Here is a 115,343-nt window from a genome sequence, read left to right as displayed (position 1 = left end):
AATCGGTGGCGAAAGCATTGGAGTATGCGTATGATGACTGGTGTATCTCCGTGCTGGCAGACAGCTTGGGAGATACTGAAACCAAGGAGAAGTATGCCCGTTTTGCAGATGCTTACGAATTTTATTTTGATCCTGCCACCCGTTTCATGCGTGGATTGGATAGTAAAGGTGAATGGCGTACTCCGTTCAATCCCCGTTCTTCCAATCACCGTAATGATGATTATTGCGAGGGTACTGCATGGCAATGGACTTGGTTTGTTCCGCATGATATCCCGGGACTGGTGAATTTGATGGGTGGGGAGGATGCTTTCGTAGGAAAGCTGGACTCCTTGTTTACGGTTTCTTCCCAGTTGGAAGGGGAGGCTACCTCTGCTGATATCACAGGACTGATAGGCCAGTATGCGCATGGCAATGAGCCTAGTCATCACATTACTCATATGTATAACTATGTAAACCGTCCATGGCGTACTCAGGAATTGGTTGACAGTGTGCTGTATAACCAGTATTTCAATGCTCCTGACGGCTTGTCGGGTAATGAAGATTGCGGTCAGATGTCTGCCTGGTATATTTTGAATTCCATGGGCTTCTATCAGGTATGTCCCGGTAAGCCGGTTTATTCTATCGGACGTCCGTTGTTTGAGGAGGTGACGATTAATTTACCCGACCGCAAGACTTTCGTTATCCGTACCCACAATAATTCGAAGACCAATAAGTATATTGAGTCGGTTTTGTTGAACGGAAAACCGCTGGATGTTCCTTTCTTTACCCATGATGATCTGGTACGTGGAGGAACGATGGAGATTACCATGAGTCCCGTACCGACGGAATGGGGAAAACAGGTGAAGAATTAAAAGTATAACTTAACCCAAATAGCAATATCATGAAAAAACTATTTCTATCAGTTGTAGCGCTGTGTGTCACGTTGTTTGTACAGGCAAAGGATTATGCAGACTATGTGAGTCCGTTGGTAGGTACACAGTCTTCCTTTGAACTCTCTACAGGAAATACTTATCCTGCCATATCCCGCCCGTGGGGTATGAATTTCTGGACTCCCCAGACAGGAAAGATGGGGGACGGATGGCAGTATGTTTATACGGCTAATAAAATCCGTGGTTTCAAACAAACCCATCAGCCCAGTCCGTGGATTAATGACTATGGTCAATTTTCCATCATGCCCGTAACAGGAAAACCGGAATTTGAAGAGGACAAGCGTGCAAGCTGGTTCTCTCATAAAGCTGAAATTGCAAAACCTTATTATTATAAGGTTTATTTGGCAGAACATGATGTCGTAACCGAAATGGTTCCTACAGAGCGTGCCGTAATGTTCCGTTTCACTTTTCCTGAGAATGATTCATATGTAGTGGTGGATGCTTTTGATCGTGGTTCGTCTGTCAAGGTGATTCCCGGAGAAAACAAAATCGTGGGCTATACTACCCGTAACAGTGGTGGTGTTCCTGCCAACTTCAAGAATTATTTCGTTATTGAGTTTGATAAGCCGTTTACTTATGAGGCTACGTTCTCTAATGATGTACAGCCTGAAAAACCGGATGGCAGTGTTCCTGTAACCTTGAAAGAAGGTAAACTGGAGCAGACTGATTTCCATACCGGAGCCGTTATCGGTTTCAAGACAAAGAAAGGTGAAGTAGTTCATGCCCGTGTGGCCTCTTCATTCATCAGTCCTGAACAAGCAATTCGGAACCTGAAGGAATTGGGTGGTGACAGTTTTGAAGTATTGGTACAGAAAGGTAAAGAGGCTTGGAATGAGGCCTTAGGTAAAGTAGAGGTGGAAGGTGGAACATTGGATCAATACCGCACTTTCTATTCCTGCTTGTACCGTTCCTTGTTGTTTCCGCGTAAATTCTATGAACTGGATGCCAACGGACAACCTGTTCATTACAGTCCTTACAATGGCGAAACGCTGCCGGGATATATGTATACGGATACAGGTTTCTGGGATACATTCCGTTGCTTGTTCCCTTTCTTGAACCTGATGTATCCTTCGGTAAATAAGGAGATACAGGAAGGTTTGGTTAATACTTATAAGGAAAGCGGTTTCTTCCCCGAATGGGCCAGCCCCGGTCATCGTGGTTGCATGGTCGGCAATAATTCAGCTTCTATCTTGGTCGATGCTTATCTGAAAGGAGTACGTGTGGAAGATGTGGAAACATTATACAAAGGACTGATTCATGGAACGGAAGCCGTACATCCTGAAGTTTCTTCTACCGGACGTCTGGGATATGAATATTATAACAAGCTGGGCTATGTGCCTTGTGATGTGAAGATTCATGAGAATGCAGCCCGTACATTGGAATATGCATACGATGACTGGTGTATTTATCAGCTGGCGAAAGAGTTGAAGCGTCCGAAGAAGGAAATCGCACTTTTTGCCAAACGTGCCATGAACTATAAGAACCTGTTTGATTCGGAAAGTAAATTGATGCGTGGCAAGCAGAAGGACGGCAAGTTCGCTCCTGAATTCTCGCCGTTGAAATGGGGAGGTGACTTTACGGAAGGAAACAGCTGGCATTATTCCTGGTCTGTATTCCATGACCCTCAGGGATTGATTGATTTGATGGGAGGTAAGGAAATGTTCGTTACCATGCTTGATTCTGTCTTTTCGGTTCCCCCCATCTTTGATGATAGCTATTACGGACAGGTAATTCATGAGATTCGTGAAATGACAGTCATGAACATGGGTAACTATGCACATGGAAACCAGCCCATCCAGCACATGATTTATCTGTATGACTATGCAGGCCAGCCTTGGAAAGCGCAATATTGGTTGCGTGAGGTGATGAACCGTATGTATACAGCCGGTCCGGACGGATATTGCGGTGATGAAGACAATGGTCAGACTTCGGCATGGTATGTATTCTCCGCATTAGGGTTCTATCCGGTATGTCCCGGTACGGATGAGTATATTCTGGGTGCTCCGTTGTTCAAGAAGGCGACACTTCATTTTGAAAACGGAAAGAACTTGGTAATAACCGCATCGGATAACAGCGATACCAACCGATATGTAGATGAAATGCGTGTAAACGGTACTGTTTATACCAAGAATTATTTGAAGCATAACGAATTGTTACAAGGCGGTACTATTGACTTCAAGATGACCGACCGTCCGAATATGCAGCGTGGAACACAAGAAAGTGATTTGCCTTATTCATTTTCAAAAGACGAAAAAGTAAAATAAAAGTTTCACCATGCACTTCTCTCTTGTAAAGAGAGGTTGGAGGGGGATGTTCTCTTTTGGCAGCATTGCAAGAGTACATCCCCTTTTTCTTTTTAAGTATTTCTTCTATACGTCAAAGTCCGATGATATTACTACTTTTGCCTTTCCTCTGCTTTTTTCTGGAAAATTTAGAAAAAAGAACAAGATTGAGTAAGTGTTTTCTTTTAGCTGCCTGTTTTTATTCTCGAAAGGGGAATGAGAACCCCTTCACTGGAGAAAAACAAGTCAGTGTTAACGAATTTATAAATTATGAAAGGCAATCAATTAATGAGAAAGCCCAAATTACTCAGGGCGCTTTTGATTCTTTTGTTTGTGGCTGCACCCATACAATGGACCCGCGCGCAAATCGTTCTTTCAACTCCCAAGACAACGCTTGGAGCAGTGATCAAGAACATTAAATCACAGTCTAACTATCAGTTTTTCTATGATGACAAGCTGGCTGAAATGCCGGTGAATGCCATTGATGTGAAGAACGGTTCATTACAGTCTGTACTTGATGCGGCTTTGCAAGGCAAAGGAATTACGTATAAGATAGAGGATAACATTGTCTATCTTTCAGCATCCGGAGAGCCTCAGACACCTCAACAGACAGGACAGGAACATACAGTGACCGGAACAGTGGTTGATGCGACAGGCGAAGCCTTGATTGGTGTAAACGTACAAGTGAAAGGAAATCCCACAGCCGGTACGATTACAGACTTTGAAGGTAACTATTCTTTGTCCGTTCCCGGAAATGGTGAGATTGTGTTCTCATACATTGGTTACCGTTCGGAAACATTGAAGCCCGATGGCAAGAATGTACTGAATGTAACCATGCAGGAAGATACACAGCAGATTGGCGAAGTGGTGGTAACCGCTTTGGGGATCAAACGTGAGAAGAAAATGTTGGGTTATGCGGTTCAGGAACTGAAGAGCGATGAACTGAACAAGACAGGTGACCCCTCGGTAACCAGTGCCTTGCAGGGCAAGGTGGCAGGCCTTCAGATGAATACCTCGGCTACCGGTCTGGGCGGCTCTACGAAGATTACCATCCGTGGAAACTCTTCTCTGACAGACAATAACCAGCCGTTGTGGATTGTGGATGGCGTTCCTTTCAGCGACACTAGCACTTCAAGCGCATCCCGCTATGATGGTGTAGACCGTGGTAGCGCTTCCATGGACATTAATCCGGATGATATCGAGAGTATTTCTGTTTTGAAGGGTCCGAATGCGGCTGCTCTTTACGGTTCACGTGCAGGTAATGGCGTTATCTTGATTACGACAAAGAAAGGTAGTAAGAAGGATGGCTTCGGAATCCGTTATAGTGGTAATTTTACTTGGACAGCTATCGGCGAGACATTGGATATGCAACGCCGTTACGGACAAGGACATATTGATACAAAAGATGCCAAGACTGCGGTGTATGACAAAACGGATAGCGGAAGCTGGGGTCCGGTATTGGATGGAAGCATGAAAGAGGCTTGGAACGGAGAAACTTACGCTTACTCTAACTATGGGGATAAGTTGAAAGATTATTTTGATACCGGTTTCTCGCATACGCATAACGTATCTATCAGCAACGGTACAGAGAAATCACATTTTCGTACTTCTTTCGGATACTCCGACAATGACGGTGTATTCCCCACTGAAAGTTTGAGCCGTGTGAATGCCGATCTGAATGCAGGAACGGAATTGAACAAATGGGTGTCTATGGACGGAAAAATTTCTCTTTCACGTACAAAAGCCGATAACCGTCCACTGTATGGAGATTACGGTGCTATTTCCCAGTTGATGAGAATCCCTAACAACGTCCGTCTGGATGACTTGAAACAATATTCTGATGAAACTCATGCGCATGTGAATTGGACAGGGCCTACTGCCAGTATCCGTAATCCTTATTATGTATTGCATCAGCGTCAGAATTCGGATGAACGTTGGCGTGCTTTCGGATATTATAGCATGAAAATCAATTTCACTGATTGGCTGCATCTATCTGCCAAATACGCTTTTGACTACTACCGCACCAGAGTGCAAAGCACCAATGCGGGGGATGGTATCAATGGAGAAGCCAATACTTCCATGATTACGAATGATTCAATGGACCGTAGTGAAGAAAACTTCTTCGAGTCAAATGCTGAAGTCATTTTGATGGGTGACCGTCAGTTGACTGATAACTTCCGTCTGGGCTTCAATGTCGGTGGTAACTTTATGTACCAGCGTTCGGAAACTTTGGGCGTGGGCGTAGGTAATATGGTGGACAAAGGTAACTGGATGCTGAATGCGGCCAATTTGTTGAGAACCGGTAGTGAGGATGGCTACAAGCGTGCCATGAACTCGGTGTTCGGCTCTGTACAGATGGCGTGGAAGGAATATCTGTCTTTGGATTTGACAGCCCGTAACGACTGGTCATCCACTCTTCCGTCAGGTAACAATTCTTTCTTCTATCCGTCTGCCAACCTCAGTTTCGTAGTGTCGGACTTCTTGCGCTCTATCGACAAACCGTTGCCAAGCTGGGTGACATTTGCCAAGGCACGTCTGTCTGCCGCACAGGTAGGTAAGGATACAAGTCCTTATCAGTTATACAACACCTACTCTTTCAAATTCGATAATGGTGTATTGACCCCGACCAAAGACAATGTGAAGATGAACGACCAGTTGAAGCCTGAAATCGCGACTTCTTACGAAGCGGGTCTGGATATGAAGTTCTTGAACAATCGCCTGGGATTTGATTTTACTTATTATTACAGCAAGACAAAGAACCAGATTATGAAAGTACCCGCAGCAGCTCCCTGGAGTGGAGGACAATGGGTAAATGCAGGTATGGTAACCAATCAAGGCGTGGAACTGATGTTGTATTCCACTCTGGTAGAAACAAAGGATTTCGCTTTTGACTTGAATGTGAATATGGCTCACAACGTATCGAAGGTGAAAGAACTGGCTCCGGAAGAAAATGTGAACTATATGTTCTTTAACGGTGACGGAAACTTCCCTGTAAAAGTAGGTACACGCGCCGGACACAAATTAGGCGAGATTTATGCTACGTCGCTTTATAAGCGCAATGAAAACGGTGATATTATCGTAAATGAAAATGGGTTGCCCATGACTGTGACCAATGAGTCCGAATATGTGAACAAACCTATCGGTAATATCCAGCCAAAGCTGACCATGTCTGTATCTCCTACCTTTACTTATAAGGGGATTACACTGTCCGCACTGTTTGATATGAAATTCGGTGGTGATATCTTCTCTTATTCCGAGATGCTGGCTACCGGAAACGGTTTGGCTAAACGTACCTTGAACCGTGGTGAGGAAAACAACTATATGATGGTATTCCCCGGTGTGACAGAGTCAGGCGAGGTGAATACAAAACAGGTGTCCGCTTCAGAATACTATGGTGCATTGCAGGCTGAGGATTTCATCTACGATGCTTCTTTCATTAAGCTGAAAGAATTGTCAATCGGCTATTCATTCCCCTCATCTATGCTGAAGAAGACTCCTGTCAACTCGCTGAATGTTTCATTTGTAGCACGTAACTTGTGCTATCTGATGAAGCACACACCGGGTACAAGCCCCGAAGGTGGCTATGACACTACGATGTTCTCACAAGCCATTGACTATGCATCGTTGCCGTTTACACGTACTTTCGGTATTTCTATCAACTTAGGTTTCTAATTAATTAAAAGGAAAAACTGATTATGAAAATCAAATTATATAAATCCGTAGCCTTATGTTCGTTGCTGGCTTTGGCCGGATGCCATGATTTTGAGGAATTGAATACAAATCCTTACGCACCGATTTACGACCCGACTGTGGAGAATGTATCGGCCGACGGTATAGATATTGATTATACTTTGACGGAACATGCCATGGCAAGTTTGAAAGGGATGGAAGGTGCTATCGGAAGTATTTTTGCCAATTTCACCTACGAAGGTCCTTACAATGATTATCAGACAACAACCAATCTGACTCATGATATCTATGCCGGTTATTGGGGAAACAATGTCAGCGGCTTTGTGAATCAGGCGCCTACCTATTCTTATACGGATGGATGGTCGGCCAGCCGCTGGAAGCATTTCTATGATGACCGCAGCACTTCGGAATACAGCCAGTTGGTCAAGACATTCTATTTCTGCAATAAGGATTATTACCATACGGCATTCTATATCACCCGTATTTATTATGCTTTCTTGTTGTCCATGCAGACGGACACTTACGGAGATATTCCTGTAGCCTACTATGTGAAGGGAGCCATGCCACCGGAAGAAAATGTGACCTATACACCTCAAAAGGAAGTTTATAATATCCTTTTCCAGCTGTTGGATCAGGCAATAACAGAGTTGCATCAGGAAAATCTTCCTGCTGTCAGTCAGTATGATTTAGGTGACAATGACAAATGTTATGGGGGTGATGTGGACAAATGGCGTCGTTTTGCCAATACACTGCGTTTGCGCCTTGCTTTGCGTGTATCCAATGTAGACCCGGCTTTGGCCCAGACTCAGGCAAAGGCGGCTTTGACAGACCCTGCCGGTTTGATGCAAAGTCAGGATGACAATATGAAGCAGACTCCGAAACGTCAGTATATCGCCGGCGGTAATGAAAATATCTACGCGTTGTTGTTCAGTTGGACCGGCAATGCTGTATTGTCGAAAGAAATGGAACGGGCTTATAAGAATCAGGCTTTGAAAGAAGGTGCGGCAGCCGATGCCGTTACTTTCAATGAGAATTCTGAGAACTGTTATCTCGACCCTCGTTGTGAAGTTTTATGGTTCCGTCCTACTCCGTTTGATTCGTTGACTACCAGTCCGCTTCCTACAGAGAATCTGAAGAGAGATTTCAACGGAGTGATGAATGGAGAAACCAATGTAGGCGGTTCTTATCTGAACAGATATTCTGCCAACCGCTGTATTCTGTCATCTGATGCCATGAACAAGGATTATTGGTGGAATCTGGCTCGTGAAATTGTCTGGATGGGTTATGCTGAAAGCTTGTTCCTGAAAGCGGAAGCGGCATTGCGCTGGCCGTCATTGGTGGATGAAACAGCCGAAGCCCTTTATTTGAAAGGTATCAAGGCATCTATGGATTATTATGAAATTGATGCGGACAAGGCCAATGAATACATCAGTCATCTGGATGGCGTAAAAGCATTTGCCGGTGGTAGCAAGGAAGAACAGTTGGAACAGATTATTACTCAGAAGTGGATTGCCGTTTTCCCGAATGGAAATGAAGGATGGGCGGAAGTGCGCCGTACCGACTATCCGCGTTATCTGCTGGCTCCGGTCAATGGAAACAATTCCAATGGAGAAGTGGCGTCCGGCAAGCTTATCAAACGCATCAACTATCCTAACAGCGAGTCCCGTAACCCCAATAAACCGGGCAATGTGAACCAGGGTAGCCGTGTATGGTGGGATGTGACCGATACGATGAATGATAGAGGTCAGTGGCATACTCCGAATAATTTCCGCTAGAAATTGCTATCTTTGTATCCTAGGGAACATAAAAAGAAACAAAATGAAGCAAATTCTATTTTTATTGGCAGCCGTCCTGTTATTGGGCGGCTGTGCGGAAGAGAAGAAGACCGACGTTCGTTGGGCTACTTTCAATATCCGTTACGACAATCCGCAGGACAGTTTGAACAATTGGCAATATCGGAAAGACCGTGTGTGCCAGTTTATTAAGGACCATGAGCTGGATATTGTCGGTATGCAGGAAGTCTTGCATAACCAGTTTCAGGATCTTCGCGCAGGCTTGCCCGAATACGATGGTATCGGTGTGGGACGTGATGACGGGAAGACAGCAGGTGAATATGCGCCGCTTTTCTATCGTAAGGACAAATATGAGGTGTTGGACTCCAATACTTTCTGGTTGGCCGAAAATCCCGATAGCGTAGGAATGATGGGATGGGATGCGGTTTGTGTCCGTATCGCCACTTGGGCAAAATTTAAGGACAAGGCTACCGGAAAGATATTCATGGCTGTCAATACTCATTTTGACCATGTGGGTGAAGAGGCCCGCCGTCAAAGCGCATTGCTCATTATCCGTAAGATAAAAGAGATCGTAGGCGAACGTCCCGCAGTGGTTACGGGCGACTTTAATGTGACCGATGCGAGCGATGCATACGAAACAATCACCACCAACGAGTTTGTGATGAAGGATGCTTATAAGACGGCTGCCCGTGTGACCGGCGTTGATTATACTTTTCATGATTTTGCCCGTATCCTGGCCGAGGATTGTGAAAAGATTGATTTCATCTTTGTCACTCCGCAAGTTCTGGTGAAGAGTTGTGAAATACCGGCTGAAGTACCGGAAGCTTTACTTTCCGACCATAATCCTCAGTTGGCTGACTTGGAATTCTGATTTTTTAAATAGGTGAACTTACGCCGGTAGAGTCTTTAAAAGGGCTTTATCGGCGTTTGTTATTTTATTCTGTTGATACTTCTCATTATATGTAATCTTCTCCCATTTAAAATAATTTTCCTCCTTCGATAAGTGTGATACCTTACTTAATTGTTCTATATTTGTATCATTAATCCAATTTAATAGTATGAAGACATACAGTTACTATGTATTATTTTTGTTAGTTGTGTTTTGCGGATGTTCCCGTCCCACGGAATTAACATCGCCGGATGGCAATATAAAATTAGTATTCAACCTGAATGAGGCAGGAGCGATGACCTATGGAGTTTCTGTAGGAGGAAAACCGTTCATCACTCCTTCTGTTATGGGCTTTGAAGGCCGTGACGGGCTCAATCTCTCCAAAGATTTTCAGATAGAAAATACTGAGTTTACCACAAAGGATGAAACCTGGACCCAGCCTTGGGGGGAGAATAAATCTATCCGGAACCATTATAACGAGATGGCTGTGCGCCTGAAAGATCCGGCGAATACACGGCTGACCCTCCGTTTCCGCGTGTTCGACGACGGTCTGGGCTTTCGTTATGAATATCAAGTACCCCAAGTGGACAGTGTGTTCGTGATGGACGAGCTCACTTCATTCAATCTGGCGCAGGATGGCAAGTCATGGTCTATTCCCGCCAGTTTTGAAACCTACGAGTTGCTGTATCGTACCCTGCCCGTCAGCAAGGTGGATAATGCCAATACCCCGATGACTTTCAAAACAGATAACGGGGTATATGCCAGTATTCACGAAGCGGCTTTGACCGATTTCCCCGAAATGACTTTGAAGCATACCGAAGGTTGTCACTTCAAATCGGAACTGGCCTCCTGGCCCGATGGGGTAAAAGCCCGTTTTGCCGGAGGAACTTTCGTTACTCCGTGGCGCAGTATCCAGATAGCTCCCAAAGCGGTAGGTCTGATAAACTCCGGCCTGATACTGAATCTGAATGAACCTTGTGCGCTGGAGGGTGATTTGAGCTGGATACGTCCTATGAAATACGTAGGTATCTGGTGGGGAATGCATCTGGGGGTTGAAACGTGGACGATGGATGAACGCCACGGCGCTACCACCGCTAATGCCAAACGATATATAGATTTTGCTGCTGCCAATAACATAGAAGCGGTGATGTTCGAGGGCTGGAATGAAGGCTGGGAAAGTTGGGGCGGTATGCAGACTTTTGACTATACCAAGCCTTATGTCGATTTCGATATGGCAGAGGTGGCACGTTATGCCAAGGAGAAAGGGATTGAAATAATCGGTCACCACGAAACGGGTGGCAATATCTTTAATTACGAACGCCAGCTGGACAATGCTTACAAATGGTATGCAGACCTGGGAGTGCACAGCGTGAAGACCGGTTATGCCGGAGGACTGCCGGGCGGTCACAGCCATCATGGACAGTTCAATGTACGCCATTACCGCAAGGTGGTGCAGACTGCCGCCGGTTATCATACAACCGTTAATGCCCACGAACCTATCAAAGATACAGGAATTCGTCGTACTTACCCCAATATGATGACGCGCGAAGGCGCCCGCGGCATGGAGTGGAACGGATGGAGTGAAGGTAATCCCCCCGAACATCACGAGTTATTGCCGTTTACCCGCTTGCTGGGCGGTCCGATGGATTATACACCGGGTACTTTTGATATTCTTTATGAAAAGACACGCAATTCCCCACGCCGCAAGAAGTGGAATGACTTGGATAAAGGAAACAGCCGTGTGAATACCACCTTGGCAAAGCAGATAGCCAATTGGGTTGTCATTTATTCTCCGTTGCAGATGGCCTCGGATATGATTGAGAACTATGAAGGGCATCCTGCCTTCCAGTTCTTCCGGGATTTTGATGCGGACTGTGACTGGTCCGAAGCCTTGCAGGGCGAACCGGGAGAGTTTGTAGCTGTGGTGCGGAAAGCGAAAGATAAATATTTCCTGGGAGCCACCACGAATGAAGAGTCGCGTACACTCACCATTCCATTGGATTTCCTGGAGAAAGATAAAAAATACCATGCCGTGATTTATGCTGATGGAGAAGATGCCGACTGGAAAACGAATCCTACTTCGTATCAGATTAAGGACAAAGAGGTGACAGCAGCCGACACCTTGTCTGTAGGCATGGCAAAAGGCGGCGGGCAGGCGGTGAGCTTCATTCCTATAACTGACTGATTCACTAAATGCTTCGTCCTATTGCGTTTATAGATTCCGAAAGGTAACTTCATCTCCTTCTGAAAGGGGATGAAGTTATCTTCGGTTATAGCCGAATTCAACAACCTTAATACTTAGATATAAATGAAAACAACCGAAACCCCAACTCCGGCCAGACGCCGTAGTCCTATTTTTTGGGTTCCCACCGCTTATTTTGGTATGGGGCTCCCTTTTGTTGTCCTCAATATGGTAGCTGTACTGATGTACAAAGGTCTGGGAGTCAGTGATGCGAAAATAGCCTTCTGGACCTCCCTTATCATGCTTCCCTGGACACTGAAACCCCTTTGGAGTCCGTTGCTGGAGATGTACCGTACCAAGAAATTCTTTGTCGTCCTCACCCAGATGGTATCGGGAGTCACTTTCGGGTTGATTGCCTTGTCGCTTCATCTTCCGTCCTTTTTTGCAATCACTATCGCCTTGTTCGCCATTGTCGCCTTTAGCGGGGCAACGCACGATGTGGCCTGTGACGGGGTATATATGGACGAGTTGAATGCACAGGAACAGGCTAAGTATATAGGTTGGCAAGGTGCTTTTTATAACGTAGCCAAGATTATCGGTACAGGTTTGCTGGTCTATCTGGCCGGTTTCTTGAAAGATGAATACGAAGGTCCTGCCGAAGATGCGGTACTCTATTCCTGGACGGTCATTATGATTGTCCTCGGAGGAGTGATGTTCGCTTTGGGACTTTATCATACCCGTATGCTGCCTTCGGGCAAGCATGCCCATTCGGTCACCTCTTTTTCGCAGAGTATGGCCGAGTTATGGAATGTCATCCGGAACTTCTTTACTAAAAAGCATATCGTTTATTACATCTGCTTTATTATTTTATATCGTTTTGCCGAAGGGTTTGTGATGAAAATTGTACCTTTGTTCCTGAAAGCCGGTCGTGATGTGGGCGGTTTGGGATTGACAGAACAGGAGATTGGCATTTATTACGGAACCTTCGGAGCGGCAGCTTTCGTACTCGGTTCATTGCTGGGCGGATATTATATTTCCGCACGTGGATTGAAAAAGACTTTGTTCTCCTTGTGTTGTGTATTCAATCTGCCTTTTATGGCTTACACGCTGCTTGCCATTTTCCAACCGCAGAGTGCGCCTCTTATCGGCGGAGCCATTGTGCTGGAGTATTTCGGATATGGCTTCGGCTTTGTGGGACTTACCTTGTTCATGATGCAACAGGTGGCTGCCGGCCCTCATCAGATGGCGCATTATGCTTTTGCATCGGGTATCATGAACCTGGGTGTCATGTTGCCCGGTATGATGTCCGGATATGTCAGCGACTGGCTGGGCTATAAACTGTTTTTCATCTTTGTGCTGGTGGCTGCCATTCCGGCATTCCTGATGACTTGGTTTGTACCCTTCACGCACGAAGACAAGAAATAGAGAAAAACTATTAACCTAACAAAAAAGAGAATATGAGTGAATTGAAGATTGCGGGCAATCCGTTGCCCGGTATGCCGTGGGAGGAACGTCCCGAAGGTTGTAAAAATGTAATGTGGAGATGTAGCGCGAATCCCATCATTCCCCGTGATTTGCTGCCTACATCCAATAGTATATTCAATAGTGCGGTAGTACCTTTCGGCGAAGGGTATGCCGGAGTGTTCCGTTGTGATGATACAAACCGCCGGATGGCGCTCCATGTGGGATTCAGCAAGGACGCCGTTCATTGGGACATCAATCCGGAGAAGTTGCAGTTCCAGTGTGATATTCCTGAGATTGGTGAATGGGTGTACGGTTATGACCCGCGTGTCTGCTTTATCGACGACCGTTACTATGTGACCTGGTGTAACGGATATAAGGGCCAGCCCACCATCGGCGTGGCATGGACTACGGATTTCAAGACATTCCATCAGGTGGAGAATGCTTTCCTGCCTTTCAACCGTAATGGCGTGCTGTTTCCCCGCAAGATCAATGGTAAGTTTGCCATGTTGAGCCGTCCCAGTGACAACGGGCATACTCCTTTCGGAGATATTTATTATAGCGAGTCGCCCGACTTGGAGTTTTGGGGACACCATCGTCACGTCATGTCACCCGCGCCTTTTGAAGTAAGTGCATGGCAGTGCCTGAAGATTGGCGCCGGCCCCATTCCCATCGAAACCAGTGAGGGCTGGTTGCTGTTCTATCACGGTGTGCTTCGTTCCTGCAACGGTTATGTCTATGCCTTTGGATCGGCATTGCTTGACTTGGACGAGCCGTGGAAGGTGAAATTCCGTTCGGGACCTTATCTTATCTCTCCGCGTGAACCTTACGAATGCATGGGTGATGTGCCCAATGTATGCTTCCCTTGTGCGGCTTTGCATGATCCGGCAACGGGACGGGTGGCCGTTTATTATGGTTGTGCCGACACGGTGACCGGTCTGGCATTCGGTTATATTCCCGAAATTATAGAATTTACCAAACGTACTTCTATTATTTAAGCACCGTTTGTGCTGTTCTCATTCGAAAACAGAGGATGTGTCCTGTGGCTGTCACTTCGACCCGGACACATCCTCTTTGTCTTTTTCCGGGAAAGGGAACTGTCTGGTTATAAAGCGGCTTTTAAGTGCTGTCTTCTCTTTGGCTAAGCGTTTTCTTCCGGATGATTAAGGGCTTTTATACTGAAACCTTCTACAGTCCATTGCAATGGACTGTAGAGTCTGCCGTAATGGACTGTACGGTCTGCTACAGTGGACTGTACGGTCTGCATCGGAAGACTATAGAAGATAATAGGAATAAAGACCTTAGTTGTATGGAGAAAAAGGCTTATGTTTGCTGTTGAAAGAGGTTAGGTTCCGATACGGAAAGACATCAGACCGGTATACCGGCAAATTATTCACAGGCAGTCCTCTGCCTCTCGATTTTTCTCTTTATCTTTGCCGGAAAAATAAAGCAGTCCATGAAACGACCCAACGTACTTAATTTAACCTGCCCTGCCATCCCCGTAGTTCGGATCGGTTTTGTCGGATTAGGAAACAGGGGCATTCTTGCACTTGAGAGATATATGCACCTGGAAGGCATTGAGGTGAAAGCGCTTTGTGATTTGCGGAAAGAGAATATAGAGCGTGCAGAGCATATCTTACGGGAGTTCGGCCGTCCCGAAGCCGAGAACTATTCGGAAGAAGGGATGTGGCGCAAGATGTGCGAATGCAAGGAGATAGACCTCATTTATATTTGTACGGACTGGCTGACTCATACTGATATTGCCGTTTATGCCTTGCAGCAGGGCCGTCACGTGGCGTTGGAGGTTCCTGCCGCCATGAGTGTGGCCGATTGCTGGCGTTTGGTGGATACAGCCGAAGAAACCCGCCGTCACTGCATGATGCTGGAGAACTGTTGTTACGATGCATTTGCCCTGACTACATTGAACATGGTGCAGCAGGGGGTGTTGGGCGAAATTACTCATGCCGAGGGATCATACATCCATGACTTGCGCAAGCATTATTTTGCAGACGAAAAAGCGGGTGGGTATCACAATCACTGGATAAAGCTTTACAGCCAGCAGCATACGGGGAATCCTTATCCTACTCACGGCTTGGGTCCTGTCTGCCAATGGATGAATATTCATCGGGGAGACCGTATGGAGTATCTGGTTTCCATGTCCTCGCGTCAGGCCGGTCTGTCTGCTTATGCCGGACAGGTGTTTGGTGCATCCTCCGAAGAAGCGGCGCAGAGTTATGAGATGGGGGATGTGAATACCACGCTGATTCATACCGCAAAAGGAAGAACTATCTTGTTGCAATATGATGTGACCACTCCTCGCCCGTACAGCCGCCATCAGACGGTGTGCGGCACGAAGGGATTCATGCAGAAATATCCTGTTCCCTGTCTTCTGCTCGATGAATATGGCAAGGAACCTTTGTCCGGTGAGCAGTTTGAGCGGATGATGGAGCAGTATAAACATCCTTTTACGGCAGTTATCGGCGAGGAGGCGCGGCGGAAGAATATGCCGAATGAGATGAATTATATCATGGACTACCGGCTTATTCATTGTTTGAGGAACGGTTTGCCGTTGGATCAGGATGTGTATGACGCTGCCGAATGGTCTTGCATTACGGAACTGAGCGAGCGTTCCGTGCGACAGGGCAGTGTACCGGTGGAGATTCCCGATTTCACACGAGGGAACTGGAAAGAGAGATAGTGCTGTCAGCTCTTTAGCACAGGGGGGATAAACTGAATGGTTCTCACCTGAAGATGAAAAGAACGCTGATATGTTAATCTCCAGGTGAAAATACAGGCTTGTTTATTGAACTCCCATTGATGTTATCGTTTCTTGTCTTGTGGTGTTTCCACTATTATTTTTCCTTCTTTCATGGTGAACTGTGCGATTTTCAAATCATTCAAGGCGTCCAGTACGGTATTCACCGGGAGTTGGCGGTTGATATGGAAATAGATGCGTTCGTCCAGTAACGGACGTGAACGGAATACGATGCTGATGTTATACCATGAACCTATATCTTGCATGACTTGCCTCAAGTCGGTATTGTCAAAAGAAAATTCATTCTCCGCCCATCCTTTTCTCTTCTCCGTATCAACTCTTTTCAATTGGAGTTTTCCTTGTTTATCCAAGGATATTTGTTCCCCCGGGTGCATTTCCTTACTTTGATTGCGCTTGGTATGACTTACATTCACTCGTCCTTGATAGAGGATGACATCCGGCGAGTAACGGGGATAGGCTTTCACATCGAACACCGTTCCCAGTACTCGTGTTTGTAGTTGCTCGGTGCATACTATAAAGGGGCGGGAAGCGTCTTTGGCTACTTCAAAACGGGCCTCTCCGCTTAGTTTGACACTGCGAATGGTATCTGTAAACTCCTTTAGATACTCCAGACGGCTGTTTGCGCTGAGCAATACCTTGCTTCCGTCGCTTAATTGAACGGAGGTAATGGTAGCGGGCGGGGTGCTTACAATTATCCTTTTCCCTTCTTCCCGAAAAGTAATTTCCTCAGGAACTTCCAGTGAAGTGAAGACTTCCACTTCCTGCGGCTCAGGTTGTAGTAAAGGCTGGAATACAAGTACCAAGGCGATGACAGCGGCGGCTATACCTGGTATCGTTATTCGTCGGATAGATTGGTGTCTGATACGGTGACGACGGATGAATGTCTGCCAGGCTTTCCGGGTTTCGTCTGCGGTGGGAATATCCCCCAATGCTTCACCAAAGAGTTGTTCCAATTGATGGTCATTCCAAGTTCCGTTTTGGGGGGAGTCTTGGTTATGGGGATTCTTTCCGTTGTCCGGATGGATGTGGTCATTTGTTGAAAACTCCTTTTTCATTGTTTATCCTCCTTTTTCAGTATCGCTTCGCGCAGAGTCCGCAATGCTTTTGATATATGTTTTTTCACGGTGTCGGGGCTGATTCCCAATTCGTCGGCTACCTGTTGATATGTTTTTTTCTCCCAATAGCAGCTTCGCAAGATGGTGCAAGTCGGTTCGGGCAAACTGCGGGCTATGTTTTCCGCTTGCTGCAACAGTGCCTCGTGTGCGCGGTAACCCTGATTCATTTCCGCACGGGTGGCTTCGATGAGGCGGTCTATGTGTTGCTGTTCCACATTCAAATGCTTCAAGCGGTTGAGGCATCCGTTACGCACGGTGGCATAGAGCCAGGCGCTACGGGTGTTTTCCTTTAGTTGGTCGAACTCCTTCCAGGCTTGTTCCATGGTTTCGCTTACTATGTCCTTGGCTTCTTCCGTATTGCTCATCAGGGTGGTAGCAAAGCGGACGAGGCGTGGGTACATTTCTGCGAACAGTCGTTCGAAGTGCTCTTCTTTATGGTTTCTTCTCCTGAATAAAATCTGCATGTTTCCTTGTCTTCCGTGAACAAAGGTACGGAAATTTCCTTTTCTCCGCTGGGGTTACAGACGATTCTTTTCGCTTTGTCCGGCTCCGGTTCCTTTATATTTGCTCTTGGTGGCATTGAATTTATAGGATACTTGGAGGCCGAAGCGTTGGAAATCCCGGTAAATCCGATTTTCCATATAGGCATCTATGCCGTATAAATCAAAATGGAAATACCCTGTTCTAAGAATATCATTGGCGGTGAATGTTATGGTGAGTGTCTCTTTTAAAAAGGATTTGGAAAGGCGTGCATTGATTTGTCCTTCCGTGCGCGTTACAAAAAATCCTTGCCGGGAAGCGGTGGAGAGATATCCTTCCATATTGAAGAACCAGCCTTTGGGAAGGTTGAAGTTGTTGTCCAGACTGATATAGAAACGGGGTTGGTTCCGGTGTTCGGTGATTCCTATTTTATTCGCATTCATGTCCAAAAAAGCCATATTCACATTGAGTTGTGGTTCCCAACACCCCAGTTTGGGAGAGGCGTTGAAACTAATGCCGTAATTATGGGTTGTAGGAATGGTCTGTGTGGCAAATAAGAGGACGCCCGGATGTGTATCTTCCTTGTAGGGCATAATTATATTGGTATACATATTGAGAATACGGCTGAAATAGGCTGAGAAATAGAGCCAATTCCAAGAGGCGCCGGCCGAAAAGCGATGCGTCTTTTGGGTTTTCAGCAAAGGGTTTCCTTGAGAATACTCATATTTGCTGCGATAGCGGATGGAATTGGTCAATAGGCTATAATCGGGGTTATTTTTACGTAACCGGTAAGAGAGGCTGAAACTTTTGCCATTGTGTGACCAACTGGCGGCCAATACAGGAATAATATCATTATAGGTAGGGCTTTGTGCATCTATCCTTATCCCTTTTTCATAATAATCTGTTTGTTGATGTTCATAACGTATTCCCATATTCAGTTTCCAATGGCGGATGGATCTTGAATAGTCAGCAAATGCGGCATATACGGATTGTTTGATGTGGTCGTCGGCATCAGCAGAGAAACCGTTTTGGGTAAAGATATCATGGCGGTTGGTAAAAGTTTCTTCCGTACCGAATGAAAAACGTCCGTTCCATAAAGGGGCACTGACTACCAGCTTGGCGGCATAGAGGGAGCTGCGCATGCGACTGTCTGCTTGCACGGTTGCATCGTCATTATTCATGGCGTTCTGGTCGGAATGCGAGCGTTTGAACAGGTAATCGGCGTTGAAGTCAATATTCCATTTGCCCAGTTCTCCTGCGTAGTAGGCGTTTGCCGCGTGATCCCAACCTGTATGTATTTGTTCTGCTGTAGTAAAGTTTATCCGGTCGGTTTCTTCATCGTTACGTCTGGTGACGGTTTTACCGGATGAATTTCTGTCTGCATTCCCTATTCCGGTTTCGGGCATATAGCGCAGACCGAAAGAATGGTGTTCATCCGGTTCATAATTGAATCCCAGCTCACCGGAAAAACGTTGGCTCTTATGGGTCTGCACATCATTTTTGTTGGTTTGCCAAATGGCGGAACCCTTGATGCGGTTCATATTTGTGGTTTTTCCATACGAGTTTTGCTGTGCCATATATCCCTTTACAAAGAGATCCAGACCGCCGGTGCGATAATTTAATGCCATATATTCGTTGGCGTTGGCGGAATGTCCTTGTGAATAAGTCGTATTGAAGTGGCCGCTCAACCCTTGTCCGCGCCGGCGGATGGTGCGGAGGCGGATGACGGCTGCTACGTCCGAGGCATATTCGGCTCCGGGAGTGGTGATGACTTCTGCGGATAAGATTTCGTTGGCCCGGATACGGTCCAGTTCTGTCATGTCACGTACTTTCTTATTATTTATATAGATTACAGGAGAACCGCATCCCATTACATTGTATTCGCCGTTATGGCCGGTGACGAAAGGAAGATGGGGCAACATTTCTGCGGCAGACCCCATTCGGGCCAGGGAAGTTCCTGCCACGTTGGCTTTTAGTCCGTTGGGACCCACTTCTATCATGGGGCGTCGGGCGCTGATGGTTACTTCCTGCATCAGTTGGGTGTCGGGAAACAGGTGAAACGTAAGAGTAGGGTGGCAAGGTTGCACTTCCGTCTTATAGCCTATATAAGAAACCCGTATCAAGTAAGGTATCCCTTCTTCCGCTATCATCAGGAAACTTCCGTCTTCACGGGTGACACATCCGTTTACAAAGGTGGAGTCGCCGGGAGTCAATAAGAGTACATTGGAGTAGGGCAGCGGTTCATTCTTTTCATTGGTTACTTGTCCTCGTATTTCGGTAATGCGTATGTCTCTTCCCTTTTTCTGTATGGCGAAGTATTCTTCCCGTTCTTTACAAATGAAAGGAATGCCGTTCAGGACAGTGCCGATGGCTTCAAGTTCGGTTTTTTGCCGGATGGAGGCTGTAACCCGGTAGCTTTCTGTTTCGTTATAGGAGAAGATAATATTCTTTCCGCCTTCCTTTTCGATTAGTTTAAGGGCGGCGGGAAGTGGTTTGTCCTTTAATTCTATAGAGAATTGCCGGGGTGTTTGTGAATGAAGCGGAAGGATGATGCTGAATAATACGGTCATGATCCACGCTGTTTTCAAATAGCCGTCTGGTCTCATTTTACTAGTGTTTAATTGTTCTTTATGAGTAATACAACCGAGGTTTGTAATCGGGTACGGTAAAATAAGGAAAAAGATTCGATGAGTTGTCGGAATGGATTCCCGTGGTTGGTTCATGCGAAGGGAACGGATATAACTTTATGAAGAATTTATGAAGGATTGGAATAAGAATGGTTCATTGTAATGACTTGAGGTTCAAAGTCTTGCCCGCGTATGAAGAATTTGAAGGAAAAAAGGTGGAAAATGTGTTTTGAAGAGATGGTTGGGGCAGATACTTGTGTGATACTTGTTTTATGAAAATTGTAGATGGCAGTAGCTATGAAGAACAGAGGGAATAAAAACAAGGTGGCTGAAAACAAATCCAGCCACCTTGTTTTTATTGTTTAACCTGTGTTTTATTCTATCTCGACGCTATGTTTTACCGGAGTCAGGATGAAAGTAAATTCATAATCACCGTAGGGCAACATATATTGAGGCAACGGCAGAGCTCCCCAGCTGTTTACACAACCTAATCCCATCTGAGCCTTGTCGATGATCAGGTTGGTCAGGTCTGCTTTCTGTACTTCGGGCGAGTGACGCTGGTCTTTTTGTTCGCCATCATCCAGTGAACAGATGGTATAATGCAAAGCGGATGCAGAGAATGGAGCATCACCTACTACCTTCAGTCCGTTACCGCCGGCATTCAGTTGCTTCCACCAACGGATATCGGTCTTGGTTCCTGTTTCCTGCGGACGGATATAGGAGTAGAATTGTTCATCCACACTCTGGCGATAAATACCCAAGTCGGTGCTGTGGTTGCGGTCACTGTAGTTTTCTACCGGACCACGACCATAATATTCTACGGTTTCAAAACATTTAGGCATCTGCATTTGCATACCGAAGCGGAACATCGGAGATACTTTGGCATTCTTGTCGGCTGTCATCTTTTGGGTCACTTTGATGGCTCCTTCGTTGTTGATGACATAAGTCAGATATAATTTGGCGGAAACATTCTTCATGTCATATTCCGCATTCACTACTATCTGGTCATTTTCTGTCTTGGAATTCAAGGAAACCAGTTTCAATCCCGGGTTTTTCCATGCGGCATATCTGTTTTGCAGGCCGGCTCCCATATCATTGTCTGTCGGGGCACGCCAGAAGTTAGGGGTCAGGGCTGCGCCTTCTTTCAGCATTTCCGTTCCGTCCACTGCATATTTGCTTAAGTAACCGTTCTGTTTGTTGAACTCGGCTACGAAGTTATTGCCTTTTACGATCAGATAATGATATTGGTTGTCGATGATTTGCGGAACAACGGTGGCTACATTGGTCGTTTCCACGTTCTTCAAATCCATAGACGGTGCTTTGTAATCATTCAGTGTCAACTGATTCTTGGCGACGGTGAAACCTGCGGGCAGCAAACCTTCGCGGTTTTTCAGTTTGTAGGAAACGTTCAGCAACCATTCCTTGCAGGTGCAGGTCTTGCCGATATTCAACGTAATCTTGGCTGTTTCCTGAGGAGCGACTTTTAAATCATCCACGCGTCCGGTGCGGATTACTTTTCCATCTTTCAGTACTTGCCATTCCATATAGTAGGCGGACAGATCACGGAAGAAGTTCTCATTGAACACATTTACTTCCCCTTTGCTTAAATCGGCGGGAGTAGTCCAGATATTCTGGTAAAAGTGACCTACTTCATACATGTGCGGATTAGGAACACGGTCGGGGCTGATCAAACCATTGTCACAGAAGTTATTGTCAGAAGCGTCAAAACGGTTGAAATCTCCTCCGTAAGCATAGATCATCACGCCGTCTTTTCCTTTCCAGCGGCAGGACTGGTCAACGAAATCCCAGATAAATCCACCTTGCAGATTCGGATATTTACGGATCAAATCCCAATATTCTTTGAAACCACCCTGCGAGTTACCCATTGCATGGGCATATTCACACTGAATCAATGGTTTGGTAGCATCGGTACGTTGACCATATTTTTCCATGCCGTTATAATCATAGTACATCGGACAGAAGATATCGGTATGTTCTTTCTGGCGTGCTTGTTCATATTGGCAGGCACGGCTGGGGTCTTCTGCTTTAATCCATTTATAGCATTGTTCGAAGTTGGGGCCGTCACCGGCTTCATTACCCAATGACCAGAAGATGATGCTCGGATGGTTGAATCCGCGTTGTACATTGCGCTGGTTACGTTCCAGATGGGCTTTCTTATAAGAGGGGTTCTTGGCCAGCGTCTTGTCGCCGTAGCCCATACCGTGAGATTCTATATTGGCTTCGGCCACGACGTAAATACCATATTGGTCACATAAATCGTACCATAAGTTGTCATCCGGGTAGTGGCAGGTACGTACAGCGTTCAGGTTGAATTGCTTCATTATCTGGATATCCTGTAGCATACGTTCGGGAGATACTACATAGCCTCCATCCGGATCCATTTCGTGGCGGTCGGCTCCCTTGAACAGGACTGCCTTACCGTTAACCAAGATCTGGTCACCTTTCAATTCAATCTTGCGGAAACCTACTTTGACAGGAATCACTTCATTGCTGCCCTGCATGCTGGCACGCAAGGTATATAAATAAGGTGTTTCGGCACTCCACTTTTTGGGGTTCTCTACGTTCATGGTCACCAGACCGGATTTGTTGGCGGTAGCGGTTGCCACTTGCTTGCCTTGTGCATCTACCAGTTCCAAATCGACTTTACCACTGCCTTTCAAATCCAGATTGACAGCCAAGCTGCCGTTTTGGTAAGCTGCGTCCAAGTCGGGAGTTACACGGATATCTTGAATGCGTTTTTTGTTGCGGGCATATAGATAGCAGTCACGTCCCACGCCGCTATACCGGAAGAAATCCTGATCTTCCAGATAGGTACCGTCGCACCAGCGGAATACTTGGAAGGCGATCAGGTTTTTCTGACCCGGTTTTAAATATGGAGTCAGGTCAAATTCGGCTTCCAGTTTGCTGTCCTCGCTGTAGCCTACATAACGTCCGTTCACCCACAAATACATATTGGAGGTAACCGAACCGAAATGGGCGATAATATCTTTTCCCTTCCATGAGGCGGGAACTACAATTTCACGGCGGTAAGAACCTACATGGTTATTCTCTGTCGGCACTTCGGGAGGGTTGTTCTGGAACTGGTTACGCCAGGCATAGCCTACGTTCACATAAATAGGATCACCGTATCCGTTCAGCTCCCATACGGCGGGAACTTGCAGGTCATCCCAGCCTTTGTCGTTGAAGCCGGTTTTCCAGAAATCAGTCGGACGGGAGTCTGCATCCTTTACCCAGTTGAACTTCCAGGTTCCGTTCAAAGTCATGTAGTTAGTTGATTGTTTTTTGTCTGCTTTCTTAGCTGCATCTGCATTCTCAAAAGCAAAGTAGTTCGTGTGCATCGGCGCACGGTTTACCGCATTTATTTCCGGGTTGCGCCATTCTTGGAAGGTCTGTGCGCCTGCTGTAAGGGCGAGGACTGTGAACAGACCTGTCATAAGTTGTTTCTTCATGCTATTATTTTATTGGTTTTGTGCAAATATAGTGAAAATAATAGTTACCGATGGGACATAAATCGGGCAATATTTGTTATAATTGTGAATGATTTGTGTTCTATCCTAAAAAATTATGGCATTTCTGAGGCGTATTTGGAATAAATGGCAGAATTTACTGCATGATGAGAAATTAAAGCATAAAATATATGTGATTATTTTTGAAAGCGACACACCGATGGGAAAGTTATTCGATGTGGCGTTGATAGGGTTCATTGTCTTGAGTATTCTGGTGGTTATTGCCGAGAGTATCAAGAGTTGGGATACCGTTATCGGGCCTTATCTGCGGGTGTCGGAGTATGTTTTTACTTTCTTTTTTACGTTAGAGTATGTGTTGAGGCTTTATTGTTCTCCCCAACCGCGGAAGTATGCTCTGAGTTTTTTCGGTATAGTGGATTTGCTGGCTACCTTACCTCTATATATAGGCTGGCTTTTCGGCACGGCACGTTATCTGCTGGTGATCCGCACTTTCCGGTTGATTCGTGTGTTCCGTATCTTTAAACTTTTCAATTATCTGAATGAAGGTAATTTCTTGTTGCGTTCCTTGGTGTTCAGCAGTCGGAAGATTATTGTTTTTTTCTTGTTTGTACTGATATTGGTGACTTCGATCGGTACATTGATGTATATGATTGAGGGACAGCGGCCGGGCACTTCTTTCAATAATATTCCGAATAGTATTTATTGGGCGATAGTGACGATGACGACGGTAGGTTATGGGGATATCACTCCGGAAACTCCGCTAGGGCGCTTCCTTTCGGCCATTGTAATGTTACTGGGCTATACCATCATTGCAGTCCCCACAGGAATTGTTTCTGCGTCTATGATCCAGGAACATAGACGCAGGGTGGCCCTGAAATGTCCGCATTGTGGTAAGGACGGACATGAGGACGGGGCTGCTTATTGTAAATACTGTGGAGGAAAACTGGTAAATTGATTATGGAATGCTGTATGATAGAAAGTTATTCTATCACCCATCGCTTATCATGCGCCACCGTCTTTTTCGGATCATAAATCATTCCTTCTTTGGTAGGGATTTTTATCACGTAAGTCCGCCCGCTGTGGTTGGACAAGGATGTTTCCCGTAACCAGGGATTCATATTCTTTAATATGGCCAGATTGATTCCTTTGCTGCGTGCGAAACGTGCCAAGTCTGCAATTCCTTTCGTCACAGTGATTTCCGTATAAGGAATAGGCGGATACAAATCCGATGCACGCAGGCGGAAACCGAAAGTAGTGGGGGCATTGAATAATTGTTTGGCGGCAAGAATGCGGTACACATACCGGGCAGTCTCTTCTACCAGTTGCAAATCCAACGAGTCGTCCACATCCTGTTTGGCCAGTTGGCTGGCAATGCGTGCCTGACCGGCATTGTAAGAGGCGGCGACAGCCACCCAGTCCTTATATTTTGCATACGCGTCTTTCAGATAGCGGCAGGCGGCACGGGTCGCTTTCTCAATATGGTAACGCTCGTCCACATTGTTGTTTACCTCCAATCCGTAATCCCGTCCCGTACCTTGCATGAATTGCCATAGTCCGGCAGCTCCGGCAGAAGAACGGGCGGTGGGATTCATATTACTTTCTATTACCATCAGGTACTTAAAATCATCAGGTATTCCGTTTTCTTTCAGTATGGGTTCTACAATGGGGAAATAGCGGTTGGCTTTTTTCAGCATTTGCAAGGAAGTACTGTGCATATAGGTGAATGCCAATAGTTCACGGTCCATACGCTCGTGGCGGTCAAAGCGGCTCAAATCAATGGTTTTGCCACAGAACTCAATACTGGCGGGAACTTCGGGACTACTGTATTTCAATGCCGTAATACCTGAATCTTCCCGTATGATAGTGGTATCTTCCTGCTCCGTTTTTGGAGTAGCGCAACTGCTGCTTACTAAGGCCGGTGATGCAACTACAATGCAAAAGGCTGCCACAGCAGCCAGATTGATGGTTATTTTTCTCATTTTTTCTTTATTCGTTTTCATTCTCTTTTTCTTTTCCGCCCCGTCCGAAGTTACGATATTCGGTAGGGGTGAAATTGGTACGCTTTTTAAATACCGAGAAAAAGTGTTCAGTAGAGGTATAATTCAATTCATAACATATCTCTTTCACTGACATGGAACTTTCAATCAACAGCTGCTTCGCTTTGCGCAGTTTCAGCTCTTGGAAATACTTGGCGGGCGCATAACCGGTGTATTCTTTGAATACTTTGCGGAACCAGGAATAACTGATTCCCAATTTCATGGCCAGTTCTTCCGGGTCTATATCCTTGTACACATTTTCGTGCATGATGATTTTGGCACTTTCTATTTTTTGTGCCGCATTGTCCACCTCATAGCGTTTGTTCTGCGAGATAGCAAGTACGGCTCCCATAATGTGTAAAACGATGCCGGACAAATATTGTTGCGCTGCGGTCTTGTCTGCTTCCGCTACTTCCAGTGCACGGGCAAAAAGACTGGCCAGTTCTTCATTGATACCGATATCCAGAATCTGGCTTTCTTTTGAGATAAAGCTGTTTTTTACCAGATTGTCTATAATCGGGCCTTCAAAACCGATGTAATATTCGTTCCATCCTGTCTTTTGCAGCGGCGCATAGGTATGCCACTGTCCGGGAAACAGGAAAAGTATCTGCCCTTTGGATATGTCGACAGACGGGGTTGTGTCGCTGGCGAAAGTTCCTCGTCCTTTAGTGATATATACCAACTGATATTCATGCAGCACACGTCCTTTCTGGGCTGTGAAATAATAGGCGTCCGGGTGGTTGCGTGGTGGATAAACGCTTCCGGCCCTGATAGCCTGGAATCCGACGGTAGTCACCGACAAGCCGAAACGCTTGTCACGCTCATTGACAATTAGGTATTTAAAATCAGCGCCTTGGTCGTTGTAATGCATGTTTCTCTGTTTTAAAATTAGGTCACACTTATCGGCAAATATACAATTTTTTATCTTAACAGCCTCTAACCTTTTTGTTCTAAGTGTTTCTGGAGGTATAATTTTAGTTTCTTATGTATGCAAATGGGGGAAATTTAGAACAAATCTTATGGAATATTTGCTTAAAATGCTTTTTTTTGCGAATATTGCATCAAATCTTAAAGTTGAATCTATGCACTTGGCACACCGTAACTGCGAATATATTCTTGGAGTAATATATCTTTTTGTTTTTCCTGTTTTGCTTTGGGCTGATAATAAGGTGAATACTTATCATTTTAAATCCATTTCCACTTCGGTGAACTTCCCTACCAATGAAGTCAGGAAGTTATTTCAGGATAGCCAGGGGTATATATGGATTTCGACCTACAATGGTCTCTTGCGTTACGATGGTTATTCTATTGTTGTATATAAACCCGATGGAGTGAATCATGGACGTTCCATTGATAGTTTTGTGAATATGGTGGCCGAAGACAAGGAGAATAATTTGTGGATAGGTACGCACAATGGATTATACGTGTTGCATAAAGAAACGGATGAGATAGAGAAAATAATCAGTCCTTTGTTACAGGTAAGCAATGTAGAAAGTATCCTTTATGCAAGTAACGGAGATTTATGGGTGGGAAGCAACAAGGGATTGTTTCGCAGAAAAGCCGGCAGCCGTACTTTCGATTGTGAAAAAAACATGGATATAAAGTCTGTTGTCGAAGACCGGAAAGGTCAAATATGGATTGGTACTTGGGAACAGGGGCTGCTGCGTTATAGTCCTCAAGAGGAATTGTATTATACTTACGACGGGATTAACCCTGGTAATTCGGCGCATGTCATATTTCAGGATGAAGCCGGGAATATTTGGATCGGTACCTGGCGGTATGGACTGGTGAAACTCATTAATCCGTATGATTCGGAACATTTCTCATTTAAAACATTCCGGAACATCAAGGGAAATTCTCATTCTCTGTTGGATAATATTATCTACGCCATTGCTCAGGATAAAAATTCCGGGAAGCTCTGGATCGGTTCACGCAGTGGGGTCAGTATTTTGGAAGATGAATCGGGAGACGGGAATTTTACCAATATTGTTCCGGGCAACCTTCAAGGAGATTTACCTTTTAATGAGGTGAACTCTCTGTTGTGCAGTAAAGACGGGCTGATGTGGCTGGGTATGTTGGGAGGAGGTGTTTGTACTGTAAATACAAATAAGTTCCGGTTTAATTATGATTCTTTGGAGGCTTTGCGTGAGCATTGCCCTACCAGCTCTGTCCGCAGTGTCTATCAGGAGGATAATGGGAATCTGTGGATGGGAATCATGGGATTCGGTCTGGTATTTTATGATATGAAACAGCATACCATTGTTCCTTACCGCTCTCATCCTGTATTGAAGAATATGGGATATACATCGACGGTCAATGATATTATTTATCGTAAAAGGACAAATGAATTGTGTTTTGCCACTTGGGATGACGGAGTGTGGTTCTATAATGTCAAAGCCGGGAAAGCACACGTGATAAATACCGTTACCAATCCGGAGCTGAGTGATATTTGTATTTATTCTTTGTTGGAAGATTCGAAAGGGAATCTGTGGTTGGGGACACGTTCGGGAGTGTTTATCTTGGATACGGAATCAAGACTTCATTCTTTGAATGAACTGGTGACTTTGACAAATCAGGCATTGCCCCAAATTTCTATTTTCAAAATGGCGGAAGATCAAGATGGCTTTATCTGGATAGCGACTAGTAATGAAGGGGTATGGCGGATAGATACATCCGGAGAAACATATAAGGTTAAGTTTTATACGCCTTCGGATGGTACATTATCCACTGTCGGGGCGATGAGTGTTTGTGTGGATGGATACAACAGAGTATGGGTGGGGTCGAATGGTAACGGACTCGATTTGTATGACCGGAAGAATGATCGTTTTGTTTCAGTCTTGAATGATTATTTCCGGAATGGAGATGTTGTTTTCAGCATGCTGGAGGATGATGAGCATACTTTATGGCTTACTACCAATGCGGAAATGTATCACATTGATATACCTTTGGACGGTGCTGCACCGAAAATACATACCTATACGGTAGATGATGGTTTGCAAGACCATATGTTTAACCGGAATTCTTGCTTCAAGGGGGCGGATGGGAAACTTTTCTTCGGAGGATTCCGTGGATTGAACAGTTTTTATCCTGATAAAATAGTTCAGGATACTGCCTATTCTCCGGTAGTAATTACAGATATAAAGGTACATAATGTATCGGTACGTACCTATCCTCTTTCCGTCAGAGAGGGGATTGCTGCAAACAGAGCTATTGATTTTATTGATAAAATTGTATTAGGATACCGGGAGAATAATTTCAGTCTTGATTTTTCAATATTGAACTATATCAATCCTGAGTTGAACCGTTATTTATATCGGTTGGAGGGATATGACAAGGAATGGTTGTCCGTTGAGGCTGGACGTCGGTTTGCCTATTATAACAATCTTCCGGCAGGTACTTATACTTTTTGTGTAAAGGGAGCCAATCAGAATGGAATCTGGTCTCCGGATATGAAATGTCTGCGTATAACTATTCTTCCGCCGCCTTGGTTATCGTGGTGGGCTTATTGCCTTTATGTCTTGTTGTTCGTTTCATTGGCATGGTATACTTATCGGATTGTCAGAAACCGTATCCGGATGAAACAGGCCATAGAGATGGGGAAGATAGAACGGCAGAAAATGGAGGAAATCAATCATGCTAAATTACAGTTCTTTACCAATATCACTCATGAGTTGCTGACTCCGCTTTCTATTATATCGGCTTCGGTGGATGAACTGAAACAAGAAGTACCGGCAAGTTCGTCGGTTTGTTCTGTAATAGCTGATAATACTGTGCGGTTAATCCGGTTGATTCAGCAAATCTTAGAGTTCAGGAAAGTGGAGAATGGCAAGTTGCGGCTAAAAGTTTCGCATGGAAATGTCAGTATGTTCTTGAAAAAATCAGTGTCGGCTTTCGCTCCTTTGGTTAAAAAGCAGAAATTGTCCATACAATTTGATTTGTCTGAAGAATATTCGGGATATTTTGATGTGGATAAATTGGATAAAGTGGTGTACAATCTGCTTTCCAATGCCGCTAAATATACTCCTGAAGGAGGAACTATTGTGGTGTCGCAGGCTCATGATGAGGAAAAGAGGACTTTTAAATTGAGTGTGAACAATCCCGGCGAGTTGATTCCAAAAGAGAAATTGGATCATATGTTCGAGAGATTCTATGAAGGGGAGTATCGTAAATTCCATACCATAGGGACGGGTATCGGTTTGTCGCTGACTAAAGATTTGGTATTGTTGCATCATGGAACGATACAGGTATTTAGCGATAAGGAGGAAGGGAATACTTTTGTGGTTGAAATTCCTATAGGACGTGAGGCTTTTGCTGAAGATGAGGTAGACGAGAATACTGAAAATGTGGACTATGCTGTTTTATCGGCAGATGAAATGGAGAATGTCTCGGAGATTGATATGTTGGAAGAGAAACCGGCAGCATCGACTATTTTGTTAGTGGAGGATAATGAGGAATTATTGGCTTTGATGGTTCGTCTGTTGCATGGCAAATACCATATTCTGAAGGCCGCTAATGGAACGGAAGCTTTGGAGATCCTTGCCAAACAGGAAGTGGATTTAATTGTTTCCGATGTTATGATGCCCGAAATGGACGGTATGGAATTGTGCCGCCGGGTGAAGACTCAATTTGAGACCTGCCATATTCCATTGATTTTGTTAACGGCCAAGACTAGTGATGAAGACCATGTGGAAGGGTATGAGTCTGGGGCCGATGGTTATATCTGTAAACCGCTCCGCCTCTCTGTCTTGTTTGCCAAGATAGATAACTTGTTGAAACGGCGCAAACGTATGGGGGTGGATTTTCGTAAGCAGTTGGTCTTTGAAGCCAAAGAATTAAATTACACCTCGATGGACGAAGCTTTCATTCGGAAAGCGGTGGATTGTGTGAATGCCCATTTGAGTGATTGTGATTTTGAACATGCACAGTTTATGGCGGAGATGGGTATGGCCCGGACTACACTAGCAGATAAATTGAAACTGTTGACCGGACTTACTCCCTCTGCATTTATCAGCAATGTCCGTTTGCAAGCGGCTTGTCGGCTGATAGACGAGAAAAAGAAAATCCGTATAGCCGATTTGGCGTATGCCGTAGGTTTCAACGACCCTAAATATTTCAGTTCCTGCTTTAAGAAGAAATTCGGACTTTCTCCTACAGAGTATATGATGAAGTATGATGGCTGATTATTACCGGAAATAGGCTCTATAGGGAATAAACAGCCTTTTTCCGGTAATAATTCTCCCTGTTTCTTTTCTGTTCCTCTTACTTTTGCTGGCAAATAAAACGAATTATCTTTATTTGTTAGACCTTTAAAAAAAGTATTATGAACATGAAAACTCTGACAGAAACCAGTACATTCCGGGTACTGAGCCTATTGCTGTGTCTCTGCTTCTTCATCCCTGCGATGAATGTGAGCGCTTCCAGTCTGCAAGCAGACAAGTTTAAAGTTTCCGGTATTGTAAAAGATGCCACAGGCGAACCGGTCATCGGTGCCAGTGTGGTTGAAAAAGGAACAACCAATGGAACGGTGACTGATTTGGATGGTAATTTCAATCTCACGGTGGCTTCTAATTCTACTATTGTCATTTCTTTTATAGGATATTCCGATCAGGAATATCGTATTTCGAAAGACAATACGGTGCTGAATGTAAATCTGAAGGAAGATACGGAAATGATTGACGAAGTGGTAGTAGTCGGTTATGGCGTGCAGAAGAAGGAAAATCTGACGGGTTCTGTTGCTGCTGTAAATTTCAAGGATGTAGCTTCTATGCCGGTAGCGAATACTGCCAATATGCTTCAGGGTCGTTTGCCGGGTGTTATGTTGACCAACAATGGTGCCCAGGCCGGTCATGACAGTCCCGAAATCCGTATCCGTGGTGTAGGAACTTTTGAACACAATGATCCGATGGTCTTGATCGATGGAGTGGAAAGCTCGGTAAGCCAGATTGCGGAAATCCCTGCAGATGATATTGAAAGTGTTTCCGTATTGAAGGATGCGGCTTCGGCTTCTATTTATGGTGTACGTGCTGCCAACGGGGTTATTCTGGTGACTACCAAACGGGGCGGTGAGCAGAAACCTACCATTACATATTCCGGTAGTATCGCTTTGCAAGAAGCTACCGTGCTGCCCGATTATGTGAATTCTTATGAATGGGCGAAGATGTATAACGAATGCTGGCCTTCCAAAGCATACACGGATGAAATGTTACAAAAGTTGCAAAACGGATCAGACCCCGATCATTTTGCCAATACCGATTGGGCTAAGGAAATGTTTCGTACAGCAGCCATGCACCAACACCATTTGTCTGTGAACGGTGGTAGTAAAGCGGTACATTACATGATTTCCACTCAGTATTTCCAGCAGGATGGTATCTTGCGTGAAACGGCCAATCAACGTTTTAATTTCCGTTCCAATCTGGATGCACAATTGGGTATTGTAAAATTAGGTCTGAATCTTTCGGGAAGCCGTCAGAACATTGATGAGCCTACTACCAGTGTTACCGGTGAAGGTTTGATGCGCTACCTTACTTGGTTTACCCGTCCTACTGTTCCTGTGCGTTATTCTAACGGACATTATGGATTTTTGGATGGAAATCCCAATATTTCCCAATCCGTATTCAAAAATCCGATTGAAGCTTTGAATATGGGCTATAAAGATAACAAGCATTATCGTTTTGATGGTAAATTCTTTGGTGAAATTGATATCATAAAAGGATTGAAGTTCCGTTCAAGTCTGGCTTATAAATATTATATGAACGATGTGACTACTTTCAATCCGAAGAATAATATAAGATACGATGCTGAAGGAAATGCGCTGACCACAGTCGGTACCAATAAACTGACAGATTATCATTATCTGGAAACGACTTATATTAATGAAAATATTCTGACCTATGATTTTTCTGTAGGAAAACATTCGTTCAATCTGTTGGCAGGCCATTCTATCCAGGCTACCCGTTGGGACAAGAATGAGGCGTCCAAGCAGGGATTCGCTACCGATAATATTTATGAAATGGATGGAGGTACTATGAATGACCATGTGACCGGATCAGCGGAAGAGAGTTCCTTGCAGTCATTCTTCGGACGCTTGAATTATAATTACGGAGGCCGTTATCTGTTAGAGATGAATGTCCGTCACGATGGTTCGTCACGTATGCCCAAGGCACATCGTTATGCTACCTTCCCTTCATTTTCGGGTGCATGGATCATGACAAATGAGAAATTTATGGAGAATGTGAAGTTCCTCCACTCATTGAAATTGCGTGGTAGCTGGGGTAAATTGGGTAATCAGGAAATTGGTAACTATGCTTATGCGGCTACATTGGCGGCTAGTGGCAGTTACTATTTCGGTGATAGCAAACAGATTGGTATGAAGACTGCCAAGATACCTAATGAGAACATTAAATGGGAAACAACTACTATTACAGACTTTGGTTTTGATGCTGCTTTTTGGGGTGGAAAGATCAATGTCACTTTTGACTGGTATGAGAAAAATACCTCGGATATTTTGATGAAGCTCGCTATGCCGGGTATTTTCCTGGGATCTTTGGATGCTCCTTATCAGAATGCGGGAAAGGTTCGTAACCGGGGTTGGGAACTGGCTGCTAATTATTTCGATCAGAAAGGTGACTGGGCATGGCAGGCAGGTTTCTCGCTTTCAGGTGTGAAAAATGAGATTACTGATATGAAAGGGGTAGAAGACATTAAGGATAATACGATCAATCGTGAAGGTGAAGCCATCGGCTCTTATTATGGGCTGAAAGCCATCGGTATCTATCGTACCCAGGCAGATTTGGACCGTGTAAATGCGAACGGACAGAAGATTCTGCAAAACAACCAGGAACCGCAATTAGGTGATATCATGTATGAAGATATAGACAATAATGGTAATATAAATGATGCTGACCGTACTATTATCGGAAATCCGTTCCCTAAAATGCAGTATTCTTTCAATCTGGGATTCTCTTATAAAGATTTTGATGTCAATACATTCTGGCAAGGCATTGCAGGTGTATATCGTTATAATTGGGATGAAACTACTATTTCCAACGGTGGAAACAAGACTAGCCGTTGGTTGGACAGATGGTCTGAAAGTAATCCGAATGGAAGCATGCCTCGTTTGGGAGGAACTATTAATAATAACTATTCTTCATTTTGGTTGACAAAAGGTGATTATTTGCGTCTGAAGAATTTGGAAATCGGATATACTTTCAGGCAAAGAGAGTTTTTGACCAAGTTGGGCGTTCAGAGTATCAGACTCTATTTGGCAGGAACTAATTTGCTTACTTTCACTTCCTTGGACGATTATGATCCTGAAAAACTGAGTACAGATTCCCGTAATGATGTACATCCCAATACAAGAACTTATTCATTTGGTGTTAACGTTAAATTTTAAAAGCAACAACTATGAAATCAATTAATAACTTTATAGGGCTGGCTCTGTTGTCAGGAGCTTTGCTGACTTCTTGCTCTGACAGCTTTTTGCAGAGGGACTCATTGACAGAATCTTCATCCAATACATTTTGGCAGACGCCGGATGATGCTTTGATGGCGTTGGCATCTTGTTATGATGCTTTGCAGAGCAATCAGCTTTATAATTCCGACCAATATTCATTGGGCCCTTTATATATGGATTGTATATCAGATAATGGCGGGCATTTTAATTGGAGTGGCTGGATGGAAGGTTATGATATGGCTATGGGAATTCATACCCCAAGTTCTTCTATCATTGGCAGTTATTGGAAAGATTGCTATGAAGTGATCAGCCGTTGTAATGTGCTGATTGCTAATATTGATAGAGTGGATATGGATGCTTCCCAAAAGGCGATTTATCAGGCTGAGGCAAAGACCATACGTGCATTGATGTATATAAACTTGACTATGACGTATCAGGATGTTCCTTTCCTGACCGCCCCTTTGACCATTGACGAGGCTGAATGTGAAAAGACGGACCGTGCGGCTATTGTGGCTCATGTTATGACTGATTTGCAGGATGCGGCTGAAGTACTTCCGCAAAACGCGTCTTCACGGGGTCATATCACCAAAGGAGCTGCTCTTTCCTTACTGGGGCGTGTGGCTTTGTATAATGAAAAATGGGATGACGCGATTGCTGCTTATAAGCAGGTGCAGGGTTTGGGATACTCGCTTGATCCGAGTTATGCCAAACTGTTTACTCAAAGTGGAGAAACTTCTCCTGAAATCATTTTTGCAGTCCGTTATGAAGGACCGGGTATGAGTGAAGGTGCTGCTTTTAATGCGCATTGGAATACTCCGCTGGAAGCAATGAATGGTACTATAGATTTGGCGGATGCTTATTATTGCAAAGACGGTAAACCGACTACCGATACGAAGATAGCCGAACTGAACGGTGGGGGTGGCTTGGATGTCAGCAAGCCTAATCCTGCTCATTTTGAGAATCGTGATCCGCGTTTATATAGCACTTTGTTTGTTCCCGGTATGCTTTGGAACGGTAAAGGAGGTATAGATACTTCGGCTTCAAATCCGTATGCCAATGTATATGGCGGAGCTGCCGCTTCTCTGTCTACCGTATATGTTTATAAGTATTTTGATCCTACGGATACTTCTAACTCTTGGGATAATGGACAAGACTTTTATGTGGTGCGTTATGCCGAAGTTTTATTATCTTTGGCGGAGGCGATGGTACAGAAAGGAGGCTATGTTTATAGTGATGTAACTGCTTTGGTTAATGAAGTGCGGCAACGTGCGGATGTGAACATGCCCACAGTAGAGGAAGTGGAAGGCACTTCTCTTTCTAAAGATGAATTGTTGGAAGTCATTAAGCATGAGCGTCGTGTGGAACTGGCTTTTGAAGGTTTGCGTTTGTTTGACCTTTATCGTTGGAAGGAATTGGATAAGGCGGTAGCCAATATAGAGAATGAACGCACTATGTATGGCTTGGCTTATGAAGCACGTAAGTTCAACGGTGAGAGGGATTATGTATGGCCTTTGCCGACTGCCGAACTGGATACTAACAAGAAACTGGTTCAGCACGACTTGTGGAAGTAATGTGGAGTGCAGGTTTTCATCACAGGGTACACGGACTGTCACAAAGAAGTAGGAGGCAAATAACCTTTAAATCAAAAAACTGTGTGAATTTGCGTAATCTGTGGTGAAGCCTGGTTGTTCTGACAACTTCTGGAATAAAATTGATAACTTTTTAAAAACGGAAGAGAAATGAGAAAAACAATGATCCTTCTTTTATTTTCCTTCCTGTTGGCAGCATGTTCTGATAGTCCAGTGTGCTATTATCTGGATGCTACCGGCGGTGATGATAATAATAGTGGGTTAGCCCCGGATGAAGCATGGAAAAGTCTGGAAAAGCTACGTGGTGTGAAATTACTGCCGGGCAATAAAGTTTTGTTGAAGCGCGGTGAGGTTTTTAATGGCGAACTTGAAATCACCGGACAGGGTATACCCGAAGATCGTATTTATATAGATGCTTATGGTGATGGTGAACGGAAACCTTGCATTGTGGGATATGATACTTCCTTGTATGCAGCCCGTATCTGTAATTCGGACTATATAACGATGCAGAATTTGGAAATCGTGAATACAGGCAGGCAGCCTCTGCCTTATCGTTCGGGCTTGAAGATAGAGTGTATGGATTATGGCGTATCGCAGAACATTGTTGTCAATAATGTGACTGTACGGGATGTCAATGGTTCGTTGGTAAAAGAAAAAGGCGGAGGGTGCGGTATTTATATAGTGAATGGCGGTGAAAAGAAAATTTCAACATTCAATAGGTTAACCATAGAGAACTGCCATATTTTGAGATGTACCCGTAATGCTATGATTTGGGCTGCTTATAGCGACCGGCAGAACTGGCATCCCAGCAAGCATACCGTGATACGGGGAAATTTGATAGAGGAAGTACCAGGGGATGGTATTGTACCTATCGGTTGTGACAGTACCTTGATAGAATACAATGTAATGCGTGACTGTCCTGATATGCTTCCTGACACAGAGGCGGCAGCAGGTATTTGGCCGTGGAGTTGTGATAATACTTTGGTGCAGTTTAATGAGGTAAGTGGTCATAAAGCTCCGTGGGATGCACAGGGATTTGATTCGGATTGGAATTGCCGGGGAACGGTCATTCAGTACAATTATAGTCATGATAACTATGGTGGCTTGGTATTGGTTTGCAATGACGGCACGGCCGACGCATCTTTTAATGTAGGTAACTTGGGCACTATAGTCCGTTACAATGTGAGTATAGGTGACGGAGTGCGGCCTGAACCGACTCGTGCCGGGATGTTCTCACCGGCTGTTCATCTGGCAGGTCCTGTAAAGGATAGTCGCATTACCCGTAACATTATTCATGTGAACCGTAAACCTGCGGCTGATATCGACCGTACTATGATTACTTTGGATTCATGGGGCGGATATCCGGATAGTACATTTATTAGTGGGAATATTTTTTATGCTCCCGAATCCAGCAGATTCCAGTTGACAGAATCTACACATAATTTCTTTGAAGGCAATTATTACCTTGGCCGGTTCGAGAAATTACCTGAAGATGGTAAAGCCTGCCAATCAGCTGAAATTTATCAGAAGGAAGTACTGGCAAAGGATGAAAACGGTTATCAGGGCTTGGCTTTGTTGATGGATACGGTGGAAGTGACCGGAGTAAAAGGAGTTTTTGTCAATAAGGAAGCCATTGAGAATTTCTTTAGCCGGTTAGAGAAATAAGTAAATAATAGCTGTAATTTAATGAGGGGAGCAAAACTAAAATGACCTGATCATATAGTTCGATAGGTTGTTTTAGTTTTGACATCCCCCTTTTTTATTTATGGTTCATTCTTTCTTCTTTAGATCCATTTCTCCGGAGAAAGAAATAGATTGTCTGTTTGTGGGGGTGACCTGTATGTTACTGCTGCCATTGGGATAAATGGTGATATTGTAAAGGTAATTGTCTTCCTCGTTCCGTACTTCTAGTGTGATTTTAGCATTTCCCTTTTTGCTATATGTTGAAGTATATTCTGATAAAGGAGCACTAAAATTTAATCCTTTTCCACCTCCGTAAGGAACGTTATACGCCACTCCGAAATAAGGCAGATAGGAATATACCGAATCGTTTCTTATTTCTAAAGAATAATCGGAAGTCAGGTGTTTGCTGCCTCCTTTCATAGGCATTACCCGGTCCACATTGATTTTGTATGCCTTTGCGTCAACAGCCTCGCGTACTGCTTGTTCTCTTTGTTGTTTCTTCTCTTTCTTGTTCTGAGCCGTTATAGGTATCATACTGCCTGATAGAAGGAGACTTGCCAAAAGGAATAATTTATTTGCTTTCATATCTCTCTGTAGGTTTAGTGAATCTGTCTTTGCCAAAGATAGCCAAAAAGAATACTCATTGTTCTGAAAAAAACATAAGATAATCAAACTGTCAATGAGTTAAGTACGCGATTTATCTTTTGAGTCCCGATAATAAAAAAGATGATTTGTCCCCATGCGGAGTCAAATCATCTTTAAAATCTCCCCATTAGGGGAAGACTATAAAATATTATTTGGGTAGATTAAAAGCCACACTCATTTCTTTCATCTGTTCCTGACTCATACCGTCCGGCTCAAATCCCATATTCTTGGCAGCGATGTAAATCAATGCGGATTTATTTAAAACATCGATTTGGTCGAATGCGGCCATTACGTCACGGTCAACGGCAAAAATGCCGTGTTTTTCCCACATAACGACATCATAATCGGCTAGTTCCTTGATGGTTGCATCGGCTAATTCTACAGAACTAGGCAATTGATAAGGAATCATGCCCAGGCCACGCGGACAGAATGCTTTTGTTTCAGGAATCATACTCCATAACAGGTTGGTTGCCACATCTTTTTCCATGAACTTTTTGTTGTGAGACAGGGCAATCAGTTCGATGGGGTGTGTATGCACGGATGCTTTGTAAGGAGAACCTATGCTGATGAGGTAATTGTGTACGCTCAGGTGGGAGGGAACTTCCGAAGTAGGTTGAACCGGTTTGTCGGCAATGATGACATAGCTGGCACAGTCATCCAAAATACGGATGACAGAACCGTTGTCCATAGGCCAACGCGCCAAATCCCGCATACGCATATTGGTTCCTTTGCAATAAAAATAACAGCCTTTCAAGTGAGGCAGTGTTACACCGATTTGTTTTACTTCGCTGATAGCGGGCATCTGACGGATTTCATCGTCTACATATTCGGTGATATTGACGGTGATATTACCTCCGTTACGTTCGGCCCATCCTTTTTGCCACAAATATCCGGCTACTTCGGCTACTTTATTCACCTCTTTGGCCAATTCAGGGCGATTGTCTAAGATTGATTTCATATCTTTTTTATTTGATTGTTCATAGGATATTGTTATTCATCTTTTTCATTCTGAATAACAGTATGCTACAAATATAGTAATTCTTTTAAAATAAATTAGGAAATACGAGAGAAAAGATAAGAACTACCAGTCCGGTTATCAGAACAGTGATAGTCCGGGTAGATACGCCTTTCCATTCTTTTAATAAAATACCCCATACGTTACTGAAAGTAACATTCAAAGCCATCAATATACACCATGAGAAAGCTAGCAGTACAGGACTTCCGGTCAGGAAACTTTTACCCATTTCCAAACCGAAGAATTGCATATACCACAGTACTCCTGCCAAAGCACAGAATATCAAGTTATTTCCCCATACATTGCTTTTGGCATAATCACTCATGGTTTTGTTGGCTATATTTTGTTGCAGACAGTAAACCGCATTAGTCAGGAAACCGCCTAATGTTACCAGGAAGATTACGGGAAGTCCTGCATAAAGCCCTTCTACGCCTCCTGCCAATGCAGCTTCCTTGATGGGCGTTCCGGCATCGAGTCCTAAAGCGAAACAGGCACTCATCACACCTGCCAGTAGGGCTACCAACAGTCCTTTGGTCAGAGCGAAATCTTTTACTGCCGCGCGTTTTTCTTCTTCGCTCATGTTTTTGGCGCGAAGACTGCCGGCATATCCTATAATGGCAATACCCGACAAAGTGATACATACTCCCAGTAAAAGAATAAGTCCGTTTCCTTCAAACAGGTTGGTTCCGGCAAAAATGGCGGGAAAAAGTGTGCCGAATCCGGCACAGGTGCCCAGTGCGATACTTTGTCCTAAGGCCACTCCCAGATAACGCATGGAAAGACCGAAGGTGAGACCGCCTACTCCCCATAATATACCATAAAAGATGCTCATCGGAGCACCTCCTGTTCCCCAAAGGTCAAATAAACTGCTTCCTTGAGGGATACCTAGCAACGCACCCAATAACGGGAATACCAGCCAGGCAAATACACCTTGTAGCAGCCAGAAACTTTCCCAACTCCATTCTTTCACTTTTTTTATAGGTACGTATGAACTGGATTGGCAGAAACTTCCTATGGCGATGATGATTAATCCGATAATGATTTCCATTGTTTATATTCTTTAAGGCTACAACTATGTTCCCGGTAGGGGCAGCACTTGAGGCCGCCCCTACGGAAGACAATCTTGTAGTTGGATATTGATTAGCGTTTCGAAGTGACTTCTGCTTCGTATTTCTCTACTTCTGCAATGAACTCTTCGCCTACGGGTACATTGTTCTTCAAGCAGAACATATCCCATACAGCATTCCAAGGCAAAGCTTTTTCTTCTTCGAGCAGAGCCAGACGTTGGAAGCCTTGTCCGTTTGCTTCATATTCGCGCAGTTTGGCAATCGGTTCCAATAAAGCGCGTACCATACATTTTTGAGCCGCGCGGCTGCCTATAACGTATGCACCAATGCGGTTGATGGAAGCATCGAAGTAGTCAAGTCCATAGTGTACACGATCCAAGGCGTTGCAACGAACGATTTCGCTGAATAAATCCATAGTCGGGTCGTCCATGATGGTTACATGGTCTGAGTCCCAACGTACGGGGCGGCTTACGTGCAGCATCAGTTCGGGGACATACAACAACAAGGAAGAAACTTTGTCGGCAACACTTTCTGTCGGGTGGAAATGGCCGGTATCCAAGGTAATCATTTTGTTGTTCTTGGCACCGTAGCCAATATAGAAATCATTAGAACCTACTGTATAGCTTTCCAGTCCGATACCGAATACTTTTGATTCGATACAGTCTTTCATGTTCTTATATTCTGTTGCGAAAATCTGATCCAGAGAGTCTTTCAACAAAGCACGGTATTTCATGCGGTTTACAGTGATGTCTTTGCTGCCATCGTGTACCCACAGGTTCATGATACAAGGATCGCCCTGGGCTTTACCCATCTCTTCGGCTACGGCACGACAACGTTTGGTGTGCTCAATCCAGAAGTTGCGGATACCTTCATCGGGATTTGATAAAGACAAGTCACCGCTTTTAGGATGAGAGAATGAAGTAGAGTTGAAATCCAGTTTCATGTTGTTTTCCTTACCCCATTCAATCCAGCTTTTGAAGTGTTCGGGTTCTACTTCGTCACGATCTACGACTTTTCCTTGGAAGTCGCCATAAATTTCGTGCAGATTCAAACGGTGAGTACCTGGTATATATGAAGCTGCTTTCAGAATGTCTGCACGTAGTTCGTCGATGTTGCGGGCTTTGCCGGGATAGTTACCTGTAGCCTGGATACCACCGGTCAATGAACCTGCCTGAACTTCGAAGCCGGTTACATCATCTGCTTGCCAGCAATGCAGTGACAGATGGAAATTCTGCATGGTTTCCATTACTTTTTCTGTGTCGACACCTACAGCGGCATAACGTTCTTTTGCGATCTCATACGCTTTATTAATCAATTCTTCTTTCATGATATTATTTGTTTGTTTAATGAATAAATTTCAAGGTGAATATTAAATATCTTCTCTATAATGAGCTAAATACTTCTTATATGCTTCTTCCCATTCTTCTGCTTGCTGGGGTTCAAAAGAAACGGTTTCTATGGAAGTGCTGATTAGTTGGCGCATAGCCGCGATATCGCTTACCAGCCCGTTGGCTTTTGCCTGTAACATAATGTTACCGATAGCTGTCCCTTCACTGGGACCTGCTATGACAGGTACGCCCACTGCATTGCAAGTGAACTGGTTTAACAGATTGTTTCGTGAGCCTCCACCGATAATGTGCAGCTTTTCGATGGGGAACGGGGCCATTTGTTGCAAATAGCCGAATACTTGTTTGTAGCGCAGGGCAAGACTGTCGAATATGCAACGGGTGATTTCGCCATAACTCTGTGGTACAGGTTGGTTGGTTTCTTTGCAATAATGTCCGATGGCTTGAATCATAGATGTCGGATTGGAGAAGCAGGGGGCATCGGGATTGATGAGACTGCGGAAAGCGGGAACTGTCAGAGCGGCATCTATCAGTTCTGTGTAAGAATAGTTGTTGGTTGCTTCCCATTCTTTGCGGCAACGCTCCAACAGCCACATGCCACAGATGTTTTTCAGGAACCGGGTAGTTCCTTCCACACCTCCTTCATTGGTGAAGTTCTGTTCAAAGCTTTCCTTATTTATAATGGCATCTTTCACTTCAATTCCCATCAGGCTCCACGTACCGGAACTCAGATAAGCGAATCTTTCGTTTTGTGCTGGTACGGCAGCCACGGCTGAACCTGTGTCATGACCGGCAACGGCAATGACTGGAATAGCTCCCAGACCTGTGATTTTCTGCACTTCTTCTGTCAGTACTCCGATAGGCTCTCCCGGGAAAACGAAACGGCCGAACTGTTCTTCCTTGATATCTGCTACATCCAGCAGTTCCTTTTCGAAGCGTTTGGTGCGTGGATTCAACATCTGGGAAGTAGAAGCGATGGTATATTCTGTTACCATTTTACCGGTCAGCATATAGCTTAAGGCATCCGGCATAAACAGTATTTTATCGGCTGCTTCCAAGGCCGAGCAATGATTGCGGTGGAGTGTTGACAATTGGAACAAGGAATTGAAATTCATAATTTGAATTCCAGTGATGTCATATACTCGTTCACGGGGAATATGGGTAAAATATTCTTCAGGTGCACCTGTTGTGTGAGGGTCGCGGTAGCAATAAGGATTGCGGAGTAACTCTCCGTCTTTGCCCACGAATACGAAATCCACCCCCCAAGTATCGATACCGATGGACCGGATAGGCAGATTGTCTTTGGCTACCACTTTCAGTCCCCTGATAATTTCATTGTATAAGGCGTAAATATCCCAATAACAATGTCCTCCGGTTTCTATAATATGATTAGGGAAACGAGTCAGTTCTTTCAACTCCATTTTGCCTTCTCCCAGGCAACCTAAGATGGTACGTCCACTGGTGGCACCCAGGTCTACCGCAAAGAAATAAGTGTGTTCCATGCCTTTATTTTTGATTTTAAGGAATTAATAGTGATGCAAAAATAGTTTATTCCCCGAAAGTCGTCCTTGTTTTTTTGATATTATAACTGTTGGATTTGGTTGTACCTGCCGTAAAACATAATATTACCGTCTTTTTAAGAAGATCGCATTGAAAAGAAGAATTTGGTGTGATTTTGGTTTACTCTTGGGATGATGGATAAGAGCTTTATTGAAAATATGCATAAAGTCGCAAAAATATTCTCTTTTTTGTATCTATATTCCCGAATATTCTGTAATTTTGCAGCCGAATCAGAATAATTATGCAGTATGAAGAGCAAGAATAGCAGACTTGATGCCATTAAGATTATTATTTCGAGCAAGGAAGTAGGTAGCCAGGAAGAGTTGTTGCAGGAATTGGCGAAAGAAGGATTCCGATTGACCCAAGCTACTTTGTCTCGTGACTTGAAGCAGTTGAAAGTGGCGAAAGCAGCCAGTATGAACGGAAATTATGTATATGTATTGCCAAACAATACCATGTACAAACGTATGACTGAGCAACATTCGGCCAGTGAGATGTTGATGCATAATGGATTTATTTCCATTGAATTTTCGGCTAATCTGGCAGTAATCAAGACTCGTCCCGGATATGCTAGTAGTTTGGCTTATGATATTGATAACCGGAACTTTGATGAAATATTGGGAACTATTGCTGGTGATGATACTATTATGCTTGTCATTCGTGAAGGCTGCACAAGAGCGGGAGTGAAGAATGCGCTTTCATTGATTATACCGAATATACAATAAAATAATATAGATAAAAAAGGAAATGGATGCTAAACAAGTGGATGTGATGGTGGCAGATGCCTCACATGAAGTTTACGTTGATAAAATTTTAGATACTATTAGAGAGGCGGCTAAGGTACGCGGAACAGGCATTGCAGAACGCACACATGAATATGTGACTACAAAGATGAAAGAAGGAAAGGCGATTATTGCCTTATGTGGAGAGGATTTTGCAGGATTTACCTATATTGAGTCATGGGGAAACAAGCAATATGTAGCAACTTCGGGATTGATTGTGCATCCCAATTATCGTGGGATGGGTTTGGCCAAGCGTATAAAGGCGGCTTCGTTCCGATTGGCACGTCTGCGATGGCCTAAAGCGAAGATATTCAGTCTGACCAGTGGTGCGGCGGTAATGAAAATGAATACAGAACTGGGATATGTTCCTGTAACTTTCAATGAACTGACTGATGATGAGGCCTTTTGGAAAGGTTGTGAAGGCTGTATCAATCACGATATATTAGTGGCAAAGAACCGTAAGTTCTGTATTTGTACAGCCATGCTTTACGATCCGGCTTTGCACGAAGAAGACACTATTTAATAAATTAAAAATTAAGAATTAAAAATTAAAAATTAAAAGATGGCTGCGCGTTCATGTACTTATTTCTCAGTTTTCAATTTTTAATTCTCAATTAAAATAATATCATTATGGAAGAAAAAAAGAAAAAAGTAGTAGTAGCATTCAGCGGGGGGCTTGATACCTCTTTCACTGTAATGTATCTGGCTAAGGAAAAAGGGTATGAAGTGTATGCTGCTTGTGCAAACACGGGTGGTTTCAGTGAGGAGCAGCTGAAGCAGAACGAAGAGAACGCTTACAAACTGGGTGCTGTGAAGTATGTGACATTGGATGTGACCCGGGAATACTATGAGAAGAGCTTGAAATATATGGTATTCGGTAATGTGCTCCGTAATGGTACTTATCCTATTTCTGTAAGTTCTGAACGTATCTTCCAAGGGTTGGCCATAGCACGTTATGCTAATGAAATAGGTGCGGATGCTATCGCACACGGCTCGACTGGTGCGGGTAATGACCAGATTCGTTTCGATATGACTTTTCTGGTATTGGCTCCGGGGGTTGAGATCATCACATTGACCCGTGACATGGCATTAAGCCGTCAGCAGGAAATTGATTATTTGAATGAACATGGTTTTGCCGCTGACTTTACAAAATTGAAATATTCTTATAATGTAGGTCTTTGGGGAACTTCTATCTGCGGTGGGGAAATATTGGACTCTGCGCAGGGTTTGCCCGAAAGTGCTTATTTGAAACAGGTGACCAAGGAAGGAAGCGAACAGCTTCGTCTTACATTTGAAAAAGGTGAGCTGAAGGCTGTTAATGACGAGAAGTTTGATGATCCTATCAAGGCTATTCAGAAAGTGGAAGAGATCGGTGCACCCTACGGTATCGGCCGTGACATGCACGTTGGGGATACCATTATCGGTATCAAAGGGCGTGTAGGATTCGAGGCTGCTGCTCCTATGCTGATTATCGGAGCCCATCGTTTCCTTGAAAAATATACGTTGAGCAAGTGGCAGCAATACTGGAAAGACCAGGTTGCCAACTGGTATGGAATGTTCTTGCATGAAAGTCAGTATCTGGAACCGGTAATGCGCGATATTGAGGCAATGTTGCAGGAATCTCAGCGTAATGTAAACGGTACAGCTATCTTGGAACTCCGTCCGCTTTCATTCTCTACTGTGGGTGTTGAATCGAAAGACGACCTGGTGAAGACCAAATTCGGTGAATATGGTGAAATGCAGAAGGGATGGACAGCAGAAGATGCCAAAGGCTTTATCAAAGTGACTTCTACACCTTTGCGTGTTTATTATAATAACCACAAGGACGAAGAAATTTAATAAGTATGATTAAAGCAGGAATTATCGGTGGGGCAGGTTATACGGCGGGCGAATTGATTCGTCTGCTGATTAATCACCCTGATGTAGACATAAAGTTTATAAACAGCAGCAGTAACGCCGGCAATAAGATTACCGACGTACATGAGGGACTCTATGGTGAAACGGATTTGGTTTTTACCGACGAACTTCCTCTGGATGAGATTGATGTATTGTTCTTCTGTACGGCTCATGGAGATACAAAGAAGTTTATGGATAGTCACAATGTACCCGAGGATTTGAAAATCATAGACCTCAGTATGGACTACCGTATCAAGAGTGATGACCATGACTTCATCTATGGTTTGCCGGAACTGAACCGTCGTGCTATCTGCCATAGCAAGCACGTGGCCAATCCGGGATGTTTTGCCACTTGTATTCAATTGGGTTTATTGCCGTTAGCCAAACATCTGTTACTGAACGAGGATGTAATGGTAAATGCCATTACCGGAAGTACAGGGGCAGGGGTGAAACCGGGTGCTACCAGCCATTTCAGCTGGCGTAATAATAATATGAGCATCTATAAACCGTTTTCTCATCAGCATGTTCCCGAAATCAAGCAATCATTGAAACAGTTGCAAAACAGCTTTAATGCTGAAATAGATTTTATTCCTTACCGGGGTGATTTCCCGCGTGGTATCTTTGCTACTCTGGTAGTCAAATGCAAGGTGGAACTGGAAGAACTGGTGAAGATGTATCAAGACTATTATGCCGAGGATTCTTTCGTTCATATTGTAGACAAAAATATAGATTTGAAGCAGGTGGTGAACACCAACAAGTGTTTGATTCATTTGGAGAAGCATGGCGATAAACTGCTGGTTATCTCTTGCATTGACAACTTGTTGAAGGGGGCAAGCGGACAAGCGGTCCATAATATGAATCTCATGTTCAATCTGGAAGAAACCGTAGGGCTGAGGTTGAAACCGTCTGCTTTTTAATAAAGAAGAGTTTATGAAATTATTTGATGTATATCCTCTTTTTGACATAAACATTGTCAAGGGAAAAGGTTGTCATGTATGGGATGATCAAGGTACGGAATACCTTGATTTGTATGGTGGTCATGCGGTTATTTCTATCGGTCACGCACATCCGTATTATGTGGAAATGATAAGCAAGCAGGTTGCACAGTTGGGATTTTATTCCAATTCGGTGGTTAACAAGCTACAACAGGAAGTGGCAGACCGTTTAGGGAAACTTTCGGGTTATGATGATTATCAATTGTTTTTGATAAACAGTGGGGCCGAAGCTAATGAAAATGCGTTGAAACTGGCTTCTTTTTACAATGGTCGCAAACGTGTGCTTTCTTTTTGCAAAGCATTTCATGGACGTACTTCACTGGCAGTGGAGGTAACCCACAATCCGAAAATTATAGCCCCAATCAATGACAATGGGCATGTGACTTATCTGCCTTTGAACGATATAGAAGCAGCTAAAGCGGAATTGGCAAAAGGAGATGTCTGTGCGGTGATTATTGAAGGTATTCAAGGAGTAGGCGGTATTCAGGTTCCGGAAGTGAAATTCTTGAAAGAACTGAGTAAGGCTTGCGAAGAAGTGGATGCAGTACTTGTTTTGGATGAAATACAATCCGGCTACGGGCGTAGCGGTAAATTTTTTGCTCACCAACATGCAGGTATCCGTCCCGATATGATTACGGTTGCAAAGGGGATTGGCAATGGCTTTCCGATGGCTGGTGTCCTGATCAGTCCGAAATTCAAACCCGTATATGGACAATTGGGAACCACTTTTGGTGGTAACCACCTGGCTTGTGCTGCTGCTATCGCGGTGCTGGATGTTATGAAAGGTGAGAACCTGGTAGAGAATGCTGCCAAGGTAGGTGCTCATCTGCTGAAAGAATTGAAACAATTCCCACAGATTAAAGAGGTGCGTGGCGAAGGTTTGATGATCGGTATGGAATTTGACGAACCGATTAAGGAACTGCGTCAGCGTCTGCTGTTCGAACAGAAAGTATTTACCGGAGTCAGTGGTACGAATGTAATCCGTCTGCTCCCGCCTTTGTGTCTGACTATGGCTGAGGCTGATGAATTTATTGAACGCTTTCGTAAAGTGTTGGTATAAGCTGGAGATTCAAGAGGGATAATAATCAGCGAAAGAAAATAAGGTCTCGTCAGGAAACATTTCGGTTCCGGCGAGACTTTTTGATTTCATCTTCTTCAAAGTAATTTTATTTTTAGCTTTTCATAATACGTTCTTCTCCTTTTTTCCCTTATCTTTGTAGCTATAGACTTAATCTTTAATAATATGAAAGTAGCAATTATTGGTGCGGGAAATATGGGAGGGGCCATTGCTCGCGGCCTTGCCCAAGGCACTATCATTCCAGCGAGTGATGTAACAGTAGCCGATCCGTTCAGCGGAAGTCTGGAAACTCTACAGGCGGATTATCCGGAGATTAATGTGACAACGGAAAATCCGAAAGCGATAAAGGATGCCGATATCGTTATTCTGGCTGTAAAGCCGTGGTTGATAGACCAAGTGTTGAGTGTGGTTCATTTGACTCCCCGGCAAGTATTGGTTTCTATTGCAGGTGGTGTAACTTTCGAACAGCTGGTAAAGAGTGTAGGTCCGGAACAGACCATATTCCGTTTGATTCCCAATACTGCTATTTCTCAGTTGGAAAGTATGACTTTGATATCCAGTCGTAACGCCAGTAAGGAACAAGAACAACTGATGCTGGATATCTTTAATGAATTAGGATTGGCTATGCTTATTCCTGAAAGTCAGATGGCTGCTACTACGGCTTTGACTTCATGTGGTATCGCATATGTCTTGAAATATATTCAGGCAGCTATGCAGGCAGGTATTGAATTGGGGATCTATCCGAAAGATGCACAGAAAATGGTTGCCCAGTCTGTGAAAGGAGCCGCTTCCTTGATATTGAATAATGATACTCATCCCAGTGTGGAAATAGATAAGGTGTGTACGCCCGGTGGTATGACTATCAAGGGGATTAATGAATTGGATCACGAAGGGTTTGACTCAGCGATCATTAAAGCAATGAAGGCTTGTCTGAAATAGAAGCAACCTCATGGAAATGACGTGGATAACACGGTTCTCGTTTTTGTGTATTGTGTTATCTACGTTTTTATAGAAGGTACTTTTGCAGGTTTAGTATAAAAATATGCTCACTTTTTTGTTTCCGATTTCATATTTCATGTTATCTTTGCTATACAAGATCAGATCTAATGTGAAAGAGAAATATGATAAACACAGAATTGTTCAAAGAAGTGTCACCTTTGTCGGCCAAGGATTGCTTTATTTTGATAGAGCGTCAGAAATCGAATTTTAATTTTCCTATACATATACATCCCGAATATGAACTGAACTATATTGAGAATGCAAAAGGCGCACAACGCATTGTGGGAGACTCCATAGAAGAAATAGAAGAAGAGGAACTGGTGCTGGTCACCAATCCTCAATTGGAACATGCTTGGAGGGATTATAACAACAAGCCGCAGAATATCCATGAAATAACCATTCAGTTTCATTCCGATCTGCTTTCCGACCAGATTCTGAACAGGAACCAGATGATCAGCATTCGGGAACTTTTCCACCGTGCCCGTAAAGGAATCGTGTTCAGCAGGGAGACTATCGCAAAAGTCCGCCCGTTGTTGAAAACGCTGTCTTGCGAGAACGATAGTTTCTATTCCTTGATAAAACTGCTTGTTATTCTTCATGAATTATCATTGGACAAAGGGATGCGTGAGCTGTCAACCGGGCAGTTTGCCATTAACTCTGTTTCCAAAGAGCATACTAACGAGAAGTTGAACAAGGTGCTGGATTATGTTCATTTTCATTTTTCGGAAGTGATCCGTCTTGCAGATGTGGCTAAAATGGTAAATATGAGCGAGGCCTCATTCTGTCGTTTTATCAAACAGCATACTTCCAAAAGTTTTATCGATTTCCTTACTGATATCCGCTTGGGGGCCGCTTCACGTGCTTTGGTTGATTCTTCCTTGTCAATAGCTGAAATAGGATATGATTGTGGCTTTAATAATCTATCCAATTTCAACCGTATCTTTAAAAAGAAAAAAGGAGTGACTCCTAAAGAGTTCCGTGATAATTATCGTAAGAACAAGACTATCATTTAAAAGGTTCGGCCGGAACTTTCTCATGGACTTGCCTGATTTTGACAGCACTAAAAGAAAACGGATTTTCTGAAAGTTCGGGGATGTTGTAGGATTTGAATGCCTGGAAATAATGTTCCGTGTCTTTTTGCGGTACTACGAACGGCTTGTAAGTTGTTTTTTCTTTATTCGGATAGCCAGAACAAGGCTTCTCATATTGACGGTCTCTATTTTGATAAAATATCATAAGTATATGTTCGGATAGTATTGGTTTGTCTGTCGGTAAATTTCCATCTTTGCCTTTGGGTTACAACCTGGTAAAACTTTGAATACTAACCTTAAAAAAGACAAGTGTCATGAAAAAGCTATCTTACCTTTTTGCCGTGGCGGCTTCCGCCGCTTGCCTCTGTGCCTGTACCGATGTTACCGATGTTCTTCCGGCAGAACAAATCCCGGCCGATGCACGTAGTACCTTGGGGGCCGACGTAGTTCTTCAGTGGAACAACGAAGAACAAACCATCGATGGTTTTGGTGTGGCGCAGGCCGGCTGGTCCGACTATCTTTATGCCCACCGCAAGCGTCAGGAGATTATGGATGTGATGTTCGGACAGGACGGGCTTCGCCTCAGTATCCTCAGGGGCGAGGTATTCCCCCATTACGATGAAACCACGTTTAATATGGACGAGGATATCAATCTGTCTTTGGACGATCCTTTTTTCGATATTGATTTCAACCGTGATGAGAATCGTGTTGCCGAAGGCATCGCACAGCGCAACGGACAGTTGTGGATCATGAAAAAAGCGAAGCAGGAATACGGTGTGGACAAACTCATCTTTTCCGTTTGGTCTGCTCCGGCTTATATGAAAAGCAACGGCAGTACCTCGCAAGGTTTTTTGAAACGCGGCAGCTACCAGGCCTTTGCCGACTATCTTTCCAATTTCTGTGATGCCTACACAGCGGCAGGTCTGCCTGTCTATGCCATCTCTCCGGCCAACGAGCCCGAGTATGCGGCAAGCTGGAACTCATGCCTCTGGCTTCCCGGTACCACTACGCTGGGACCGTTCATTGTGAATAACTTAGGTCCCAAGTTGCGACAGACCCATCCCGAAACCCGGATTATCTTTGGCGAGAATGCCCAGTGGTCTGCCATTCTGGGCTTTATCATGGGCAGTAAAAATTATGTGCGCGACATTCTGAACCTGAATCCTAAAATCACCAACTTTCCCGTCATTGCCGCCGGACACGGCTATGTGGATCCTGTGACCGGGAAAGATCCTGCCATTGAACCGTTCAGCAAAGCCGAATCGAAGGGAATTCCCGTGTGGTTGACCGAAATCAGCGATCCTACGGAAAGTTATGATGCTACCATGACCAGTGGCTTGAAATGGGCGAAGAAGTTCCATCGTTTCTTGTGTGAGGCCAATACCGGCGCTATTGTGTGGTGGGCAGGTGCTATACCGGATGGCGGAACCACCGAGGGGCTGATTAACATTGAAAAAAACCGCGTGGACTATGAAGTGACCAAGCGTTGCGAGGTGTTCGGCAACTTCTCCCGTTACATCCCTGTAGGAAGCAAGCGCATCTCGGCGCAATATGATTTCGAACAAGGCTATATGGTGTCTGGCTATAAATATGGTGACAACGGTTACACGGTTGTAGCCATCAACCCTGCGGATCATGAAGTAGTTATTTCGTTGGCTCTTGAAAGCGCTCAGGTTTCCGGTGCTTTGCAAGGCTATGTCACCGATGACACCCGTAAATGGGAGCTGGTGGAAGCTGTTCAACCTGCCGATGGTGTCTATACCTTGACATTGCCGGCCCGTAGCGTGGTTTCCTATACCGGAACTGTGTTGAGTAGTTCGTCTTTGTAACGTTGATTCTGTTTTTATTTCTACGCTGCAATAGTTTTTTGTTCCGTCATTGTATTGCGCTGATAAACAGTAATATGCGGTGACGGAATTTCCTGTATCCCCACGAAGTACTTTTTCGTTTTTTCCTTGCAGAAGCCGGTTCGTCGGATATCGGTTTCCATGTCGGGTACGTAATCTTTATATATGTACGGCAGTATCCGTGCAAGGGGATGGGAGTTTCCATGCAAGAAGACTGCATCATTTGTTGCACCACTCGGCTGAACGTGCCTTTTCACTCAAGTGAAGTGCCGTTGCCACCTCTGTGAAACGGTTGCTTCACCAAGGTGAAGCAATAAAGTCATAAGACTGTTTTCACGGTTGCATCCTGTTGATAAAATACATCTATTGAAGTTTTGTCATTTTGTGTGTGGCGGTTGTTGTGTTGTACATTGATGAACGATACCGCCGCTTACCTACCGGTTGAGAGCCTTTATGGATGTTTTTTCACAGTAATTGGTTGATAATTAGAAGAATACTGTGTAGGAAAAATTTTATATTTCACGTTCAATTCAGATGTGTTTTCCATTGTCTTGAAGAATTTTTTTTGATATTGATAAGATTTCATTGTTTAATGCTTGAATTGTATTTGTTCCTGCTTGCTTGAATTGCCATCTTTGCAATGTTAATTTTTAATTCAAATAACTATGAAAACAAAGACATTCTTAATTTCAGCTGCTATTCTTCCATCCATGGGGCATTACCGTTGTTTGCGAAAGCAATAACGTGTTGGAAATCTATTTTTAGTTAATTTTACAGCAATATTTTTTAATTAAACTCTAATACATTATTTATGAAACAAATTGCATTTACATGGTTGCTGTGCATACTTAGTATATGTGCCTATGCTCAGCAAATTACTGTTACCGGAACAGTGACGGATGCGGAGAATAATCCGTTGATTGGTGCGGCTGTTGTTGTAGTAGGAACTACGGATGGCGTGATTACCGATTTTGATGGCAAATATACCATTAAGGCCGCTTCCGGTCAGTCTTTGAATTTCTCTTATGTAGGTTATCAGGAGCAAACTGTTAAGGTTGATGGCCGCAGTGTGATTAATGTGAAATTGTCGGAAGGTGAATTGTTGGACGAGGTGGTGGTTATCGGTTACGGTACAGTGAAGAAAAGCCATTTGACAGGTGCGGTCGCTTCTGTTTCCGGTAAAGAGTTACAGGCAAATGTTGCACGTAGTGCTTCAGCTGCTTTGCAAGGAAGAGTTGCCGGTGTTACTGTGTCGGCTGCCAACGGTCAGCCGGGGGAAGGCTTGAATATTAATGTCCGTGGTATCAGTTCATTGAGTGCCACCAGTCCGCTTTATGTGATTGACGGTGTGTATGGTGATATCAATATGGTTGATCCCGCTGACATTCAGTCTATTGAAGTGTTGAAAGATGCTTCGGCTGCTGCTATTTATGGTTCTCGTGCTGCTAATGGTGTTGTATTGGTCACTACTAAAGGCGGTCGTTTGGAAACTCCTGCCCGTGTAACAGTGGATGCCTATACAGGCGTTCAGATGGTTGCCAAATACATTGATGTAATGGATGGTAATCAGCTTCGCGATTTGGCAAAGGCTACCGGTTATAGTTCGGCAGAAGGGTTGCTGAATTGGAATGGAGGTGCTGGAACAGACTGGCAGAAAGAACTTTATAACTCGGCTATGGTGAGCAAGGTTAGCTTGAATGTATCTGGAGGAAACAAGACTTCGACCTATAATCTGTCGGGAAGCTATCTTAACCAGGATGGTATTGTGAATACTACCGGTTATGAGGCATGGAACATTCGTGCTAAGAATACTTTTTCTTTTTTCAATAATCATTTGCGTATGGGGACTACGTTGATGATGAAATTCTATAAAAAGAAGTACGAAGATGTTTCATATACCTCCGCTCTGACAGCTGTGCCTATGTGGAATGTATATGGTGAAGATGGCACTTGGGGTGTCGCTCCGGAATGGACCAGAGGAGATAATCCTGTAGGTTGGACAGAAGCCTATGATTACCAAAGACATGGAATAGACATTTTATTGAATGGCTATGCCGAAGTGGATTTGTTCTTGAAAGGATTGAAATATAAATTCAATGTAGGTATAAACAAATATACAAGACGTAATTATGCCTATAGTTCTCCTTATTATTTCAGTTCTACTTCACAAAAGAATGAAGCGGAATTGTCGGAAAGTACAGACTGGGAGAACGATTGGTTGATTGAAAATACAATCAATTATGATAATACGTTTGGCAATCATACGGTTTCTGCTTTGGTGGGTTATTCTGCCCAGCGTAACAATGCGCGTGGTTTTGGTGCAGGACGTAAGGGTTTCCCGGAAGGTTTCTCTGTGATTGACGCCGGTTCGGTTTCTTCACAAAATACATCGGGTAGCGCGTGGGCCAATACAATGATTTCTATGTTTGGGCGTGTGATGTATTCGTATGCCGATCGTTATATGCTGTCTGCTTCTGTTCGTCGGGACGGTTCTTCCAAATTTGCAGATGGAAACCGCTGGGGCACATTCCCGTCTGTATCTTTGGGTTGGAATGTGATGAATGAAGATTTCTTTGAAAATATCAAGGAAACCATGAATGAATTGAAAATTCGTGCCAGTTATGGTGTATTGGGTAATTTGAGCGGCATTGGCAATTATGCTACCCAGTCTGTTGTTTATAAAGGTATGAATAACATGATGGGCACAGAACTTTGGGAAGGTGCCATTACCGGTAAGGAATGGACTTCACCCATGAATGTGACTTGGGAAAAGACGAAGACCTTGAACTTGGGTTTGGATTTTGCTTTCTTGAACAATAAGTTCAGTGTCAGTGCTGATTATTTTATTCAGAAAACAGAAGATATGTTGTTGTCTATGCCGCAGTCTTTGAGTTTTGGCTTGAGTGGGAATCCTACAGTAAATGCAGGTACAGTAGAAAACAAAGGATTTGAAATTTCATTGAATCACCGTAATAATGTAGGCGATTTGTATTATCATGTAGGTGTCAATGCCACCTTTATCAAGAATGAACTGACGGAAGTAAACGGAAGTCGTGATGAATGGCAGGGATTCAATCCTCATGCCAAAGGAACGATTACTTATGCCAAGACCGGTCATTCCATAGGTTATTTCAATTTGATAAAGACGGATGGTGTATTCCAAAGCCAACAAGAAATTGATGCGTATGTGGATAAGAACGGTAATAAGATCCAGCCTAATGCACAACCGGGTGACTTGCGTTTCGTGGATTATAACGGAGATGGTAAGATTGACAATAATGACCGTCAGGATGTAGGCTCTGCTTTCCCGAAAGTTAACTTGGGTGTAAGTCTGGGTGCTGAATGGAAAGGTTTGGATTTGAATATGTTCTTTGACGGAAACTTTGGCAACAAGATTTACAATGCCCAGTATTATAGTACGGTTTATAATGAATCAACGGGAAACCAATATGCAGAACGCATGAACAGCTGGACTGAAAACAATCATTCTGACATTCCTCGCTGTTTGTTTGGTACTAGCGATCCTAATGGTACAAACTGGGGCTATACGGACCGTTGGTTGGAAAATGGTTCATTCTTGCGCTTGAAGACTTTGGAATTAGGTTATACGTTGCCCAAAGTATGGGTATCTAAAGCCGGTTTGCAGAATGTGCGTGTTTATACGGCTATGGAAAACCTTTTCACTATAACCGATTATAAAGGATATACTCCTGACTTGGGTATGGTAGATGCCGATGGTGCCGGTACATCAGGTGGTTCGGGTGTAATGACCCGTGGTTGTGATGACGGTCGTTATCCGATGGCACGTACTATCACCTTTGGTTTACAAGTAAATTTCTAATTAGGAATAAGTAATATTTGCAGAATATGAAAAAGAATTTTATAAAATACATAGCTGCATTGGCTGTAGCTCCAATGTTGTTGTCTTCTTGTAGTGATGACTTTCTGAATGAGATTGATCCTAACCGTCAGACTCCGACCACTTTCTGGACATCCGAGGATAATGTGATGAAAGGCTTGTCCGCAGTTTATAATCCTTTCCGCCGTATGACCAGTGGATATTATGGTGGGTTGGAAGGTATCATGCATCTTCAGATGCGCGGTGACGACCTTTACCCCACTCGCGGAGAAGAACCTTATATTTGGGAATATTTGTCGTTTGTCAACACAACGAATACAAAGGATTTGAGCTGGGGAAACATCTATGAAGGCATTCAGATGGCGAACGAATTCATATATCGTGCGGCTACGGTTGATATGGACGAAACCAAACGTGAGCAAATGATAGGTGAGGCTTATTTCTTACGTGGATTCTGGTACTTCCGTTTGCGTACTGATTATCGTGATGCGGTTATCCGTACTCTCCCGCAGGATGCAGATCCGGAAACTCATGGACTGTCTAGCGGTGATGAAGTGCTGGAACAGGCTATTTCAGACTTTAAGGAAGCCAAGTCTCGTTTGCCTAAGCTTCGTTCAAGCGATGAGAACGGTCGTGTAACTCAAGGTGCGGCTATTGCCATGTTGGGTAAAGCTTATATCTGGAAAGGGGATTATCAGGCCGCTAAGGATGAGTTTGAAATTATAATGAATGGTTATGGTTACGATTTGACTCAAAAGTATGAGGACAACTTCCGTGACGATACGGAATTTAATGCTGAATCTATTTGGGAAATCAATTATGATGCCAAAGGTAATTCGGGTGACTCTTGGGGCAATGGCACTAGTGACGACTCGTTTATGGGAAACAACCTTGCTCATTATTTTGGCCCGACACTGAAAGGTGAGAATATTGGCGGTGGTTGGTATAAGATGCAGCCTTCTCCCTATTTGATAAAAGAATTCATTTCCGAACAGCGTCCGGAAGGATCTGATTCCAAATGGGATAAGCGTTTGTACACTACGTGCTTCTTTAAATATTCTGATTTCGGTGATGTGAAGCCGGATGAAAAATTCTATGGTGGTAAAGTGGAATTTGATGATATGTTTAAATGGACGGTACTGCCCGAAGGCGATGGCAAATATGGTATTGCCAAGCAAGGATATGCTCCTGCTTATCCGGTTATCGAGGGTGTTCAAGGGCGTTTCATGATGAAGAAGTTTGCAGCTTGGTGGGTTCCCACAGGATGTACGATGTATTCTAACGATGCCGGACGTATCAACAATTTACGTATTATGCGCTTTGCAGAAGTTTTGTTGCTCCACGCTGAGGCTTGTCTGGAAACCAATGATGAAAGCGGAGCAATGAAAGATATTAACCGGATTCGTGTACGTGCCGGGCTGCCGGAGAAAAACTTGAGTGGAAAAGATGCTATAATGACAGAACTCCAGAAACAGAAATTGCTGGAATTTGCCGGAGAGAATATACGTTGGGATGATATGGTTCGTTGGTACGGAAATGATCCTGCTAAGTTGAAAGCTATCATGCACGAACGCAAGACCGATTCTCAACATTATGAATTGCTTTACGAAGAAAATGAAAGTGGTGAAAAGGAATTGGTAGGATATAAACCGACAGACCGCATTTCGGATACACAAGGATTTGACCATTTTGAAGCTAAATTCTTGTACTTCCCGATACCTCAGGCAGAGGTGGACGCTAATTTGAATTTGGAGCAAAAGCCGGAATGGAGATGATTGTATTGAACTGATAATTAAAAAGTATGAGAGGTGTGTCAAAACGTGGATAATGCCATCGTTTAGTTCGCAGGGGCGAGGTCCGCTCGCCCGAAAACAGTTTGCTTTGTGTCTTCGGGCAGGTAAACCCTTCCCCTACAACTGACGATGGGATAGGCCCGGTTTAGTTTTGACACACTCCCATAAAAACAATGAAGCCAAATGAAAAGGAAAGGATATTATTTATGCTCTTTGTTGGTTATGATATTTGTATTTTTGTCATGTCGTGATGAAGAACAGGATTGTACCCAAGCTATGCAGGATATACAAAACCAGTTGAAGGAAAATGATTTATTGAAATCTGTTTCTCAAGAACGTGAACAATGTGTTTTGTTATTCGAGTCCAATAAGATAATTTTTCCGCAAGAGTTAATCCAAAGTGTAGATGTGGATGCGGAAAACTGGAAAACGACTTTGACATTTGCCAATGGAAGCACTTATGTTATACCTACCTTAGGTACTTCGATTGACAACTTGATATTGAGTTCTACAGTCAATCCTTCCGGTTGCAATCCATTATCGGCCAGTGTAGTTGTAAAATTACCTGTATTGGGACGCATTAAACTGATTGTACACAGCAAACCGGGAAAGCATACGCCTGACGTGGAATATACATTTAAAGATGTAGGATTAAAACAGAATATTCCGGTATTGGGACTTTATCCCAATTATAATAACCAGATCACTTTAATTTATACGGATTTGCAAGGAAATGAACGTGCTCGGTCCAATCTAAAGCTTCAGACGAAAACATTGGAAAGCAGAAGGCTGCCTAAGGAAATCAGAGTGGTAAAGGCTCAATATGACCGAATGGAGCCAGGCATGAATTTGGTAAACTCCCCCGGACAGGATGAAACAGACACTTCTATCCCTTATATGATAGATGCAGACGGAGAAATCCGTTGGATTCTTGATTGGGAGAAGTCGGATGAACATCGATATATCGGAATCGGGTGCGGATTGATCCGGATGCAGAACGGACATTATATGACCGGTGACGGAAACCATCATCGGATGGTGGAGGTGGATATGATGGGAAGTACAATTCATAATTGGGATATGCTGGAAAGGGGATACACTATGCATCATGCCATATCTCAAGATAAGCAAGGCAATATATTAGCGACTGTGAGCAAGACTTCCGCTAAAATCGCCAATGGGAAAGATGTACGGATAAATGATTTTATTATTATGATGGATCCCGAAAAAGGGGAGATATTGCAAGAATGGGATTTGGTGCACATGTTGGATTCGGCTCGCTATGGAATGACCGATTATGATCTAACCTCAGACCCTTTTGCACAAAGTGCCAGTAATTGGGCGCATAATAATGGTATAGTAGAGTGGGGAGATGATTATCTGGCTACAGCTCGTTATCAAGGAATCTTTAAGTTTAATAAAGCTGGAGGTATTGAGTGGATTATATCGCCTCATGGGTATTGGAGAGATAAATACTTGAAATTATTATTGAATCCTCTTTATGCCGACGGGACTCCTATTACTGATCCTGAGGTGATAGCCGGAACGAAGAATTGTGATGATTTTGAATGGCCTTGGGGATGTCATACAGCTGTCCCATTACCTAATGGACACATTCTTTATTTCAATAATGGTTATGGGCGTAACTTCAAACTGGATTTTACAGACAGGAAAAATATTTATACTTGCGGCATAGAATATGAAGTGGATGAAGTGAACCGTACGGTTCGCCAAGTTTGGCAGTATGGAAAAGAGCGTGGTGCCGCGTATTTTACTCCAGCCCGTTCCGGGGTGCAATATTTGGAACAAACGGGTAACAGATTAATTTGTCCGGGAATGAGCAATGTGCTTAGCAATGGCAATCGTGGTGCACGCGTGACAGAAGTAGATCCTGAAACACAAGATGTTGTGTTTGAGTTGGAATTGGAAGATGCGATTTACCAGCGGGTTTACCGTATGTCTCTTTATCCTGAGAACCAATAACAACACTGTATAGAATATGATTGATTTTTGATAAAATAGTATAATTCTAGATGCTTGGATAGCATTCTTTTACTGTAAAAGATGGATTGATAACAATGAAAAGAAAATAAGATATGAACGGATATTTCAAAAAACAAATAGAAGCATTGCGCCAACGCCATGAAGCGTTGTTGCAACGTCCTAATGAAATGCAGGAAGAAACGAACGGTATCATCCGCCGTTATGTTTATCCGGTACTGACACGCCAGCATATTCCCCTGGAATGGCGCTATGACTTCAACCCTGCCACCAACCCTTGTTGTATGGAGCGTATCGGCTTTAATGCTACCATGAACAGTGGTGCCCTGAAATGGAACGGAAAGTATCTGATGGTGGTCCGTGTGGAGGGAGCAGACCGGAAGTCGTTCTTTGCCATAGCCGAAAGCCCTAACGGGGTGGACAATTTCCACTTTTGGAAACGTCCGCTGGTATTGCCCGATGTGGATCCGGCGGAAACCAATGTGTATGATATGCGTCTTACCGCTCACCAGGATGGATGGATTTATGGTATCTTTTGCAGCGAACGCCATGATGACAAGGCACCGGCGGGAGATCTGTCGGCGGCGGTGGCAAAGGCGGGAATCGTACGCACGCGCAATCTGGTGGACTGGGAACGGTTGCCCGACTTGAAAGCGGCGAGCCAACAGCGCAATGTGGTGTTGCATCCCGAATTTGTGAATGGGAAATATGCCCTCTACACCCGTCCGCAGGATGATTTTATTAATGCCGGAAATGGGGGAGGAATAGGATGGGCGTTGATAGACGACATCACCCGGGCGGAGGTGAAGGACGAAATGATAATAAACCACCGTTATTATCACACGATCAAAGAGGTGAAGAACGGAGAGGGACCGCACCCCATCCGCACCTCCCAAGGATGGCTGCACCTGGCGCACGGAGTACGCGGATGTGCCGCCGGACTGCGCTATGTGCTCTATCTCTATATGACCGCAGCCGATGAACCGTGGCGCGTCATAGCTGAACCAGCCGGCTATCTGCTGGCTCCGCTGGCGGGGGAAAGGGTGGGCGATGTGTCCAATGTGCTTTTCTCGAACGGATGGATAGCCGATGACGACGGTACGGTATACATCTATTATGCCTCCAGCGACACGCGGATGCACGTGGCGGTTTCTACGGTGGATCGCTTGGTGGACTACTGTCTGCACACGCCTGCCGACGGATTGCGTTCCGCAGCTTCAGTGGCGGCGGTGAACGCGCTGATAGATCGCAACGAGGCATTTCTGAACGGGTAAAATAGAAGGAATATAAAGGCATTGATAAGATAAAGTCGTTTTTAATGCGGAATGGCTGTTTTTTAGGTGGAAAGAGAAGTGGATAATGCCATTTATTTTCTTGTCGAAAGGGAATAAATGGCTAATTTTGTAATTATAAACCCAAAATAGATATTGTATGAAAAAGATTGCTTTATGGGCTATGTGCATAGCCGTAATGGTGTTGTCGGGTTGCCGGAAGGCTCCGGAATGGAAAGCGGAACATGTGTTTGTCATCGGTTTGGACGGATGGGGCGCCTACAGTGTGGAAAAGGCGGATATGCCGAACGTGAAGGCGTTGATGGATGCCGGATGCTACACGTTGAAAAAACGCAGTGTACTTCCTTCATCCAGTGCTGTAAATTGGGCTTCCATGTTTATGGGGGCAGGTCCTGAACTGCACGGGTACACGGAGTGGGGATCAAGAACACCCGAACTACCCTCGCGTGTGCTGAACGAGCATGGCATTTTCCCCACCGTGTTCAGCGAGTTGCGCAAGGCGGCTCCCGATGCCGAGATGGGCGTACTGTATGAATGGGATGGTATCAAGTATCTGGTAGATACGCTGGCTTTGAACCATCATGCGCAGGCACCCGACTATAACACGCATCCTACGGCTTTGTGTGACATGGCCTGTGAGTATATTACGCAGAAGAAACCGGTGTTGAGTGCTTTCTGTTTCGACAACCCTGACCACGTGGGGCACGGTGACGGACACGATACTCCGGCTTATTATGCCAAACTGAGAGAACTGGACGGCTATGTGGGCCGTATTGTGGATGCCATCAAAGAAGCGGGTATTTATGAAAACAGCATCATTATTGTCACCGCTGATCATGGGGGAATCAATAAGGGACATGGCGGAAAGACCATGGAGGAGATGGAAACGCCGTTCATTATCGCCGGAAAGAACATCAAGAAGGGGGGAGCTTTCGAAGAGAGCATGATGCAGTTTGACTGCGCGTCTACTATAGCATCTGTTTTCAATCTGGAGCAACCGCAGGTGTGGATAGGACGCCCCATGACACAGGTGTTTGAATAAAAGATGAAGCGGATACTATGAAATTGCATATCGTTGATATTCTGATTATTTGTGCTTATCTGATGGTTATTGTCGCCATCGGGTTGTTTTTGAAAAAGAAGGCGGCAAAGAATATGGATTCTTATTTTTTGGGCGGAAAGTCGTTGCCGTTTTATATGTTGGGACTGTCGAATGCATCGGGCATGTTTGATATTACCGGCACCATGCTGATGGTGTATTGGGCTTTTGCTTATGGGTTCAAAAGTCTGTGGATTCCATGGTTGTGGCCCGTGTTCAATCAAATTTTCCTGATGGTCTATCTGTCGGTGTGGCTCCGCCGGAGCAATGTGCTGACGGGCGCCGAATGGATAAAGACCCGTTTCGGGCAGGGGCGGGGGGCTACGCTCTCGCATACTATTGTCATTGTCTTTGCTCTGCTCAGCGTGCTGGGTTTCTTGAGCTACGGGTTTATCGGAATCGGCAAGTTCATGGAGATCTTTTTTCCGTGGGAGGTAGTGTCGCAGTATGTGCCCTGGGATATTCCGGTACAATATGTGCCTCATTTTTACGGCATTTTCTTTACGGCCATTGCTACCTTCTATGTGATGCTGGGCGGTATGCTCAGCATTGTGTGGACGGATGTGGTGCAGTTCCTCATCATGACGGTGGCGGGTGTGGTCATTGCCATTATCGGGATGAACATGGTGGCTCCTGAAATGATCCGGGAATTTGTGCCTGCAGGGTGGGAGTCGCCTTTCTTCGGCTGGACGCTGGACATTGACTGGAGTGAACGGATGAGTTTGCTGACGGAACGCATGGCGGACGAGCCTTACAGCCTGATGGGTGTCTTTGTGATGATGGCGTTGCTGAAAGGGATTTTTATGAGCATGGCGGGGCCTGCTCCGAACTATGACATGCAGAAGATCCTGTCGTGCAAGTCACCCAAGGAGGCGGCGCTGATGAGCGGTTCGGTATCGGTCATTCTGCTGATTCCGCGTTATCTGATGATTATGGGGTTTGCGTTGCTGGCTATCTATTTCTTTAAAGTGGATGGAGGACTGGAACAGATGACGGCTGTCCACACGGATTTCGAAACAATTCTTCCTCACCTGATTACGAAGTATGTGCCGGTGGGGCTGGCGGGTTTGTTACTGGCAGGATTGCTGTCGGCATTCATGTCTACATTCGCTTCTACGGTGAATGCGGCACCGGCCTATGTGGTGAATGATATTTATCTGAAGTATATCAACCCAAGGGCTTCCGTCAGGACACAGATACGGGCGAGTTACCTTGTTTCGGTACTGGTGGTGGTTATCAGTACGGTGATGGGCTTTTTTCTGAAGGACATCAACGAGATTTTCCAGTGGATTGTGGGCGCGTTGTTCGGCGGATATATTGCCGCCAATGTGTTGAAGTGGCACTGGTGGCGGTTTAATGGTGAAGGGTATTTCTGGGGAATGACTTCGGGTGTGGTGGCTGCCATTGTGATGAAGTTCACGGTGCCCGATTCGTTGGTACTTTATTTTTTCCCCGTGTTGTTCGGCATTTCGCTGGTGGGTTGTATCGTGGGTACGTACTCGGCACCTCCTACTGACGAGGAGACGCTGGTGAACTTCTATATCCGGGTACGTCCGTGGGGGTGGTGGAAACCGGTGGCGGCCAAGGCGGTAGCACGCTATCCGCAGGTGACGCGCAACCGCCATTTCAAGCGGGATATGTTCAATGTGGCGATTGGTATCGTGTGGCAGTGCTGTCTCACTATTGTACCCATGTATCTGGTGGTGCGCGGTACGGGGGGACTCATTGCGTCGGTGTTGCTGCTGGTGGTGACCACCGTGGTGTTGAAATATACCTGGTACAGGCCGTTGTGCAGGGAAGAGAAGGAATATGATGAGTTGATGAAACGTATCGGAATGGACTGATAGACAAAAAAGGGTAAATGTGTCAAAACTAAAATGGCTACCCCGCAAAGTTACAGATCGTATTTATAACACTTAAAAAAGGGTCGTATCAAGCTCTGTATTGAGTAATGATACGGCCCTTTCTTTAGCCTTTTAGGATGTTCAAATGCCAGATTATAAGTTCATATTTTCAAAAACAGAGTTTTGACATCCTCTTTTTGTCTGTCAATATCAACCGGAAGGTTTAGCTCACTTCGGGCGGCTCCAGTATGCGGCTGGCGTACTCATGTTGTAGCGGTAGCTCGACACCTTGTTTCATCAATATTCTTCCGGAGAACATTTTGTTGTCCAGTGGCAGCGGACGGGCATCTTTTCCGGTTTAGTTCCGTGATGCGGTATTGCTTGTCGGCTTTCAGCCTGTCCATGCGGAAACGGGGAATAATCTGATTGCAATAATGCTGAATCTTGTAGGCAAGAACACGGCATGTTTTTTCTGTGGGGTGTAGAGCATCAGTGAGGAAACACCTTTATCATTGTAAGGCGAGATGAGACGGTATGATAAATTGTCCAGCTGTATCATCGGACGGATTTTCTTGTAGGTAATAATGGCTTCACGTTTTCGGGGACGGACAACGGCAGGGAGGTGTTCGGAGTAGCTATCAGAATATCTTGTTCCTATACCCGGAGCGGAAAGGAAGAGAAGAGGCATAAGTTTGCCGGAAGTAGTTTTTTCATGGGATGGTATTTTTTTGAAGAATAATGATCTGTATGTTTGGAGTTATGCAAAAATGAAAGAAGTTTTTGGCATTTTATGATAGAATATTATTCATGTGGCACTATGTGCGCATTTTATGTAATTATGAGGTGCTTTGCCGCAATAAATATCAAGGAATCTTTTTATCTTTGCGAATATTGGTAATCAGTGCTTAAGTATAAAAAAAGGTTATGGAAAAGAGAGATAAAGAGGAAATGAGCCGCAGGAAGTTTCTGAAGATAGTAGGCGTCAGTGCGGCTGCATCGGCGGCAGCCCTGTATGGTTGTGCATCCGAAGGGAAACCGGCTTCATCCGAGGCTTCTGTGTTGGGCGAAGTGCCTGTGGATAAAATGACGTATCGCGTTTCTCCCAAAGGGGAGCGTGTTTCACTTTTAGGATATGGATGTATGCGCTGGCCGTTGAAACCTGCACCGGACAGCGATGGAAATGTGATAGATCAGGATGCGGTGAATGAACTGGTGGATTATGCTATCGCTCACGGAGTGAATTATTTCGATACATCTCCTGTCTATTGCCAAGGGTTTTCTGAAAGAGCCACCGGTGCGGCCTTGAAACGTTATCCCCGCGAAAAGCTCTTGATTGCGACAAAGATGTCCAATTTCCAAAACTATACTCGTGAGAATTCCATCAAGATGTACCATCAGTCGATGAAAGAATTGCAGACGGATTATCTGGATTATTATTTGCTTCATTCCGTAGGTGGAGGGGAAGGGATCAAGACTTTCCATGACCGTTATATTGACAATGGAGTTCTTGACTTTTTACTAAAAGAGCGTGAAGAAGGCCGTATTCGTAATTTGGGATGGTCATTTCACGGATCGGTGGAAGTGTTTGATTATTTGCTGTCGCTGGATGTGAAATGGGATTTTGTGCAAATTCAGATGAACTATGTAGATTGGCGCCATGCTTCGGGTAGAAATGTTAACGCGGAATATTTGTATGGAGAGTTGGCCAAGCGTGGAATTCCGGCTGTGATTATGGAGCCGCTGTTGGGAGGACGTTTGTCTAAACTGAACGACCACCTGGTGGCGCGCTTGAAGCAGCGTCGCCCGGAGAACAGTGTGGCATCGTGGGCGTTCAGTTTTGCCGGTACGTATCCCAACGTGTTGTGTGTGCTGAGTGGAATGACTTATATGGAACATTTGCAGGATAACCTTCGGACTTATTCGCCCTTGGAACCTTTGAATGAGGAAGAAAAAGAGTTCTTGGAAGAAACAGCCCAATTGATGCTGAAGTTCCCTACGATTCCTTGCAATGACTGCAAATATTGTATGCCCTGTCCTTACGGGTTGGATATTCCGGCGATTCTGGTGCATTATAATAAATGTGTCAACGAAGGAAATGTGCCTAAAAGCAGTCAGGATGAGAATTACCGCCGTGCACGGCGTGCTTTCCTGATAGGTTATGATCGTAGTGTGCCCAAACTGCGGCAGGCAAGCCATTGTACCGGATGTAACCAGTGTAATCCGCATTGCCCTCAAAGCATTGATATTCCCAAAGAACTGCATCGCATAGACGCATATGTGGAACAGTTGAAACAAGAGACTTTATAATGGAATGGATAAACATGATAAAATAACGAATGCTTATGTTACGTAAAATAAGACTTGCCGCCGCCCTTTTGTTCTTTACAATGATCACGTTGCTGTTTTTGGATTTTACTGGAACTGTGCATGGTTGGTTTGGCTGGATGGCGAAAATACAGTTCCTTCCTGCCGTGCTGGCATTGAATGTGGGGGTGGTGATAGCCCTTGTTTTGTTGACTCTGCTTTTGGGGCGTGTCTATTGTTCGGTTATCTGTCCGTTAGGGGTGTTTCAAGATATCATTTCCTGGGTTTCGGGAAAGGTAAAGAAGAATCGTTTCCGCTACTCGCCTGCTTTGTCGTGGTTACGCTATGGGGTATTGGCAGTGTTTGTCGTCGCTTTGGTAGCAGGGGTGGTTTCATTGGCGGCGTTGATTGCTCCTTACAGTGCATACGGCCGTATCGTTTCTAACCTGCTGACACCTTTGTATCAGTGGGGGAACAATGTACTTGCCCTATGGGCGGAGCGTGTGGACAGTTATGCTTTTTATTCGGTAGATGTTTGGATGAAAGGTCTTTCTACTTTTGCAGTTGCAGTGGGTACTGTGATTGTGCTTTTTATTTTGGCATGGCGTGGAGGAAGAACTTATTGCAATACCATTTGCCCGGTGGGTACAGTATTGGGATTCTTATCTAGATATTCTTATTTTAAACCGGTTATTGATACGTCTAAATGTAATGGTTGCGGACTTTGTGCTCGTAATTGCAAGTCTTCCTGCATTAATCCCAAAGCACATGAGATTGATTATTCCCGTTGTGTTGCTTGTATGGATTGTCTAGGCAAGTGCCGCCAAGGGGCAATAAAATATGTATCGGGGCAGATGCTTCTGAAGAAACAGACTCCGGCAAGTGAAGGAATTGGCAAACAGGTTTCTCAGGCGTCTTTAAACAAAGAAAAGGTAGATACTGCACGGCGTGGGTTCTTTACGGTTTCGGCTTTGATTGCTGCAAGTGTTGCCGTAAAAGCTCAGGAAAAGAAAGTGGATGGCGGTCTGGCTCCTCTTATAGATAAGAAAGTTCCCAAGCGTGCCACTCCTATTGTTCCTGCGGGAGCATTGAGTTTCCGTCATTTTGCGCAGCACTGTACGGCTTGTCAGCTTTGTGTGTCGGTGTGCCCTAATCAGGTATTGCGTCCGTCCGGTGATTTGAAACATCTGATGCAGCCCGAGATGTCTTACGAACGTGGATATTGTCGTCCTGAGTGTGCGAAATGTGCAGAAGTATGTCCTACTGATGCTATTCACTTGGCTGATCTGACAGAGAAGTCATCTGTACAGATTGGTCATGCTGTGTGGGTTGCTCAGAATTGTATAGTGAACACAGATGGGGTAAGTTGTGGAAATTGTGCCCGTCATTGTCCTACGGGGGCTATCTTGATGGTTCCTAAAGATGCCGATGATGGAAAATCACTTAAGATACCGGTTGTGAATACAGAACGTTGCATCGGTTGTGGCGCTTGTGAAAATCTTTGTCCGAGCCGCCCGTTTAGTGCTATTTATGTAGAAGGTCATGAGATGCATCGTATTATCTGAATGAAATAGAAAGGAAGATGGATGAATTAATCAGATTGTTGCATGAAGGCGGCTATTCCTGTGTTATCAGAAAGGAAGAGATCCGTACTTTTACCCAACGCGGGGTAGCCGATTTATATGATTTGCTGAATCAGCATCCGGTCTTTTTGCATGGAGCGCAGGTTGCTGACAAGGTGGTAGGAAAAGCAGCTGCCGCATTGATGGTGCTGGGGGGTGTCCGGGAGGTTTATACGGATATCATCAGTGAGCCTGCATTGGCTGTATTGCACAAGGCGAATATTAGGGTGGAGTGTGTTCAAATAGTTTCTCGTATTTGGAACAGAAACCGGACAGGTTGGTGTCCTTTGGAAACTCTTTGCTATGAGTTGGAATCGCCTGAGGCTATGTATCCGGTGATTCAGAATTTTGTGGAAAGGATGAGGAGCTTCGGAAGCTAACTTCGTGGTTCTTGTCTTGTTTCAAATGTGCTGATGATGCTGTACGTTCGGAGAGTAAACGTTTTGCATATAATCTTAACTAATGTTGTCTGTCAGATGGTTTTCTTCGAAACTTAATGAAATTTTGCTAGGAATTCTTAAATCTTCATTATCTTTGAAGCATAAAACAATAAGATTATGAGTGACCAGATAAAACAAATAGCTGAGCGTCTCCAGGGATTAAGGGACGTTCTGGAACTGACTCCTGATGAAGTGGCTAAAAGTTGCCAGCTTTCAGTGGAAGAGTATTTGGGTATGGAAAGCGGGGAGAAAGATATTTCTGTCAGTGCTTTACAGAAAATAGCCCGTAAATACGGTATTGCATTGGATGTATTAATGTTTGGTGAAGAACCTAAGATGAGTTCTTATTTTCTGACCCGTTGTGGTTCAGGAGTGTCGGTAGAACGGACCAAGGCGTATAAATATCAGTCATTGGCTTCCGGTTTTCGCGGGCGTAAGGCTGATCCTTTTATTGTGACTGTAGAACCGAAACCGGAAAATACTCCGATTCATTTTAACTCACATGAGGGACAAGAATTCAATTTGGTTATTGAAGGAAGAATGTTACTTAATATAAATGGAAAAGAATTGATCTTGAATCCAGGTGACAGTCTTTATTTTGATTCTTCTATTCCACATGGTATGATGGCATTGGATGATAAGACTGTGAAATTCTTGGCAGTAATATTATAATAAATTGAGATTAAAAAGACTGCGTTGTCATTGACCGCAACTATTTCTAATTTTTGGTTCTCAATTTTTAATTGAATAAGATTATGGTAGAAAAATTCTTAGAACAGACCACATTTACCTCACAAGAGGACTTTATAAAGAATTTAAAGATTAAAATCCCTGAAAATTTTAATTTTGGTTATGATATAGTAGATGCCTGGGCTGCCGAAGAACCCGATAAGAAAGCATTGTTATGGACTAATGATAAAGGGGAGCATATACAATATACTTATGCAGACTTGAAAAAGTATACGGATATGACTGCTTCTTATTTTCAGAGCCTTGGTATTGGTCATGGTGATATGGTGATGCTTATTTTAAAGCGTCGTTATGAGTTCTGGTACTCTATTATTGCCTTGCATAAGTTAGGAGCTGTGGTTATTCCTGCAACTCATCTGTTGACAAAAAAGGATATCGTATATCGTTGTAATGCTGCTGATATCAAGATGATTGTAGCTGCAGGAGAAGATGTGATAACAAAGCATATTATAGATGCCATGCCCGATTGTCCTTCAGTAAGAAAACTGGTCAGTGTAGGACCGGATATTCCGGAGGGTTTTGAAGATTTTCATAAAGGTATTGAAAAAGCTGCTCCTTTTGTCAAACCGGAACATCCCAATACGAATGAAGATACTTCATTAATGTATTTCACTTCGGGCACTACAGGCGAACCTAAGATGGTGGCACATGATTTTACATATCCTTTGGGACATATTGTAACTGCCAGTTTCTGGCATAATTTGCATCGTGACAGTCTTCATCTTACCATTGCCGATACAGGTTGGGGGAAAGCTGTCTGGGGAAAACTTTATGGACAGATGATAGCAGGAGCCAATATTTTTGTGTATGATCATGAAAAATTTACACCGGCAGATATTCTTGGAAAGATTCAGGATTATCATATCACTTCTTTATGTGCTCCTCCTACTATTTATCGTTTTTTAATTAAGGAGGATATTAGTAAATATGATCTTTCTTCTTTGGAATACTGTACTACGGCGGGAGAGGCTTTGAACTATTCTGTATATGAAACGTTCAAGAAAATCACAGGTATCCGTCTGATGGAAGGTTTTGGACAAACGGAAACTACATTGACTTTAGGTACTTTTCCTTGGATGGAGCCTAAACCCGGAAGTATGGGGGTACCTAATCCTCAATATGATATAGATTTGTTGACACACGACGGGCGTTCTGCTGAGGATGGAGAACAAGGTCAGATTGTTATTCGTACAGATAGGGGCAAACCATTGGGATTGTTCAAAGAATATTATCGTGCTTCGGAATTAACGGAAGATGCTTGGCATGATGGTATTTATTATACAGGTGATGTGGCTTGGCGTGACGAGGATGGTTATTTTTGGTTTGTAGGCCGTGCTGACGATGTGATCAAGAGTTCGGGTTATCGTATAGGCCCGTTCGAGGTGGAAAGTGCTTTGATGACCCATCCGGCTGTTGTGGAATGTGCCATTACCGGTGTGCCTGATGAAATCCGTGGTCAGGTGGTAAAGGCGACGATTGTCCTTTCTAAAACTTTTAAGGGTAAGGAAGGACCTGAGTTGGTAAAGGAGTTGCAAGATCATGTGAAGCGTGTGACTGCTCCGTACAAGTACCCGCGTGTCATAGAGTTTGTAGAAGAACTTCCAAAGACCATCAGTGGAAAGATTCGTCGTGTGGAAATCCGTGAAAAGGATAAATAATCAGTTGTGGACTGATCGGAGTTTTATTGGTAAAATAATTAAAAATGAAAAAGGTTTTACTTCTTGTGTTTTTAAGTCTGACCTGGTTGTCAGCAAGTGCGCAAGCCTTGGTTCCTATTACATGGACAGCCTATGGTCTGACTTTTGAGGCTCCAAAAGGGATTTTGGTGGAGGAGGATACAGAGGAGACTTTTCTTCTGAACAATTCCAGGTTTTATATCACCATTCAGTCTTTGGATTCGGATGGTATGACAAAAAGTGACTTGAAGAGTGTATTAAAAGACTATGCCAATGATGACGGGGTGAAAGACCAGTCGGCTGTGCAGGAGTTTGAGTTACCACAGTTTTTCGGTACTTATTTAAAAGGAAGCTGCGAAACAGATCATTGTCTTTATGCTTGTCTGATGACTAAGGCGGCAGGTAGTGGATTTTATATATCTATTATCTATAGCAAGGAAAATGAAAATATTGCCGAAAAAATACTGAAAAGTTTTACAATGGAGGAATAAACAAAAGAGCGTTAATGCTTGTTTCTTAGATAAGAAAGCGTTCAAAATTTACCAGAAAATTACTAGATTATTAATAGCAAATGAAAGGACTGGCTTCGTGAGAAGGTAGTCCTTCTTTTTTGTGTAGTTATGAATGTTTAGGGAATCTATGATTCATGTGTAATATGCTTTGCCGACATCAGAATATCAAATGATTTTGGGCCATAATAAGGGACATTCAGAAAATAATATAAGTTAGCCAACTAATTCGCAATACTTTAAGTATGCATTAGCTGGCTAACTTATTATTCTATGAATGTTTCAGGTTAAGGCATTAACGTCCGGTCCACCATAAGGGAGTGATGATATTATCTGAGCCTCCTAATAACTCTACAGCTTGTTTATAGCCTTCGGGGTCTGCATTCTCCAGACTGGAAGGATATCGCATACGCTGTGGATAAAATTCCCATTTCTGTCCGTCTTTCCAAGAATTAGGATTCCAGACATTAACCATGTCTGAACCGGTCATTGAACTTTCGTTTGCAGGAATCTCAAAGAATGGTAATCCCAAACGGCGGAAATCCGACCACATTTCCAATACCAAATACGGAGTTTGTGCAATGAATTTTTGAGTGATAATTTTAGTCAGATGGTCATTCAATGCTTTTCCATATAACGTTTTAGAAGCTGTAGGATATTCATAAGTAACAGTCTTCTGTTCCTTGCTGTATCCATCCACATAAGTCATTTGTTCAGCAGTAGGTTCAGTGGTATGATCAAATTTGACTGAAGTACCTACACGATTGTAGTTGGTGGAATTCAGATAATCATTCACATATTCGCTAACACCAAAGTATTCAAAACTAGCTTTAATACCGTTTTCATAGGCTTCTTTCGCTGTTATTCCAGTGTTCCAACCATACAATGAAGCTTCTGCTAGCAAGAAATACGTTTCCCATGCTGCAAAGAATATGCGAGATTTTCCCTTACAATAGTCTTTACCCAACATTGGAAGAGTACAGCCGGGGCCATATCCATTTGTCACCAGTTGGTTATAAGCCAAGGTTGGCGACCATCCACCACGCGAACCAGCGGGATAACCATTCCAACAACGAGTTGCATCAATCTTTATTTCTCCGGGATTATCCTTGTTAGGAATCGGATTTCCGTTTTCGTCTACTGTGTAAAGAACGAAATCTTTAGCTGTCCTGTCATTATATTTATCTATGTAGTTCTCAGCATTTTCATCATCAGGCAGACAGAATATCTTTAATGCACGCGGATCAAGATTTTCCGGCATACCATCCAGCCAATATTGTTTAGTAGGATTATCTGTATTAGCAACATAATGTCTGTCATATTTAATACCTAAATAATTAGCTGGTTTAACATAACTAGCCAAATCGGAACGTTGTTCTGTTACTTTAATACCACCTAAATTAGTCAGAAGATTGGCAACTGTTGAAGAAAGAACCTGATCGTCAAATGAACGGGTATATACTCCGGAAAAGACATCCCATCCATCATTTTCTTTTACTGCAAACATATCATCAGCCGTTAAAATCTTGTTACCTTTGGCCGCATCCTCAAATTCGGCCTGTGCAGTTGCCTTGTCGATGTTTGATAAACGCATGGCCAGACGCATACGGAGTGAATTTGCATATTTCTGCCACTTCACAGGATCATATTTTACATTGTCAAACGGGTCGCATTTGCCTTCTGCCTCAACAGGCAGGACAGAGGTGTTAATAGTTGCTGCGGCTTCTTTCAACTCCTTTAAAATGAATTCATAATCATCTTTCTCTGAGTTGAAAACAGGATTTTCCCCTAGGAAACTTTCAATAGGATAAGGTCCGAAATTATCGACAAACTCACTGATAAGATAGGCACGCCAGATACGGGCAAATTGCTTTACGTTCGGGAAAAATTCTTTTTCATGTGCAGTGGTAGTGGCCGCTTCGAGCTGGTTCTCTACTGCTGTAATAGCCAACGTAGCATTTTTAATACTGGCACTGAGATCAGGATAATAATAAGAAGATGTGTAATCATCACTATAGCGGCCTACGTTCAGAAAACTCATTTCTCCACAAATTCTGGCAGCACTAGCCCAGTTATAGACTACTATACGCTCTGCGGTACCGGGATTCATCTGTGCCTGTCCTATAGAATTATTCAATGCATATTGAGGTTTTACATATTCCTCACCGGCGGCTGTGGGATTGGTATTGACTTCATCAAAGTCAGAGCAGGAAACTAATCCGGCGCAAAAGCCAAGCCCCAAAAATAATTTATTCATTGTTTTCATTGTTCTTTTTCTTTTTTATGATTAGAAACCAAGAGTTACATTAAACAGGTAAGAACGTGATGTCGGAGCTGACGAGTTCTCCAAACCTGTTGCATTAGTGCTTGTAGCATATACTGATTCCGGATCAATACCGTCCAAATGGCTTGAAATCATCCATACATTATTTACGGTGAAACCAAGCTTAACCTGTTGGAACGGAGTCTTTTTCAACATAGATGACGGGAAACGATAACTCAAGGCGATGTTACGCAAACGGATGTTGGTTGCATCATAAATATAAGCTTCCGAAATACCGGCGCGACCTGTAGCCAAAGCTTTGTAATAACGTTCTAAAGAAACACTTTGATCATTTACCTTATAACCGTTGCCATCTTTGATAACTCCCGCTACAACGATATCCTCACGTTTACCGCCTGGAGCAGTACATTCGGCAATACCACTACGTTGCAAGTTCATATTGGTGAATGAGAAAATATCGCCACCAAAACGTCCGTCAATCAGGAAACTAAGTGTGAAGTTTTTATAATTAAATGTATTTGTCCATCCTAATAGGAAGTCAGGCTGTTGTTCACCAATCTTATGCTTGTCACTAGTGGCCTGTGGCAGTCCTGATTCATTGAGTAATAATTGTCCTTTAAATTCTCCTTCTTCTACTCGTTGATATTTGGTACCCCAGATTTCACCATAAGCACCTCCCGCAACTGCATAAACCTGTAATGCGTCAGAACCTCCTAAAGCATACTGCATACCTGGTTTTCCCGGTAATAATTCAATAATCTTACTCTTGTTCTGAGAGAAGTTCAACTGAGTATCCCAACTAAATTGAGCTGTTTCGATAGGGCGTGCATTCAACATGATTTCAATACCGGTATTTTGAATGTTACCTGCATTTACTTTCATGTTATCATAACCGGAAAGGTTATTTAAAGGAATATTCATTAACTGGCGTTTTGCGTTTGTCTTGTACCATGCAAAGTCAACTCCTAAACGGTTATTGAAGAATTTCAATTCAGCACCGGCTTCCCAAGAAGTAATCAACTCGCTGCGTACATCTGCATCGTATTTGGTTTTTCCTTGTCCGGCAGTTGTATTGCCATTAGGGTCTGAACCAATACTATATGTATTATATAACTGATATGCATCCATATCGTTACCTACTTGTGCAAAAGATGCACGTGCTTTAGCATAAGTAAACCATTCGGGCATGCCTTTGCCTACTTTACCCACCATATCACTGATCACCCATGACAATGAAACAGACGGATAGAAGAATGAACGGTTTTCTTTATTCAAAGCTGATGACCAGTCATTACGGAAAGTTGCATCCAAGAATGCCCAACCATTATAGTTGATCCCAAGAGTTCCATACAAAGAATTGATTTTTTTATGAATATAGGTTTCGGTTATTGACAAATCTTTTTTGTCACCATTGGCTAAAGAGAATAAATCGGGCGCAGTCAATTTTCCCATAGAATTATCCAAACCTGTAGATTTTCTTTCCATTAAGTTACCACCAAAAGAGAAATTACCACCAAATTTTCCAAACAATTCATCTTTATGGCCACTGATCAAAAAGCTGAAATTATTTTCGAAGAACTTTTTCTCACTAGTGCTGTAACGGCTGTTCTTATTATTAGTAGGACTTCCTGCATACAATTTCTCTTCACCCTCAGTGAAATACATATCACTACCGGCTTTGATTTCAGCATCCAGCCAATCTGTAAATTTGTACTTCAATGATCCGTTCATCAGGAAACGATTGCGGCTATCTTTATTGGGATTATAATCTTTAGACCAATAAGGGTTGATACCCCCTTTACTCCACCAGATCATTTCACCGAATTCGTCTTTGACAGGGCTGGAAAAGTCACGGATGTCAATAGTCGTAGGCATATTGAAAATAGTATAAAATGCATTATTCCCACGTGCACCACTGATAGGGCGGTTTTCTGCGAGGGTATTGATGTATTGTACTTTTGCATCAATGCTCCAACGATCATCTTTACCAAAAGTAGAAGATGCACGCAAAGTTAAGTTTGTACGGCTTAAGTTAGCACCCGGTATCATGCTGGAGTCATCCATACGATTCAATGAAGTGTAAATGGATGTTTTATCATACTGCTGCTGGAATGATATGCTTTCTGATAAGTTCACACCTGTATCAAAGAAATTTTTTACGTTATCAAAGATTTGCATATTTGCAGTTGTACCATCCCATTTTGTATAGCTTTGCCCTGTTACTTCAGGTCCCCAGCTATAGCTGTTAGTTGAGTCGAACACGCCATTCTCACCTTGTCCAAAGGCTTTTTGGCGTTTAGGGAGCATAAATGTTGTCTCAGCGGAAACTGAACCAGAGATGGTGATACCCAAACCTTCACGCTTTGTTCCTTTTTTAGTTGTAATCAAAATAACACCATTACCGGCACGAGAACCATAAAGTGCAGCAGCTGACGCACCTTTCAACACAGACATGGACTCAATATCTTCAGCATTAATATCTGAAAGTCCATTACCCATATCCAATGTCGGGTTATCAATATCATTATTACTTGCTCCTGTAAAGTTATCCATTGGCACACCATCGACAACAATTAACGGCTGGTTCAAACCTGTTACAGAATTCGCACCACGAAGCTGGATTTTGGAAGAACCGCCAGGACCATTACTTGAACGGATAATCTGGACACCTGAAACTTTACCTGTCAAAGCATTTGCGAGGTTCGTTTCACGAGCTTCAAGTAACGCGTCACCTTTTACCTCCTGCATGGCATAACCCAGTGCTTTTTTCTCACGTTTGATACCAAGAGCAGTCACTACAACTTCACCCAATGTTTGTGTGTCATCCTGTAAAGTTACATTCATGGGTTGTCCATCCCAAGGAATCTCTACTGTTTGATAACCTACAAATGAAATTTGAATGATATCCCCTTTTTTCACATTGGATAAAGAGAAGTCGCCATCAAGTCCGGTTATCGTACCATTAGTCGTACCTTTCACTACTACAGACGCACCGATAACGGTTTCACCTGTAGCATCTACTACAACTCCTGTACAAGCTCCATTTTGTTGTGTGATTTTCACATCGGCAACGCCGGGATTGGCGACCGCGTATGCTGCTCCTGTAGAGGCACCCATTAGGAACAGCAACATACTGACTGATTTTAGTCGTTTTAACATAGCTGTGATTTTTTTTAAAGTTTATTGAAAATCAAGTAATTCCGTTTCCTTAGTTCCTTCAGAACTACTCTTACAGCTATATATCTGAATATCAGTGCGTTTTATTTTTATGCCTCAAAAAGAAAAATTGTATTTAAAAGTCTATAGAAGGACTTTTAAATACAATTTTCTATCTATTTTCTACCGAAAAGAGTACTAATATAGAAAGCCGAATAACCATAATGGTATTTTATTATTTATTCCATACTCTATATCATCAGCGACAATATATGCATCAGAAAGTCCATTTATTTGTTGTTTACCTTTATGTCTACCACCGACTTCAAAAGTATAGCGTCCATCAATAAAGAAATCACTCTCTTTAGAAACGTTTATTTTGTGGCAATAACGCAATTGGTTGGCAAAAAAAGTTTCCCTGACATTTCCAATATCAATCTGACTGGCAGACAATGCATACATTAAATTAGGATTCTCCAAAAACAGTTTATCAGGTTTTTGCAAGCGGCTTATGCCGGAGCCTTCTTTTTGGAGATTCATAGTCAGACAGCTGTCATGGAGGGCATCCAGATAGGCCAGCAATGAATTACGCGAGATTCCTATCCGTTCACTTAGTTTGCTGACATTAGGAATAAAAGGCGCCGACTCTGCAATGATATATAGTAACTGCTTAATTTTAGTTGTATATGAAATATCAACCCCTCTTAATTGTGGAATCTCCAATTCCACAATCAGATTGACCACTTCATTTATTCTTGAATAATAAAGAGAGGGTAATTCATTGTAATAAGGATAATACCCATGTTTCAAATAATCAGAAAAATGTTTCAGAACTTTAACTTTGTCTACTATCCCGACAGATAATGCCAGATGATTGTCCAATATATTATTTAAAGTCAATATCGGCAATGATAGTTTTTCATTCCAGTTTAAATACTCGCGAAAAGAAAAACCTTGCATTTCATAAACAATAGCCCGCCGGCTTAAATCCGATTTGGCATTTAAGATTTCAAGCAAGGACGAACCTGTAAAGACTACATGAAGTTCAGGTAAGTCATCATAAATATTTTTCAGTTCTTGAGACCAGTTGGGGTATTTGTGTACTTCATCCAGAAACAGATATTTTCCTCCCCGCTTTACAAAATCGGAAGCTAAATCATAAAGTTTATTTTCACTGAACCAGATATTATCCACACTGGCATAAAGTACGGTTTTATCCATTGAAAGGTTCAGTTTGATATACTGCAACAATAAAGTTGTTTTTCCAACTCCCCGGGCCCCCTTTATACCGATAAGACGAGCTTCCCATTCTATCTCATTCATCAGGCTACGTACAAAAGAAGTATTCGTTATAGCCAGTTTCTTGATAAAGGATTCAAATAATCGTTCCATTTCTTCTTTTTGTTTATCACACATTACAAAAATAGTAATAAATTGTTCATCATGATAAACAAAATGAGTTTTTTTTTAAAGTTGCAGCAATAAATAATATGCTTTGCCGGTATCAGCATATCAAATGATTTTGGGATATAATAAAAAAGGAAGAGAATATATCACATAACCTCTTCCTTTTTAATTAATAAACTTGGACTATCGTCATATTTCAGACTGTTTTTTCATTAATTCAAATTAGGTCCTTCGCCAAATTGCGGATTTCCTTCATCTACCCATACACGCTGAGAGTTTAGTTTGTCAGGATCTGCATTGTCAGTACCATAAGAGAACCCTTGCGCTTTATATGCTGCAATTGTAATATCACGCATCTGATCTGTAGGAGCAGGTTCGCTTACTTTGAAACGTCTCGGAATTAATGTTGAATAATCCAATAAATCACTAAATTCCTCCCAAGGTAATAATGTACTGTTTTTCATGGGAATACCGGAACGACGTACATTTATAAACTGATCAAGAGGGCTCATTATATAGTGGATGTACTGCTGAATATATACCTTTTCCAAATCAGATTTAGTATCACCAGTTAATTTGAAAGCATCATGAGAGAGCATTTCATTAACCATGGTATCATCAATCTTAATAGTAGCATCGAGCGGGTCATTTACACAAGTACGTGAATAATAAGGAACTTGATTGAGTTCCGCTGCTTTGTCATATACATAAGCAGATAAACGACAACCTTCTGTCAGATATTCTTGAGCCGATTTAGGTGCATTAGCTCCTAATAATTTAAATTCAGCTAATAATAATTGTACTTCTGCTGCTGAGAAATAAATGCCATACCATGGGGTTATTTGAATATCTTTATCAGGTGTTACATCCGGTGCATCTGGATAAGTGAAGTCATAAATACCTTTTACTAATTCCTGATTGCGGAATGACAGCGCTTCATAATCTCTTGTTCCACCTGCGGAAGTTTTTAACTGGAACAATAAACCTGTAGGGTCAAAAATCCATTTGTTATTCTCTTCCAAGCCAGCACCAATCTTTAAAGGGGCTCCGTAATAACGTACCCATGGTTCGCCTGGACCTGTCCAGCCTTTAAATTTACCGTCTTCGATAATAGCGTTTTCGGCGATATAAGGAGGAATTTCTTTACCTTGATCCAAGAATGCTTGTATTACAGCTCCGTTAAACTCATTCTTTGTGAAGGCACTTAACAGACGTGTGTCGCGGTTGTCTTTCATAAAGTCAATTAATAAATCATGTCCGGCACCTTGAGGGAAATCATTGTTCCAGTGATTGTTTGTTCTTCCGCGATTATAAATAAAATCATCAGTTGCGGATTCTAATATACCAGCCTGATTGGCTATGACTTCATTTGCTATCTTAATGGCTCTGTTTCTGTCTTTATTAACAAGACGTGCTGCTAGCTTTAATTTTAAAGAGTTGGCGAATTTCGCCCATTTTTTGACATCGCCATTGTATATGAAATCCTGATTACCTAAGATATCGCTAATATTATTAGTCGTAAGATAGTTAATAGCCTCGTCCAATTCCTTCAACCAATAATCATATAATTCTTCCTGTGTGTCAAATTTGGGATACAATGTGCCTCCATAACGAGCCATCTCTGCTTCCGTGTATTGAAGTGAGCCATACATATCGCTATCACCCATTGCCAGAAAGACAGCTAAAGGATTACATAGATATTGAATATATCCATAACGTGCTTTATCTTCATCAGACATTTGAGAAATTTGATAACGTAAATCATTTATCATACGTAAAGTATCGTATATATTCGATCCTGTACTACCTTGCTCGGTTATCAGATTAAAACTGTCTACATTACCACTTGGGCTAACAATACACTGTCCCCAAGCACCAATACGCGGAAAATCATAATACCATGCAGAATAATCCATCGGTTCGAATTGATATAGGCATTCCGTGAATAAAAAACGGATATTAGGAGTTGAAATGTCACCTTCACTTGAGTTTATATCTTTAAACTCATCGGCACAAGAGGATAAAAGTCCTGCACCTAAAATGCATGAAGCAAATAAATATTTTAATTTCATACTAATTCAATTTTATATTGTTAAAGCATTATGCATTAGAATTCGGCATTAATAGTAAACGTATAGTTTCTAATATATGGTTCATAACCACGGATACGGAATTCTGCAGATCTATTACCACGAACACTTTCCGGGTGAACGTTATTAGGCAATGAATTATATATATAGCCTACATTGCGTGCTGCTAAACTTAAATTCAAACCTTTAGCACCAATCTTTGATGCTATGCTTTTAGGCATACGATATGACAATGTGATATCACGAAGAGCTATGTAACTTAACTCATGCACCCAGTCATCATTAACGACACCTTCGCCCCAAGAATTTCTAAACACATGATATGCACTAGCATGGGTCGGTTCGATAATACCTGCATCAATAGCTTGCTGATGGGTCATACCACTGATGTCATGTGATTTGCCATCAATACCTGTAGCTGAAGTACCCGGTGCAAACACTCCTTCTAAAATAACACCATCTTCATAGGTGATTCCATTGCTACCCCCTGCATACTGACTTGTCCAAGTCAAACCACCACTTGCCGCATCACGATATTTTAAAGACGTTTTAGTCCAGCCGGCATTTGAACCGTAACGGTTGCTATACATAGCTACTAAACCACCGATACGCATATCAAGACCTACATGTAAACTTAAATTTTTCCAGCGCAGGCTTGTTGACATAGAACCTAAAAAATCCGGTTGCATATCACCCAATTCCTGAACCACTCCACTTCTACGTTCGTATACAGCACGACGCGTATCACTGTAGTTCAACAAAACTCGCCCTTGATCGTCACGAGCAGGAAGAATATCAGTCATTAACATACCATAACTTCCACCAACTTTAGCAACAGAACCAATACGGTAGTCATAGGCGTTTACTTGACCTGCAAGTGAAATATATTCAGCTGCATCCGGATGGAGTTCTACAATCTTACTCGTATTTTTGGTCCATGTGAAATCTAGTCCCCATTCCCAATCTTCATTTTGGAAAGGAATAGTATTCAAAGCTAACTCTATACCTTGATTCTGAATATTACCAGCATTAATCAATTGTGTACTGATACCTGATACCCAAGGAGTTGCTATTTCCATTATTTGATCTTTGGTATTTTCTTTATAGTAAGTTACATCCAAATTCAGACGGTTTTTAAATGTACGGAAGTCCAAACCAATTTCCCAAGCATTTTTACGTTCCGGTTTTAAATTGGAGGCTTTCATTATTGTATTTAAAGTATTGGTATAAATATTCCCGCCATTAGGCAATTCAATTGTACCAAATCCATAAGCCTGGTTTACATAATAAGGATCGGTATCATTACCTACTTGTGCCCACGAGCCACGAACCTTAGCGAAAGAGATCCATTCGGGCAATTGCTCACGGAATGTTTCACTAATAATCCAAGAACCTGAAACTGAAGGGTAAAAATAAGAATGATTACCTGTACCATTAGCATAAACTAATGCAGAAGACCAATCATTACGTCCTGTAACATCCAAATAGACTTGATTCTTCCATCCTAAATTTAAAGCAAAAATGGCAGAAAGCATACGTTTTTCGCTTTTCAATCCACCATCGGATTTTTTAGGATTCTTTGAGTTATCAACGAACCATTGTCCAGGAACCACCATACCTCCGTCAGTATTTACAGAATATTCATATCTGCTAGTATTATAATATTCAAAGCGTGCAAAGCCACCAATATAATAATCTTTTATAGTTTTGTTCCAAGTAAACGAGCCACCAAAAGTGGTTTGTTCCTTTGTGTTTTGCCAAATTTTATAATAGCCTCCATCATTGGCATATCCGGTTCCTAATTCTTTGTTATCACCACGATTGTAGTAATAATTCATATTAGCATCAGCTTTAAATTTCAGCCAGTCGGTTATTTTCATATTAACTTCAAAAGTAGGGCGTACAACTGTTTCTTTTTGGCGATAATCATATTTATCAATTTCGAACCAATAGGTTTTACCAGGAACATTTCCATAGATGTCACCATAATCAGTACTTGCCACTCCACCATGTTCGCCGAGATATTTGTTACGGAAATATTGGGGGTCATAATTGGGAGTCCATGTTCCGTTTACGAAATTTTCACCGATATTGCGTGCTGCATTTCTTGGCGTTGAATTAGAAAAATTCACAGAAGCTGCAACATCTACCCAATCATTTAATTTATGTGTTGCTTTTACCAAGAAAGAATAACGCTCAAATGTATTATTCGGAGTAGTGGATTCAGCATGTTTATAAGACATGGAAGCATAGAATGTGGTTTTGTCATTACCACCATGAATAGCTAGATTTGTATTGGTGTTGAAACCTATTTGATACATATCCAACATATTATTTTTATGTGGGGAATAAGTAGTCATTGTACCGTCATAATTTTCAATTTGACTACCGTCATATTTAGGACCAAATCCAGTTCCCCAAGTTCCAATTAAGGTATGTTGTCCAGCTGAGTTCACTTGGAATTGTGTTGGTTGCCAGATATTACCATCACCATCTGCGTCATAACGTCCTACATACGGACCATCACCATAGACAGTCTGAATATCTGGAGTTTTATATGCATGGTCGATACCGAATGTTTGAGAGAAACTGATACCTAATCCACTACCACCCTTGCCACTTTTAGTAGTAATTACAACAGCACCATTCAAACCACGAGAACCATAGAGTGCAGTCGCTGCGGCACCTTTTAAAACAGAAACTGTTTCAAAATCATCAGGATTTAGATTTTTCAATTCATTACCATAGTCACTGGAATTACTCCCCCAGTTCAAGTCATCATTACCAGATACATTATTATCCAGTATAACACCGTCTACTACATAAATAGGCTGGTTGTTATTGCCCATCGTGGAAGCACCACGGATTTGAATTTTGGCTGCGCCAAAGATACCACCATCTGAACTGGAAATTTCAACACCTGCTACTTTTCCTTGTAATGCAGTAACCGGAGAAATGGTGTTGGCTGCTTTCAATTCATCACCCCTTACTTCGGTAACGGCATAACCCAGCGCCTTTTCCTCACGTTTCAATCCTAGAGCGGTTACAACTACCTCACCCAACAATTGAGTATCATCTTTCAAAAGAACATCTAGAGGTTTCCCGGTCCATTTTATTTCTTGAGTAGCATAACCAACGAAAGAGATAACAATGATATCCCCTTCCTTTACATTACTTAAAGAGAAGTCACCGTCAAGCCCTGTGATAGTACCATTCGTAGTCCCTTTCACTACTACAGATGCACCGATAACACCTTCTCCCGTAGCATCCTTGACGATACCCGTACATGTCCCTGTCTGTTGTGTGATTTTCACATCGGTAACGCCGGGATTGGCGACCGCGTATGCTGCTCCTGTAGAGGCACCCATTAGGAACAGCAACATACTGACTGATTTTAGTCGTTTTAACATAGCTGTGATTTTTTTTAAAGTTTATTGAAAATCAAGTAATTCCGTTTCATTAGTTCCTTCAGAACTACTCTTACAGCTATTGTGTTGATATTCAATGTAGTTGAATATGATAACGACAAAAAGAAATTTCCATTTAAAGCCGTTAAAACAAACTTTAAATGGAAATTTTCTACTTCATTTCTACCCAAATCACTACTTTGCACAAAGAAATAAGGGAGTATTACATTCCGTAAAAGAATGAGAACTTTCAATAATTGATGGGAAAGTTTTTCATCTTACAAATGAAAACAGCATCGGCTCATTGTTTTAGAAAGTCCTTATCTTTTTCAAGAAGAATCAACTCTTTACTTACATATAAATAATATTTGCAAAATAATTCTATGTATAGTCCTGAAGGTCAAAATAAAACAATCCCCTTGTTTTTACAGGAAAAACAAGGGGAACTGTTATTCTTTAATTTTATTTTCAGTTCTTCGGTCCTTTGCCAAAATCAGGATTTTCTTTATCCATCCATACACGTTCGTCATGCAAAACTTGTGGATTTTTTGCATTTGTACCTTGATATGTATAACCTTGTGCTTTATATGCAGCGATAGTTATGTCATGTAACTGATCTGATTCCAAAGGCTCCATAACAGCAAATCTTCTAGGGATAGGATAAGAGTCACCCAATTGTTCGTCAAATTCCTTACGCGGTAAAATGGAACTATTCTTCATAGGAACACCAGAACGCATAATGTTAACATATTGATCAATCGGTGCATTAAAATAATGGAGATATTCTTGGATATACACTTTTTCCAAATCAGAAGCTTTATCTCCACTTAAATTATAAGCCTCTTTCTTAAGCAGTTCTGTCAGCCATTCCTCTTGCAGCTTAATGGAAACATCATGAGGGTCATTTACATAAGGACTGTCATAATAAGGTATATGATTCTGACCGGCAACATAATCATATCCTTTTACTGAAGCAGTGATACCGTCTGTAAAATACTCTTGGGCACTTTTTTGTCCATTCCAAGTAGCTCCCAACAGGGTGAATTCAGCCAAGAAGAAATTGGTTTCCGCTGCCGAAAAATACAGACCATACCAGCCATATTGTTGAGTGTCCTGAACCGGAGTAACATCCGGAGCATCCGGATAAGTATATGTCAACAAACCTTTTACCATTTCTTGATTCCGGTAAGTACACGGATAATAGCTTTTCTTGGCACCAGCTGCCGAGTACAAAACAAACAATTGTCCTTTGGGGTCAAAATAATCCTCGTATTTGTCCATCTGTCCTGCACCTATTTCTACAGGAAGACCATAATAACGTACCCAAGGTTCACCTGGACCACCCCATTCTTTAAAGACTTTCTTTCCATTTTTAACCTCAGAAATTACATTCTTTTCTACAAAATCCGGCATTTCTCTTTTTTGATCAAAATAAGCCTGCACAACATTAGAATTGTAGTCATTCTTTTGGAAGAAATAAAGCAAACGCGGATCTTTGTTGTTTACCAAAAAGTCTATAAGATGTTGCGTACCTACTCCTACAGAAAAATCATTATTCCAATTGTTATCGAACTTACCCTTGTTATATACAAAGTCATCATCCGTAGTAGCAATTAAGCCAACAGGACTTTCTGCTACCTGTTTTACTATTTCAAAAGCACGGTTCCGGTCTTTGTTTATCAAACGGGCTGCAATTTTCAATTTCAAAGAATTGGCCAGTTTGCCCCATTTTTTCAAATCACCTTTATAAATAAAGTCCTGATTATTCAAAACATCTTTGATTTCGTTACTGCTCAGATAATTAATAGTCTGGTCCAGTTCTTTCAGCCATACTTCCAAAAGTTCCTCTTGAGTGTCATACTTAGGCAATAACAAAGGAGGATTGGTATATCTGGCTTGTTCTGCTTCTGTATATTGACGTGAGCCATATAGGTCGGCATCTTGGATACTTAAATAAACCAACAAAGGATTACAAAGATATTGGATATATTCATAAGTCGCTTTTTCCTCTTCAGGCAACTGGCTGATTTGATATCGAATCTCATTAGCATAACGAAGAACTTCGTTTACTTCATAACCACAACCATTGGCTTCATCAGTCGGACGATTTGAACGAGTTGTATTACCTCCTGATGAAACTGTTGTTTGCGACCAGGTAGAAAGATCATTAAATCCTCCAAACCACTGTGCATAATCTCCCGGTTGGAAAGAAGCCTCACATTTAGTGAACAGGAAACGAATATCAGGCTTTGTAATAGTAGACGGATCTGAATTTAATTCAGAGAATTCATCTACACAGGAAGTAAACATTACACTTCCTAAAAGCAGTGCGGCTGCTAAAGTTCTATATTTCATTGTTGATAATTCTTTTAAAGTTAACAATTAGAAATTGGCATTAATTGTAAATATGTAACTTGCCGTATAAGGCTCGAAACCACGAATACGGAACTCTGAAGCTGAATTAGAACGTACAGATTCCGGATTCAGGTTATTAGGTAATGAATTATACAGATATCCCAAATTACGTGCACTGAATGACAGGTTCAATCCTTTTGCACCCAGTTTGTGACTGATGCTATTAGGCAAACGATAATTTATAGTAATATTACGCAAAGCGATATAACTCAACTTGTGTACCCAAATGTCATCAATTGTCTGTGCTCCCCATGCATAATTATTTCCATACCATGAACCGGCATGAGTGGGTTCCAGTTTTCCTTCCTGTACTAACTGTGCGTAAGACAGTCCGCTGACATCCATTTTTGTTCCATCCACCAAGGTCGCAATTGTTCCTTCTTTAAAAACACCTTCCGGAATCATACCATCAGTATATTGAATACCTTTGGAATCGGCGTATTGACTAGTCCAAGTCATACCTCCATGTTCCGGGTCACGGTATTGCAAAGAACTTTCTGTCCAACCGGCCTGAGTTCCGTATAAGTTACAGTAAGATGCTACCAAACCTCCAAAACGCATATCCAGTCCGACATTCAAACTTAAATCTTTCCAAGTTAACGTTGTTGCTACAGATCCCAGAAAATCGGGTGTCATGTTGCCCACTACTTCCGCTGTTTTGCTTTGTGCTCTATATGCGCCTCTCCAGCTGTCATCCCACTCCAACAAAGGTACACCGTTTTCATTACGTGCCTGAGTGACATCTGACATCAACACACCATAAGACTCACCGACTTTCGCTACAGAGCCGATATGATAGTCGTATGCGTTTACATAACCGGACAATTCAATATAGTTGGCAACATTAGGATGCAAGGATACAATTTTACTTCTGTTTCGTGTATAAGTGAAGTCCAGATCCCACTGCCAGTCTTTAGTTTTGATAGGAGTGGTATTTAATGCGATTTCAATACCTGAGTTTTGGATATTACCAGCATTTACCAACTGTTGGGTAACACCGGAAATAGCAGGAACATTGATTTTCATAATCTGGTCTGTGGTATTTTCCTTATAATAAGTGAAATCCAAATTCAAACGATTATTAAAAGTACGGAAATCCAAACCTATTTCCCATGAATTCTTACGTTCCGGTTTAAGGTCGGCAATCTTCATCAGTTTGTCCAGTTCATTGGTATAGATATTGCCGTCATACATTTCCATTGTGGCAAAAGAATATGTCTGATTGACAGCGTATGGGTCTGTATCATTACCTACTTGTGCCCATGATGCACGAAGTTTTGCCAAGTTAATCCATGAAGGCATACTTTCGCGGAAAGTTTCATTAATCAACCATGAACCTGATACAGAAGGATAGAAGTATGAGTGATTACCTGTACGATTGGCATATACCAATGCAGAAGACCAGTCATTACGTCCTGTAACATCCAAATAGAATTGATTCTTCCATCCTAAATTTAAAGCAAAAATGGCAGAAATAATTCTTTTGCTGCCCGATATGGTCGATTCGCTCTTTTTAGTCTTTTTTGAGTTTTCCACGAACCATTCTCCAGGCACCACCATTCCTCCGTCAGTTGATACTTTTGAATGTTGGGAAGAGGTGTTGTAATACTCAAATCGTGCGAATCCACCGAGTGAAAAATCTTTTATCTGCTTGCTGGCAGTAAAAGTTCCCCCTACGGTAAATTGTTCTTTTATATCTTGCGTAATACCATAATATCCTCCTTCGTTTGCATAACCGGAACCTAATTGCTTATCTTCTATAGAAGTATAATAACGGTTCATATTAGCGTCTGCTTTAAACTTCAGCCAATCTGTCATCTTTACATTTACTTCAAATGTAGGACGAATAACAGTTTCCTTCCGTACATAATCGTAATTATCTACTTTGAAGAAATAATTTTTAGCGCTGGAAGGAACCGAACCATATTGGTCACCATAGCTGGTACTGGCAATACCACCATGCTCACCTAAATATTTGTTCCGGAAATAATCTACGTCAAATAGCGGGTTAATCACATTGGTATTTGCATTGACAAACAATTCACCCGCATTCAGTTGTGCATTACGCGGTTTTGAGTTGGCAAAGCTAAAAGAAGCAGCAACATCCACCCAATCGTTCAACTTATGGCTAGCTTTCAACAACATGGAGTAACGTTCAAAAGTATTGTTTTCTGTTGTTGATTTGGCATTTTTATAAGATAAAGATGTATAAAATGATGTTTTTTCATTACCACCGCGAATAGAAACATTCGTGTTTGTATTGAACCCTAATTTATATAAATCCAGCATATTATTTTTACGTGGAGAATAGGTAGTCCATGTACCATCATAATTGCGGATTTGAGAGCCATCATATCTAGGACCAAAACCAAAGTTGGGTACTCCTACTAATGTATGTTCCCCATTCTGATTTACTGTAAACTGATGTTCATCCCACATACTTCCATTTTGGTCGGCATCAGATTGTCCCGGCATGTATCCTGGACCATATAAAGTTTGAATATCCGGAGTCTTGAAAGCATGGTCAATACCAAATGTTTGAGAAACGCTGATACCCAGCCCTTGTGTACCCTTACCGGATTTGGTGGTGATTACAACCGCACCATTCAAACCGCGGGAACCATACAATGCTGTTGCCGCAGCACCTTTCAATACTGATACAGTTTCAAAATCATCAGGATTTAAGTTTTTCAACTCATTACCATAGTCGCTGGCGTTGTTGGCACCTGCGTCCCAGTCTGCTGTCGTATTACCAGATACACCGTTATCCAGAATCACTCCATCCACCACATAGATAGGCTGGTTGTTGGAACTTAAGGTTGAAGCTCCACGAATCTGTATCTTGGTACCACCAAATAAACCACCATCTGATCCTGAGATTTCAACACCGGCTACTTTACCTTGCAATGCGGCTACCGGAGAAATGGTATTGGCAGCTTTTAATTCATCTCCCTTCACTTCAGTAACTGCATATCCCAAAGCTTTTTCTTCACGCTTCAATCCCAAAGCTGTAACCACAACTTCACCTAACTGTTGCGTATCATCTTTTAAAGTTACATCGATAGGCTGTCCGGTCCATTTTACTTCCTGTGTCTGATATCCTACAAAAGAAATAACAATGATATCTCCTTTTTTTACATTTGACAAAGAAAAGTCACCGTCAAGTCCGGTAATAGTACCATTAGTCGTACCTTTTACTACTACAGATGCACCAATGACAGTTTCACCCGTAGCATCCTTGACAATTCCTGTACATGTACCACTTTGTTGTGTGATTTTCACATCGGTAACGCCGGGATTGGCGACCGCGTATGCTGCTCCGGTAGAGGCACCCATTAGGAACAGCAACATACTGACTGATTTTAGTCGTTTTAACATAGCTGTGATTTTTTAAGTTTATTGAAAATCAAGTAATTACATTTTCTTAGTTCCTTCAGAACTATGTTTTTCAATTTAATTTAGATTAACGGTGCAAATATATAACAATTTTAATATATATAAAGAATCTATTGAAAAATATTTTTAATATGCTCTGATTTTTAACGTTTGAGATATCTGGAGCCCCCTATTTAAAGAGAGAACCGATAACTTTCACAGAACTTTCTTGAAATGATTTATATTGTTTTTCCATCGAATATTTACCGTTTGTTTGGTAGTCGGTAGAAAACAGGTAACGCATATTGGGATAAGAACCAAAGGAAAAAAGGTAATGCCAGTCCATGCCGTTGGTGTATTGCCAGAGAAAATATTCCTTTTTTATATAGGCAGTATTGCAGACAACAATCAAAAGATGAAAGGAAAGAAGGAATATGAAAGGAAGAACGGAAGAGGGAAAGAAGTCCAAACAAACTGTAGGCTGTAATTTTAAGTCCTTGAACTTGCCCATGTGACAACTTGCCCAAGGACAAGATTGTCCTTTGAGGAGATAGAAAAGTTGGAACATTCCTTGTCCTGCGGTGACAGAAACATTTCTGTTATCGCAGGACAAAGGAATTTACATTAATAAATAAGCGTACCTGAGATACACCAATAACTATTGCTTCCCCCTTCGGGAGCACCCTGCGGTATTTTTACGGTGATGCTGTGTTCACCCGCTTCCAGATCACCCAAATAGATGTATTCGGGATTGGTCACCGTACCCGGACACCAGTTGGAACGGCTCAAGTCGGAAGAGCTCAGTCCATTGGAGAAATTACCCGAACAAGGATTCCAGTTACGATAAGTTCCACAATCATCCCGCCAAGGTACGAAAGAGATCACCTTTTCACCGTCCAAATAGAGAGTGTTCGGTTTCTGGTTGAACTCATCACCGCCTCCCCAACCGCCATGTCCCGTGGTGAGGTAGTACAGACGGGCGTTCTTGGCAGGCTCCTTCAAGGTGAACTTTACGGTCAGAGAATCCTGACGCATGAAAATCGGATAAGGCTGTCCTGCCTGCTCCAGATAATTCACTGTATTGAACAGCGGAAGAGTATTATAAACCCGATGTTCTTCATCAGGATAATACTTCAGTTTCAACGACAAACGATGTCCTTTGGCATCCCAGTTGCCGATGTAAGCGCCAATCCAAGCTTCCCCTTCCAATTTTTCGGCCAGTGGAGTTACCTCCATTTTGTAAAGTACGGAGTCCACCCAGTCCTGTCCCTTCACCTTATTATAATTGAACTTGCGCACACCGAAACCGGTGAAGAAACGCATCAACTCTAAAGGCGCATCATACTCCGCTGTGGAAATCAGCCCGTGGTAGTCCGTATTTTCCGAGCAGAAAGAGGGAACTTTCTTCAAATCACGTATGGCATCAAGAAAAGACAGCTGCTTGCCTTCCGGTATCAGAAAGACAGAACCGGTGCGGTCGTAAGCATCACCGTCCGAGTATTGGACAACTTCCGCAAAGACGGTACGATTCTTCACATAGTCGGGCAGCTTCACTTTCTTCAACAGGATGGTGCCGCCTCCGGCACTGTATTGTACGCCATCCTCCAGTACTTCGGGCAATTTAGCGTTGTTGAAGCAGATGCTCTGCTGGTCGAAGACCGGAATTGTGATAACTCCGCTTTGGTTGATGGTATATTGGTAGTCGGCCGCATCCATGCTTTCCCCCCACGACTGTGGCAACACATCCTTTCCTTTCTTCAGCGGGGTAATATGGGTGGCTTCCTGAATCATGTCACCGTTTCGCACGACTCTCAGTACCAATCCGTCAGGTACACCCACATTGGCTTGCGGAGTACCACGAAAAGGGATGTCGTTGGTATACCACACCTCGATGGTGTTGGAATTGATGGATGTGCGCAAAATTTTGCAGTTCATCCCTAAGTGTTTTCCTTCGCCCGTTTGCGTGAAACCTTTGCCGAATTCGAAGGGAGTGACCGCAGATATCACTTGTCCGTTAGGTAGTTCAGCCCTGCGGTATGCCTGCCGGGTAGTGTAGTCTATGTAACTGCCGGTTACAGGTGTCTTGTCTTCCGGGCGGGGATTGGGACGGTCGTTTTGCTCCGGCCATACGTTGGTCAATGATACGCGGTCACCGGACACGGTCATCAACAGATGCCCCGGCCGGGCTTTCCCTTTGTAATTCGATTGGTAGGTCACCTCGATACCTTGTGCATTCTTCACTTTTCCAGGGTAGTTCTGCGCGCAGACCGTCCCGGTGCTAAGCAGGAAGCACAAGCCGATTCCTACGTTTTTCAAGATGGTTCTTTTCATTTTTTCTTATTTTAAAGTATGATATAACAATTCATTTTACATGAAACACAAAATTCTCCCTTCACCCTATCCGGCTCGTTACCAGCGATCTGCCGTGTAGGAACGTCCGTAATGCCCTTTAACCGGTATGTAGGCAGTGGCATTTTTGTAGCCCTCGCGTTGTAATGACGGATGGGCTCCTTGGGTCAGTGCCTGTAGGCGGCGGTATGCGGTAGAACGGGTCATTCCGCAGACCTGCTGCATCCGGGCGCAGGTGATACTGCGATGATCTTTAAAATATTCACTCAGCAGCCCGTCTACTTCGATAGGCGACAAGTCCACCGTGTGCACCTTGTATCGTTCTCTTACAAAATGTGCCCGGCTTATAATACTCTTCTTGAAACTTTTCTCAGGCTGGAAGTTGACTCCTGTTATCTGTACTGTGCCACGGGTCATCTTCTTAGGATTTTCACTTTCTGTGGAGCCGATACTGACAGAGAAATACCCTAATCCGTTGATATGGATTCGTTTGCCGTCACCTAATTTCTCGGACAGAATATCTATCAGTCCCTCTACCACTGCCGCCCAGTCCGAACGGCTTACTGAAGTATAAAGCGTAGCCTCGTGTATCAAGTCCTTCGAGTGGATGGTCTGCTTGTTGGTGTTTCTCACATGGTATTTTTTCTTTTCCCCGTCATTTGCCGGAGATTCATAGATATCAAATTTAATGTCTGACATAATGTACTATGTATTTGTTTTATTTATAGGATGTTATCGTGCAAACTTACAGAACATTCTGTTGCTTCACCTTAGTGAAGCGGCAGTTTCACCCGTGTGGCAATGGCTCTTCACTAAAGTGAGTAGGCAACTTCACGTCAGTGAGAACCCAGATTCTTCCGGACGAAGGTACGGATTCTTTCGTCCTCTTGCAAAGATTCTGCCATAAATGTTTCACACGTTGGATTTATTTTAATTTGTCGGGCAAAGTTCTTGCAAAACCCTGTTTTGCAGAACTATCTTCACACCTCAAATCAATAAAAAACAGATTTAATGGAAAAAGAAAAAGACTCAAAACTGAAACAAGCCATGAAAGGGCTTGATTCGTTCCTCACCACTCATTATTCCTTTCGTTACAACCAAATAACAGAACAATGCGAATTTCATGACAAGCACAAGTTCGATAAATACCGTGTGGTGGATGAGCGAGAATTCAACACATTGGTTATTAATGCAATAGAGGAAGGCGTGAACTGTATGGACCGTGATATGCGCCGTTATCTGGGTTCGTCACGCATTCCTTCTTTTCACCCCGTGACAGCCTATTTGGAACATCTGCCACACTGGGACGGGCACGACAGAGTAAGCGAGCTGGCACACTCGGTAAGCGATGAAACGCAATGGGTGGAGGTGTTTCATATCTGGATGCTGGGCATGGTGATGCAATGGAGCGGTAAAAACCGGATGCATGGCAACTGCCTGATTCCCATTTTGGTTAATCCCCTTCAGGGCCTGAAGAAGTCTACCTTTTGCCGGTCGCTCCTTCCACCAGCGTTACGTGGATATTATACCGATGACTTCGATGTGACCCGCGAGGGGGATGCCCTGCGCAAAATGCGCTCTTTGGCTCTTATCAATATAGACGAATTCAATCGGATGGAAGAAGGTAAACTGGCACGGCTGAAGAATCTAGTCCAAATGAGCGGTCTTAGTATGCGCCGTCCGTTTCAAAGCAGCTATAGCCAGCAACCGCGCCTTAGTTCATTTATTGGCACTTCCAATTTTTGCGATCTGCTGACCGATTCTTCCGGTAACCGCCGTTTTTATCCGGTGATGACCAAAGGGAGTATCCGTTTGCCTCGCATCAATTATAAACAACTTTATGCTCAGTTAAGAGATGAACTAAAACATAACCGCCGCTATTGGCTCTCACCCAAAGAAGAACAGGCTGTCAGCTTGCGTAATGACGCATTTTTGCGCCGTCCCATAGAGGAAAGCCTCTTTTATAGCTGCTTCAGTCTGCCCCGGGATGGGGAGAAGTTTCAAAGATGGACTATCGGCCAGATTTATGAAGTGATGAAAAAAGCCAGTCCTGAAACCATGCGTGATGTCAAGATGAGAGCCTTCGGAAAACATTTGGCTCTGATGGGAGTGAAGAAATTACATACCCGCTATGGTGACCAGTATCTGCTGAACCGGCTCTAACTGATAAACCATTTAGAGGAAATACTGAAAGTTCTGTCACCATATAATATTGAAGTCCAGCGATATGTGGTGACAGAATAAAAAGTATTACAATACAATATTTATTAATCCTATCCTAATTTAAATTTGACTATGGTAACGGGATGGTAGCTAGTAGAAAACTGGTAGAAATCGCAAATTTATTTCCTGTTTGTAAATTCAAGGACAAAGATCATCTTAAAATTACCAAAGTACATATGCTTTGATTATCAGATACATAGCTGCAAGAGTAGTTCTGAAGGAACTAAGGAAACGGAATTACTTGATTTTCAATAAACTTTAAAAAAAATCACAGCTATGTTAAAACGACTAAAATCAGTCAGTATGTTGCTGTTCCTAATGGGTGCCTCTACAGGAGCAGCATACGCGGTCGCCAATCCCGGCGTTGCCGATGTGAAAATCACACAACAGACAGGGACGTGTAAGGGAGTCGTAGTAGATGCTACAGGTGAAACCGTTATCGGTGCGTCTGTAGTAGTGAAAGGTACGACCAATGGTACTATTACCGGTATTGATGGTGACTTTTCCTTGTCAGGTGTTAAACAAGGAGATGTTATCCAAGTTTCCTTTGTGGGATATCTTACCCAAGAGATTAAATTTAAAGGAGAATCTTTAAAAATTATTCTTCAAGAAGATTCACAAACTCTTCAAGAAGTGGTTGTAGTAGGTTATGGTGGTGTTCAGAAAGCCAAAACAATGACTGCATCTGCCGCTACCGTAAAGATGTCCGAATTGGCAAAGTTACCGGTTGCTTCTATGTCCGAAGGGTTGGGAGGACGTGTTACCGGTGTGGTAACTCAACAGGCTTCCGGTGCGCCGGGTGAAAACGCCAGAATTTGGATTCGAGGCGGTGAAAATATCTTGTATGTCATTGACGATGTCGTGATGGATTCGGGGCAAGGTAATGAGTTTTTCAATCGCTTGCGTCCGGATGATATCGCTTCCATGTCAATCTTGAAAGACGCTGCTGCAACTGCCGTATATGGTCCGCGTGCCGCTAATGGTGTAGTAGTGATTGCTACCAAGCGTGGACAGGAAGGCGCGCCTACCATTACTTTAAACCAAAAAGTGTCTATCATGACTCCTGCTTATCGTCCCAAAGGATTGAGTAGTTACGAGTACGCATTGGCACGTAATGAAGCGGAATTGGCAAGTTTCCAGGAGAGTCCGACTTTTAATGATACAGAACTTTCTAAATATTATATGGGCGATCTGTGGCAGAAAGGATACGGATTTGAAGAAATCCGTAACCTGGTGAACGAAAGATATAATTTAGGGTATTCTTTGCAAGACATCAACGACTTGTTCGATCCGTTAAAGACACAAGGTAAAAATATCCAGGACTACTATTCTTCTTACGACCCATGGGATATGTTTGATCATACACAGCCAATGTATCAAACTAATGTCAGCCTGCGTGGTGGTGGCGAACGTATCAAATATTATTCAAGTTTGGGATATATGAAGCAAAATGGTGTCAGTGATAAATATTCATACGAACAGGTGAACATGATTTTGAACACAGACGCCATGTTGTTGAGCGACAAGAGTTTGAAATTTACTTTCAACTTGAACGGTAATACTTCTAACAACAATAAACCTGCCGATGGTGAAGGTGTGTTCAACAATGCCATGTATGGTGACTGGATGCCTAAGAGGCCGGCTGCCTGGAGTACCGGACTGCCAAGAAAGGGATCTGTGGAGGCGCAGTTGAACAACGGTTTCAACAATACAGAATCTTATCGCTTCCAGATGAATGCAGCTTTGAAATGGAGTGTGCCTTGGGTGGAAGGCTTGTCTGCACAGGCTAGCTTGAACTTCACTACTTCTTATTATCATCAGCGTCATTTTAACCATGATCAGGAAGGCGTTTATGACAATCCGTATGCTACTGCCGTTTCTTCCTATAATCCTGAAAACGCCAACTTATATGAAAAATGGAATAAGTATAAGTTGTTGACCGGCATTTTCCAGATTGATTATACCCGTTCTTTCGGAAAGCATAATCTATCTGCTATGGTGAACTATCAAAGTCAGGTAAGAAAGAGCAATTGGACGGATGCAAAGAAAAAAGGATATCCTACCACTTTGGCTCCGCAGCTTGATCTAGGCGGTACATTAGTTTCTGCCGGTGGCTCTGCTGAAGAATGGGGTTCTGCTTCTTACATCGGGCGTTTTACTTACGACTATGACAATAAGTACCTGTTCCAATACAGTGCTAACTACAATGGTTCTTTGAGTTATAGCCCGGATAAACGTTGGGGATATTTTCAGGCTTTCTCATTGGGTTGGGTGATGTCCGATGAAGTTTGGTTCAAGAATTTGGTGAATCCGAACATTGTTAATATGATAAAATTACGTGGCGGATTTGGATTGGTAGGTAATGAAGTGGGAAGTCCATTTTCTTTCCTTACCCAATATGCGCAGAGTTCAAACCGCATATTGTTTGGAGAAAATATGGCTTCTAATGTAGGATGGTACGAGTCTGATGTAGCAAACAATTTACAATGGTCCAGCAGTAAGCAGTATGGTATTGGTCTGGATTTCGGCTTTTTGAAAGACCGCTTGACAGGATCATTCGATACGTTTTTATATTTGAACAAAGGAGATGTGATGGACATGACTGATGATATGATTCGGGTAGATATTTTAGGTATGCCGAACACTCCGAAAATTAATGCTCCGTACACTACTTCACGAAAAGGAGGTTTCGAAGTTTCGTTGAACTGGCAAGACAAGATTGGCAAAGTCGGTTATCGTGTGGGAGTAAACTATTCTTATTGGGATGAACGGGTGACTCGCCATAGCAGCTCTGATTCGGACTGGTGGACTCCGACATTCGACAATATCGGCAAACGTCCTTATGTAACAAACGGAGAATCTATAACATATCCTTATGGGTTGAAGACCAATGGATTACACGGGTCATGGCAAAATATGTATAATTCCTTATTACACGCTAACAATAATATGACTTTGGGAACTCCGGCTTTGGTGGACTTAAATGGTGATGGTCGTGTAAATGATTACTATGTGTTCAATGCGGAAGGGTCTACTCCACATACTCAATTTGGTGTTACTTTAGGAGCCGACTGGAACGGATTCGATCTGGAACTGTTCTTCCAAGGAGCAACCGGTGCAAGGGGAGCTATGCCTTCTCCGCTCCGCAGCCAACAAAGCTATATGTGGAATTACGGACAATACGCGTTCCAGAATGCATATACACCGAGCAACCCTGATGTAGACGCTGCTCTTCCAACTCCGGTTCCTGAAGGCAATGGATTTGGATATAGTTACATTGACATCTGGTCTTTTGATGCCTCTTACCTGAAACTGAAAAATATCAGTTTACGTTATGACTTAAAACGTTCGGTTTTGAAAAATCTACCAGTTATTCAAGGATTGGATTTAAGTTTCGTTGTGACTAACGCATTTACTTGGACTAAAAAATCTTATCCACTGAAAGATTTGCAGGATCCCGAATTCATTACTACAGGTGCTTCTATCTATAATAACAATGGTACTTTGGGAAGCTATCCTACCCAGCGTTCTTATACTTTGGGCGTAACAGTAACTTTATAAAACTTGGTTAATATGAAACGTAAAAATAAAACAACTAAATATATTCTGGCCGGGTTATTTCTTTCTTCGATGATGGGAGTAACAACTGCATGTGATCCGTTAGGAATAGAACCTACAACAAAAGTGGATGAAGAACGCTTTTGGGAAAATCCTCAATTGGCTCGTTCTTATGTGAACAATTTCTATTTCATATCCCAATCGGCATCTGGTGACACCTTCCAGTCAGAACAGTGGTCAGATAACTGTCAGGGAAACTATGAACAGGACTGGGATACGTATCGACAGTACAATTTTAACAAACGTACTTATGATGAAAATAATGGTATCACTTGTTTCAGCGCCCCATGGAGTGGAGCTTATAAAAACATTCGTGCTGTAAATCTTGGAATTGAAAAAATTTCTTCCAGCAGCATATTGACAGAAGCTCAGAAGAACCAATTCTTGGGTGAATGTTACTTTTTCCGTGCTTTTATTTATTTTGACATGGAAAAGTTTTGGGGAAGCGTTCCTTATGTAGACAAAGCGTTAACGATTGAAGATGAAACCTATTTGCCTCGTACTAAACGCGAAACTATTTTCGACAATATTCTAGACGATTTGCAGAAATCCGTAGATTATTTTAAAGCTTATGGTGGAACGCATACGCTTGGTATGGTAAATGAAGATGTAGCTAACGCATACATCTCGCGCGTGGCTTTATATGCAGCCAATGCGGCCGATGCTTCAGCCAAAGGTCTATATTCGGATGACGCTGAAGGCTTGTTCAAGTTTGAGAAGAATGCAAATCATTATTATGAATTGGCTTATAATGCAGCTAAAGGATTGATAGGCAAGTACAGTTTGGAACCGAATTATGAGGATCTGTTCACAAAAACAGAGTCACATACAAGCGTTGAGTCAATTTGGCCGGTCATGTTTAAAGAAAACCAACGTAGTGGTTTCAATCCAACTGCAAAGAACGGACCTGACGGGAATTATTATGGAGCAACCGAAGATGCGACTTATTCTTACGGGCGTCGTTCAGGTTTATTTCCTACACAGGATTTGGTAGACTGTTATTTACAGAAAGATGACGCTGATGGCAAATGGAAAAATTGGTGGGAAACTTCACAGGCAAAAGCCATGGGAATCCATAGAAATGCAGAAGGAGAATTAGAAGGAGAATCTGCTAATTATCGCGATATGTTCAAGAATCGCGATAGCCGCTTCTATTCCACAGTTACTTACGATGGAGCATATATGGGACCGGAAGAAGAACGTTATATTATTCAAACTTGGATTGACAATACTACACTAGATGAAAAGACCTTAAAATACAGTGCTTTACATTCTGGGTATAGAGTGATGGAAAATTTAAATTCCGCACCAATCAACCGAGCTTCCGCACAAACAATAACTGGTTATTATTCAAGGAAGTACTCTCAGTTTAATAAAATCAATACGGACGGGACTTTGGATTTTGACACCCAGCGTCAGACTTGCTATTTCAATGTACGGTATGCGGAAGTGTTGCTGAATTGTGCCGAGGCAAGTATTAAACTAGGCAAGACCGATGCGGCAGGCTATATCAATGAAATCCGTAATCGTGCCGGATTGCCTAATTATGACGGCAATGATTTGTGGAATGAAATGAAACTGCAACGTCGTTTGGAATTTGCATTTGAATGTCCGGGCTTCCGTTATTTCGATTTATTGCGTTGGGGGGAAGCAGAAGGCAAAACGACTATTGAAGAGTTGAATACTCCTTCCAGAGGATTATGGATTTTCCGTAAAGGTATGGAAAGCGAAAAGGCTGGTGAGAATGGTTATCCTGTAGAGCCGGGTGGTGAAGGATATTTTACTCCTAAATTCCAGACTTTTGAGATGCCGTATTCTTATTATGAAAGAAAGTTTGATGATGCAAGATACTACTTTGTACCATTTTCACAGTCCATGTTGAGAGACTATACACAATTGCAACAGAATCCGGGATGGAAAAACTTCAACTATAACAATTAAAAAAAGATAGTTATGATGAATAAATTGCTAAATAAAATATGTATAGGTGCAGCTGTGTTGTGCAGTGCATCAGTTATTTCTAGTTGTACTGCCGGATTGACTTATGAAGAGGCACCGGAATCTGTTTATTCAGAAGTAGGGGTAAGCAAAATCGAGTTAAAAGCCCGGGAATTGTTTAATGACAAGATTTATGCAGTTAACTGGAACAAATGGGTGGACAATTATATTGATACTCGTTTGATTGGAAGTTCTGACGTTTTTACGTGGGTTAACAGAACTGGAGCTCCCTATACCATGCCGGATGGGAAAGTTGTGGCTGCCGGAGAATCAATAAAAGTGGAAGGGTCGGAAACAATAGAATCCGATAGCAGTGCGCCTGATGGCAAGGTATATGTATTAAACGTATATGCCGCTTCGGATGTACAATATTCGACAGCTAACAAGGGGTTCTTGTTTGATGGCAGCAAGTTTTCCGGTGACTTTGAATTGGTGAATCCTGTTGATAACCGTTCACAATATGTAGTTCTTCCTGTTAGAAAGAATGAAATCATAGGTGAACTTTATCTGGTAAGCTATTCTGTCTGTACGGTAGAACCCGTAGGTGACTCTCCTAAATTGGGTATGCCGGGAGATTTTACCAAGCCTCGTCGTTATCTGGTGAAGAATATCGCTCATCGCCCTGCTGGAGTGGAGCAACATCAGCGTATGTATGAAGTACGTGTTACTTTCCTTCCGTAACGCAGGTGAATTCTTTTTTATAATAAATGAAAGGGTGGGCTTCAGGCTCACCCTTTCTTGAGATAAACAATTAACTGAAAATATATGAGACTGATTTTATGTTGGTTAGGGATATGGATATTTTGTGTGGGTCTGTTTGCGCAAAATACTAAGGACAATTCCTCTTATCTGTTTGATGAATTTCAAGATTGCTTGATTGTATATAAAGATGGAAGACAGTTTACGGCTCCGGTCAATTATGATCTGATAAAGAAACATTATGTCTTTAAAGATCCGGAACAACAAGAAAAGGAGTTTTCTGATCCGGAATTGATAGCGGTGCTTCGCATAGGCAACAGAAGTTTCTTGATAGGAAAGCAAGAAGCGATAGAGGTAATCCAAGCTCAGCCCAAATTCAATGTAATCTATACAGGTGATACACGAAGAGCTCCCAAAAAGATTTCGTATGGAGGAACTACACAAACGGCTTCCGTGGATAACTATTCAGGATTAACAGGTACAGGGTTATCCGGTGGCATACAGGACGCCCAACGTATTGTTACCGGAATTAATAAAATGTACGAAGTTGGTGTGGGTAAAAAAACGAAACGCTTTTATAACAAGAAGAGTTTTTTAAAGCTTTTCCCTAAAAAACAACAAATCCGATGGAACCGATACATCGAAGAAAATAAGATAGATTTCGGTTCTGTGGATCAGGTGTTCAAGCTCTTTCAAGTTTCTATTTCACACTAAGCATTTTTAAATAAGGTGTGTCGTACACGCAGGCGACACACCTTATTTAAAACAACCTGATTAAGTCTATATTCAAAAACTCTTTTTCCCGATATTCTGTTTGCTCCTATGATAAAGCAACGTAAAGGATGAAACATTTGCAACGGATTCGATCCACTTGTTCCAATGTTGCGGAAGGGGCGCTCGGCTTTAAAGAAGTTACCGGCATATAAGCTGTATAAGGTGTTGTCGTACACTTGATATTGGGGAATAGGTATATAATGTATCATCATTGACACATTTCTACAGATTGATCTGAAAAACAACGCAGGTTTAGTAATTGCAGATATTCTACCAGTGTGATTACATTTCCGACATTTTGTTCTAAAATCATTTGACTTTCTGATTCTGACAAAGCGTATTACGCATGGATTGTAGCTCACTTAACATTCATGAAATTCTTTAAAAGGAGCTGCTTATTTGACATATCTCCGTTTTTTTGCTGATTATCTATTGACTTTCAAAAATAGTTCTTTTGGAACTATGATAATATATAAATATCTGGAAATCACTATATTAAAATAATAGGCATACAGAATGAATATGTAAATAAGGGAAATAGAAGCAGTTAGCAGAGGATTTTTTCTATTTATTTTCTACTGTCCCTATAATCTATAAGAAGGAATATACGCATTGATAGAAATAATAAAGTTATATAAATAATTGATTAACTGCATAGTCCGTTCAAAATTGAAATGTAAAAAAGAAGCCTTTTGAGCCTTTTACGTTTTAAACAGCCTGAAATGTAATGTACCAAGTTTCTACCTTATGATGTAGATGCATCAATATTATATTCTAAAAATTAAAGAAATAAATGAAGATAAAATAGAAATTGAAGAACTTATTCAGTGGAAATAGCTCATTCTTTCATTCGATATTGTTAAAAACGCAGCTTAAACCGAAATATTTTTATTATATATAAGCTACTTAATTAAATATATAATATATTTGCGCCGCAAATCTAAATTTAATTGAAATACATAGTTCCAAAAGAACTTTGCCAAAAAGGATTATATGATTTTCAATAAATAATTAAAAAAAATCACAGCTATGTTAAAACGGCTAAAGTCAGTCAGTATGCTGCTATTCCTGATGGGAACAACAACTGGAGCAGCTTATGCAGTGCCTGTCTCAGGCATAACCGATGTAGAAATCACACAGCAGAGTGAAACTTGTACCGGTGTGGTGAAAGATGGTACAGGTGAAACTGTTATTGGTGCATCTGTAATAGTAAAGGGAACGACCAATGGTACTATTACTGATTTTGATGGCAATTTCACTTTAACCAATGTAAAGAATGGAGATGTAATTCAGATTTCATTCGTCGGTTACAAAACTCAGGAGATTAAGTATGTAGGACAGTCGTTGAATATCATTTTGAAAGATGATACGGAAGTATTGGATGAAGTGGTGATTACCGGTTACGGCGGTTCGCAGAAACGCGCTGCTTTGACTACAGCAATTTCGAAATTGGACAATAGTGTATTGAAGAATGCGGCTTACAGTAATGCAGGTCAGTCTTTACAAGGTTCAGTAACAGGGTTGCGTGTTGTAAATACGACTGGTCAACCAGGTACTAATCCTGATATAACTCTTCGTGGTGGGGCGACAATTACTGGCGAAAATAGTAATGCTTTAGTGGTTGTTGATGGTATTGTGCGTAATAGTATGTCGGATGTTAATCCATCTGATATCGAATCTATTCAGATATTAAAAGATGCTGCTTCTACAGCTATTTACGGAGCTCGTGCAAATGGTGGTGTTATTTTGATAGAAACCAAGAGTGGAAAGGAAGGTAAAACTTCGATTAACTATAAATTTAAAATAGGTAAGAACTTTACTCGCAAAGGGTATGAATTCTGTAATGCAGAGGATTATATCTATTATAACCGTTTGGGATATTTGAGAACCGGACGTACTAATGTGGATACTCAGCAAGGATATGGCATTGGAAACAGCTTGTTTGATATCCAGTATTTGACAGATGATAATGCTCATTTGAAAAATGAGGGATGGTCTGTGATGGACGATCCATTTTATGAAGGAAAGCAAATTTTATTCAAAGATTATTCAGGCCAACTGGATGATGAGGTGTTCAGTAGTAGTGCCATTACACAAGATCATTATCTTAATATTACAGGCGGTAATGATAAAAGTACTTTTGCCAGTAGTTTGGGATACTATAATGAAGATGGTATGATTAAGGGAACAGGTTTTCAACGATTCAGTGGCTCATTCAACGCCTCATATAAAATATTGCCTATTTTGAATGTGAAAGCTGGTGTTTCTTATGTTTGGTCTACTCGTCCGGAACTGTGGATTGGTTCTTACGAATTCTTCTACCGTACTCGTTCTCAGCGCCCTACTTGGAATCCTTGGAATGAAGATGGTACTCCGGCAGCCGGATTTGGAACAGGTGATGGTAACCCTGCTTATTACAGAGATAAACTTACCCAGAAGAACAGTACTACACGCGCTACTTATAATATCGGTTTTACTTTGGATATTCTTCCCAAACAATTGGTATTGAATGGAAATGCTTCTTTATTGAATTATGATTACCAGCGTGAAAAATTCAATAAAGCTTATCAGACCCAGACCACTACTACACCGGAAACAACCCGTCAGGCAGAAGCGTGGGTGCAAAAATATCAGCAGGTTCAATTGAATGCTTCTTTGACTTATACTGGTACTTTTGCAGAAAAACATAACTTGGAAGCGATGATTGGTGGTGAATACTATACCTACAATCAGTTTGACTTTGAAGCTAAGACACAGGGCTCTCCTACAGATGATGTGCCGACATTGAATGTTGGTTCTAATCGTACTTTTACTAGAACTGAGAAAACAGCTTATCGCATATTGTCTGGATTTGGTCGTATTAATTATAACTATAACATGAAATATCTGTTGTCTTTTACAGCGCGTTATGATGGTATTTCTCGTTTGAAAGATAATCGTTGGGGATTTTTCCCAGGCGTGTCTGTCGGTTGGAATGTTATGGAAGAGGACTTTTGGAAAGACTCAAAAGTATCAGGAGTTATTTCTAACCTAAAGCCTCGTGTAAGTTATGGTGTGAATGGTAATGTAAACGGTATTGGTAACTATGAAGTGTATGGGGAGTATGCACAAGTGGAATCTAAAAACTATGGTGGCGCAACTGGACTTTACAATTCCAAACTGTTAAATACTAATCTCCGTTGGGAACAGAGTCAGACATTTGAGGTGGGTTTGGATATTGGCTTCTTGCAGAATAGGTTATCTTTTATTTTGGATTATTACAGCCGTGATACAAAAGATTTGCTGACGAAACAAGCATTGCCGGGATATACCGGATTTTCTGATATTGTAACTAATCAAGGAACGTTGCGTAACTATGGTTTTGAGGCGGAAGTCAGGGCTAACATCATTAATAAAGGTGGCTTTACTTGGGATATGAATGCCAATATTTCTTCTGTAGCTAATAAGATAATTAGCCTGCCTTATAATGGTGTAGACAAAAATCGGGTTGGTGGATACGAAGTTGCTGCTGGAAAAGTAGGTGCAGATGGTAAATTCCCGACAAAATGGATTGCAGGTCGTCAAGAAGGAGGTAAGTTGGGTGAATTGGTAGCCTATAAACAGCAACATATTTTCAAAGATTGGGATGATGTGAAACAGCATGCTAATATGCGTATTGATGAAGTTGCGAATCTGTATGGTCCGGGCTTGGCCGATCAAATTAATCCGTTAACTAATAAACCTTACAAAGAATCAACAGGATGGCAACCCATTGAACCGGGTGATGTATGTTGGGAAGATATGAATGGTGATGATGTCATCAATGGGTATGATCGCTACGTGGTTGGTAATATTTTCCCGAATATTACAGGTGGTTTCTCTACAACGTTTGGTTATAAAGGTATTTCATTGTATGCTCGTTTTGACTATGCTTTAGGTCATACATTATACAATGATTTGGCTGCTCGTTCATTGGGACAATATCAGGGTAGTTTCAATGTTATCGATAAGGTGAAAGATACTTGGAGCGAAGCAAACCCTAATTCGGATTTGCCCAAGTTCTATTATGCAGATCAGTTAAGCAAAAAGAACATAACCCGTTCCAACGATAGTAATACTGCGGCTGATAGTAATAGCTCACGTTTTTATGAGAAAGGAGATTATTTGGCTTTACGTGAAATTACGTTGAGTTATCAATTGCCCAAATCACTGATTAGCAAAGTACACATGACCGATGCCTCTGTCTATGTAACCGGACAGAACTTATTCTATATTACCGGTTATGAAGGCGTTTCTCCCGAACCGGTGGTAAGTACTACCTATGGTCGCGGTATTGATAACGGACGTTATCCTACTCCTAGAACTGTATTGTTCGGATTATCTGTAACATTCTAAATAAATTAAGATTAAAATAGGAAGATAATTATGAAAAAGATATTTATATATGTATTAGCTGGTATGACCCTGTTGCCGATGGCAACAGGATGCAATTCTTTGGATTTGGAATCAGAAAGTACTATTACTGATCCCAATTACTGGAAAAGTGACACTCATTTCAGTGCATTTAATGTAGGTTTGCATGCTCAACTTAGGGAACGGACATATAATCTCTTTATTTTAGGTGAACCTCGTGCGGATATTTATGGTGATGATCCATTTGGTGGTGAAGCGACTCAAGGAATGGAAAGATTTCCTTATAATTCGCTGAATGCGGAAAATGTGGGACTAAGTAACTTTGCTGACTTGTATGGGGTTATTAATCAGATAAACTTGATGATTGCCAAAACAACAGAAACCCAACTGTTGCCAGAGGTGTCGAAGAACTATTATTTGGGTGAGGCTTATGGTATGCGTGCTTTCTTGTATTTTCATCTGCTCCGTTCATGGGGAGATGTAATTTTACATTTGGATTATACCAGTGGTTCTACCATTGATTTGGCTAACATCCTGAAACCGGCTTCTCCTGCAAGTGCTGTAATGGAACAAATCAAGAATGATATATCTGCTTCAGAAGCAGCATTTGGCAATGATTATTCTTATAAATATGGGAAGCATTATTGGTCATTGGGGGCAACTAAAATGTTGAAAGGTGAAGTTTATTTGTGGAGCGGTAAGCAGATGGACGGTGGAGCAACTGATTATAACATGGCAAAATCGGCTTTGCAGGAAGTTAAAAACTGTCCGGGAATAGGTTTGGAAAGCAATTTTACCGATGTTTTTGCTTATAATAATAAGAAGAACGAAGAAATCATTTTCACCATCCATAACGGACAAGATGAATATGATATGTGGAAGGATTCTTATAGAATGACTTTGGTTCCTCAACAGGCTTACATGACCTCAGGCATTTATTTTAATGAAGATGGGGTTTCGTATGCTGATACTAAAGATGCTGAAATGAATGGTTTGATTAGACTTCAGATTAAGAAAGATTTCTATAATAAAGTATTCTTGAAGGGGGATACACGCAAGGCAGGCTCTATAAAGGCTGTTTATCAGAAGGATGCTGATGGTAATTTGGTATATGTAGCTCCTATTCCTTATAAATTCCAAGGAACGATGATAGCTGGTAGCTCTACACGTAGCTGGTTGGATGACTATCCCATCTACCGCTATGCAGATTGTTTGTTGTTATTGGCGGAGGCCAAGGCATTGTTGGGGGAAGATATTGCAGCGGAAATCAATGCGGTGCGTGAACGTGCTTATGGTAAAGAGTATTTTGAGGCTAATAAGGCTACTGTAGCTTATCCTAATGACAAAGGTGATTTTTACACCAATAATCCTTTTGTAGCCGGTGATGAAAATCCGGTGGAAGCTGTTTTGAAAGAACGGCTCCGTGAATTAATGTATGAAGGAAAACGGTGGTATGATATCCGTACTTTAGGGTATACAGAGAAGTATTCTACTGCAAATTCCAGCCGATTGTTATGGCCGATTGATGCTAATACTTTGACCAATAACAAAGAATTGAAACAAACTCCAGGCTATACGACGGATAATAAAGAGTAATAAGATGCTTTGATAGAAAATAATAAGGAGTAAACTTTAAGCTGTGAGCAAGTCTTTCACTGAATAGTGGGGGCTTGCTCTGCTTTTTATAAGAACCTGAAGAAACTAGATTCAACTTTTCGGACGCCTCTTTTTATTGAAACCGTTTCAAGACTTTTAGTATATCTTTTTGGGGGGTATCTTGACCCTTTCTGTTTCAATGAACTCTTTGACAGGTTGTTGCTTATCTTTTGAATATAATTTCAGAAGTGAATTTCAATAAAACTTTTCCTGAAGTAAATTCCTTGAAGAAATAGCCGGCAGGCTGTTGGGCATTGGTAAACGTTATGCTTCCCAATGCCAGAATTGCAATAAGAATTCCTTTTGTATTCATAGTTCATAGTGATGGAGATTTCAATTATTCATACTAGTCCTTTGAGCCAAATTGCAAAAAAACGATCGTATACTATATATCCTTGCTGCTCTTTTAAGACAGACTCCTTATTAATTGAAGACTTTAATGCTACATTTATGCTGCTGGCTCCTTTTAAATCATATTTCTTTATGAATGTGGCACTGTTAATCTCACTTACAATTTCCTCTTTGGCTATAGCTTTCAGCAACTGAATCTGATTGGAAGTTAAAAACTGGAAATAGGTTTGATAAGTATATTCTTCCTCCTGTATGATTTCCTGCATGAGTGTATGCAACAGTTCTATCGTCGGAGTCTGCTGTGGCAATGAATACAATCTGTTTAAAAGATATTGCATATACCACGTATGCCCTTTTACCGATTGATAAATTTCATGGAAGATATCTTCCTGCAAAGTTTTCTTTCTTCCATCAAACAGTTTCTTGGCAAACTCCCGGTAAGGGGTATAGGGAATAGGGGCCAGGAAAAGTTTCTGCGTAGATTGGTAAAAAGGCCTTTTGATGGAAAAGAAGATAGACTCCATCAAATGCTTTTTGCTGCCCGAAAAGATGAAATGCACATTCGGGGTGAACTGGATATACGATCTCAACAGGCCTTCCACTCCTTTCTCCGGATATTCCATTATTTGCTGGAATTCATCAATGGCTATGTAACATTCTACTCCCGATTGGTTTAGGTAGGTGAAAATCTCTTTCAAGGTTTCTTCTGAACGTTCCGGAATAAAATCGAGTGTTACAGATGGCATCCCTGTAATTTCATCGGTACTGATGACCGGACGGCAACTCTTAAAGAATGAGAATAGCGATTTTAAGGTACTCTGTGATAAGGTATCTGATTTTCCCAACACACTTCGTCCCAGTAGAGATACAAACTCCTGAAGATTCTGGGTTGAAAATATATCCAGATAAAAACAGGCGGCAGATTTATTTTCTTTTTGAATATAGTAAAATACATTCTTTATTAGTCCTGTCTTTCCCATACGGCGTGGACTGATTAATGTAATATTTCTGCCATTCTTTAATGCTGACATTAAAGAAGCTGTTTCTTTTTCGCGGTCACAGAAATAGTCGGGGCCTTGGTAACCGGTTATTAAAAATGGATTAGTAGGAATATTCTTCATTGCAGTTTTTATGTTACATAAAACATGTAACGCAATAAAGTTTGGATTGAGCAAATATGAGAGTTGTATTTTTGTGTTGCCCATTGTACCATGCTCTGACTTGACATGGTCCATGGCAATAATTTAATGTGGCAGTTACAAGATATCTAAAGCAGAAGTTATGCAGATAATGATCATGTTTCATGGATAAGGACATGATACCTAGAGCATTATGATCCTTTGGAAAGCATCAGGAGCAGAAAACAGGAAGAGGGTATATAGCCGGAGCCGGCTGTTATACCCTCTTCCTGTAATGAGGTAGATTCCTTATTTCATCTTATACACCAAAGTCCCACCCTTCAAAATATCTTCATGCGAGATATAATTCTTTGTATAGGGTTCACCGTTCAGTGTGATGCAGTCAATGTACTTGTGTTCCTTTGACAATCCTTCGGCAATGATCGTGAAAGTCTTTCCGTCGGCCAGATTCAAAACGATTTCAGGCAGCTGCGGAGCGCCGAAGACATAATTGCCACTTACCGGATCTACCGGATAGAACCCCATAGCCGAGAACATATACCATGCTGACATCTGTCCGCAGTCGTCATTGCCACAGAGTCCGTCGGGTTCGGGACGATATTGCGTATCAAAGATTTCACGGATCAGTTCCTGGGTACGTTCGGGGCGGCCTGCCAACGTATATAAATAAGTAATGTGATGGCTGGGTTCGTTGCCGTGTGCATATTGACCGATCAAGCCGGTAACATCTGCCTGGGTGGTTTCCAGTTTCAAGGTGAACAAAGAATCCAATTTGTTTAAGAATGCCTGTTCTCCGCCGAATAACTCAATAAGCCCCGGCACATCATGTTGCACATGCCAGGTGTACTGCCATGCATTACCTTCGGTATAGTCTCCACCGGTACTTTCCATGTGGGCAACCTGACTAGGGTTGAAGGGAGATTTCCAACTTCCGTCAGCATTACGGGGACGCATGAACTGCGTTTCTTTATCAAACAGGTTCTTATAAAAATCGGCACGTTTGGCAAAATAAGCGGCATCTTCCTCTTTACCCATACGTTGGGCCATATCGGCTGCGGCATAATCGTCATATACCGATTCCAGTGTGGAGGATACTGATTCTGTCTTAATCAAGTCTGTAGGGAAATAACCGTATTTCATATAAGTTTCCCAATCGGATTTCAGTTTATGAGATACGGTCTGGGTATTTTTGATAGCATTGAAGGCACGTTCGGCGTCAAAACCCCGGAACCCTTTGCGGTACGCTTCGGCGATAACTGAAACACCGTGGTTGCCAATCATGGTATATGTCTCTTTTCCCCAAAGTCCCCAGATAGGCAGGAAGCCCTGTACTTCAGCCTGTTCTACCAATGAATTGACGAATCCGTCTACTTTTTCAGGAACCATTAAGGTGTAAAACGGATGGGCGGCGCGATAAGTGTCCCATAAGGAGAAAGTGGAATAAAAAGCTCCGTTACCGGCTTTAACGATGGAATCGGCTGCATTACGGTACCATCCGTCTACGTCCGAGATTTGGTTGGGCTGTATCAGGGCATGGTAGAAGCTGGTATAGAAGTTGGTCTTCTCGTCATCCGTACCCGTTACTTCAATGCGGCTCAGATAATTGTTCCATTCGTTGTGGGCTGCTTGCTTCACTCCTTCAAAATTCCAGTCGGCTATTTCCGCTTCCATATTCTTCTTGGCTCCATCCACGCCGGTGGTGGACATGGCTACTTTCATCAGCAGTTCCTCTCCCGGCTTCATGTCAAAAGTAGCGATGATGCGTTTCCCTTTTTCAGTTTCGGCCATGGGCAGATACAGGGTATCTATGACGGGACGATTGAACTTCATAACAAAAAAGTAATCCTGGTTCACCCATACGCTGTTGCGTACATGTCCGGTCAAGGTTTGTGCATCTTCCCAATTGGTTTCGCAACTTTGTACTTGCGAATGGTATTGGTTTTCGTTCCACGCAGGTCCGTGCTGAAGGTCAATCAATACAGATGCCGAGTCGGCGTTATGATAGGTATAACGGTGCAGGGCGGCATGGGGAGAGGCGGTCAGTTCGGCCTTCACGCCGGGGTCGGCCAGCTCTACGGTGTAGTATCCGGGAGTCGCTGCTTCCTTGTCTTTGGGGAAGTGGCTGCGATAAGCGTCCCAGGCACGGGCGCGTGTTCCGGTAACCGGCATCACCAGGATGTCTCCCAGGTCCATACACCCTGTTCCATTAAGGTGTGTCTGGGTAAATCCCCATATCAGGGAGTCGGTGTACACATATTCCGAGCAATATCTCCAGCCGACAGCTCCGGTTACGGGGCTTGTCTGGATCATGCCGAAAGGACGGCAGGCACCGGGAAAGGTATGTCCGTTGTCTGCTGCTCCGATGAACGTGTTAACATACTGCGTGTAGTCAGTTTCGCCTGTCTTCTGCTGTGTTGTGGAACAGCCGAAGAGCGAGCCTGCCAATACAAATGCGCAAAGGATAGAATTGGTTTTCTTCATAGATTCGCAATTAATAAATATTTTGCGTAAAGATAAAGAGTTTTCTGGAAAAATGGGTCAAGAAATCAAAACAAGAAACGAATTAATAAGAAGTAAATGAATATCTTTGCATCTCTTAAATTAATAAACGACATGAAAAACCTTAGTTTGGGATCTCTCATGAGGATACTCTCTGCATTCATTTTCCTTTTATCGAACCTTCTTTAGATTAATCCGAAATGTTTCAACGCATTGGCTATTCCGTCTTCATCTACGGAGGTGGTCACATAGTCGGCCACAGCTTTGACATGAGGTTCGGCGTTTCCCATAGCTATCCCTGTGGCTACGTGTTTCAGCATGGGAATATCATTGCCGCCGTCACCGAAAGCCATGGTGTCTTTCAGGTCAATGTCAAAATATGCCAGCACTTTGTCTATTCCCGTACTTTTACTGTTGCCCCGTGCAATGATGTCGGCAAACAATGGATACCAGCGCATTGGCTCGCAATGGGTCAGCACTTTGCCGAATATATCTGTTTCTTTTTCCTCTTCGGCCGTAAAGTACCCCATTATTTGCAGGATGTCTTTTCCACGGGCTTCTTCTATGGAGGCGACAGGGGGAATAGGAATTTCAATCAGATCGGAAACAGCCTGTACTCTGTCATTCACTTCTGTGACGAACATTTCATTGCCGTATGCAAAAACGAAAGGTACCGGATATTTCTGTTGAAAAGTTATTAGCCGTTCAATGTCTTCTTGCGGGATGCAACCTTTATAAATGGGCTGGTGGCCGGCGGTAAAACAATAGCTTCCGTTTACGGTGATATACCCGTCAAACTCTAAGTCACCCAGGTTGTTTATTAAACATTGTGGGCGTCCGGTAGCAATAAAGATTTTAATGCCTTTATCACGAAGTGCCTTTAATGCCTCATGGGTTGAAGCGGGAATCTTATGAGTTTCAAAAGAAACCAATGTACCGTCAATATCGAAAAAAATAGCTTTAACCATACGTTTACCTATTGAATATTATCGTTATATATTTTCATTTTGCAAAGATGAGAATTAAAATACATGCACACAAATACGATAAAGGTTAATTTTTGGCTTATTTGACTTTACAGATTGATTTTAATATCTATATTTGTGTTTCTAAAATAACAAGAGAAATGGCAGTTCAGTTTACAAGAATAGCAGTAAAGATCGGTAGTAATGTGTTGGCGCGTAAAGACGGTACGCTGGATGTGACGCGTATGTCGGCATTGGTAGACCAGGTGGCGGAATTGCGCAAAGCCGGGGTGGAAGTCATTCTGATTTCATCCGGGGCGGTAGCTTCGGGACGCAGCGAGATCAAGCCTTCCAAGAAATTGGATAGCGTGGAGCAAAGGCAGCTTTTCTCGGCGGTGGGCCAGGCAAAACTGATCAACCGGTACTATGAGCTGTTTCGCGAACACGGTATTCCCGTCGGGCAGGTGCTGACTACGAAAGAAAGTTTCGGCACGCGCCGTCATTACCTGAACCAGCGCAACTGCATGATGGTGATGCTGGAGAACGGTGTCATACCTATCGTAAATGAGAATGATACCATTTCGGTCACTGAACTGATGTTTACAGACAATGACGAGCTTTCGGGAATGATCGCTTCCATGATGGATATGCAGGCGTTAATCATACTGAGCAATATTGACGGCATATACAATGGTTCTCCTTCTACCCCCGGTACGCAGGTGATACGGGAGGTGGAGCAGGGAAAGGATCTTTCGGACTATATACAGACGGAGAAATCGGGATTCGGCCGGGGCGGTATGCTGACAAAGACTACCATTGCCCGTAAAGTGGCCGATGAGGGCATTACCGTCATTATAGCCAACGGCAAGAAAGACCATATTCTGGTCGATTTGCTGCAACATCCGGCAGAGACGGTTTGTACACGCTTTATTCCGGCAGAAGGCGGAGTATCCAGCGTGAAAAAGTGGATTGCCCATAGCGAAGGCTTTGCCAAAGGCGAGTTGCATTTGAACGAACAGGCCGTGAAAGTGTTGAAAGGACAGAAGGCGGTAAGCCTGCTTCCTGTGGGAGTGGTCCGCATAGAAGGGGAATTTGAAAAAGATGATATAGTGAAAATCATAGACCACCGGGGCAGGCAGATAGGAGTGGGACGCATCGGATTTGATTCGGCAGAAGCGCGTGCATTGCAGGGGAAACATGGACAGAAACCTATGGTACACTATGATTATTTGTATTTGGACTGATGCGGTGTGGTAATGATTTAGATAAAATGAAGTGACTATGGAACAGATAAAAGATATTTTTAAACAGGTGCGGCAGGCAAAAGGATCTCTTGCTTTCTGCAAGGAGGAGATCATCAATGACACCTTGTATGCATTGGCCGACAGGGTGGAGGCTGCTACGGACCGGATTCTGGAAGAGAACGCCAAGGATCTGGCGGCGATGGATCCGTCGAATCCCAAATATGACCGTCTCAAACTGACGGCGGAACGTATTCACGCCATAGCCCAAGGCATACGGCAGGTAGCCACGCTGCCTTCTCCGTCGGGGAGAATACTGAGTGAGGCCGTGCGTCCCAATGGCATGAAGCTGACCAAGGTAAGTGTGCCTTTCGGGGTGATAGGCATTATTTATGAAGCTCGTCCTAATGTGACTTTGGATGTGTTTGCACTTTGTTTCAAATCCGGCAACGCCTGTATATTAAAAGGGGGAAGCGATGCCGATTTCTCCAACCGTATCCTGGTGGAGATTATCCGGAATACCTTGCTGGATGTAGCCCACTTGTCTCCTTATCTGGTGGCATTGTTGCCGGCAGGACATGATTCGGCCGACGCGCTGCTCCATGCCCGCGGCTATGTGGATCTGATTATCCCCCGGGGCGGTAAGGGGCTGATAGACTATGTGCGGCAGAACGCCACGATTCCCGTTATCGAGACAGGAGCCGGTGTGTGTCACGTTTATTTTGACAAGGATGGTGATGTGGCGAAAGGAGCCGCCATTATCCGCAACGCCAAGACACGCCGTGTCAGCGTGTGCAATGCCTTGGACTGTCTGATTATAGATGTGAACCGGCTGACCGACCTTTCCACTCTTTGTAGCGGTTTGCAGCAGGACAATGTGGAAATCTATGCCGATGACTTGTGTTACAATTATCTGAAGACTTCTTACCCTTCCCACTTGCTGAAACATGCTTCTACGGATACTTTCGGAACAGAGTTTCTGGACTACAAAATGGCAGTGACGGCGACTATGACCATACAGGCGGCTGTGGCCCACATTTCTATCTATGGTTCGGGACATAGTGAATGTATTGTGACGGAGAATGACCGGGCGGCCGATTATTTTATGAAGATGGTGGATGCGGCTTGTGTTTATGTGAATGTGCCTACTTCGTTCACCGATGGAGGTGAGTTCGGACTGGGAGCGGAAATAGGTATCAGCACGCAGAAGCTCCACGCCCGTGGTCCGATGGGACTGGAGGAACTGAACACATACAAGTGGATTATTCAGGGGGATGGACAAATAAGACAATAATACTATAAATGAAAAAATTATGAGATACTTTACAAACGTACACGATTTGGGCGACTTGAAGAGTGCCCTTGCCGAAGCTTTCGAAATCAAGAAAGACCGCTACAAATATGAAACCCTGGGAAAGCATAAGACTTGCCTGCTGATTTTCTTCAACAACAGTCTGCGTACCCGTTTGAGTACCCAGAAGGCAGCCCGTAACTTGGGCATGGATGTGATTGTGCTCGATGTGAATCAAGGTGCATGGAAGCTGGAGACCGAGCGCGGTGTCATTATGGATGGCGACAAGAGTGAACATTTACTGGAGGCTATTCCGGTGATGGCTTCTTATTGTGATATCATCGGTGTGCGTTCGTTCGCTCATTTTGAGAACCGCGAGGATGATTATACCGAAAAGATTCTGAATCAGTTCATCAAGTATTCCGGCAAGCCTGTATTCTCCATGGAAGCCGCTACCGGTCATCCGTTGCAGGCTTTCGCCGACCTGATTACCATCGAGGAGTATAAGAAGAAAGACCGTCCCAAGGTGGTCTTGACTTGGGCGCCGCATCCGCGTGCATTGCCTCAGGCCGTTCCCAACTCGTTTGCCGACTGGATGAACGAGGCCGATGTGGATTTTGTCATCACTCATCCCGAAGGCTATGAGCTGGACCCGAAGTTTGTCCGTGGCGCGAAGGTGGAATACAACCAGATGAAAGCCTTTGAAGGGGCTGACTTTATCTATGCCAAGAACTGGGCATGTCCCGGTGTCACCCGTCCTGCCGACTATGGAAAGATCCTGAGCAAGGATATGAACTGGACGGTAGATGCGGCGCACATGGCAGTGACAAACGATGCTTTCTTTATGCATTGTCTGCCGGTGAGAAGAAACATGATTGTGACCGATGAGGTGATTGAAGCGCCTACTTCGTTGGTTATTCCTGAAGCGGCTAACCGGGAAATTTCTGCTACAGTTGTTTTAAAAAGAATGCTGGAAGGGTTGGAATAACCGACGGTCGGAATGACGTATTCTTCCGTAAGCATTCGGCCTCGTGCGTGTTTCTCTCCAAGTTATAATAAAGTCAAAAGCCAGACGAAGCATGTCTGGCTTTT

General features: G+C 42.8%; 69 protein-coding genes (1 of these 69 running past the window's edge). 44 read left to right on the top strand and 25 right to left on the bottom strand.

Annotation, left to right across the window (positions count from 1 at the left end):
- From RE317_RS05900 to RE317_RS05860, 9 genes are all read left to right on the top strand, one after another.
- Positions 1–851, top strand: partial view of a GH92 family glycosyl hydrolase gene (locus RE317_RS05900; protein WP_005850708.1) — the final stretch only. 1,432 nt of this gene lie to the left of the window's left edge; only the last 851 of its 2,283 coding nucleotides appear in the window; its start codon lies off the left edge, out of view; it ends in the stop codon at positions 849–851.
- A gap of 29 nt (positions 852–880) precedes the next feature.
- Positions 881–3,193: a GH92 family glycosyl hydrolase gene (locus RE317_RS05895; protein WP_005840972.1), complete on the top strand. Its 2,313-nt coding sequence runs from the start codon at positions 881–883 to the stop codon at positions 3,191–3,193.
- Between the two features lie 288 nt (positions 3,194–3,481).
- The gene (locus RE317_RS05890; RefSeq protein WP_008667595.1) at positions 3,482–6,883 is read left to right on the top strand and encodes a SusC/RagA family TonB-linked outer membrane protein; all 3,402 of its coding nucleotides are present in this window, start codon (positions 3,482–3,484) and stop codon (positions 6,881–6,883) included.
- A gap of 23 nt (positions 6,884–6,906) precedes the next feature.
- Complete coding sequence (locus tag RE317_RS05885; protein WP_016271664.1) at positions 6,907–8,676, top strand: SusD/RagB family nutrient-binding outer membrane lipoprotein; 1,770 nt, start codon at positions 6,907–6,909, stop codon at positions 8,674–8,676.
- Between the two features lie 43 nt (positions 8,677–8,719).
- Positions 8,720–9,565 (top strand): endonuclease/exonuclease/phosphatase family protein, encoded by an 846-nt coding sequence (locus tag RE317_RS05880; protein WP_032946117.1) that lies wholly within the window; start codon positions 8,720–8,722, stop codon positions 9,563–9,565.
- Positions 9,566–9,752: 187 nt separating this feature from the next.
- The gene (locus RE317_RS05875; protein WP_005840984.1) at positions 9,753–11,768 is read left to right on the top strand and encodes a glycoside hydrolase family 97 protein; all 2,016 of its coding nucleotides are present in this window, start codon (positions 9,753–9,755) and stop codon (positions 11,766–11,768) included.
- Positions 11,769–11,891: 123 nt separating this feature from the next.
- A complete protein-coding gene (locus tag RE317_RS05870) occupies positions 11,892–13,190 on the top strand; it encodes an MFS transporter (RefSeq protein ID WP_005840985.1) in 1,299 nt (432 codons plus the stop codon).
- A 32-nt stretch (positions 13,191–13,222) separates the two neighbouring features.
- Positions 13,223–14,224 carry a glycoside hydrolase family 130 protein gene (locus RE317_RS05865; protein ID WP_005840987.1) on the top strand — a complete coding sequence of 334 codons (1,002 nt, stop codon included), beginning with the start codon at positions 13,223–13,225 and terminating at the stop codon, positions 14,222–14,224.
- A 458-nt stretch (positions 14,225–14,682) separates the two neighbouring features.
- Positions 14,683–15,924 carry a Gfo/Idh/MocA family protein gene (locus RE317_RS05860; RefSeq protein ID WP_032938127.1) on the top strand — a complete coding sequence of 414 codons (1,242 nt, stop codon included), beginning with the start codon at positions 14,683–14,685 and terminating at the stop codon, positions 15,922–15,924.
- Positions 15,925–16,046: 122 nt separating this feature from the next.
- Here RE317_RS05860 and RE317_RS05855 read toward each other — a convergent pair whose 3' ends face one another.
- The 4 genes from RE317_RS05855 to RE317_RS05840 form a co-directional block, all read right to left on the bottom strand.
- Positions 16,047–17,057, bottom strand: a complete 1,011-nt coding sequence (locus tag RE317_RS05855) for a FecR family protein (protein ID WP_057098466.1) — start codon at positions 17,055–17,057, stop codon at positions 16,047–16,049.
- Positions 17,054–17,581 (bottom strand): RNA polymerase sigma-70 factor, encoded by a 528-nt coding sequence (locus RE317_RS05850; RefSeq protein ID WP_005840998.1) that lies wholly within the window; start codon positions 17,579–17,581, stop codon positions 17,054–17,056. The genes RE317_RS05855 and RE317_RS05850 overlap by 4 nt, the downstream gene beginning before the upstream one ends.
- A gap of 54 nt (positions 17,582–17,635) precedes the next feature.
- Complete coding sequence (locus tag RE317_RS05845; protein WP_008667582.1) at positions 17,636–20,203, bottom strand: outer membrane beta-barrel family protein; 2,568 nt, start codon at positions 20,201–20,203, stop codon at positions 17,636–17,638.
- A gap of 395 nt (positions 20,204–20,598) precedes the next feature.
- On the bottom strand, positions 20,599–23,694 hold the full coding sequence (locus RE317_RS05840) for a glycoside hydrolase family 2 TIM barrel-domain containing protein (RefSeq protein WP_008667581.1): 3,096 nt from the start codon (positions 23,692–23,694) through the stop codon (positions 20,599–20,601).
- A gap of 115 nt (positions 23,695–23,809) precedes the next feature.
- On the opposite strand from RE317_RS05840, the gene RE317_RS05835 reads away from it, so the two are divergent.
- The gene (locus RE317_RS05835; protein ID WP_005850728.1) at positions 23,810–24,667 is read left to right on the top strand and encodes an ion transporter; all 858 of its coding nucleotides are present in this window, start codon (positions 23,810–23,812) and stop codon (positions 24,665–24,667) included.
- Positions 24,668–24,692: 25 nt separating this feature from the next.
- Here RE317_RS05835 and RE317_RS05830 read toward each other — a convergent pair whose 3' ends face one another.
- Together RE317_RS05830 and RE317_RS05825 are read right to left on the bottom strand one after the other, a co-directional pair.
- A complete protein-coding gene (locus tag RE317_RS05830; protein WP_008667579.1) occupies positions 24,693–25,691 on the bottom strand; it encodes a lytic transglycosylase domain-containing protein in 999 nt (332 codons plus the stop codon).
- A 7-nt stretch (positions 25,692–25,698) separates the two neighbouring features.
- Entirely contained in the window at positions 25,699–26,619 is a 921-nt protein-coding gene (locus RE317_RS05825) for an AraC family transcriptional regulator (protein ID WP_005841013.1), read from the bottom strand.
- Positions 26,620–26,767: 148 nt separating this feature from the next.
- On the opposite strand from RE317_RS05825, the gene RE317_RS05820 reads away from it, so the two are divergent.
- The 4 genes from RE317_RS05820 (at position 26,768) to RE317_RS05805 (ending at position 37,454) form a co-directional block, all read left to right on the top strand.
- Positions 26,768–30,928, top strand: a complete 4,161-nt coding sequence (locus tag RE317_RS05820; RefSeq protein WP_008667576.1) for a two-component regulator propeller domain-containing protein — start codon at positions 26,768–26,770, stop codon at positions 30,926–30,928.
- 140 nt (positions 30,929–31,068) lie between these two features.
- Positions 31,069–34,140, top strand: a complete 3,072-nt coding sequence (locus tag RE317_RS05815; protein ID WP_005850734.1) for a TonB-dependent receptor — start codon at positions 31,069–31,071, stop codon at positions 34,138–34,140.
- A gap of 11 nt (positions 34,141–34,151) precedes the next feature.
- Positions 34,152–35,771, top strand: a complete 1,620-nt coding sequence (locus RE317_RS05810) for a RagB/SusD family nutrient uptake outer membrane protein (protein ID WP_005841019.1) — start codon at positions 34,152–34,154, stop codon at positions 35,769–35,771.
- A 168-nt stretch (positions 35,772–35,939) separates the two neighbouring features.
- Positions 35,940–37,454 carry a right-handed parallel beta-helix repeat-containing protein gene (locus RE317_RS05805; protein ID WP_005850735.1) on the top strand — a complete coding sequence of 505 codons (1,515 nt, stop codon included), beginning with the start codon at positions 35,940–35,942 and terminating at the stop codon, positions 37,452–37,454.
- A 105-nt stretch (positions 37,455–37,559) separates the two neighbouring features.
- On the opposite strand, the gene RE317_RS05800 is transcribed toward RE317_RS05805, so the two are convergent.
- The 5 genes from RE317_RS05800 to rhaB all read right to left on the bottom strand — a co-directional run bounded on the left by RE317_RS05800 (position 37,560) and on the right by rhaB (position 43,047).
- Positions 37,560–38,057, bottom strand: coding sequence for a DUF4251 domain-containing protein (locus tag RE317_RS05800; RefSeq protein WP_008667569.1), 498 nt, complete (start codon positions 38,055–38,057; stop codon positions 37,560–37,562).
- 208 nt (positions 38,058–38,265) lie between these two features.
- The gene (gene rhaD / locus RE317_RS05795; protein ID WP_005841025.1) at positions 38,266–39,075 is read right to left on the bottom strand and encodes a rhamnulose-1-phosphate aldolase; all 810 of its coding nucleotides are present in this window, start codon (positions 39,073–39,075) and stop codon (positions 38,266–38,268) included.
- Positions 39,076–39,160: 85 nt separating this feature from the next.
- Positions 39,161–40,180 (bottom strand): L-rhamnose/proton symporter RhaT, encoded by a 1,020-nt coding sequence (rhaT, locus tag RE317_RS05790; RefSeq protein WP_005850740.1) that lies wholly within the window; start codon positions 40,178–40,180, stop codon positions 39,161–39,163.
- A gap of 92 nt (positions 40,181–40,272) precedes the next feature.
- Positions 40,273–41,529, bottom strand: a complete 1,257-nt coding sequence (locus tag RE317_RS05785) for an L-rhamnose isomerase (RefSeq protein WP_085930143.1) — start codon at positions 41,527–41,529, stop codon at positions 40,273–40,275.
- 39 nt (positions 41,530–41,568) lie between these two features.
- Positions 41,569–43,047, bottom strand: coding sequence for a rhamnulokinase (gene rhaB / locus RE317_RS05780; RefSeq protein ID WP_008667566.1), 1,479 nt, complete (start codon positions 43,045–43,047; stop codon positions 41,569–41,571).
- A gap of 306 nt (positions 43,048–43,353) precedes the next feature.
- On the opposite strand from rhaB, the gene argR reads away from it, so the two are divergent.
- The 14 genes from argR (at position 43,354) to RE317_RS05710 (ending at position 63,621) form a co-directional block, all read left to right on the top strand.
- Positions 43,354–43,830, top strand: a complete 477-nt coding sequence (gene argR / locus RE317_RS05775) for an arginine repressor (protein WP_005841035.1) — start codon at positions 43,354–43,356, stop codon at positions 43,828–43,830.
- 22 nt (positions 43,831–43,852) lie between these two features.
- Entirely contained in the window at positions 43,853–44,410 is a 558-nt protein-coding gene (locus RE317_RS05770; RefSeq protein WP_005841037.1) for a GNAT family N-acetyltransferase, read from the top strand.
- Between the two features lie 107 nt (positions 44,411–44,517).
- Positions 44,518–45,726 carry an argininosuccinate synthase gene (locus RE317_RS05765; RefSeq protein WP_005850744.1) on the top strand — a complete coding sequence of 403 codons (1,209 nt, stop codon included), beginning with the start codon at positions 44,518–44,520 and terminating at the stop codon, positions 45,724–45,726.
- 5 nt (positions 45,727–45,731) lie between these two features.
- A complete protein-coding gene (gene argC / locus RE317_RS05760) occupies positions 45,732–46,700 on the top strand; it encodes an N-acetyl-gamma-glutamyl-phosphate reductase (protein ID WP_005841042.1) in 969 nt (322 codons plus the stop codon).
- A 13-nt stretch (positions 46,701–46,713) separates the two neighbouring features.
- Entirely contained in the window at positions 46,714–47,838 is a 1,125-nt protein-coding gene (locus RE317_RS05755; protein WP_008667563.1) for an aspartate aminotransferase family protein, read from the top strand.
- Between the two features lie 183 nt (positions 47,839–48,021).
- Positions 48,022–48,795 carry a pyrroline-5-carboxylate reductase gene (proC, locus tag RE317_RS05750; protein WP_005841046.1) on the top strand — a complete coding sequence of 258 codons (774 nt, stop codon included), beginning with the start codon at positions 48,022–48,024 and terminating at the stop codon, positions 48,793–48,795.
- A 182-nt stretch (positions 48,796–48,977) separates the two neighbouring features.
- The gene (locus tag RE317_RS05745; protein WP_005841048.1) at positions 48,978–49,868 is read left to right on the top strand and encodes an AraC family transcriptional regulator; all 891 of its coding nucleotides are present in this window, start codon (positions 48,978–48,980) and stop codon (positions 49,866–49,868) included.
- A 332-nt stretch (positions 49,869–50,200) separates the two neighbouring features.
- The gene (locus tag RE317_RS05740) at positions 50,201–51,715 is read left to right on the top strand and encodes a glycoside hydrolase (protein ID WP_008667561.1); all 1,515 of its coding nucleotides are present in this window, start codon (positions 50,201–50,203) and stop codon (positions 51,713–51,715) included.
- Positions 51,716–52,544: 829 nt separating this feature from the next.
- On the top strand, positions 52,545–55,574 hold the full coding sequence (locus RE317_RS05735; RefSeq protein WP_008667556.1) for a TonB-dependent receptor: 3,030 nt from the start codon (positions 52,545–52,547) through the stop codon (positions 55,572–55,574).
- A gap of 26 nt (positions 55,575–55,600) precedes the next feature.
- The gene (locus RE317_RS05730; RefSeq protein ID WP_008667554.1) at positions 55,601–57,367 is read left to right on the top strand and encodes a RagB/SusD family nutrient uptake outer membrane protein; all 1,767 of its coding nucleotides are present in this window, start codon (positions 55,601–55,603) and stop codon (positions 57,365–57,367) included.
- 201 nt (positions 57,368–57,568) lie between these two features.
- Complete coding sequence (locus RE317_RS05725; RefSeq protein ID WP_117873321.1) at positions 57,569–59,368, top strand: aryl-sulfate sulfotransferase; 1,800 nt, start codon at positions 57,569–57,571, stop codon at positions 59,366–59,368.
- Between the two features lie 113 nt (positions 59,369–59,481).
- Positions 59,482–60,660, top strand: coding sequence for a glycosidase (locus RE317_RS05720; RefSeq protein ID WP_008667549.1), 1,179 nt, complete (start codon positions 59,482–59,484; stop codon positions 60,658–60,660).
- Between the two features lie 181 nt (positions 60,661–60,841).
- Positions 60,842–61,720: an alkaline phosphatase gene (locus RE317_RS05715; protein WP_372585260.1), complete on the top strand. Its 879-nt coding sequence runs from the start codon at positions 60,842–60,844 to the stop codon at positions 61,718–61,720.
- A 17-nt stretch (positions 61,721–61,737) separates the two neighbouring features.
- Positions 61,738–63,621 (top strand): sodium:solute symporter family protein, encoded by a 1,884-nt coding sequence (locus RE317_RS05710; protein ID WP_005850762.1) that lies wholly within the window; start codon positions 61,738–61,740, stop codon positions 63,619–63,621.
- Between the two features lie 391 nt (positions 63,622–64,012).
- On the opposite strand, the gene RE317_RS05705 is transcribed toward RE317_RS05710, so the two are convergent.
- Positions 64,013–64,309 carry a hypothetical protein gene (locus tag RE317_RS05705; RefSeq protein ID WP_008667544.1) on the bottom strand — a complete coding sequence of 99 codons (297 nt, stop codon included), beginning with the start codon at positions 64,307–64,309 and terminating at the stop codon, positions 64,013–64,015.
- Between the two features lie 236 nt (positions 64,310–64,545).
- Here RE317_RS05705 and RE317_RS05700 point away from each other — a divergent pair, with 236 nt between their 5' ends.
- The 6 genes from RE317_RS05700 (at position 64,546) to RE317_RS05675 (ending at position 70,904) form a co-directional block, all read left to right on the top strand.
- Positions 64,546–65,928 (top strand): aldo/keto reductase, encoded by a 1,383-nt coding sequence (locus RE317_RS05700; protein WP_117873323.1) that lies wholly within the window; start codon positions 64,546–64,548, stop codon positions 65,926–65,928.
- A gap of 35 nt (positions 65,929–65,963) precedes the next feature.
- Entirely contained in the window at positions 65,964–67,490 is a 1,527-nt protein-coding gene (locus tag RE317_RS05695; RefSeq protein WP_008667540.1) for a 4Fe-4S binding protein, read from the top strand.
- 17 nt (positions 67,491–67,507) lie between these two features.
- On the top strand, positions 67,508–67,927 hold the full coding sequence (locus RE317_RS05690; protein ID WP_008667539.1) for a DUF1893 domain-containing protein: 420 nt from the start codon (positions 67,508–67,510) through the stop codon (positions 67,925–67,927).
- 177 nt (positions 67,928–68,104) lie between these two features.
- On the top strand, positions 68,105–68,659 hold the full coding sequence (locus RE317_RS05685) for a helix-turn-helix domain-containing protein (protein WP_005841081.1): 555 nt from the start codon (positions 68,105–68,107) through the stop codon (positions 68,657–68,659).
- Positions 68,660–68,742: 83 nt separating this feature from the next.
- Positions 68,743–70,395: an AMP-binding protein gene (locus RE317_RS05680; RefSeq protein WP_005850772.1), complete on the top strand. Its 1,653-nt coding sequence runs from the start codon at positions 68,743–68,745 to the stop codon at positions 70,393–70,395.
- A gap of 44 nt (positions 70,396–70,439) precedes the next feature.
- A complete protein-coding gene (locus tag RE317_RS05675; protein WP_005850774.1) occupies positions 70,440–70,904 on the top strand; it encodes a hypothetical protein in 465 nt (154 codons plus the stop codon).
- Positions 70,905–71,217: 313 nt separating this feature from the next.
- Here RE317_RS05675 and RE317_RS05670 read toward each other — a convergent pair whose 3' ends face one another.
- The 9 genes from RE317_RS05670 to RE317_RS05630 all read right to left on the bottom strand — a co-directional run bounded on the left by RE317_RS05670 (position 71,218) and on the right by RE317_RS05630 (position 92,104).
- Entirely contained in the window at positions 71,218–73,188 is a 1,971-nt protein-coding gene (locus RE317_RS05670; protein ID WP_008667536.1) for a SusD/RagB family nutrient-binding outer membrane lipoprotein, read from the bottom strand.
- Between the two features lie 21 nt (positions 73,189–73,209).
- A complete protein-coding gene (locus RE317_RS05665; protein WP_005850778.1) occupies positions 73,210–76,365 on the bottom strand; it encodes a SusC/RagA family TonB-linked outer membrane protein in 3,156 nt (1,051 codons plus the stop codon).
- 195 nt (positions 76,366–76,560) lie between these two features.
- Positions 76,561–77,754 carry an ATP-binding protein gene (locus RE317_RS05660; protein WP_008667520.1) on the bottom strand — a complete coding sequence of 398 codons (1,194 nt, stop codon included), beginning with the start codon at positions 77,752–77,754 and terminating at the stop codon, positions 76,561–76,563.
- Positions 77,755–77,981: 227 nt separating this feature from the next.
- Positions 77,982–79,841 carry a SusD/RagB family nutrient-binding outer membrane lipoprotein gene (locus RE317_RS05655; RefSeq protein ID WP_005842916.1) on the bottom strand — a complete coding sequence of 620 codons (1,860 nt, stop codon included), beginning with the start codon at positions 79,839–79,841 and terminating at the stop codon, positions 77,982–77,984.
- Between the two features lie 35 nt (positions 79,842–79,876).
- On the bottom strand, positions 79,877–83,269 hold the full coding sequence (locus RE317_RS05650; protein WP_008667523.1) for a SusC/RagA family TonB-linked outer membrane protein: 3,393 nt from the start codon (positions 83,267–83,269) through the stop codon (positions 79,877–79,879).
- 465 nt (positions 83,270–83,734) lie between these two features.
- A complete protein-coding gene (locus RE317_RS05645; RefSeq protein WP_005850780.1) occupies positions 83,735–85,621 on the bottom strand; it encodes a SusD/RagB family nutrient-binding outer membrane lipoprotein in 1,887 nt (628 codons plus the stop codon).
- 27 nt (positions 85,622–85,648) lie between these two features.
- Positions 85,649–89,059, bottom strand: a complete 3,411-nt coding sequence (locus RE317_RS05640) for a SusC/RagA family TonB-linked outer membrane protein (RefSeq protein WP_008667530.1) — start codon at positions 89,057–89,059, stop codon at positions 85,649–85,651.
- Between the two features lie 621 nt (positions 89,060–89,680).
- A complete protein-coding gene (locus tag RE317_RS05635; protein WP_008667527.1) occupies positions 89,681–91,387 on the bottom strand; it encodes a PNGase F N-terminal domain-containing protein in 1,707 nt (568 codons plus the stop codon).
- A 78-nt stretch (positions 91,388–91,465) separates the two neighbouring features.
- The gene (locus RE317_RS05630; protein WP_005841960.1) at positions 91,466–92,104 is read right to left on the bottom strand and encodes an HU family DNA-binding protein; all 639 of its coding nucleotides are present in this window, start codon (positions 92,102–92,104) and stop codon (positions 91,466–91,468) included.
- Between the two features lie 312 nt (positions 92,105–92,416).
- Here RE317_RS05630 and RE317_RS05625 point away from each other — a divergent pair, with 312 nt between their 5' ends.
- The 7 genes from RE317_RS05625 to nanU all read left to right on the top strand — a co-directional run bounded on the left by RE317_RS05625 (position 92,417) and on the right by nanU (position 106,705).
- Positions 92,417–93,568, top strand: coding sequence for a VapE domain-containing protein (locus tag RE317_RS05625; RefSeq protein WP_005850796.1), 1,152 nt, complete (start codon positions 92,417–92,419; stop codon positions 93,566–93,568).
- Between the two features lie 336 nt (positions 93,569–93,904).
- Positions 93,905–97,189 carry a SusC/RagA family TonB-linked outer membrane protein gene (locus RE317_RS05620; protein WP_008667519.1) on the top strand — a complete coding sequence of 1,095 codons (3,285 nt, stop codon included), beginning with the start codon at positions 93,905–93,907 and terminating at the stop codon, positions 97,187–97,189.
- Positions 97,190–97,201: 12 nt separating this feature from the next.
- A complete protein-coding gene (locus tag RE317_RS05615; RefSeq protein WP_005850800.1) occupies positions 97,202–99,187 on the top strand; it encodes a RagB/SusD family nutrient uptake outer membrane protein in 1,986 nt (661 codons plus the stop codon).
- A gap of 12 nt (positions 99,188–99,199) precedes the next feature.
- Positions 99,200–99,925: a hypothetical protein gene (locus tag RE317_RS05610; RefSeq protein WP_005850802.1), complete on the top strand. Its 726-nt coding sequence runs from the start codon at positions 99,200–99,202 to the stop codon at positions 99,923–99,925.
- Positions 99,926–100,009: 84 nt separating this feature from the next.
- On the top strand, positions 100,010–100,657 hold the full coding sequence (locus tag RE317_RS05605; protein WP_008667514.1) for a hypothetical protein: 648 nt from the start codon (positions 100,010–100,012) through the stop codon (positions 100,655–100,657).
- A 1,089-nt stretch (positions 100,658–101,746) separates the two neighbouring features.
- Positions 101,747–105,091: a TonB-dependent receptor gene (locus tag RE317_RS05600; protein ID WP_008667510.1), complete on the top strand. Its 3,345-nt coding sequence runs from the start codon at positions 101,747–101,749 to the stop codon at positions 105,089–105,091.
- A gap of 30 nt (positions 105,092–105,121) precedes the next feature.
- On the top strand, positions 105,122–106,705 hold the full coding sequence (gene nanU / locus RE317_RS05595) for a SusD family outer membrane lipoprotein NanU (protein ID WP_005850809.1): 1,584 nt from the start codon (positions 105,122–105,124) through the stop codon (positions 106,703–106,705).
- A 223-nt stretch (positions 106,706–106,928) separates the two neighbouring features.
- Here the strand turns inward: nanU and RE317_RS05590 are convergent, their stop codons facing one another.
- The 4 genes from RE317_RS05590 to RE317_RS05575 all read right to left on the bottom strand — a co-directional run bounded on the left by RE317_RS05590 (position 106,929) and on the right by RE317_RS05575 (position 111,722).
- Positions 106,929–107,078, bottom strand: a complete 150-nt coding sequence (locus tag RE317_RS05590; protein ID WP_229093876.1) for a hypothetical protein — start codon at positions 107,076–107,078, stop codon at positions 106,929–106,931.
- Positions 107,079–107,106: 28 nt separating this feature from the next.
- The gene (locus tag RE317_RS05585; protein WP_008667507.1) at positions 107,107–108,237 is read right to left on the bottom strand and encodes an ATP-binding protein; all 1,131 of its coding nucleotides are present in this window, start codon (positions 108,235–108,237) and stop codon (positions 107,107–107,109) included.
- A gap of 306 nt (positions 108,238–108,543) precedes the next feature.
- Entirely contained in the window at positions 108,544–110,736 is a 2,193-nt protein-coding gene (locus RE317_RS05580; RefSeq protein WP_008667506.1) for a GH92 family glycosyl hydrolase, read from the bottom strand.
- A 203-nt stretch (positions 110,737–110,939) separates the two neighbouring features.
- Complete coding sequence (locus tag RE317_RS05575; RefSeq protein WP_008667505.1) at positions 110,940–111,722, bottom strand: Cof-type HAD-IIB family hydrolase; 783 nt, start codon at positions 111,720–111,722, stop codon at positions 110,940–110,942.
- Positions 111,723–111,880: 158 nt separating this feature from the next.
- Between RE317_RS05575 and proB the strand changes: the two genes are divergently transcribed.
- Genes proB through RE317_RS05560 form a run of 3 tightly spaced genes read left to right on the top strand, consistent with a single transcriptional unit; the run spans position 111,881 to position 115,239 of the window.
- Entirely contained in the window at positions 111,881–112,963 is a 1,083-nt protein-coding gene (gene proB / locus RE317_RS05570; protein WP_005850817.1) for a glutamate 5-kinase, read from the top strand.
- A gap of 37 nt (positions 112,964–113,000) precedes the next feature.
- Entirely contained in the window at positions 113,001–114,254 is a 1,254-nt protein-coding gene (locus tag RE317_RS05565) for a glutamate-5-semialdehyde dehydrogenase (protein ID WP_008667501.1), read from the top strand.
- Positions 114,255–114,273: 19 nt separating this feature from the next.
- On the top strand, positions 114,274–115,239 hold the full coding sequence (locus RE317_RS05560) for an acetylornithine carbamoyltransferase (RefSeq protein ID WP_005850823.1): 966 nt from the start codon (positions 114,274–114,276) through the stop codon (positions 115,237–115,239).
- Positions 115,240–115,343 lie beyond the last annotated feature (104 nt).

The sequence above is a fragment of the Phocaeicola sp. GP0067 genome (assembly GCF_031119655.1).
GTDB classification, from domain to species: Bacteria; Bacteroidota; Bacteroidia; order Bacteroidales; family Bacteroidaceae; genus Phocaeicola; species Phocaeicola vulgatus.
This window is presented reverse-complemented; position numbering and strand designations above follow the sequence as displayed.

Coding starts and splice junctions, on each gene's coding strand:
- RE317_RS05885 (WP_016271664.1), top strand. CDS start 6,907: ATGAAAATCAAATTATATAAATCCGTAGCCTTATGTTCGTTGCTGGCT.
- proC (WP_005841046.1), top strand. CDS start 48,022: ATGAAAGTAGCAATTATTGGTGCGGGAAATATGGGAGGGGCCATTGCT.
- RE317_RS05650 (WP_008667523.1), bottom strand. CDS start 83,269: ATGTTAAAACGACTAAAATCAGTCAGTATGTTGCTGTTCCTAATGGGT.
- RE317_RS05705 (WP_008667544.1), bottom strand. CDS start 64,309: ATGCCTCTTCTCTTCCTTTCCGCTCCGGGTATAGGAACAAGATATTCT.
- RE317_RS05715 (WP_372585260.1), top strand. CDS start 60,842: ATGTGCATAGCCGTAATGGTGTTGTCGGGTTGCCGGAAGGCTCCGGAA.
- RE317_RS05870 (WP_005840985.1), top strand. CDS start 11,892: ATGAAAACAACCGAAACCCCAACTCCGGCCAGACGCCGTAGTCCTATT.
- RE317_RS05845 (WP_008667582.1), bottom strand. CDS start 20,203: ATGAGACCAGACGGCTATTTGAAAACAGCGTGGATCATGACCGTATTA.
- rhaD (WP_005841025.1), bottom strand. CDS start 39,075: ATGAAATCAATCTTAGACAATCGCCCTGAATTGGCCAAAGAGGTGAAT.
- RE317_RS05855 (WP_057098466.1), bottom strand. CDS start 17,057: ATGAAAAAGGAGTTTTCAACAAATGACCACATCCATCCGGACAACGGA.
- RE317_RS05675 (WP_005850774.1), top strand. CDS start 70,440: ATGAAAAAGGTTTTACTTCTTGTGTTTTTAAGTCTGACCTGGTTGTCA.
- RE317_RS05680 (WP_005850772.1), top strand. CDS start 68,743: ATGGTAGAAAAATTCTTAGAACAGACCACATTTACCTCACAAGAGGAC.
- RE317_RS05590 (WP_229093876.1), bottom strand. CDS start 107,078: ATGAATACAAAAGGAATTCTTATTGCAATTCTGGCATTGGGAAGCATA.
- RE317_RS05610 (WP_005850802.1), top strand. CDS start 99,200: ATGATGAATAAATTGCTAAATAAAATATGTATAGGTGCAGCTGTGTTG.
- RE317_RS05605 (WP_008667514.1), top strand. CDS start 100,010: ATGAGACTGATTTTATGTTGGTTAGGGATATGGATATTTTGTGTGGGT.
- RE317_RS05740 (WP_008667561.1), top strand. CDS start 50,201: ATGAAAAAGCTATCTTACCTTTTTGCCGTGGCGGCTTCCGCCGCTTGC.
- RE317_RS05725 (WP_117873321.1), top strand. CDS start 57,569: ATGAAAAGGAAAGGATATTATTTATGCTCTTTGTTGGTTATGATATTT.
- RE317_RS05580 (WP_008667506.1), bottom strand. CDS start 110,736: ATGAAGAAAACCAATTCTATCCTTTGCGCATTTGTATTGGCAGGCTCG.
- RE317_RS05690 (WP_008667539.1), top strand. CDS start 67,508: ATGGATGAATTAATCAGATTGTTGCATGAAGGCGGCTATTCCTGTGTT.
- RE317_RS05615 (WP_005850800.1), top strand. CDS start 97,202: ATGAAACGTAAAAATAAAACAACTAAATATATTCTGGCCGGGTTATTT.
- RE317_RS05880 (WP_032946117.1), top strand. CDS start 8,720: ATGAAGCAAATTCTATTTTTATTGGCAGCCGTCCTGTTATTGGGCGGC.
- RE317_RS05565 (WP_008667501.1), top strand. CDS start 113,001: ATGGAACAGATAAAAGATATTTTTAAACAGGTGCGGCAGGCAAAAGGA.
- RE317_RS05645 (WP_005850780.1), bottom strand. CDS start 85,621: ATGAAATATAGAACTTTAGCAGCCGCACTGCTTTTAGGAAGTGTAATG.
- RE317_RS05815 (WP_005850734.1), top strand. CDS start 31,069: ATGAACATGAAAACTCTGACAGAAACCAGTACATTCCGGGTACTGAGC.
- nanU (WP_005850809.1), top strand. CDS start 105,122: ATGAAAAAGATATTTATATATGTATTAGCTGGTATGACCCTGTTGCCG.
- RE317_RS05745 (WP_005841048.1), top strand. CDS start 48,978: ATGATAAACACAGAATTGTTCAAAGAAGTGTCACCTTTGTCGGCCAAG.
- RE317_RS05735 (WP_008667556.1), top strand. CDS start 52,545: ATGAAACAAATTGCATTTACATGGTTGCTGTGCATACTTAGTATATGT.
- RE317_RS05575 (WP_008667505.1), bottom strand. CDS start 111,722: ATGGTTAAAGCTATTTTTTTCGATATTGACGGTACATTGGTTTCTTTT.
- RE317_RS05730 (WP_008667554.1), top strand. CDS start 55,601: ATGAAAAAGAATTTTATAAAATACATAGCTGCATTGGCTGTAGCTCCA.
- RE317_RS05755 (WP_008667563.1), top strand. CDS start 46,714: ATGAAATTATTTGATGTATATCCTCTTTTTGACATAAACATTGTCAAG.
- RE317_RS05585 (WP_008667507.1), bottom strand. CDS start 108,237: ATGAAGAATATTCCTACTAATCCATTTTTAATAACCGGTTACCAAGGC.
- rhaB (WP_008667566.1), bottom strand. CDS start 43,047: ATGGAACACACTTATTTCTTTGCGGTAGACCTGGGTGCCACCAGTGGA.
- proB (WP_005850817.1), top strand. CDS start 111,881: ATGGCAGTTCAGTTTACAAGAATAGCAGTAAAGATCGGTAGTAATGTG.
- RE317_RS05640 (WP_008667530.1), bottom strand. CDS start 89,059: ATGTTAAAACGACTAAAATCAGTCAGTATGTTGCTGTTCCTAATGGGT.
- RE317_RS05830 (WP_008667579.1), bottom strand. CDS start 25,691: ATGAGAAAAATAACCATCAATCTGGCTGCTGTGGCAGCCTTTTGCATT.
- argC (WP_005841042.1), top strand. CDS start 45,732: ATGATTAAAGCAGGAATTATCGGTGGGGCAGGTTATACGGCGGGCGAA.
- RE317_RS05800 (WP_008667569.1), bottom strand. CDS start 38,057: ATGAAAGCAAATAAATTATTCCTTTTGGCAAGTCTCCTTCTATCAGGC.
- RE317_RS05860 (WP_032938127.1), top strand. CDS start 14,683: ATGAAACGACCCAACGTACTTAATTTAACCTGCCCTGCCATCCCCGTA.
- argR (WP_005841035.1), top strand. CDS start 43,354: ATGAAGAGCAAGAATAGCAGACTTGATGCCATTAAGATTATTATTTCG.
- RE317_RS05630 (WP_005841960.1), bottom strand. CDS start 92,104: ATGTCAGACATTAAATTTGATATCTATGAATCTCCGGCAAATGACGGG.
- RE317_RS05820 (WP_008667576.1), top strand. CDS start 26,768: ATGGAATATTTGCTTAAAATGCTTTTTTTTGCGAATATTGCATCAAAT.
- RE317_RS05685 (WP_005841081.1), top strand. CDS start 68,105: ATGAGTGACCAGATAAAACAAATAGCTGAGCGTCTCCAGGGATTAAGG.
- RE317_RS05620 (WP_008667519.1), top strand. CDS start 93,905: ATGTTAAAACGACTAAAATCAGTCAGTATGTTGCTGTTCCTAATGGGT.
- RE317_RS05895 (WP_005840972.1), top strand. CDS start 881: ATGAAAAAACTATTTCTATCAGTTGTAGCGCTGTGTGTCACGTTGTTT.
- RE317_RS05810 (WP_005841019.1), top strand. CDS start 34,152: ATGAAATCAATTAATAACTTTATAGGGCTGGCTCTGTTGTCAGGAGCT.
- RE317_RS05660 (WP_008667520.1), bottom strand. CDS start 77,754: ATGGAACGATTATTTGAATCCTTTATCAAGAAACTGGCTATAACGAAT.
- RE317_RS05665 (WP_005850778.1), bottom strand. CDS start 76,365: ATGTTAAAACGACTAAAATCAGTCAGTATGTTGCTGTTCCTAATGGGT.
- RE317_RS05560 (WP_005850823.1), top strand. CDS start 114,274: ATGAGATACTTTACAAACGTACACGATTTGGGCGACTTGAAGAGTGCC.
- RE317_RS05600 (WP_008667510.1), top strand. CDS start 101,747: ATGTTAAAACGGCTAAAGTCAGTCAGTATGCTGCTATTCCTGATGGGA.
- RE317_RS05710 (WP_005850762.1), top strand. CDS start 61,738: ATGAAATTGCATATCGTTGATATTCTGATTATTTGTGCTTATCTGATG.
- RE317_RS05635 (WP_008667527.1), bottom strand. CDS start 91,387: ATGAAAAGAACCATCTTGAAAAACGTAGGAATCGGCTTGTGCTTCCTG.
- RE317_RS05850 (WP_005840998.1), bottom strand. CDS start 17,581: ATGCAGATTTTATTCAGGAGAAGAAACCATAAAGAAGAGCACTTCGAA.
- RE317_RS05875 (WP_005840984.1), top strand. CDS start 9,753: ATGAAGACATACAGTTACTATGTATTATTTTTGTTAGTTGTGTTTTGC.
- RE317_RS05700 (WP_117873323.1), top strand. CDS start 64,546: ATGGAAAAGAGAGATAAAGAGGAAATGAGCCGCAGGAAGTTTCTGAAG.
- RE317_RS05765 (WP_005850744.1), top strand. CDS start 44,518: ATGGAAGAAAAAAAGAAAAAAGTAGTAGTAGCATTCAGCGGGGGGCTT.
- RE317_RS05770 (WP_005841037.1), top strand. CDS start 43,853: ATGGATGCTAAACAAGTGGATGTGATGGTGGCAGATGCCTCACATGAA.
- RE317_RS05670 (WP_008667536.1), bottom strand. CDS start 73,188: ATGAAAACAATGAATAAATTATTTTTGGGGCTTGGCTTTTGCGCCGGA.
- RE317_RS05805 (WP_005850735.1), top strand. CDS start 35,940: ATGAGAAAAACAATGATCCTTCTTTTATTTTCCTTCCTGTTGGCAGCA.
- RE317_RS05655 (WP_005842916.1), bottom strand. CDS start 79,841: ATGAAATTAAAATATTTATTTGCTTCATGCATTTTAGGTGCAGGACTT.
- RE317_RS05840 (WP_008667581.1), bottom strand. CDS start 23,694: ATGAAGAAACAACTTATGACAGGTCTGTTCACAGTCCTCGCCCTTACA.
- RE317_RS05695 (WP_008667540.1), top strand. CDS start 65,964: ATGTTACGTAAAATAAGACTTGCCGCCGCCCTTTTGTTCTTTACAATG.
- RE317_RS05835 (WP_005850728.1), top strand. CDS start 23,810: ATGGCATTTCTGAGGCGTATTTGGAATAAATGGCAGAATTTACTGCAT.
- RE317_RS05720 (WP_008667549.1), top strand. CDS start 59,482: ATGAACGGATATTTCAAAAAACAAATAGAAGCATTGCGCCAACGCCAT.
- RE317_RS05890 (WP_008667595.1), top strand. CDS start 3,482: ATGAAAGGCAATCAATTAATGAGAAAGCCCAAATTACTCAGGGCGCTT.
- rhaT (WP_005850740.1), bottom strand. CDS start 40,180: ATGGAAATCATTATCGGATTAATCATCATCGCCATAGGAAGTTTCTGC.
- RE317_RS05865 (WP_005840987.1), top strand. CDS start 13,223: ATGAGTGAATTGAAGATTGCGGGCAATCCGTTGCCCGGTATGCCGTGG.
- RE317_RS05625 (WP_005850796.1), top strand. CDS start 92,417: ATGGAAAAAGAAAAAGACTCAAAACTGAAACAAGCCATGAAAGGGCTT.
- RE317_RS05825 (WP_005841013.1), bottom strand. CDS start 26,619: ATGCATTACAACGACCAAGGCGCTGATTTTAAATACCTAATTGTCAAT.